Below are 114,908 nucleotides of genomic sequence, written 5' to 3'. Positions count from 1 at the left end.
AGATTCTGTGATGACGAACGGAACCGGCCACACCGGCACCATTCGGCGGACTGTCAGCACCCTGGTTGGCGTCATCGCCGCGACCACTCTGCTGGCCGGCTGCGGCCCGGACGGGTCCGGACCCGCCGCTGGCGGCAGCCCGAGCCCCACCCCCACGCCGAAGGAGGCTCTGCTCGCCGCGGTGCCGGACGGTACTGAGGGAGCATTCCGATTCACCGGGAAAGACTCCAGCTCGGACATCTCGGGTGTGGTGGACCCGGCCGCGAAGGGCATGGACCTCACTGCCGCGTACAAGGACCCGGAGCACGGCTTCACCACCCGGATGTCGTTCCTCCTGGTGAAGGAGCAGCTCTGGCTGAAGGTCAAGTTCACCGGCACCGAGGGGCTGACCGGGCTGCCGAAGCTGCCGAACCGCTGGATGGAACTGGACCGCGCCAAGCTGACCGACGGGGAGACCGCGCCGACGTACGACGGTGCTGACGTCGGCAACGCCGGCCCGATCATCGAGGCCGCCACCTCGGTCGAGGCGAAGGACGGCCAGACGTACACCGGGGTCGTCGACCTGACCAAGGGTCAGGCCGGCAGGGCCGTCGGCGAGGAGGAGGTGGCGGCCCTAGGTGCGGCGGCCGGGCAGGTCCCGTTCACGGCCGTCGTCGGCCCCGATGGCAACCTCGCCTCGCTGACCCTGGCCGTCCCCGCCGCCGGCAAGGCGAAGGCCTGGACGTACCTGGTGAAGTACGCCGACTACGGCTCGGCGCCAAAGCTCGCCGCGCCGACCGGAAACACGGCACAGGAGGCGCCAAAGGCGGCCTACGACATGCTCAACAGCTGACCACCAGAGGGTCGCGGCCACACGGGGGGCCGCGCCCCTCCCCTCCACCCCTCAGCCCGTCGATCATGAAGTTGTCGCCGACCGGCACCCGGCGTGTCGTGGCAACAACTTCATGATCAACAGGGTGAGGGTGTGGGGTCGACGGGGTGAGAGCGTGGGATCGACGGGGTCAACGGCGGGGGCGGAGGGCGCGGGTCAGGTGGGTTAGGCGGGGGGCCAGGCTGGTCAGGCCGCCGGGGAAGAAGTAGACGGCCAGGATGAAGACCGTGCCCAGGACGAACAGCGGCTGGCTCAGCGGACGGCTCAGGACCGCCGGCAGGTTGTCGACCGCGTCACTCGTGCCGAACGCGGTCAGCCGATGGTCCAGGTACATGTAGAGGACGCCACCGAGAACCGGCCCCCACCGGGTGCCCGGCCCGCCGAGCACCACCATGACCAGCAGCGACAGGGTCAGCTCGGAGGACGTGATGTGCGGTGAGGCGCCGCCGACGATCAGGACGTAGACCACCCCGCCCGCCGACGCCAGCCCGCCGGCCAGCGTGAACGCCACCAGCTTGTAGCGGTACGGGTCCAACCCGAGCACGCCGATCCGCCGCTCGTCGTCGCGTAGCCCGGCGAGCACCCGGCCGGTCGGCGAACCGCTCACCCGGTGCACCACGAAGACCACAATCGTCAGGTACGCGAGCGCCAGCCAGTACAGGTTGACCGTGTTGGTCACCCCCACCAGGCCGGCGGGCAGCCCGGACACGTCCAGCGGCAGGCCCTCCTCGCCACCGGTGAGCCCGCCGAAGTCCCGCGCCACCAGGATCGCCCCGACCTGCGCGAAGGCCAGCGTGACCATGGCGAACGCGATGCCCACGGTCCGCAACGCCACCGCACCGAGCAGCGCGGCGAGGATCGTGCCGCCGGTGATCGTCAGCAACGCCGCCTGCCACAGCGGCAGCCCGGCCCGGGTGATGAGGATGTCGGTGCCGTAGACGCCGGCGGCGAAGTACAGCGCGTGCCCGAAGGAGAGCATGCCGGTCCGACCGAAGAGCAGGTCGTACCCGGCGGCCAGCCCGCCGAAGATCAGGCAGATGGCGAGCAGTTGCAGGGTGCCGGGCGAGTTGACCGGCCCCTCGAAGATCCCCGGCAGGGAGATCGTCGAGTACGGCAGGATCGCCAGCACGACCACCGCGACCAGTGGCAGGAACGGGCGCACCCGGTGCCACCGGCCTGGTCGCGACGCGGTGGGTGCCGGTGCCGGGGTTACGTCGAGGAGCGTCATGCCGTTGCCACCTTTCCAGCGATGCCCTGCGGGCGCAGCAGCAGCACCACGGCCAGCAGCCCGACCACGCAGATGTCGCCCAGCCCGGACGTGCCGTAGTAGTTGACGAACTGCTGCACCAGCCCGACGACGACCGCCGCGTACGCGGAGCCGACCACCGAGCCCATCCCACCGATCACCACCACGATGAACGCGAAGATCAGCAGCGAGCTGCCCTGGCCGGGCGAGACGGTGCCGAAGTAGACCCCGCCGAGCGCACCGGCGAGCGCGGCAGCCGCCCCACCGATGGCGAAGACCAGCGTGAACGCCTTGCGCACGTCGATGCCGAGCGCGGTCACCATCTCCCGGTTCTCCACCCCGGCCCGGATCACCAGGCCGTACCGGGTCCAGCGCAGGAACGCCAGGATCGCGCCGAGCACCAGCACCGCCGCGATGATCAGCAGCAGACCCCCGTTGGGCACCTGCGCGCCCAGGATCCCGGTCACCTGCCGGGTCCAGTCCGGACGCGGGAACGGCCGAGCGTCCGCGCCCCAGGTGGCCTGCAACAACGCCACCCCGGCCAGGGACAGTCCGACGGTGACAAGCACCTGCTCGATGGTGCGGGAGTAGAGCGGACGGATCAGCACCAGCTCGACCAGGATCGCCACCAGCGTGCCGGCGGCCACCCCGAAGGCGACAGCGAGCACGAAGCCGAACCCGTCGGAACCCGCGCCCGGCAGGTTGCCCGCCGCCCACCAGGTGCCGTACGCGCCGACGCCGAGAAACAGCCCGTGCGCGAAGTTGAGCACGTCGGCCAGGCCGAAGACCAGGGACAGGCCGGACGCGACAAGGAAGTACAGCGCCGCCAGGCCGAGCCCGGTCAACGTCAACAGGATCACGGTGCCCATCAGTGCTTCACCTCCGCCGAGCCGACACCCAGCAACGACTTGGTCAGCGCCGTCTCCAGCAGCAGCTCGTGGGCGTCGCCGGTCCAGGCCACCTTGCCGGCGGCCAACACCACCGCAGCGCGGGCCAGCCGGCGTACCACTGCCAGGTTCTGCTCGACGAGCAGCACCGGCACCGACTCCGCGACCCGTTCCAGCACCTCGGCCACCTCGGTCACCACCTTCGGCGCCAACCCCTTGGTCGGCTCGTCGATCAGCAGCAGCCGGTTGTCGTTGAGCAGCACCCGGCCGATCGCGAGCATCTGCTGCTGCCCGCCGGAGAGCGAGCCGGCCCGTTGCCGTCCGCGCCGGTCCAGCTCCGGGAAGAGCGCGAAAACCTTGTCGTACGCCGGGCTGGTGCCGCGCCGTTCGGCGAGCCGCAGGTTCTCGGCGACGGTGAGGCCGGCGAAGACGCAGCGGTCCTCGGGCACGTAGCCGAGCCCACCGCGGACCAGCCGGTGGGTGGGCCGGGCCAACAGGCTCTGCGCGCCCATCCGGATGCTGCCGCGGACCTCTCCGGCGAGCGGGGTGAGGCCGACGATCGCGCGCAGCGTGGTGGTCTTGCCGACGCCGTTGCGGCCGAGCAGGACTGTCACGCCGGTCGGGGCGACAGTGAAGGACACCCCCTGGAGGATGTGCAGCCCGGAGATCCGGACCGACAACTCCTCCACACTGAGGATCGGTTCCATCAGAGCGACTCCCCCAGGTAGGCCTCTTGCACTGTGGGATTGGCCATCACCGTCTCCGGGGTGTCGCAGGCCAGCAGCGCGCCGTGGTGCATGACGGCGATCCGGTCGGCCAGTTCCAGGATGACGTCCATGTGGTGCTCGACCATCAGTACCGCCCGGCCGCTGTCGCCGGTCAACGACTTGATGACGGCCACCAACTCGGGTACGTCTTCGGCGCTGACCCCGGCCATCGGCTCGTCCAGCAGCATCACCCGCGGTTCACCGGCGAGCAGCAGAGCGATCTCCAACTTGCGCTTCTCGCCGTGGGCCAGGGTGCCGGCGAGTGCCGTACCCCGGTGGGCGAGGCCGACCCGGTCGAGCGCCGCGTCGGCGGCGGCGGCGACCTCCCGGTCGGCCGCCGCCCGCCGCCACAGTGCCATCGAGCCCCCGCGGTGCGCCTGCACGGCGAGCCGGACGTTCTCCCGCACGCTGAGCGAGCCGAAGACCGAGGACGCCTGGAAGGTACGGCCCAACCCGAGGCGGGCCCGCCGGTGCGGCGGAAGCGCCCCGATGTCCTGCCCGTCCAGGGTGATCCGGCCCTCCGTGGCCCGGCGCAGGCCGGTGATCAGGTTGAACAGTGAGGTCTTGCCGGCGCCGTTCGGCCCGATCACGCCCAGGAACTCCCCGGGCGCGAGGTCGAGGTAGACGCTGTCGACGATGGCGACCTCACCGATCCGCCAGGTCAGACCGCGGGTGGCGAGCATGGCTCAGCCCTTCATGGCCACGGCCGGCGGCGCGGCCTCGTCACCGGTGAGGCTCTTCTGCGCGGTGGCCGTGAACGCGGTGCCGCTGCCGGTCAGCTTGGCCTGGAACATCGGCTGGAGCAGCGCGTGGTCGGCGGCCCGGATTGTCATCTTGCCCTTGACCCCGTCGAAGCTCCAGCCCTCCAGTGCGGTGACCATCTTGTCGACGTCGTCCCCACCCTCCTGCACCGCGCGGACCACCATCTGGGCGGCGGCGAAGCCGTCCGGGTGGAACAGGTCGGTGGTGCTGACCTTGGCCTTCAGCGCCTTGCTGGCCTCGGTGTCGCTGGCACCGTCGAAGTAGTGCGACAGGAAGGAGATCTTCGTGCCGGCCGCGCCGAACGTGGGCCAGGACGAGCGGATGTCCAGGCCGGTGACGACGGTGGTGGACGAGAGCACGCCCTGCTGGTCGAGGCTCTGCCACATGGCCGGGGCGGTGGTGCCGGCCCAGGCCACGAAGAGCAGGTCGGGCTTGGCCGCCTTGATCTGGCTGGCGAACGGGGTGAACTCGGTGGCGCTGGCCGGGGCCCGGACGCTGCTCACGCTGGCGCCCGCCGTACCGATGACGGCCTTGACGGCCCCCTCGTTGGCGTCGCCGAACGCACCGTCCTGGGCGAAGACCACTACCTTCTTGCCGGCCGGGTCGCCGATGAACGACCTGGCGGTCACCACGTCCTGGTAGGACTGCCGGCCGGAGCGGAACGTGTACTTGTTCGCGCCGGTCACCGCGTCGGTGGCCGCCGGCCCGGAGATGAACAGGACCTTGTTCTGCGCCGCGATCGGAGCGACCTGAAGTGCCACCCCGGAGGCGGTGGAACCGGCAATGATCTTCGTGCCCTTGCCGATCAGGTCCTTCGCGGCGGAGACCGCCTTGGCCGGGTCACCCGCGTCGTCGACCTCGGTCAGCTCGATCTTCCGGTCACCGACCTTGCCGGTGCCCTGGGTGGCGAAGTCCAACCCCGCCTTGAACCCCTCGATGTACTGCTTTCCGTAGCTGGCCAGGGCTCCCGACTGGGAGTACACCAGGCCGACCTTGACCGGCGCGGCGTTGTCGCCGCCGCCGGTGGCGGTGTCCTGCGGGCTGCCACAGGCCGTGGCGGCCAGTGCCGCAGCCATCATCGTGGCGGCGGAGAGGAACGCCCGCCGCGTGTGCCGGACCGTCATCGCGACTCCAGGGTGAGGACAGGATGCTGTGTTGTCGGCTCACGCTAGAAGTGACGTCACCCACGAGCTATGTGGCGGAAACACACAAGTCACGCCCGAGGGGTAGCCGCCGTAACGATCACCGACGGGTCAGCTCGGGGCTGGAGGGCGACCGGTACCCATGACCGCCACCAGACGAGGCGGGCGATGTGTCGTCCGGGGACACGGCGCGCTCGGTCGGCCGACCCCGAAGGAAGGCCGGCTCAGCCGCTCCCTCTACGAAATGGACTGTACCTGTAAAACCCTGTTCATCCGCCCGCGTAGCTCCCTCGGAATTACGGCAGCCCAATCGCCGTGACAAGACGAACGGGCTCGTTTCACGCCCCCACGAGAAGCGGGATTTGGTCATAAGCTAAGGCTCAACCAGATGCGGAACGGTTCGAACGCAGGACTCGTGATTTCGGGGGAACACAGCGTGTCACATGTGGCCACTTTCAGTCGATTCGTTCTCCTACTGGTATTCGTCGTTGCCGCAGTGAGTAAAGTTCGGGACCGCCGACGATTTCGAGAGTTCGCATCTTCGGTGGCCGCGCTACGTGTCGTGCCGGATCGCTTGGTCGGCACTGTGGCGATGATGGTGGCCGGGACGGAGCTCGTGGCGTCCGGGTTGCTCCTGATGCTCCCATCGCCGGCACTGACCGCAGCCGGGTTGGGCTTGGCCACGGCTCTGGTAACCAGCTTTGCCGTGGCCATCACCGTGGTCCTGAGGCGAGGGTTGACAGCCTCCTGCCGCTGCTTCGGCGGCAGCGGGTCCGTCCCGTTCGGCTGGCACCACGTGGCCCGCAACGCCGTGCTCGGGCTGATTGGCCTGGCAGGCGTCTATGCCGTCATGCGCGCGCCCACCCCGGACGTGGGCACGCTCGCCCTCACGGCCCCGTTCGCGTTGCTCGTGGCGCTGCTGACGATCCGCCTGGACGACGTAGTCGAGCTGTTCACGCCCATGTCCATCACTGACCGATAGCCGCCGGCCCGCCGCCGCTGTTCCGGTGGGCTCCGGTGGTGTCCGAGGCGTTCGCCGGGGCCTCGACTGGAGCACCGCCGACCTTGCGGATCACCACGCCGAGTATCCCCGCGGCGGGCACCGCCCCGAAGTGCCGCGAGTCACGGCTCAGGTCCGGATTGTCACCCAGCACGACCAACGTGGCCGGCTCGACGACGCCAGAACCCCTCGACCAGCTCGGTAACACAGCGGGCATCGGCTCACCCGGAGTTGCGGCGACCCGCTTGACCAACCAGGGCGTGGTCCGTTCCTCACTGCGGTCACCGGGCCGGCACGGGCCTGCAACGCGGAGGACGATGACATCGCCCCGCCGAATCCGCGCGGCCGGCACTCGCCGGACCACGACCCGGTCACCGGGAAGAAGCGTGGGTGACATGCTCAGCCCGGTCACCGCCACGACGGTCATCCGCGCCCGCAGCGCCACCAGGCCCGCGGCCAGCAGCAGCAGACCCCCGCCGAGCAACAGCGCCGTCATGACAGGACCTCCGTCGTCGAGGCGCGGTAGCCGGCCGCCTGCAACTCGAACAGGGCGGCGTAGGCGCCACCCTCCGCGATCAGTTCGTCATGGCTGCCACGCTCACTGATCACACCGTCGGCCAACACCACGATGGAATCGGCCTCCCGAACCACACCCAGTCGGTGGGAGATCAGCACGCCTGTCCGGCCGCGTCGGGCCGCCCGCAGTCTGGTGTGGACGTCGTGCTCCGCCTCGGCGTCCAGCGCCGAGCTGGGTTCGTCGAGGATGAGCAGATCCGACGCACCGAGAATGAGGCCACGCGCGAGAGCCAGGCGCTGCTGCTGACCTCCGGAGAGCACCATGCCGGTCTCGGGATCGCCCTGATCGGACTCGGCAAAGAAGATCCGGGTCAGCAGAGTCTCGTATCCGCGCGGCAGCTTGTTCAAGACGTCGTGCACGCCGGCAGTGCGTGCCGCCGCCTCGATCCGGGCCTGGTCGGTCAAGGCCGTGAGGTCACCCATGGCGATGTTCTCACGCGCGGTCAGCTCGTAGGCCAGCGCATCCTGGAACACGGTGCGAACTCGTCCGCGCAGCTGCGCGGGATCGAATTCCCGCACATCAACGCCGTCCCACAGGACGGCGCCACGGGTGGGATCGTAGAGTCGGCACAGCAGCTTGACCAGGGTCGACTTTCCCGCGCCGTTGAGGCCCACCACGGCAGTGGTCAGCCCGGCCGGGATCAACAGGTTCACTCCGCGAAGAACCCACGGCTGACCGTCGGCGTAGCGGAACCAGACATCACGCAGCTCGATCCCATGGCGCAGCGCAGGCACCGGCCGGGGGCACGGAGAGAGAGGGAGATCTGGTCCGGCATCGACCACGATCAGGTAGTGCCGGAACAAGAGCAGCGCCTGATACGACGAGACGGTGTCCGTGACCAGTCCGGCCAGGGCGGTCTGGACGCTGGCAACCGCTGCCACCACCAGCACGACATCACCCACCGAGAGCTCGCCGCGTACCGCAGAACGCACCGCGAACAGCAGCAGTCCTCCGGTCACCGCTGCGCTCAGCAACGCCAGTGCCGCCTGCACCGCCAGTTCGCGTCGATCGACCCGGCGGTGCTCCCGGTTGATGGTCTCGATCTCCGTGGTCATGCGCCGCCACAGGTAACGCCCCACCCCGAACAGCCGGACCTCCTTTGCCGCATCGGGGTTGGTGAGCAGGCTGGAGAAGAAGAGTTCGCGTCGTTGCGCCGGCCCTATCCGGCCCACCATGGCGGCCCGGCGGCGACTCACCGCTACCTCGGCCATCATGGCCGGAACGGCGCTGGAGAGCACCACCACCGCCACCCACGGGCCGAGCAGGAGCAGCGTGCCCGCAAAGCCGAGGACGGTGATCAACGATCGCAGTATCCCGAGCCCGCTGTCGACCACCTCGCCCGGACCGTTGATCCCGGCCGACTGCGCGGTCTGCAGGTGGTCAAGGAAGGCGGGATCCTCGAATCTGCCCAGGCCGACGAACCGGTCAACGGCCGCGTACAACCGGCCCTTGCAGTCGAGGCGTACCCGGCGTTCGAGCTCCAAGCGCAGGTAGCGGAGGGCGTGTGGAGCGAGCGCCGCCACGATACCGACCACGGCGAGTGTCGCGGCGAGTCCCGCGATATCCGCCCAACTGACCGTGTCGACGGAGAGGCGGTCGACGACCGCCTTGGTCAACCAGGCCACGGCGAGTGGGGTCAGTCCACCGACGACCGAGGCGGCCAGGTAGCCGGCGAGTTGGGCGGGTGCAGCGCGACGGGCTATTGCCAGTGCGCGGCCGGCGGCGCGAACGATCATTCGAGGCCGGTTCAGGTAGCTGCCGGCAGGGCTGCGCTGTCGGCGTGGATGATCGAGGCCAGGTCGAAGTTCGACACCTGCACCCGGTCACCGGCGACCAGCACGAACGCGGGGAAGCCGTCCACCGCGAAGGCCTGTTGCACCGGGCCCCGATCGGATTCCACCACGACGGTGGCCACCGGCTGCAATTGATCGACCAGGTCGGCGGCCTCTTCTGGGCTACCGGCGACCACGGCCAGGATGCTGTCCCGACCGCCCGGCCTGGAGGCAGCGTGTGCGAGGAAGCCGGGAAGCCGCTCCTTGCACGGGGTGCAGGAGGGCGAGAAGAAGCCGACCAGCGGCTGACTGCCCAGCAGGTCGAGTGCGACAGGGCGTCCGTCGACACTTTCGGCCGTGAAGTCCCCGATGCGGGAGCCCGCTGGCAACGCCACGTTGCTGTCGTCGCGGGCTCCTCCGCTGCGGATCTTGGCCAGCTCGGCGGTGTGCTCCCGCAGTCGGGAGATGACACCAAAGGTGAACAGCAGATTGACGGCCGCCAGCACCCCTACAAGGGTGGTGGCGATAGCTGAGTAGTCCATCGGTCTCCTCGTCGACAGGGCGGACGCGGGTGCGGGGTGGGTGCCCGTCGGAGCCGGGGGGGGTCGCCCGGCTCCGACGGACCGGTGCGGTCTCTCAGCAGCCGGAGCCGACAAACCGACACGGCTTGCAGCCGAAGACCGGGCAGCAGTACTGGGTGTACAGCGAGAGACCGCGGCAGTAGCAGAACTTCTCGTAGCACGTGTCATCCGCGCGGGCCTCCACCCGGGGCACCACCATGCCGACGATCCGATCGGCGAGCGTCGTCACCATCCGAGTCACCGGAACCTCCTCAGTCAAGGGTCGCCAGGTGCAACCGATGCCCTCATCCAAGTCGCCGGACCGTCATCGCACCACGACGTTCCACCGGACGCTCTGACGGACATCGGGTGCGCTGTCGTGCCGCGACCAAGCCTTCGCGCGCGCGGTGGGGAATAGCGTCGTCGACGGCGTGGGCCGCGAGAACGGCAGCGTGGCTGCGATGCCGTGAGTATCGGCAGGAGCACCATCGAGGCGCTTACCGCCGAGTCACTTCCGTAAGGCTCATCCATCGCCCCGGGCGTTACTACCACCCCGCCATCGACGATGGTCTGAAGTATTGTCGTTCGCGTATACGTCCACGGGGGAGTTAATATGTCGGACACATTCGCCGCCCTGCTGCGGCGGCATCGTCTACGGCGTCGGTTGACGCAGGAGGCGCTTGCCGAGCGGGCCGGCATTAGCGCACGTTCAGCCGGAGCAATCGAACGCGGTCCCGGGCGGGCGCCTCGGCCGCAGACAGTGGAACAGCTCGCCACCGCACTCGGGCTGAGCGGCGACGAGCGGGCGGACTTCATCAGCGCCGGGCAGGCGCTGTTCTGGGCGAGCCGCCTGACCGGGACACCCTCGGCCAACACCCCGTTGGAGGCGCCGCCGCCGTCGACGTCCCTGGCGGACTACGTACCGCGGCCGCAACAGCTACCGGTGGATCTGCCCGATTTCGTCGGGCGGACCGACGAACTGGCAGCCCTGTGCGCCGCGCTCAGCTGCGCCACGGCCGGAGCCGTCCGACTGGCGTCGATCTCGGGTCCGTCTGGCATCGGCAAGACGGCGCTGGCGATCCACGCGGGGCACCGACTGGCCGAGCATTTTCCGGACGGGCAGCTGTACGCGTCGCTGCGCGACACCACCGACGACCCGGTCGAGGTCCTCGGTCACCTGCTGCACGCCCTGGGTGTCGGCGGCTCCAGCCTGCCCGGAGGGCTGGACGCACGCGCGGCGCTCTTCCGAGCCAGACTCGCCGGTCGGCGGGTGCTGCTGGTCCTCGATGACGCCGCAGGACACCGGCAGATTGAACCACTGACTCCGCCGGACGGGAGCGCGGTGCTCGTGACGAGCCGACTGCCGCTGACCGGAGTCCCCGGGATCACGACGATCGACCTCAGTCCCCTGGATACGCCGACGGCGATCGAGCTGTTGTCCCGGGTGGTCGGTGCCCCGCAGATCCACGCGTACCCGCTGGCCGCCGCCCAGCTCGTCACCATCTGCGGCGGTCTGCCACTCGCGGTGCGGATCGCCGCCGCCCGGCTGGCGGCCCGCCCGTGCTGGACGGTGAAGACCTTCGCCGATCGCCTCGCGGACAGGGGACGGCGGCTGGACGAGCTGCGCCACGGCGATCTGGCGCTGCGGCCCGGCCTCGAACGGACGTACGAGGCGCTCAGCCCGACGGCGCAGCGAGCCTTCGCACTCCTCGGTGAGCTGGACGTGCCCTCGTTTCCGGAGTGGTGCCTGGCAACGCTCCTGGGCACCACTCCGGCCGCAGGATCGGCAGCCCTCGACGAGTTGGTCGACGCCCGCCTGGTGGATCAACTCGGTCCCGACCGGGCCGGCCAGCCGCGGTTCGGCCTGCACGCCATCACTCGGCTGTTTGCCCGGGAGCGCCGCGATGCCGAGATCGAGCAGAGCGCGTGGGTCGGGGCGCTGAGCCGCCTTGGCCTGGGTTTTCTCGCCCTGGCCCGGCTGGCGCTCGGCCGGGCGGCGGGCGAACTGCTCGAGGTGAACGATCCGGCCCGCAGCGCTCTCCACCCCGATCACCCGGCGGCCACCACGGTCACCGCGCAGCCGGTCGACTGGTACGAGGCCGAGCGTGCGACGGTGGCGGCGTTGGCGCGGATGTGTCGCGCTGGCGGGCTTGCCGTGATCGCCCGCGACCTCGCCGGTTGTGACGCGGAGTTCGACGAGTTGCACGTTTAGCGTCGGCTGGACAGGTCCATGCCGGGCAAGCCCGACGACCGGCGGGATGTTGGCCTGCCACCCCGGATGCGGGTGGCAGGCCACCATCCGCGGAACCGGCGGTCAGCGGCCGGCGAGGGCGGCGACCGCGGTGTCCGGGTGGTCGCTGAAGACGCCGTCCAGGCCCAGGCCGAGGAAGAGTTCGTACTCGGCGGTGATGTCACCGCGCGCGTTGGGGTCGGTGCCGATCCGGAAGTCGACAGGGAGGAACTGGTTCTCCGCGCGGAACGTCCAGGAGTGCACGAGCAGCCTCTCCCGGTGCGCGTCGCGTACCACGTTGGTGGGGGCGAGCAGGGCACCGGCCGCGTTCCGGGGCACGAGCAGGTTCTTGTTCACGCCGATGCCGTCGGCGTACCCGGCGATCCACTTCAACCCGGCCGGCGTGACGAGGTCCTGGTAGCTGCGGGTGTCACCGGCGACGGTGAAGTCGTACGGGCGGCCGGTGGCGTCGAGCAGTTGGACCAGCTTGACCTCGGTCAGCTTGCTCAGCCGGCGCAGGTTGGCCGTCTCGAACGACTGGATGAAGACCGGCGAGTTCTTCCGGTCCAGCTTGTTCTGCCGCAACACCCGCAGCAGCGGCTCCTCCAACGGCTTGCCGATCGACGCGAAGTAACTCGGGTGCTTGGTCTCCGGGTAGATGCCGATGGCGCGGCCCCGTGCCCGCCCTTCGGCTCGGGCCAGGTCGATGACCTCCTGGAGGGTGGGCACCTCGAAGCGGCCGTCGAAGGCGGTGTTCGCCACCCGGACCTGCGGCAGTCGCTCCTTGGCCCGCAGCGTCTTCAGCTCGGCGAGGGTGAAGTCCTCGGTGAACCAGCCGGTCACGGCGACGCCGTCGATGGTCTTCGTCGCCTTGCGGGCCGCGAACTCCGGGCGCGTCGACACGTCGGTGGTGCCGGAGATCTCGTTCTCGTGGCGGGCGACCAGGACGCCGTCGGAGGTGGACACCAGGTCCGGCTCGATGTAGTCGGCACCCATCCGGATCGCCAGCCGGTACGCCTCCAGGGTGTGCTCCGGCCGGTAGCCGCTGGCGCCCCGGTGACCGATCACAATCGGCCGGTCGGTCGCCCGGGAGCGGTCCGCGTCCGTCGCGGGGCCGGCTTCGGCCATGGTTGGCACGGCCACGGCGGCGGCGAGCAGTACGCCGGCCAGGCCGAGGGTCGGAAGGGTGCGTCGCATCGCCGTCTCCTGTCGTCGGGAAAGCCGCTTCAGCAGATCGCCCCGGGTTGACAGGCAGTTGGTCGATGGTTGGCCGGGAGGTGAATCTCCGGAATGCGCGTTCCCCCTCCGGGGGCCGGGCGGAAAAGGAAGATTGTCTGGTGCGCCAGTTCTTCCGCAACCCCGTGCGGCTGGTGCCGTTGGCATTCCTGGTGCCGATCCTGCTGGGTACCGGGCTGCTGATGACCCGCTGGTCAACCGTCGAGTATCAGCGTCCACCCCTGGTCACGGCGCTCTTCACCGCCACCTCGGCAGTCTCGGTCACGGGTATGGCGATCACCGACACCCCCAACTACTGGTCCGGCTGGGGACTGCTGGTGATCACCCTGCTCACCCAGCTCGGCGGTCTCGGCATCCTCACCGCCGCGGCCCTGGTCATCCTGGTGGTCTCGCGCCAGCTCGGCCTGCGCAACCGGCTGCTGGTGCAGGCCGAGACGGCGGAGTTCGGCATCGGCGACGTGGGCCGGCTGCTGCGCCGGATCGCGATCACCGTCTTCGCCTGCGAGGCCGTGATGACCGCGCTGGTCGCCGGCCGGCTCTGGGGGGCGTACGACTACCCGCCCGGACGAGCCCTCTGGTCGGGCGTGTTCCACGCCGTCCAGGCGTTCAACAACGGCGGCTTCGCGCTCTACACCGACGGCCTGTTGGCCTTCGACCGCGATCCGTGGGTGTCGCTGCCGCTGGCGTTCGGGGCGATCGTCGGCGGGCTGGGGTTCCCCGCGCTGTTCGAGGCCGTCCGGGAATGGCGCAAGCCGGCGGGGTGGACGGTGGCCACCAAGCTGACCATCTGGGGCAGCATCGCCCTGCTGCTGCTCGGCTTCGTCGGCCTGCTCGCCGCCGAGTGGACAAACGCCAGCACCATCGGCTCGTACGACGCCGGAGGCAAGGTGCTCGCGTCGTTCAGCCAGATCGCGTTGAGCCGCACCGGCGGTTTCAACGTGCTAAACATCGCCGACCTGCAGGAGGAGAGCTACCCGCTGCTGATCGTGCTGATGTTCATCGGCGGCGGCAGCGCCAGCACGGCCGGGGGCATCAAGGTGTCCACGTTCTTCCTGCTCGCGTTCACCATCCGGGCGGAGTTGCGCGGCGAGCCCGACGTGACGGTCGGGCACCGCCGGGTGGCCACCGCGAGCCAGCGGCAGGCGGTGACAGTGGCCCTGCTCAGCGTCGCGCTGGTCACGGCCGGCACCATGCTCCTGCTGCTGATCACCGAGGGCGTGCGGTTCGTCGCGGCCCTGTTCGAGGTCACCTCCGCGTTCAGCACCACCGGGCTGACCGTCGGGCTCGCAAGCGAACTGCCGGCCAGCGGTCAACTGGTGCTGACCGTGCTGATGTTCATCGGCCGGGTCGGGCCGCTCACCCTCGGGTCGGCGATCGCCCTGAACACCCGACGCCGGCTCTACCGCTATCCCCAGGAACAACCCATTGTCGGCTAGGAGCGAGGAGGGTCGAGGTGTCGGCGAGACGATCGGACGGCGGCGGCATCGTGGTGATCGGGTTGGGTCGGTTCGGCTGCCATCTGGCCGCGTCGCTCACCCGGATGGACCGCGAGGTGCTGGCCGTCGACCGCAACCCGGATCAGGTGCAGCGCTTCTCGGCCCAGCTCGACCGGGTGGTCCAGGCCGACGCGACCGAGGAGGGGGCGCTGCGGCAGCTCGGCGTCACCGGCTTCGGGCGGGCGGTGGTGGCCATCGGAGCGTCGGTGGAGGCGAGCGTCCTCACCGTGCTCGCGTTGGTCGAGCTGGGTGTGCCGCAGATCTGGGCACGCGCCACCTCGCAGAAACACGCCAAGATCCTGTCCTCGGTGGGGGCGCACCACGTGATCTTCCCGGAGGCGGAGACCGGCGACCGGGTGGCGCACCTGATCGTCAGCCGGCTGCTCGACTTCATCGAGTTCGACGACGACTTCGCGATCGCGACCGTCCGGGTGCCGGAGTCGCTCGTCGGCCGCACCCTGCTCGACCTGCGCCCGGACGAGCGCGAAGGGGTCCGGGTGATCGGCGCGAAGGTGCCCGGTGAGCGTTTCCGGTACGCCTCGGACGACACCGCGCTGACCCACGGTGGGCTGCTGGTGGTGGAGGGGGGCATCGACCAGGTGCAACGGTTCGCGGGACGACGCTGACCGTCACCTTTTGGGCCCACCGTGGCGCCCCGGCGGGGCTTTCACCCTTTTCCCGGACCACCCGGCCCCTTGGCCTCGCCGGGCTTCCCGGGACCCTTCGGCTGCTTCGGGGGCTTGGCCTTCGGCGCGTCACCGCCGGAGCCGCCGGGTGCCGTCGCCTTCTTCGGCGGGGCCTTCGGCGTGGTGGCCGCCTTGCTCGGCGGGGCCGTGGACGGCGCGATGGAGGGCGCGGTGCCGGCGACCCCGGAGACGCGTACCCCGCAGGCCACCTCGCCGAGCCGGAACTCGACAGGCAGCGGGTTCGCCCCGCTGTACGTGCCGGTGAGGGTGAGCTTCTCGGCGGCGCCGGGTGCCAGTGTGTTGCGCTGCTCCGCCGGCCGGATCACCACAGTGCTCCCCTGCTGGTACACCGGCGCGGATTCCGCCTTCGTCACCGTCTGCTGACCGGGAAAGCTGAAGCTCATGGCCCAGTCCCGCAGCTCCTGGTCACCGGTGTTGGTAAGCGTCAGATCCGCGGCGAAGTCGGTGCCGGAGTCCGTGCGCAGCGCGTACGCCACCTCGCACGGCACCTTCGGCGGCAGACCCATCCGGGCCTCGGTCGTCGGCCGGCCCTCGCCGCTGGCCGGGCTGCGTGAGGTGAACCCCCACATCGCTCCGGTGACAGCGATCAGCCCGACGGCGGCCACCCCGGCCTCCACCCGCCGACGACGGGTCACCCGCTGGCGCGTCCTCTGGTCCCGTTGGCGGGTACGGGACATCGGCAACGCGTCGGTCTCCGCCGACCAGGGCAGGATCGTGGTGCCCGCGCTGGCGAGCGCGGCCGGGTCCAGCGGCCCTCCGGTCGGGGAGACGGGCACCGCCGCGAGCATGCCGGCCGCGTCGGCGAGGACCCGGGTCAGCTCGGCGGTGGCCGGTCGGTCGGCGGGCCGCTTCGCCAGGCAGCGCCCCACCAGGTCGATCACCTCGTCGGGCAGCCCGGCTACGGCGGGCATCGGCTCCGGTTCGGTGTACATGTGCGCGCGCAACATCTGGGTGGTCGTGGTGGCGCGCCACGGCAGCCGGCCGGTGAGCATCCGGTAGAGCAGCAGCCCGACGGCGTACACGTCGGTGGCCGGCGACACCTGGCCGTTGTCGAGCCGTTCCGGGGCGAGGTACGCGGGAGTGCCCAACAGCGTGCCGTCCGGCCCCTTCTCGCTCTCCCCCACCAGCGCGGAGATGCCGAAGTCGACCACCTTGACCCCGGTCGACGTGAGCATGACGTTGCCCGGGGTGACGTCGCGGTGCACCACACCCCGAGCGTGCGCGATGGTCAGCGCCGAGCTGACCTCCGCGCCGATCGTGACCGCCTCCCGCCAGGGTAGTTGGCTCTCCCGGCCCAGTCGACTGGCCAGCGAGGTGCCGTCGACCAACTCCATCACCACGTACGGCACGGTCAGTCCGACCTGCTCGGATTCGCCGTAGTCGTACACATTGGTGATATTCGGGTGGCAGAGGCGCGCGGCGGCCTGCGCCTCGATCCGGATCCGGTGGCGGAACGCCCGGTCGCTGGCCAGCCTGGAGGCCAGCACCTTCACCGCAACCTGACGGCCGAGCACCTCGTCGTAGCCGCGCCACACCACCGACATGCCGCCCGCGCCGAGCTGCTCGATCAGTCGGTACCGCTCATCGAGGAGCTGCGCGCCGTTTCGGTCCCCACCACCCATGGTGACCGTTGTTGCCCAGGATCAACGGGCCTACACCTGAAGTATCGGAATCGGTCAGGGTTGTCACTCGTTCAGGCGGTGGCCAGCAGTTGGTCCACCGGGGCGTAGTCGTCGGTCAACACCAGGGCCGCGCCGACGAAGTCCGTCAGCGCCGCGTCGGACAGCAGGCTGACCTTGGGATCCACCTCGCTCAGCCGGGTCCGGACGGCGTCCAGTGGCAGCGGCGCGTCGGAGCCGACGATGAGGAAGTTGGAGCCCCGCTCCTCGGCGAGCGCCTCGGGCGGCGCGATCAACGCGACGTGCCGGAACTCGGCGGCCACGGTGGCCAGCTCGGCGCGGATGAACCGCAGCGGCGGGTAGTCGATGACGTTCTGCACGTAGACGCCGCCGGGGCGGGTGACCCGCCGGACCTCGGCCGCCATCTCCCTGGTGGCCAGGTGCCAGGGCACCACCAGGTGACCGAACGCGTCACCGACCACCAGGTCACGGCTGTCCGTCGGCTCACCGCCGACCAGCATCCGGGCGTCGCCCACCACCGCCCGCAGCTCCGGCCCGGTCCGTACGCCCAACTCCTGCTCGCCCAGCTCGACCAGCCCGCCGTCGATCTCGAACACCACGTTCTCGGTGCCCGGCCGGGTGGCGGTCAGGTAGCGCGGCACTGTGAATCCGCCGCCGCCGAGGTGCAGCGCGTCCAGCCGTTGACCGGCCGGCGCGGCGACGTCGGCGACCGCACCGATCCACTTCGTGTACGCGTACTCCAGGTGTTTCGGGTCGGCGAGGTCCACGTACGAGTGCTGGGCCGAGTTGAGCAGCAGCGTCCGCCCGGTGGATCGGGCCGGGTCGGTGGTGACCCGGGCGCAGTGGTACGCCGTCTCGATGTCGCACGGGTTCGGTGCCACGGTGCTGAGGCCCGCCCCGACCAGGCCGAGCACGGCCAGCGCGGCCCGGGTCCGGGCCGGACCGGGCAGCTCGGTGGGCTCCTGCCGGCGCAGATACCAGCCGAGGCCGATGCCGACCAGCCCGAGCGCCACCGCCAGGGTCAGCAGGATGACAGTGCTGCGCAGGGCGGCGACCAGCACGAAGCCGGTGAGCAGGGTCGCCGTGATGCCGCCCAGGGTGCCGATCCCGGAGAGTCGACCGACCACCTGGCCGGTGCGACGCAGGTCGGCCAACTGGAGCTTCACGACCAACGGGGTGACCGCCGCCAACAGCGCGGCCGGCACGAACACGGCAAGGGCCACCAACAGCAGGATCGCGCTGGCCGCGCCACCGCGCAGCACCTCACCGGCGTACCGGACGACGGGCAGGGTGATGGCGGTGGCGATGCCGGCCAGCACCAACGCCGGTGCCAGCAAACCACGTGGGTTACGCCGGTCGGCCAGCCAGCCGCCGGTCCACGCCCCGTAGGCGATCGCGGCCAGCGCGACGCCGATCACCGAGCTGGTCACCTGGAGGGTCACCCCGACGTACGGGCCGACCAGACGCAGCGCGACGGTCTCCAGCACCAGCACGGCGCCGCTGGAGAAGAAGACCAGGAAGGCGGCCAGCCCGTTGGGCAGCGCCCGGCCGGTGACCGGCACGGGTGGGGCCGGGGAGGCCGGCGGGGCAGCTACGTCGGACGGTGGGGAACTCATCGTCGCGATGGTACGCAGCGAAGCTGGTGCTTCGGGTCAGTACAGCGAAAGATGAACATGGTTCGTGTGGGACGCCGCCGGACTGCCGCTGCCGCTGTACGAACGCCACCCGGTGCCGGGATGCCAGATCTGCCGGTACCAGATCACGTAGAGCACGCCCAGTCGATCGGCGTTGCGCACGTGCCAGGCGGCCAGGCTGTCGCCATACGCCTTGTCGCCGCCGGTCGCGTTGCGATCCTCGAAGCCGTTGGTGGCCGCGGCGAAGTCGCAGGCCCGCCCCTTCGGGTGCTCGCCGCCGCCACCTTCGCGCTTACAGGAGACGTGCCGCTTGTAGCCGGCCGCCTGGGTCTGCTTCAGCGCGTTGAGGGTGCGCGGGGTGATGCAGCCGGAGGTGGTCGGGTCCTTCACGGAGCAGGACTCCGACGGCCAGGACCCGTCGGAGTTACGCGGGGCGGGCTTCGCCGAGGCGGAACCGCCCCCGCTGAAACCGTTGCTGCTGCCCGAGCTGACCTCCGCGAGCGCCGCCTCGGCCTCCTTCTTCTTCTTCGCCATCACGGCGAGCTGCTTCTGCTGCTCGCGGACCTCGGCGTCGATGGCGATCTTGGCCTGTTGCGCCTGCTGCCGGGCTCCGACGAGATCACGCAGCCGCTTGCTGTCCCGCTGGGCCATCAGGTCGAGGTCGCTGGCACGTTCCAGGAACGCCTGCGGGGTGGCGGTGTTGAGCAGCATCGACGCCGGGCCGAGCCGGCCGATTCGGTAGGACTGTGCGGCGACCTCGCCAACCTGGGCCGTCAACCCACCCATGCGACCCTCGATCGCCGTCAACTCGCCGGTCAACGCCGTCTGGCGGCGCTTGGAGTTGTCGAGCTTGGCCTTGGCCTCGATGTGCCCCTTGGCGGTCAACTCCAACGCGTCCTGCAGCTTCTTGCTGCCACCCTCACCGGGCTCGGCGTACGCGGGCGCGGCGGCACCGCCGAGCACCAGGGCGACGGCGGCGAGCAGAGTGAGCAGGGTGCGGCGACCGAGCCGCGGGTCGAGCCTGGTCCTGGGCACGAAAGCGTCCTTCCGTCAACCGCCGGCCCCCGGTGAACAACTGCGCGGCGGCGTCCCCGCCGGCGCCGGTCGGCGGCCTGCTGGCGGAGACCGCCGGTCACGATACCGGACTGTGGGCCGGTGACCAGCCCCCTGACGCCCGGGACGCCCCGATGTCGACGGAGCGTTCCGACACCGTCGCGCAGCGCCCGGATCAGGAAAGAAGAAGGGCGTCGCGCAGCGCCCGGATCAGGGGGCGAGAAGGGCGTCGCGCACCTCGGTCCAAACCTGCTCGTTCGCCGCGACGAGCAGACCGCGGCCGTCGTCGGCGGGGTGGTAGTCGACGCCGTCGAACCGGCGGGCGACGCCACCGGCCGCCCGGACCAGCACGGTGCCCGGGGCATGATCCCAGGGCAGGGTGCGCCAGAAGAGGATGAACTGCTGCTCACCGGTGAGGATGTCCAGATATTCCCGGCCGGCGCAGTGCTGACCGGGCAGCAGCTCACCGAGCCGCCGACCGCCGGCGCGGACCCGGTCGCGGGTCTCCGATGGCAGGAACCGGGTCATCGCCGCGCCGCGGAGTTCGCCGCGCGGCGGCACCGAGATGGTGCCGTCCACCGGCCGGCCGTTGAGCAGGGTGCCGTCCTCCGCCCAACCCGCGGCGAGGGTGTCGGCGAGCGGGTCGAGGATCCAGCCGGCGACCGGTTGCCCGTCGGTCAGCAACGACACCATCAGGGCGAACGGCCGGCGACCGGCAGCGAAGTTGGCAGTGCCGTCGATCGGGTCGACCAGCCAGACGTCACCGGCGTCGCGCAGGTGCCGCAGCAACGCCGGGTCGTCGGCGACACCCTCCTCACCGACCACCTTCGAGTCGGGCCGCAGCCGGCGCAACCCCACGGAGAGCAACTCCTCGGCCCGGCGGTCGGCGACGGTGACCACCTCACCGGGCGCCTTCTCCGACACGTCGGCGTCGTCGAGCTTGCGGAACAACGGGAGCACGACCTGGCCGGCGGCCTCCCGCAGCAGGTCGCCAACGTCGTCGAGCAGGGTGTCAGCCACGCGGCGGCAGCTTGACCACGCTGACGAAGAACTCGTCGATCTGGCGGACCACCGAGATGAAACGCTCGAAGTCCACCGGCTTGGTCACGTAGGCGTTGGCGTGCAGCTGGTAGCTGCGCAGGATGTCCTCCTCGGCCTGCGAGGTGGTGAGCACCACCACCGGAATCCGACGCAGTTCCTGGTCGTTCTTGATCTCTTCGAGCACCTCCCGGCCGTCGCGCCGGGGCAGGTTGAGGTCGAGCAGGATCAGGTCGGGCGCCACCGCGTCCGCGTACTGGCCCTCCCGGCGCAGGTAGGCGAGCGCCTCGGCGCCGTCGGAGACGACGGTCAGCCGGTTCCGCAGCTTGTGCTCCTCGAACGCCTCCTGGGTCATCAGCACATCACCCGGATCGTCCTCGACCAGCAGGACCTCGATCGGGCTCCTGCCATCTGCCGGCGCGGTCATCCCACCGTCTCCCTCATGTCACCCGTTCTACCGCTTTCCGGCGACTCGTCGGCCCGGTCCGGCCGGTCCGACCCGCCGGACTGCTCGGCCGGCGCTGCCGGAGTCTCGTTCGAGGGCGTGGCGTCGCCGTCCGGCAGGGCCTGCGGCTGCTCCGACGAGTCGCCGGCGGCAGCCGCCTCCAGGTCCGCCGGAAGCGCCGGCAGGGTGAACCGGATCGCCGTGCCCTCCGGCACGTCGGTGTCCACCCAGACCCGACCCCCGTGATATTCGACGATCTTCTTGACGATGGCCAACCCGATGCCGGTGCCCGGGTACGCGTCCTTCGAGTGCAGCCGCTGGAAGATCACGAAGATCTTGTCGGCGAACTCCGGCTCGATCCCGATGCCGTTGTCCTGGCAGGTGATCTCCCACTCGGCGTCCACCAACCGGGCCGAGACGTGCACCTTGGGCGGCACATCCGCCCGGCGGAACTTGATCGAGTTGCTGACCAGGTTGGCCAGGAGGTTGGTGAGCAGCGGTTCCTCACCGGAGATCACCGGCAGATCGGTCCAGGTCAGCTCCGCGTCGGCGTACTGCCGGGCGGCCTCGGTCTGGCCGGCCACCTCGCCCATCACCTTGTTGAGGTCGACCTCGACGAAGCCGGTGGTGAGCCGGCCGATCCGGGAGAACGCGAGCAGGTCGTTGATCAGACGCTGCATCCGCTGCGCGCCGTCCACAGCGAAGGCGATGTACTGGTCGGCCCGCTCGTCGAGCTGCCCGGCGTAGCGACGCTGGAGCAACTGGCAGAAACTGGCCACCTTGCGCAGCGGCTCCTGCAGGTCGTGCGAGGCCACGTACGCGAACTGCTCCAGGTCGCGGTTGGACCGGGTCAACTCCTCGGCCTGCTTCTGCAGCTGGCTGTTTACCCACTCGATCCGCTCGCGGGCGGCCCGCACCTCGGCCAGGTCGGCGGCGATCTTCTGGCGCATCGCGTCCACGTCGTCGCCGAGCTGGATGAACTCCGGCGGGCCGGTGGTGGCGATGCGGTGCTGGTAGTCGCCCTCGGCGACCTCGCGGACCTGGGTGGCCAGGCCGGTCAGTGGCCGGATCACCATCCGGTCCAGCGAGAGCAGCAGCACCGCGCCGGCCACGACCACCACCAGGGCGGCGACGATCAGCAGCACGACCAGCACGTTGCTGCTGGTGCGCACGTTGTCGGCGGTCTGCTCCCGGGCGACCAGGACCTCCTGCTGGAGGTCGTTCACCGCCGTGCGCACCTCGTCGAACTGCTGCCGGGCCTGCTCGGTGACCAGTGCCTGGCCCGCGCTGGTGCCGTTCTGCTCGGTGGTGGTGATCACCGGCTCGGCCACCGACTGCCGCCACTGCGTGATGCGCTCCTCGACGGTCCGCAGTTCCTGGCTGATCTGTGGATAGTCGCCGAGCAGCGCCCGCATCGAGACGGTGACGCTCTCCTCCTGGGCGAGCCCCTCCCGATAGGGGTTCAGGTCGTCCGGGTCACCGCTGACCGCGTACCCACGGATCGCCGTCTCCTGGTCGAGTAGCGCGTTGAGCAGCTCCTGGGACTGCACCCGCAGGGGGCCGGTCTCGTTCAGGACGGCGTCGATCTGGGTGCGGTTGCGGGCGGCCATCGCCGCCTCCGCGCCGGCCAGGGCGAGCAGCAGCACCCCCACGACGGTGAGCAGCGTGATGACCCGGCGGCGCAGACTCCAGCCGCCGACCACCGGCTTCACCGGCCACCACCCCGGCTCACCAGCAGCATGGCCACGTCGTCGGCGAGCGGACCACCGTTGAGTCGTTCCGCCCGGCCGACCAGCCAGGCCGGCAGCTCGGGCAGCGACACCGAACGGTTGGCCGGCTCGTCGAGCAGCCCGCTCAACCCCGGCACGTCGAGGCGGTCGTTGCCCGCTCCCACCCGCCCCTCGATGAGGCCGTCGGTGTACATCAGCAGGGACCAGTCATCGGTGTCGAACTCCAGGTCGTAGGCGATCGGCCGGCGGGGTCGTACGCCCAGCAGTCGGCCTCCGGGCGCGGGCACCGGGGCGACCCGGCCGCGAGCGAGCAGCAGCGGCGGCGGGTGCCCGGCGAGTCGGACGGTGGCGCGGTTGGCGTCCAGGTCCAGCCTGGTGGTGGCCACCGTCGCGAAAATCTCCTGAAGGCGGCGCTCACTCATCAGCACCTGCTCCAGCGCGGGCAGCACCTCGTCGTCCGGCACTCCGGCGAGCACCAGCGCCCGCCAGGCCACCCGCAGCTCGACGCCGAGCGCGGCCTCGTCCACCCCGTGCCCGCAGACGTCTCCGACGATCAGGTCGAGACGGTCCGGACGGGTCTGCACCACGTCGAAGAAGTCCCCGCCGATCAGCGCGGCGTGCCGGCCGGGCCGGTAGAAGGTGTGCACCGCCACCTGGTCGGTCGTCATCAGCGGCTGGGGCAGCAGACCGCGTTCGAGGCGGGCCGACTCGGCCTGCCGCAGCTCGACCTCCCGCAGCCGGCGGGCGTTCTCGTCGGCGCGCTTGCGCTCCACTGCGTACCGCAGCGCCCGGGTCAGCAGCACCCCGTCGACCTGACCCTTGACCAGGTAGTCCTGTGCGCCCTCGGCGACCGCCACGACGCCCAGGTGCTCGTCCGAGCGGCCGGTCAGCACGCAGACCGCGGCGCCGCTGGACATCTCCAGCACCTGACGCAGCCCGTCCAGCCCCTGCGCGTCGGGCAGGCCCAGGTCGAGCAGGACGCAGTCGACGTCGTTGATCCGCTGCCGCGCCTCTCGCAGGCTGGCGGCCACCAGCAGGTCGATCATCGAGTTGGTCTCGGCGAGCAGCTCACCGACCAGGAAGGCGTCGCCCTCGTCGTCCTCCACCAGCAGCACCCGCAACCGTTCGCCCGGCGGCAGGTTGGCGTGCCGCGCCAGGCCACCGTGCGGGTACGGCACAACTGGGGACCCGGCCGAGCCGGACCCCCGGTGCGGCCGGGTCACCGCCGCGAGGCGCGGGAGTTCGCTGGTGATGTCGGGCTCCTTCCGAGTGCCCTGCTGATCCTGTATTAGACAACGGTCGCACACAACACGATGCCCACGGCACGGGCGGGGATGGGCCGCATCACTGCCCGCCGAGGGACAAACCACGCGGGTGATCAATGCGGGGCCGTACCGGCCATGCCCTCCGGGACGGCCGCGGGGCAGGATGGTGCCACCCCAGGCCCCACCACCCCCCGAGGAGTTCCCGTGGGCGCACCCCCCACCCCGGCCACGACGGGCACACCGGCCCGTCCGACTCCGGGCGTACCCCCTGCGGATCGTGCGCTGACCCGGCCGCACCGGCGGCTCGTGGCCGCCGCGGCGGCGCTGGTGGCGCTGGCCGCCGTCGGCGCCGGCAGCCTGCTCGACCTGCGCACGCCGACGCCGAAGCCGGCGGGCGCGCCGGTGGGCGAGTTCAGCGCCGGCCGGGCGTACGAGGACGTCCAGGTGATCGCCGCCCGGTCGCACGTCGCCGGCAGCGCGGCCAACGACCAGGTCCGCGCGCACCTTGAGCAGCAGTTGCGCGGGTTGGGCCTGGAGACCGAGGTGCAGGACACCGTGGCCCCGGAGGCCGGGCAGCTCAGCGGCGCGGCGGGCGGGACGACAGTGGCCCGCGTCCGCAACGTGGTGGCCCGGCTGCCCGGCACCGACTCGACCGGCCGGGTCTTCCTGGTCGCCCACTACGACTCGGTGCAGACCGGGCCGGGCGGCAACGACGACGCGGCCGGCACCTCGACCATCCTGGAGGTGGCCCGCGCGCTGACCACCGGCCCGCGGCCCCGCAACGACATCGTCTTCGTGCTCACCGACGCCGAGGAGGCGTGCCTCTGCGGCGCGTCCGCGTTCGCCGCCAGCCACCCGCTGGCCGCCGACGGCGGGGTGGTGCTCAACCTGGAGGCGCGGGGTTCCACCGGCCCGGTGATCATGTTTGAGACGTCCCGGAACAACGCGAAACTGGTGGACGTCTTCGGCCGGGCCGCTCCGCACCCGGTCGGTACCTCGTTCGCTGTGGAGATCTACCGGGCGCTGCCCAACGACACCGACTTCACAGCGTTCCTGAACCAGAAGTTCGTCGGGTTGAACTCGGCGTACATCGACGGCGGCGCGATCTACCACACGCCGCTGGACACGCCGGCGGCCATGGACCGGGGCAGCCTCCAGCAGCACGGGGACAACGCGCTGGGCCTGGCTCGGGAGTTCGGCCGCACCGACCTGACCGACCTGCGCTCCGGGCACGACGCGACCTACTTCCCGGTCCCCGGCGGCCTGGTCCGCTACCCGGGCACGCTCACCCTGCCGCTGGCCCTGCTCGCGGTGGCGGCGGTGGCCGCGCTGGGCTGGCTGATCCGTCGGCGGGGCCGGGCCAGCACCGGCCGGCTGGCCGCCGGCTTCGGGCTGGCCCTGGTGCCGATCGTGGTCGCGCCGGTCGCCGCGCAACTGCTCTGGCTGGCGATCACCACGATCCGACCGGGGTACGCGGAACTACTCGACCCGTACCGGCCGGTCTGGTACCGGTTGGCCGTCGTGGCGCTCGCCGTCGCCACCGTGTTCACCTGGTACGCGCTGCTGCGCCGCCGGATCGGCCCGGCCGCCCTGGCCGTGGGCGGGCTGGCCTGGCTGGCCCTGCTCGGGGTGCTGCTCGCTGTGGCGGTGCCGGGCGGGGCGTACCTCACCACAGTGCCGGCGCTGGCCGGCGCCCTCGGCGGGCTGGTCGCGCTGCGGACCCGGCAGACCGGGCCGTGGCCGGTGGTGGCGGTGACCGCCGCCGCGGCGGTCGGCGTGGTCATCCTCCTGCCCACTGTGGTGCTGCTCTTCCCCGCGCTGGGGATGGGCATGGGCGGGGTGGCCGCGCTGGTCGTGGTGCTGCTCGGTCTGACCGCCCTGCCGGTGGTCGACCTGCTGCACCCGCAGGCCGGCGGCCAGCGCGGCCTGCGGGCGTTGCGGGCCCGCCGGCTCGGCGTGCTGCCGGCGGCAGCCGCCGCCGTGGCGACGGTGGTGCTCGCCGGGGTCGGGCTGGGCGTCGACCGGTTCGACGCCGCCCACCCCGCGCCCACCCATCTCATGTACGCCCTGGACGCCGACACGGGCGACGCGCAGTGGGTCACCCACGAGGAGGAACTGCAACCGTGGACGGCCCAGCACATCAGCCCGGTCGAGCGGGCGTCGCTACGCGAGTGGTTCCCCGCCCTGGGCCACGAGTCACTGCGGGTCGGTACGGCTCCGAACGCCAACCTGCCGGCGCCGACAGTGCAGCTGCTGTCGGACAGCACCGCCGGTGGTGAGCGCACACTGCGGGTCAGGGTCGTGCCGCAGCGGACCGTACGCCTCGTCTCGCTGCACGTGGACGCGAAGACCGCCGAGGTGAAGCGGGCGGAGGTCGCCGGTCGGGCCGTTCCGGTGGAGCGGCAACCGACGGTCGAGGAGGCGGGGCTGGACCGGTGGGGGTTCGGGGTGGTCTTCCACGCCCCGCCACCCGAGGGGATCGAGGTGACGCTGACAGTGGTGCCGCGGGCTCCGCAGGTGTCGCTACGGGCGATGGACGCCAGTGACGGGCTGGACGGGTTGCCCGGTTTCCGCCCCCGGCCGCCGGGCGTCGGCATCGTCGGGTCGCACAGCTCCGAGATGCTGGCGGTCGCCCGCACGTATCCCTTCTGACGGGCGAGTAGGTGGTCCGGTGGTGCGATTCCTCCACCGGACCACCACCTATTCGAAGCGACCAAATATGTCACCTGACGGTGTGCGTGCGCCCGGTGCCGAATCGGGTCAGCCCGCCGGTTCGGGTTGACCGGCGCCGATGCGCCGCCAACGATTACCGTCATGGTCGGTAAAGGTCAACTCCATCAGAACGGTGTCGGCCGACCGTAACCGGTGCTCCGCCGTGACGGTGACGAAGAGATCCTGCGCGTCCCGACCGGGAATCCGGCGGACCTGTTTGGCCGCCGCCAGCGGGACCGGTTCGTCGTCCGGATCGTCCGGTGGGACGAGCCGAGCCAGCACCGCCACGTCCAACACCGGGGAGTCGCTCTCGTTGGCCACGGTGACCCGCAGCACGGAGGTGCCCCGAATCTCGGCCACCGCCGAGACCAGGCGGGCCTGGGTGGCCCGGACCCGCAGGTCGTCGGTGCGACGGGCGCGGATCTCGCGGCGCAGTCCGAGATAGACGAAGAGCAGGCTGGCGATGGAGCCGACCGCGCCGAACCAGTCCGGTACGGAACCCCAGTCGATCACGTCCTGGATTGACGACCAGTTCATGGGTCCATCGTGGAGCAAGCTGTCGAACGCCGAGCACGACGGATCGGCCGGAATCGACGCCGAATTGGAAAAGCGGACGCCGATTCCGGTCGGCCGGGCGGCCTGAACGGAGAGTGTGCAACCCAGCACGGGGATGGATATCCTTGCGGTTGACGTGGTGCGGGCGACAATCCCTCCGACTGTCCACAAGGTGACAGAGATCCTCCGCCGGCCACTGCAATTTCGCCACCGAAGGGGGACCGCATTGACTGCGGACGTTCCACCCGAGGATGCCGGCGTGCCCCGGCCCGCGTACGACCGGCCGAGTCGCGTCTCCGTCGACCCACCGCTCGGACGACTCGACAGCCCACTGCACGGGCGCGACGACCTGCTCCACGAGATCGTGCAGCCAGTCGAACCCGCAGCGGATCGGCCCCCGGTGCACATCCTGTGCGGCATGGGCGGCTCGGGCAAGAGTCACGTCGCCCTGGAGATCGCCCGCCAGGCGCGGGCCGACGGCCGGACGGTCTGGTGGGTGCAGGCGGGCCGGCTCAACTCCGGAATGCGGGAGGTGGTCAGCCAACTCGGCGCCTCGGAGACCCAGGTCGACCAGGCCTGGGCCGGGATGATCAGCGCGACCGATCTGGTGTGGCGCTACCTGAACCAGGCCGCGCAACCCTGGTTGCTGATCTTCGACAGTGCGGACGAGCCGGCCACGCTGGGCCCCACCGACGGAGTGCTCGCCGACGGCACCGGCTGGCTGCGCCGCCCGGAGGCCGACGACGGCATGGTCATCGTCACCACCCGGGACGGCAACCGGGCCACCTGGGGCACCTGGTCGACGTTGCACCAGGTGCGCCCGCTCGACGCCGAGGCCGGCGCGCAGGTGTTGACCGACCGGGCCGGCGCGCAGGCCGGTGACCTGGCCGACGCCCGGGAGTTGGCGCGGGAGCTGGGTGGACTGCCACTGGCGTTGCGCGCCGCCGGCAACTACCTGCGGTCGGTAAACGCCAGCCCGGTCTGGCGCGGCTCGTCCACCATCACCACCTTCGCCGACTACCGGGTCGCCGTGCAGCGGCGGTTCCGCTCACCACGCGACGCCACCGACGTCGACCTCGACGAGTCGCTCGGCCTGGAGATCGTCCGCGAGGTCGACGACCTCTCACTGGACCTGCTGGCCCGCCGCCAGCTCCAACAGAGCCGGCCGTTGCTCAACGTGCTGGCCTGTCTGAGCGTCTCCCCGGTGCCCTACGAGGTGGTGCTCAAGCCGGCCATCCTGGCCGGGTCGCCGCTGTTCAAGGGGCTCACCGGCCGCCAGCGGGTCAAGGTGCTGGAGGGCATCGGCGACCTCGCCCTTGTCGACTTCGACGTCCAGGAGGACGGCACCGACCCGGCCTTCGCGCACGTGCTGTCGCTGCACCCCCTGGTGCACGCGATGTTCCGCGACCGCGACGAGGTCCGCGAACAGATCGCCGAATACCACGGCCTGGTCATGAAGCTGCTGCTCGCCGCCACCGAGGGGCAGAGCCCGGACGACTCGGCGGTCTGGGCCAACTGGGACGTACTGGTGCCGCACCTGGTCGAGGCCGTGCGGGAATACCTGGTGCCACAGCAACACAAACACGACCCCGAGACGGTACGCCGCGCACTGGAACTGGCCCGACTCACCGCCCGCTACCTCATCGCGATCGGCCTACCCGGCTCCGCCTTCGACATCCTGGACCCGATCGTGCGCGGCAGCGCCGCGTACGACCATGACCTGGACCGGCCGCAGGTGCTGGCGCTGCGCCACGAGTTGGGCCGTACCTGGCTGGAACGCAACCAGCCGGAGATGGCCGACCGGGTGCTCCGCGAGGTGATCGCGGACCGCACGCGGGTGCTGGGCAGCGACGACGCCGACACCCTCGCCAGCCGACACAAACTCACCAAGGCGATCATGGCGCAGCGCCAGTGGCCGGAGGCCGAGGTGGAGTTGCGGCAGATCGTCGCCGCCGAGGACCAGGTCCGTGGCCCGGAGCACTGGGACACCATGATCGTGCGACACAGCCTGGCGCTGGCGGTACTCGCCCAACAACGGGCCCCCGAGGCCGAGGAGATGCTGCACGCCATCCTGGAGGTCCGCTACCGGACCTGGCCGCTCAACCAACCGGAAACCTGGCAGGCCCGGCACACGCTGGCCCGCTGCATGCAGGCGCAGGGCCGGCTCGCCGAGGCGGAAGCGGAACTGCGGGCCACCCTGGCCACCGTCGAACCCCGGCACGCCGACCGCGGCGAGGTGCTCGCCATCCGGGCCACCCTGGCCGCGGTGCTCCTGCTCGACGGGCGGCTCGACCCGGCGATCGAGGCGTACGAGCGGCTGCTGGCCGACCGACGACGACTACTCGGGGACACCCACCTGGACACCCTCCAGATCGAACACGCGCTGCGCCGCCTGCGCAACGGCGGCTGACGGGTCAGTGCGGGGCGGCCGGACCCAGGTCACTCGGGTCGGTGTTGCCACCGCAGATGATCACTGCCACCCGCTCCCCCGACTGCGGCACGTACGCGCCGCCGACCAGCGCGGCCAACGCGGCAGCGCCGCCCAACTCGGCGGCGACCCGCAGCTCCGACCAGAGCAGCCGGCGCGCCCGTACCAGGTCCTCGTCGCGGACCAGTACGGAGACCACGCCGGTCCGGCGGGCGGTGTCGAAGGCGATCTCGCCGATCCGCCGGGCACCCAGCGAGTCCGTGGCGATGCCGCCCACCTCGATGTCGACTGGCCGACCCGCCTTCAAGGCCGAGTGCAGGGTGGGGATCTGCTCGGGTTCGACGGCGACGACGCGTACCGACCCGCCGAACCAACTGGCGATGCCGGACACCAGACCGCCGCCGCCGACCGCCACCAGCACGGTGTCGATCCCGTCCACCTGCCGCTCCAGCTCCCGGCCGACGGTGCCCTGACCGGCCACCACCTCCGGCTGGTCGTACGCGTGCACTACCAACGCGCCGGTCTCCCCGGCCCGCTTGGTGCTCGCGGCCAACGCCTCGGCGTAGTGCTGACCGACCTGACGCACCTGTGCGCCCAGCCCGGCCAACCGCTGCACCTTCACCGGCGAGGCGGTGACCGGCACGAAGACCTCCGCCGGAACGCCCAGCGACCGGGCCGCGTAGGCAACGGCGAGGCCGTGGTTGCCGCCCGAGGCGGCGATCACCCCGGCCGACGGCAACGAGCCCTGGAGCATCCGGTTGAACGCGCCGCGCGGCTTGAACGAGCCGGTGTGCTGGTGCAACTCCAGCTTGAGGCTGAGCTGGCCGGGCACCCCCAGGTCGGCACCATCGACGGCGATGACCGGGGTTTCCCGGACCCGCCCCTCGACGAGTGCCGCGGCCGCCTCGACGTCGCTTCTGTCCACCATGGGGAAACGCCCCTTCACTACGACCAGAGGGCCAGTCGACCATCGTCGGTGAGCCCGACGAAACATCCTATGGAGATCCGTCGGCCATTCGTCGCGGGACGCACCGTGTGATAGTGCCGCGGGTCGAACAGAAAGCCCTCCCCGAGCGTGGGCCGCAGGGTCAACGACTGCGCGTCGGCGGTCACCGACTCGTGGAAGCCGTACCCGCCGGGAATCCGCAGGTTCTCGTCGTTCGGCTGCCAGCGCCGCCGCCACAGCACGGTCTCCCCACCGGCGGGGGGCACCCGCACGTAGATGTTGAACGCCAACTGCGCCACCACGTCACCGTCGAGCAGCCGCCCCGCGTACTCCCGGACCGCGTCGTCGAAGTGCACCTGGAGGCCGGCGTTGATCTCGCGGACGATGCCGACGTGCATCTCCCGACGCTGCCGCCGCCCGGGCGCGACGTCCGGCCACGCGCTCTGGAACGCGGCCAGGCACAGCTCCCGTGGCGCATCCGGCAGGCCCAGCGTGGACCAGCTCTTCTCGGCCGCGCGGGCCGCGTCCCAGTAGTCCTCGCGAAGCTCACCGGCAGCCCGGTGGTCGTTGATCGCCGGGCCGAACTTGGCGACGACGGGAAAGACCCGGCTCTCGTCGTACCGGTCCATGGGCGCGTTGGCGAGCGCGGCCGTGATCGCGTGGCAGCGGGCCGCGGACAGCAACCCCGGCACCCGGACGGCGGCCAGCCGCCCCGCGATGAGCCCTGCGACATCCGCACGGGTGATCGAGTCGGATTTGACGGCGACGAACAACGGATCTGTTCTGTTCGAGTGCTGCACGGCGGTCCTCCCGTAGCGAAGATCCCTCACCGGACATGTCACGCCCCCCGACCCACGCACCGTGCAATGTACAAACCTCCAGCAACACGCAGACATTGATCGCGACGCGTGCCAGTGACCGGTTCCCGCAGGTCCGGGCCGGGTGGCGCGAGTGCCGCTACCATCGGCGCAACCGGGTTACGCGACTCTGAGCCGTACGGCGGGCGCCTTCCACCGATCGGGGAATGGTGACGGTTCCTGACGTGCCGCATAATGCGATTAGCTCGAACGCTGACGAGGAGTTCGATATGGCTGGCGCCGGCCCGACCGATCTTGACATGCATGTCGATCGCCTGGAGATGGCGCGTCGAATAGCCCGGGAAATGATCGAGTCGGACCATCAGGCACTGGAGCTGGCCGTCCGGCAGCGCCCGCAGTGCTGGTCCCGGCACCCCGCCAGCCACAGCACCCGCGCCGACGCAACGACTCACTGACCAGCCTTCACGCGGTCACGAGGACTCAAGTTCCACGCGCCGTCCCTGGCCAATCGCGTCCGCCTCGTCGTCGGTGATGACAGCGAACGCGGCTCGTGGCACTCGGTCCGTTGCCAGCAGCGGGACGTGAATCTCGACGACAATCTCGGCCACCGCCAGATGACACACCTCCCGTACGGCGAAAGTCCAGCAGGCCGGCCCGCGCTGAGTACCGGGACGGATGCGCGAAGACGGGATCGACGATGTTCTAGCAGCATGTCGCGACACATCATCGACAGTCGACGGGCGCTCGACTCAGCTTGCTGGGGGCGGACAGGCGCCGGCGCACTGCTGGCCTGCCTCGTCGTTGTGCTGCCTTCCGCTGGATGCGCCCCCTCGGGCCACGACAGGGCTCGGGACTCGGTCTTGGAGAGGGCCGAACAGGTCGCCCACGAAACCGAGCCATGGGCGACCGACTCACACAGTCTGAAGGGCTGGAAAAGTAACCAGTCCGTACTCGACCGGCTCGTCGCCGAGACCGGAGGCGAGTTGCTCACCGCCTCAGTCCACGTTCCGGACGAGCGTGGGGTGGGCCTGCTGGGCACGGTCGAGGTCATGATGGTGGGCCACGCATCCGACGGCTGGCTGGCCGACGACGAGGTTTCTTACCAGGTCTGCGTACGCTTCGATGTTCGCCGGGAGACCAGTGGCCCCCGCGAGATCACTCCCGCGCCCATCGACTGCCCGCCTGGGGTTCCGGCCACTCGGGCACCGCAGTGACGTCGCGGCGACCGGTGCCGTTCGCTGTGGACAGCATCAGACCGACCACGCCCGGACGATGTCGTCAGGTCCCCAGATGAGATCCACGGCCCCAGCCGGAAGGTTGGCGCCAGAGCGGCTGACGACGACCAGGCCGCTGGTTCCTGCCGCAAAACCCGGAATCAGCGGGGCGTCGCGCCGCAGTTCGTCGAGGTGATGCCGGTCGAACGGGCCGTCCTGCCACTTGACGGAACCGGCGAATGCGATGTGGGAGGCGATCGGGGCGCGGTCAGCTCCGACAAGATCGATCTCCGGGTTGGACTGCCGGTTCCACCAGCCGCCGACCTCCCACGTGTCGGTCCAGGGCAAGCCTCCGGCACCGGCGGCGATGGCGAGTGCATCGCGGATGATCGGCTCGACGGCGTTGCCCCGCCAGGTGGGCCACCGACGATCAAGAATGGCGCGGGCGGCCGCTGTCCGGTCGCGTAGAACCAGTTGATGCACATCGCGAAGAATGGCCAGGTACAGACGCAGGTTGCTGTCGGCGATCCGGTACTGGGCCAGTTTGCTGGGCCTGGTGGACAGCGGCTTGTCGACAGCGAGGATCTGTTTCTCCTCGACGAGCCGGTGAAGCAGCGGGGACAGGGTGCCGGAGCTGACCGGGCCACCGCGGTCACCGGCGGCAGCGGCGATGTTGGTGAACCTGCGACTGCCTGCCCCGCCGACCGCCTCCAGGATGCGCCGGGCAGTGTCCGGGGCGGGAAAATCCGACGCCAGCGACTGTTCGGGGACGGTGAACAACGCTGAGGTCTTGTTGGAGATCTCCTGGCTCAGGAAATCGACGGCGGGCGTTCCCGGTGACCACTCCCGGGCGACACCGGGCAACCCGCCGGTGATCAGGTGCGCATCGATCGCGTCCGCGCCACTCAGCCCGGTCACGGCGGCGGTTTCGGCAAGATTGAACGGCCCGAGCACCATGTTCGTGGCCCTGCCGTAGAACGGCCGGTCGTACTCGGTGAACCGCTGCATCATGTGCAGATCGCTGCCGAGCAGCAGTAGTAGCATTGGTTTGCTGGAGATGAGCCGGTCCCAGGCGACCTGGAGATGCCCGTCGAACGTCGCGTCCTGCTCGGAGATCCAGGGCAGTTCGTCGAGGACGACCACACTCGGCGTGTCGGGCAGGACACCCGCCAGAACCCGCAGCATGTCTCCCCAGCCGCCGGCCGGCGGCTGGGACGGCAGAAGGTCGCGACCGCCAGAGGTGAGCAGCGACGAGTCGCGCAGGGCGCCGAGAAAGTAGCCGACCGCTTCGACGCTCGACGCGCCCTTGACCGCGGTGTAGAAGCAGTACGGCAGATCGACACGGTCGCACAACTCCTGCACCAGCCGCGACTTACCCACCTGCCGCCGACCGCGGATAGCGACAGAACGGCCCTCGCCGGTGCGCTTCACATGATCAAGCTGTTTGGAGAGCAGGTCGAGTTCCGTGCGCCGACCGACGAACATCGACCCCTCCGAAGCTAGATCGCATCTTACTTCGGAGCAGTCTACCTAAACGGGAGATCGTCACGGATGTGTCGTCTACTTCCAGCGGTAATGATCTAGGCCGGGGCGTAGACAGCCAAACTGGGCGACTCAGGCTCTGACCTGCTACCACACCTGGCGTAGGTGGTCCGTGATGGTCGCCATTGGTTCGCGTCAGACGGCCCAGACATGCATGATCTTGGCCGTTGCAGCCTCGCGAACCGAGTCCTGCACTCGCAGGAACGTCCATGCCGTCCCGCCGGACTTCAACGCACTAATCCCTCCCAGGGTATGAGGATCATCTGCATCCGGGGCGGATCGCCGTCCCAGCCTGGGAGAACTCTGCCGTTGCCTGACAGTGCTTGACAGCCCTTGCCGGCCTCAGTTGTGCCGGGTGTGTGCCCGATGATCTTCACTCTCCCTCTCCTGAGCCGCGCTGACGAACGGACCCTCGGAGCTCCGGACTGGGGTGGCGTCCCACCCTCAGCGAGAGGGAGGGCTTTGCGTCAGTACCGACCAAGGCTGGGCATGATCGGCAAAGCGTGACTAGCCGGATCCGGTCGGAGCTACGCCCTCTAATCAACCGCAACTCATCGTCTGTACTCTCTTTACCGTCACCGCAGGAGGGGCAACGTGAAGATTTTTATCTCTTGGAGCGGCGAACCAAGCCGCCAGATCGCCCGCGCTCTGCGCGAGTGGCTTAGCGTAGTTGTTCAACACGTCGAGCCTTGGATGTCCGACGAAGAGATCCAAAGCGGCACAAGATGGAACGAATCAATTGCTCACTCACTCGACGCAACGAATTTCGGAATCGTGTGTGTGACGCGAAGCACCCAAGCTGCTCCATGGCTACTGTTCGAATCAGGCGCGCTTGCTAAAGGCCTGGAACAAGCACGCGTTGTTCCCCTTTGCATAGATTTGGAACCATCGGACATCACTTCACCGTTGCACTCATTTCAGGCTCGAAGGCTCGACAGAGAGGGCATGCGGCGCCTCGTATACGAACTCAGCGAGCTGGCGGAAAACCCGAAGCCGCGTGAGTCCATCGACACGCTGTTCGGGGCAATGTGGCCCCAGCTAGAGACCGCAGTAACAGATGCACGTTCCGCGTCAGCACCGCCCACCGAACCGCGCAGAACGCCTGATGACATGCTTGCCGAGTTGGTGACGAGGGTGCGCAATATAGAGCGCGACATGGAGCAGAAGGAGTCAGATTCTCGCCTAGAAACGCATTATCTAACTGACAAGCTGAACCAGACTCAACGCGCCCTGGAGCTATCAGAGCGGGCAGCGCAGCATGCGGCAGCGAACTTCGAGCAAATGCAAGTCGTCTACAAAGTTACCGCAGCCAAGGCGGCGCAATTAGAACAGCAACTAGATGAGGTCAAGGCCATATCTGAAACAATGCGACAGAGGGTTGCGGAATACGATCGACTCCGGCGAGAGACGCCGAAGATCAAAGAACGCGCTTCCACCAGAAACGGAACCTAGCAGGAGGGGCGTTAGATCCGATACACCAGCCCCAGTGGCCGCGTCCCCTGCTCAGACATCCCAGAGCGCCCGAGCGCCCCGCCGGAGGCATGCCCGAGAAGGAGGCACCTGGCCCTGTCCCACGAAAACTAGGCCTGCCGGCGAGGCGGTCACTGATGGCTGCGCCGCAGCAACCTATATTAGGAGCCATGGATATAGCCGCCCCCGCTGGTGCTGACGTGCCCTTTTGGATCCAAGTGACAGCTATAGCGCTCGCACCGATTCTGGGATTCGCGGGCGTCGCTATTGGCGCTATCCTAAAAGACCGTTCCGACGCCTTGAACGCCCTGCGGGATAGGCGCCACAAGGCCTATACCGCATACTTGAAGCACGTATCGGATGCCAGCAGCGCGTTTGCAACAGAATCGGCGACAAAGTTGCGGTCCGGGGACGCGGCAAAGATCCGAGAGGTATTTGTTGACTTACAAAAGGCTACCAACGCACTACCAGCATTGTATGCAGAGATAGACCTGTTAGGTTCATACCAGACGCAGGCGGCCGTTGCGGACGGCTTCAGGCTGGTAGAAATGCAGACAGACGTTGTGATTCAAGCCCTCTCGGGGGAGGTAGACGCTACCGTCATTTCGAAGGTGCATGAGGCGGGCATACGAGCACTTATGAACTTCCGAAACGCCGCAGCAAAAGACTTGGGCGTCAGCCGCAAGGACCGGAAACGATACCGACCACTCCTAAGTGTGGACGGAGGGGCCGAACCGCAGCAACGGAAGGCTATGTTCGGTCGACAGCGAACGAAAGCTAAGGTGCCGTGAGCGCGCTTTCCGCTCCTGCCTGCGGCCTAGACAATCTGGAGCCCGCCCGACCCTGCCGGCCCTACGCGCCACTTCTGCCACCGACCAACGGCAATGACTGCTTGGATGCAGACCAAGATCTGAGGACCCTATGCCCACCTGGCCGCTTCTAGCAGCACGGAGTCCTTTGCTGTCTACGTCCGCGCCGCCAGCGGGGCTAGAACCGCCGGGGTGCCGCCGGCGCTTGCACCTGGGCGGCGGGGTCCCTGAGCGGCGACCCTCTGGGTCGGCCCCCTAATCGGCGGCGCGAGCGGCCTGCGAAGCGGGCCGCCTTGATCTCGTACAGAAAGTTCTCACAGAGGTACTACTCGCCTCATGCAAGGGCGGCAGCCCTCGGCAACCAGCGCCAGGCAACCAGGTCGTCCGGCGGCCCTGGCCGATATCGCGGAGTTCGCCGATCCGATTTATTCTGCTGCGCCTCCATCCGGCCTTTGCGCGCGTATCTCGGTCCGTTCCTGCTGGCACGAGTTGCACAACCACCGGGTTCAGACGAGACGCTGGATGCGTACTTTCGGCTTCTCGTTTCTGAGGTGGGCTTGCTTGTGCTGGCGAACCTGTTCGTCCCAGACCGCTTGGTCGTAGTCCGAGTCCGGGGGGATCCACTTGTGGGAGCCATCGCTGTAGTGGAACTTTTCATCGCTCCGCCGGAGGCGGCTCATCGAGTCCAACCGAGAAAGCGAAGGTGCAGGACCCCCGCCGGCACCCAGGTCAGGTCCCGCGAGGCGCAGACCAGTTGAGCACCCATGTAGAGCGCCAGGGAGACGGATGCGCCCTCGTACTCAGCCCGTAATTCCTGCTGTCTGGTCCGGCAGGGCCAGGGTGCGTTGCAGCCTTCGCAGGTCCAGATCGGCATCATCGGGCCGTGGGTGGTCACCGTGAGTCGCCGATAAGGCGTACGAAGTGCGCCCGTCTCTGGAGCCACCGCAGTCGCTCTGGGCAGGGATGGGGCCGACCACACCGGCACAGGTTGAGTCCGACCTCGTCGTGGCGGGTCAGGAGTACGTCGGCGGCGTCGACTTGAGCCTGGGCGTGGTCGATGAGGGCCTGCAGGCCGTAAATCGCAGTCATCCTCACCCCGTCATGCCTGCGCAGCGACGGTGCCAGCGCGCCTCCGCCATGACGGCGGCGAGGTTGATGTCGCCCGTGGCGATACGGCTCCGGGCAACATCGAGCCACAGCGGTGACGCGACGGCCTGCTCGCCGTTAGCGGTTCGCAGGCCCTCTACGGCGAGGCGTGCCAGGCGGCACGACACGAGTTGGTCGTCGTGCCCGCAGCCGACGATGAGGTAATGGCTGGCACGGTCGGGGCGGTGCTCTTCCCACAGTGCTCGGCACAGACGCCACAGCAGCCGGTGGCGACAGCCGTCAGGCGGCTCGACCGGCGGGTTCTCGACATCGAACAACATGCCCAAGACGGTCCCGCCGGCTGCGCTCTCGCGACCATGTCCGCTAGCCATGTCACGGTGACATGAGCGTGCTCGACCTGCATGGGAACCGGACTTAAGCTCCATGTTGAGCACGATGCGTAGTCACTTGATGACGGTGGGGGGCGGCCGTGCTACCCGACCATCTTCGGATTCCCGACGGCTTCTGGTCTCGGGAGGACATCAAAACCGCAGTGGGTGCCCGCGACATCGGCACTCTGTTCCGGCTGCTTGCCCGGCACGCGGGGGCGAGTCAAACGCGCATCGGGGCCGTGGTCGGCCTGGAACAGGGCTACGTCAGCCGGGTGATCGCCGGCCGGAAGGTGACCTCCATCGACGTGCTGGAACGGATCGCCGACGGCTGCGGCATGCCCGATGAGACCCGGATGTCGCTCGGCCTTGCACCGCGCCACCAACCACCTCGCCCCACCCCCGGCAGCCCGCGGGGTGATGTGCCAAACGACCGATCCTGGCGCGAGGACGTCCGCGCCGCCACGCAGCTGTGGGAAGGCGACGTGAACCGCCGAGACATGCTCCGTCAGACAGTGTTCAGCTCCGCTGGCTACACCCTGCCCGCGCTGCGCTGGTTCACCGCCCCCACCACTCAACCCGTCACACAGAAAGGACACCGATCAGTCGGTCAACCCGACATCGACACCATCCGCGAGATGACCTCCACCTACCGTCGACTCGACAACCAGCACGGCGGCGGCCACGCACGCGAAGCCCTCGCCCGCTACCTCAACCACGAGGTCACGCCCCTGCTGGCCGAGGGCCACTACGATCCTGCGACCGGGCGCAAGCTACTCGCCGCCGTCGCCGAGCTGACTCAGCTCGCCGGCTGGCAGGCGTACGACATGGCCGAACACGGCCTCGCCCAGCGCTACCTCACCCACGCCCTCGACCTCGCACGAGCTGCCGACGATGCTGGGCTCGGTGCCGAAATCCTCGCCGCGATGAGCCACCAAGCTACCTATCTCGGTCACAACGCCACCGGCGTCGATCTGGCCCGCGCCGCCCGGCAGACGGCACAACGCGCCGGCCTCGCGGTGCTGACCGCCGAGGCGCTGGTCATGGAAGCTCATGCTCACGCCGCCGCGCGCGACGAACGTGCCTGCACCACCGCACTGCACCAGGCAGAACAGACCCTCGACCGGGCCGACCGCAGCAGCGACCCGCAATGGCTCGGCTACTTCGACGAGGCATACCTGTCAGCCAAGTTCGGCCACTGCTTCCACGCCCTCGGCCACCACCAGCAGGCCGAACGCTTCACCGTCCGCTCACTGCGGATGGACGAACGCTACGTACGCGGCAAGGCCTTCAATCTCACTCTCCTCGCCTCCATCCACGCCCACCACGGCGAGCCCGATCGTGCCAGCGCCATCGGGGCCAAAGCGCTCACGCTGACCTCTCAACTACGGTCAGCCCGAGCCATCCGCTACCTACGCGACCTGCAAACCGAACTCACAGTGCACCGCCGCCGGCCAGCCGTCCGACACTTCATCAACCGCGTCGACGTAGCCCTCGGTCAACGCCGCTGACTACAGCTCACCCCGGGCTTTGCGCGCGACCAGCTCCAACACCGCGATCACCGTGCCAGATCCCACGATCTCACCCTGGGACACGAGGTCTCGCGCTTCCGCCAACGGCATCCAGGCCACTCGCTCGGCCTCGTTGACGTCCACTGCCGAACCAATATGTATCGCCTCGCGGGCAAGGAACAACAGATTCTCCGCGTCCGCGGTCGCCACCCACGGCTGGAACGACAGCATCGGTTCCACCGCACCCGGTCGCCATCCGGTCTCCTCCTCGACCTCCCGGATCGCGCAGCTCGCCGGCTGCTCACCGTCGTCGACGTAACCCCCGGGCAGTTCCCACACCCACCGGTCGAACACGAACCGGTGCCGCCGCATCAGCAGCAGGCGCTCCTGGTCGTCAAGCACCGCAACCATGGCTGACCGGGGTGCCCGGATCACGTACTGCTCGAAACGGGCACCATCCGGCAGTTCCACGTCAGCAATGCTCAGCCGCGCCCGCCGGCTGCCGTCCACCACCCGCTCACCGTGAATCGTCCAGCGCGTCGGCTCGGTAGCCTGCTCCTCCGTCACCCGCCCAGTATCCGACCGCTGGCGAGAACGGCTCCTTTGGACCTCACCGCTGTTACGGCTCAAGAGCCCTTCAGCGTCTTGTGGTCGTCAGGACCATGCCTCTCCAGGGGTCCCACAGGCTGCACTGCCGGTCCCCACCCATGCCCCATCAGCCATCTCCACACTCGAACCAGCGGTGGTACCTCTTCGAAGAGTTGAACGTAGGCCCCGCCGTTTGGTGCCAGGACGTCTTGAGTCGGTTGTGGCCGCTGCAGCACCTCCCTAAGTAGTGGCTGCGAGCTGCTGACCACGTGAGGGATGGCGTCGGGGTATATGACAGCGATCTCCACGCGCGCGCCGACGATTTGATCGCCCCACGGCTGGATGGCGTTGGTGAGCAGCCCGGTAAACCGCAGTGACGAATAGCTCTCGCTGGCCCACGTGTCGCGGACGCGGTAGAAGTCCTCCTCTGAAACGGCGACCCATACTCCGAAGGTGGCGGTGCGGCCGTCGTCTATGCGAATCGGCAAGATCACCCGCAGGTAGCTCCCGTGCCCCCGAACGGTGAGTACCACGTACGTATGGGTGTCAACCAAACGCTGAAACTCGTCGTCATCGATCCCGGCGATCTCGTCGGGCAACTCGAAGTTGACCGCCGCGTGTTCCGGATCGAGTGGCGTGCCGCAGCAGGAACACGTCACACACGGCTCAGACATGTGACGATCTTCAAGCACCATGGCCGGGGGTTCAAGTGAGTTCACCGACGCGGGGCCATGACCATCGTTGCGGGGACTCCGACCAGCGCCGCAAGTCGTGGCCGTTCAGCACGACGACGGCTCAATGCTGCCGTCTCATCACTCTCACCCACATGGCACAGCGGAGTGTCACACAGGTCCTGATACCGATGTGTCACGCAGGTCCCGTGACCGGACAGCACCACTTGGACCAGACCACACCTAGCCACCGGCTACCCCGGCGCGCCAATCCGTAATGGAATACGGGTGGTACGGGCTACGCTGATCCCGTCGAACACGGGCAATCGCTCAAGGTGAGCGAGCCCCAGCCTCGGCCCTTCGTTAAGGCTGCGCGGCGGCGGTCGCGGGGACGCGAAAGTGCCTTCTGATCTGGAACGATGTGACTTGTCTAGGGTCTCATTCATCCATCACGGAAGGCACTTTCAAGGTGCAGCGTACCGGCATGCGTCCCAAGCTTGCGGTCTCTGGTGGCGGTCGGGGCGTGGTCGGTCACGCACCCACCTGCTGCCGGCCAGCGAGGATCGCACCCGCCGGGCCATCGACAAGGCACTCGGGGAGACCAGCCCGGCAAAGACGTTCCGCAAGTCCTTGACGGCCTGGACACGACATGATCATGACCGAAAGGTCCTGGAAGCGGCCGAAGCCGCAGTTCAAAGGCCGTGAAGCTTCTACTTCCAGCGGAAGTGGACGAAGAGGCGGCCGAAGTTTTTGGAGTCCTTCTCCACGCGGTGGTAGAGCTGCTTGACGTCCTTCTGGTCGAGGAACCGCAGCACGCGCTTCTTGAGCTGACCGGACCCCTTACCAGGGATGATCTCGACGAGGGTGGCCTTCTTCGCCACCGCCTCGTCCATGATCCCGCGCAACGCGCGGTCGATGTCCTGCCCCTTGTTGAAGATCTCGTGCAGGTCCAGCTTGAGCTTCATGCCGCGGCCCCCGCCCGGTCAGGTCCCATGTCCGCCATCCTAGGCACGCCCGGCGGCCCGCCCGGACGATGATGAAGGGGCGGCCCCGGAGGACCGCCCCTGCCACGTCACCGGTCCACGCTCAGCGCGTGCCACCCACGCGGGTTTCCACCCGCTCCAGCGCGATCCGGTAGTCGTCGTTCGTCGCGTACATGGCTGCGGCGATCCGCAGGTGCCGCAGCGCGTCGGTGTGCCGGTTCAGCCGCTCCAGCGTCCGACCGAGCACGTGGTGCGCGTAGTGGTCGCTCGGGTCCCGTTCGACCAGCTCGCGCAGGTGCTCCTCGGCCCGGTTGAGCTGGGCCGACTGGAAGTACGCCCGAGCCAGCAACTGCCGGACCGCCGCGTTGCCGGGTTCGGCGTTGACGATCGGCTCCAACAGTCGGGCCGCCCCGCTCGGGTCACCGGTTTCGAAGAACATGGTCGCCCGCCGGTAGTCCGCCAGAAGATCCATCTGCCCACCTCCTCGGGTCGCACCGTCACCTGTCCCGACGCTGGCACAACGCCACGCGTTTGGCGACTGTTCCCGCTGTCGAAACAGGGTCAGGTTCGCGCGTCGCGGCGGCTGGCGGCCAACTCCCAGGCGCGGACGCCACCGACGATCCCCGCCGTGTTCGGCACCACCACCACGTCGTCGCCCATCCGGGCGAGCTGCTCGGGCCGGATCAGTCGGGAGTTGCCCCCACCCAGGTAGAGCCGGTCCCAGCGGAACACCGGGCGGAGCCCGTCGACCACCTGCCGGATCCGCCGGGACCAGAAGGCGTCGCCGAGCCGCCGCCGTTCCGGCTCACCCACGTACGTGTCGTAGGTGGTGCCCCAGCGCACCGGCGCGTGCGACAGCTCCAGGTGTGGTGCGAGCACCCCGCCGTCGAAGAGCGCGCTGCCCAGCCCCGTCCCCAGGGTCAGCACCAGCTCGCAGCCGGTGCCGGCGACCACCCCGGCGCCGTGCACCTCGGCGTCGTTGAGCACCAGCGCCGGCACCCCGAACGCGTCGGCCAGCGCGCCTCGCGCGTCCCAGCCGGACCACTCGGCGAGCAGCTCCGGATCGACCCGGCTGCGCGGGCCGCTGCGGGTCACGTAGTGCGGTGTGGTCACCACCACCCCGTGCCGGATCATCCCGGGTACGCCGACCGTCACCCGGTCCGCCGCCGGCAGGCGCCCGCCCAGATCCAGCAGGGTCCGAACGAAGAGCGCAGGCGGCAACGGGTACGGGGTCGGCACCCGCAACGGCCGGGCCCGCATCGTCCCCGCCTCGTCGAGCACGGACGCCTTGATGCCCCCGCCGCCACAGTCGATCGCCAGTGTGGTCACCACGCCGTTGAGTCTGCCCGCTCCCGTCGGATCGTATGCCGGCAGCCGGATAGGCTCCCGTTCTGATGAGCGCCACAATGATCGTGAAGGACCTGGCCGCCGGACACGGCGACCGCCCACTCTTCGCCGGGCTGGACCTAGTGGTGGCCCCCGGTGACGTGGTCGGCCTGGTCGGGCCGAACGGGGCTGGCAAGTCGACGCTGCTGCGTACCCTCGCCGGGTTGTTGCCGGTCGAGGCCGGCAGCGTGCGACTCAGCCCGCCCACGGCGAGCGTCGGGCACCTGCCGCAGGAGCCGGAACGGCGGCCGGGCGAGACCGTGCGGGACTTCCTGGCCCGGCGGACCGGGGTGACCGCCGCGCAGGCGGCGTTGGACGCGGCGACCGAGGCGCTGACCGCCGGGGCGGCGGGCGCCGACGACGCGTACGCCGACGCGCTGGAGCGCTGGCTCGCCCTCGGCGGCGCGGACCTGGACGAACGCGCCGAGCAGGTGAGCGCGGACCTGGGGCTCGCGGTCGACCTGGACCACCCGACGACCGGGTTGTCCGGCGGCCAGGCGGCCCGCGCCGGGCTGGCCTCGTTGCTGCTCAGCCGGTACGACGTGTTCCTGCTCGACGAGCCGACAAACGACCTGGACCTGGCCGGTCTGGAGCGGCTGGAGGAGTTCGTCACCGGGCTGCGGGCCGGCACGGTGCTGGTCAGCCACGACCGGGAGTTCCTCCTCCGGACTGTGACCCGGGTGGTGGAGTTGGACCTGCCGCAGCAGCAGGTGCACCACTACGGCGGCGGCTACGCGGCCTACCTGGAGGAGCGCGAGGTCGCCCGCCGGCACGCCCGCGCCGACTTCGAGGAGTACGCCGACACCAAGGCCGGGCTGGAGGCTCGGGCCCGCACCCAGCGCGGGTGGATGGAGAAGGGCGTGAAGAACGCCCGGCGCAAGGCCACCGACAACGACAAGATCGGCCGCAAGTTCCGCAGCGAGTCGAGCGAGAAGCAGGCCGCCAAGGCCAAGCAGACCGAACGGCTGATCGAACGGCTCGACGTGGTCGAGGAGCCCCGCAAGGAGTGGGAGCTGCGGATGGAGATCGCCGCCGCACCCCGCGCCGGCGCCGTCGTGGCCACGCTGCGAGGTGCGGTGGTACGCCGGGGCGGGTTCACCCTCGGCCCGATCGACCTCCAGATCGACTGGGCGGACCGGGTGGCGGTGACCGGGGCGAACGGCTCGGGCAAGTCCACCCTGCTGGCCGCGCTGCTCGGGCGGCTGCCGTTGGACGCCGGCACCGCCTCGCTCGGACCCGGGGTGGTGGTGGGCGAGGTCGACCAGGCACGAGGGCTGTTCCTCGGCGACGCGCCGTTGATCGACGCGTTCCACGCAGCCGTACCGCACATGTCGCCGGCGGACGCGCGAACCCTGCTTGCCAAGTTCGGGCTTCGGTCGGCGCACGTGCCGCGACCGGCGGCCACCCTGTCCCCCGGTGAGCGGACCCGGGCGGCGCTGGCGCTGCTCCAGGGCCGCGGGGTCAACCTGCTGGTGCTCGACGAACCCACCAACCACCTCGACCTGCCCGCCATCGAGCAGCTTGAGTCGGCGCTGGCCACCTACCCCGGAACGTTGCTGCTCGTCACGCACGACCGACGGATGTTGGCCGCCATCGAGACGAACCGTCGGCTCCGGGTCGACGGCGGGCGGATCGCCGAGGATTGATCCGCGCCAGCGGAGCAGCGCGGGGTGAGAATGACGCCATGCTCAAGTGGGAGTACGCCCTGCTGGTCCGCCGCCGCCAGGCGGCGACAAACGACCTCGGCTGGGAGGTCGTCTTCGTCTGGTACGGCCCGGACGGCTCGATGGTCGACGTGACGCCGTACGGCGACACCGCGCTGGCCCACCTCAACCGGGCTGGTGACCAGGGCTGGGAGTTGGTCGCGATGAGCGAGGACCCGTCCCTGCCCGGCCACCACGAGTTGCACCGCTATCACCTGAAGCGGCCGAAGCCCGCCGCCCCGCAACCCCGCCAGCGGATACGCGGCAGCCGCCGTACCCTCTCGGGCTGACCGGGGCGCTCGGGCCGAGCCTGGGTCCGATGCCCCGTTGAGCGTTATACCTGTGAGTCATATTTATGACTCAGAGGTATAACGCTCAACGCGATCCTGTCCGGCAGGCTGCGACACGCCCACCCCACGGCTGCGCCTGGCCGGGCCAACAGGGTGGACGAGTGGGGCATAACGGGCGCGGTTGCGGGTAACGCGCGGCGGGAGGTGGCCCGAATGGTCGCTTTGGCACAGACTCCACCCTCGGCCGACCGGCTGCGGGCGATCGACGATTCCCTCGCCCAGGCATGGGCGGACCAGGCGAGGCACGACGACCGGCTGCGGGGCCTGGCGGTCGAGGTGCGGTTCGACCGGGGGGTGGCCCATCTCAGCGGGGACGTCGCCGAGCCCGCCGAGCTGCGGCTGGTACGGGACCTGGTGGGACGGCTGGCCGGCGTCTACGGCGTCTGGTGCCGGGTCGGCGTCGGCGGGAGGGCACCGGTGGTGGTGGACCTCGGTTGTGGTCCGACCAAGCAGTGGTCGAGCAACCTGGGGCTGGACATCTACCCGGCGCCGGGAGTGAACGCGGTCGCGGATCTGTCCGGCTCGCTACCGCTCGCCGACGATTCGGTGGACGTCCTCTTCGCGGTGCACATCCTGGAGCACCTGATCGACTTTCTGCCGCTGGTGGACGAGTGCCACCGGGTACTCCGTCCGGGTGGCGTGCTGCACGTGATGAGCCCCTGGTGGGGGCACGTGAACGCGGTGGCCGACCCGACTCACGTCCGGCTGATGGACGTACAGACGTTCAAGGGGATCTGCCAGGGTCGGCCGCCGGGCGCCCCACGGTGGTACCCGCTGCACGCGGGCTGCGACGGCGCCTCGATCTTCGCCGACCTGACCCCCCTCCCCCCAGAAGCCGACCCAGCACCCCAGTCCCACCTGGCCCGCTTCTTCGACTGACCCACCCGATCCGGGGGTTACCGGGCCTGGGTGGATTCGCGGAGTTCTAGGCGGTAGGGGGCGGAGAGTTCTTTTGCCGGGGCGGCGCGGTCGCCGTCCAGGCGATTGGCCAGGAGTTCGACGGCCAGTTGGGCGATCCGCTCCTTGTCCGGGGCGACAGTGCTGAGCGTGGGGATGGAGAACCTGCCGTCCTCGATGTCGTCGAAGCCGACCACCGCCACGTCCTCGGGCACGCGCAGGCCGGCCTCGTGCAGGGCGCGCAGGGCACCCAGCGCGAGCGTGTCGTTGAAGCAGAAGACGGCGTCGGGGCGTACGCCGGAGGTGAGCAGGCCCCGCATGGCGGCCGCGCCGTCCGCGCGATGCCAGGCCGACGCGGGCGCCACCAGGGTTTCGTCGTAGTCGAGCCCGGCGGCGCGCAGCGCGTCGGTGTAGCCGGCCAGGCGTAGCCGGGCGCTGGCACCCTCGTCGGTGCGCTGCGAGCCGATGGCCGCGATCCGGCGGTGGCCGAGTTCAAGCAGGTGCTCGGTGATCTCCCGGGCGGCGGCCACGTTGTCGATCACCACGCGATCCGCGGGGCCGTGCTCGACCCGCTCACCGAGCAGCACCATGGGGGTGCCGTCCAGCCCGGCCAGGTCCTCGGCGGTGAGCGCCAACGGGCTGAAGATGAGCCCGTCGATCAGGTGGTCGGTGATGCCGGAGGCGACCACCCGTTCCTGTTCGCGTCGACCGCCGGTCTGGTCGATGAGCACCGTCCAGCCGTAGGCGGCGGCGGCGGTGACCACATAGCGGGCCAACTCGGCGAAGTACGGGATGTCCAGTTCCGGAACGGCCAGCGCGATCACGCCGGTGCGGCCTTTGCGCAGGTGGCGGGCCGAGAGGTTGGGCCGGTAGTTGAGTTCGGCGATCGCCTCCTCGACGCGGGCACGGGTGTCCGGCCGAACGTGTACGTAGCCGTTGACGACGTTGGAGACGGTCTTCACCGACACGCCGGCCCGTTCGGCCACGTCCTTGAGCCTGTGTCGCACTCCGCAAACCTCCCCGAGGTAACCCAGCGCACCTTACCTTGTCGGCGCCCCTTTACAACGTTGCCTACAACGTTGTAGAAACGGTGGACACCGGGTGAACAGTGACTGCGCTCACCCGGGCATCGGCACAAGGAAAGGTGGCACCCCCTTGCGGACCGCGCAGCTGACGGTCGACCCGGCCTTCTCCATCGGCCCGGCCGACCGACGCCTCTTCGGCTCCTTCGTCGAGCACATGGGGCGGTGCGTCTACGGCGGCATCTACGAGCCCGGTCACCCCAGTGCCGACTCCCGTGGCCTGCGCCGCGACGTGCTGGACCTGACCCGCGAGCTGGGCGTCTCGGTGGTCCGCTACCCGGGCGGCAACTTCGTCTCCGGCTACCGCTGGGAGGACGGGGTCGGCCCGGTCGGCAACCGGCCGCGCCGGCTCGACCTGGCCTGGAAGACGATCGAGACCAACGCGTTCGGGTTGGACGAGTTCATGACCTGGACCGCCGAGGCCGGCGTCGAGCCGATGATGGCGGTCAACCTCGGCACCCGCGGGGTCCAGGAGGCCCTGGACCTGCTGGAGTACGCCAACCACCCGGGTGGCACGGACCTCTCCGACCTGCGGCGCAAGCACGGCGCCGAGGATCCGTACGGGGTGCGACTGTGGTGCCTCGGCAACGAGATGGACGGTCCGTGGCAGGTCGGCCACAAGACCGCCGACGAGTACGGCCGCGTCGCCGCCGAAGCCGCCCGCGCGATGAAGATGATCGACCCGTCGATCAGCCTGATCGCCTGCGGCAGCTCCAACCGGCGGATGCCCACCTTCGCCTCGTGGGAGGCGACGGTGCTGGAGCACACCTACGAACACGTCGACTACATCTCGGCGCACACCTACTACGACCCGTCCGACGGCGACCAGGCCAGCATCCTGGCCTCCGCCGTCGACATGGACAACTTCATCACCGAGGTCGTCGCGACCGCCGACCACGTGGCGGCCAAACAGCGGCACAAGCGCAAGCTGAAGATCTCCTTCGACGAGTGGAACGTCTGGTACGAGTCCCGCCTCCGGGCCGACCTGGACCGGCGTGGCTGGGTCGAGGCCCCGGCGCTGATCGAGGACGACTTCACCGCGGTCGACGCGGTGGTCGTCGGTGACCTGCTGATCACGCTGCTCCGGCACGCCGACCGGGTCGGGGTGGCCGCGCAGGCCCAGCTGGCGAATGTGATCGCGCCGATCCGCACCCGCAAAGGCGGTCCGGCCTGGCGGCAGAGCATCTTCCACCCGTTCGCGCTGACCGCCCGGTACGCGCGGGGCACCGTGCTGCGCACCGAGCCGGTGTCGCCGCGCTACGACACGAAGAAGTACGGGGACGTGCCGGTGCTCGACACCGTCGCCGTGCACGACGAGGAGACCGGCGAGCTGACCGTCTTCGCGGTCAACCGGGACTCCACCGATCTCCCGCTGGAGATCGACCTGCGCGGCATGCCGGGTATGTCCGGTCTGTCGTTCGAGTGCATCGCTGCCGGCTCTGACCCGTCGGCGACGAACACCGAGGCCGAGCCCGACCGGGTGACGCCTCGGGACCTACCGATCCCCACCCCCGACGGCGGCCGGTGCAGCGTGCTCCTGCCCGCCGTGTCCTGGAGCGTGCTCCGCTTCGGCCCGGTCAGCGCCTAGCGGTCGCACCAGGCTGGGCAGGCACAATTCATACCGTCCCCCTCAAGGAGAGATAAAGCATGATCCAGAACGATATGAGCCGGCGACGCCTGCTCGGCCTCGGTCTCGGACTCGGCGCCGTGGCCTCGCTGACCCTCGCGGGTTGCGGCGGCGGCGATGACAACGCCGCCGGGCCGGCCGCCGGAAACGGCGGCAAGGAGTACACCGGCCCCAAGGTGGACCTGAAACTGTGGAACGGCTTCACCGGTGGCGACGGGGACATCTTCAAGGCGCTGGTCAACCAGTTCAACACCGAGCACCCGAACATCGCCGTGTCGGTGGCCACGTACCAGTGGGAGGACTACTACAACAAGCTCCCCGGCGCGGCCTCCAGCGGCAACGGCCCGGACATCGCGGTCATGCACATGGACCAGCTCGCCACCTTCGCCGCCCGCGGCGTGATCAGCGAGCTGGACGACGTGGCCAAGAACCTGGAGCTTTCCGAGGCGGACTTCGCGCCCACCGTGTGGCAGGGCGGGCTCTACAACAACAAGCGGTACGGCATCCCGCTGGACATGCACCCGCTGGGCTTCTACTACAACAAGGCCGTCATGCAGAAGGCCGGCCTGGACCCGAACAAACCGCCGACCACCACTGACGACTTCACTGCCGCGCTCGCCGAGTTCAAGAAGTCGGGCGTGCAGGGCTTCTGGATCAGCCCGTTCCAGTTCACCGGCGGCATGACGTTCTACTCCCTGCTCAACCAGTGGGGTGGCAGCCTCTTCGACGCCGAGGTGGCCAAGGCCACGTTCAACTCCGACCCGGCGGTCGAGGCGTGCACCTGGCTGGTCGACATGATCAAGCAGGGCCACTCGCCGGCCAACGTCGGTCAGGACGCCGAGTACCTGGCGTTCAAGAGCGGTAAGAACGCCTTCACCTTCAACGGCATCTGGCAGATCAACGATCTGAAGAAGAGCCCAGAGGTGCAGTGGGGTGTCGCCCCGCTCCCCCAGCTCGGCAGCAAGCCTGCGGCCTGGGCCAACTCGCACAACTTCACAATCGTGAAGCAGCGGGCCACCAACGCCAACAAGGTCTCCGGCGCGAAGGTCTTCATCAACTGGCTGAGCCAGCACTCGCTGGACTGGGCCAAGGGCGGCCAGATCCCGGCCCGTAAGGACGTCCGGGAGAGCGCCGAGTTCAAGGCGCTGCCGGAGATCTCGGCGCTCGCCCCCGAGCTGGAGTACGCGGCGTTCCCGCCGGCGACTCCGGGCCTCGGCGAGGTCATCAAGACCTTCTACGACTCGTTCAACGTGGCCGCGCTGGGCAAGAAGACGCCCAAGCAGGCGCTCGACGAGGGCGTGACCAAGGCCAACAAGCAGCTCGAGGACAACCGCAAGAAGTACGGGAGCTGATAACCAGTGGCGGACGTGATCGAGGTCGGGGCGGCGCGCGGTGACGCGCCGCCCCCGGCGGCCAACGCAGCCCGCCGGGCCGCCTCGGCGGGTCGGACCAGACGGGCGACGCCATACCTGTTCCTCGCCCCCTACCTGGTCCTGTTCGGGGTCTTCGGCCTGCTGCCGATCATCCTCGGCCTCTGGCTGAGCGTGCACCAGTGGGACTTCCAGCTGCCCAACCGGCCGTTCGTCGGGTTGGACAACTACAAGCAGCTCTTCTCCAGCGACTCCGCCGTGTACGGCGACTGGTGGCAGAGCATCCGGGCCACCGCGATCTTCACGGTGCTGTCGGTGCCGCTGCTGGTGGTCGTACCGCTGGGGTTGGCCCTGCTGCTCAACCGCTCCTTCCCGGGCCGGACGTTCTTCCGGGCGGTCTACTTCGCGCCGTACGTGCTGGGTGTCGCGGTGATCGGCCTGCTCTGGCGGTTCCTGCTCGACGCCAACCTGGGTCTGGTCAACCGGATCCTCGGCGTGGTCGGGTTGCCGTCGGACACGCCCTGGGTGACAAACATGCCGTGGGCGTGGATCTCGCTGGTCGGGGTGACAGTGTGGTGGACCTCCGGCTTCAACGCGGTGATCTACCTGGCCGGGCTACAGGACATCTCGCCGGAGTTGTACGAGGCGGCCCGGATGGACGGGGCCAGCGCGTGGCAGCGGTTCCGCAACGTCACACTGCCCGGGTTGCGTCCGGTGCTGCTCTTCGTGATCACGACGACCGTGCTCGCCTCGGCGAACATGTTCGGCCAGTCGTTCCTGATCACCCAGGGGACGCCCGGCACCGAGACCCGCACTGTGGTGTGGTTCATCGTCGAGGAGGGCCTGCGGAACAACAACGCCGGTCGCGCCGCCGCGATGAGCATCGTGTTCGCCCTGCTGCTGGCGGTCGTGAGCATCGCCAACTTCCGCCTCTTCCGCTACAGGGAAGACTGAGGGGATCGCCATGACGACGCCCACGCCGACCACCAACGGCTCCGGATCGGGACTGCGCCGGGTCGGGCTCTACGCCATCCTGGTCGCGCTGACCCTGGTCTTCCTGGTTCCGCTGGTGTGGATGGTCATCACCTCGTTGAAGACCTACACGGCCGCTCAGGAGATCCCGCCGAGTTGGCTGCCGAACCCCCTCGCGGGTTACGGCTACGAGCAGATCCTCAACAACTCGGCGAACCCGGTGCTGCGCTGGTTCCTCAACAGCATGCTGGCCGCCACGCTGCACTCGGCGCTGGTGCTGGTGACCGCCTCGATGGCCGCGTACTCCCTGGCCCGGCTGAAGTTCCGGGGGCGTGGGGTGACCTTCGCCCTGATCGTCGGGACGCTGTTCATCCCGCCGACCTCGCTGATCATTCCGAACTTCCTGATCGTCGACCAGCTCAACTGGATCGACACCCTCGCTGTGGTGATCGTGCCCGGCGCGGCCAGCGCGTTCGGGGTCTTCTTCCTGCGGCAGTTCTTCCTCTCCCTGCCGAACGAGCTGGAGGAGGCCGCCACGCTGGACGGCGCCAACCAGTGGCAGATCTTCTACAAGGTGGTGTTGCCGCTGTCCAAGCCGGCGCTGGCCACCCTGGCCGTGCTGTCGTTCCTCACCAACTGGAACGACTTCCTCTGGCCGATCTTCGTGCTGTTCAGCCCGGAGAAGCTCACCCTGCCGCCGGGCCTGGGCCTGCTCCAGGGCTCGTACGTCACCGACTACCCGGTGATCATGGCGGGTGCGGTGCTGGCCAGCCTGCCGGTGCTGATCCTCTTCGTGCTGGCCCAGCGGCACATCATCCAGGGCGTCTCCCGTAGCGGTCTGAAGGGATGACGCGCACGACCGCCCGGCGACGTGGCGCGGCGGCGATCGTCTTCGCCGCCGCGCTGCTCGTTGCGGGCTGCGCGGACGACACCGAACCCACCCCCACCACGAGCAGCGGGAGCGACACCAGCATGTTCACCAACCCGGTCGTGAGGACCGACGCCCCGGATCCGCAGACGATCCAGGTGGGCGACACCTGGTACCTGTTCCACACCAACTCCGGTGGCCGCAACGTCCCGGTGCTCACCTCGCCGGACCTGGTCGAGTGGACCGAGGCCGGGGACGCCCTGCCGACGCTCCCCGACTGGGCCGACGCCGGCAAGACCTGGGCCCCGGAGGTCATCCAGTTGGCGCCGGACCGGTTCGCGCTCTACTACACGGTCGCCGGCCGGGAGTCGGGCCGGCAGTGTGTCGGGCGGGCGGTGGCCAGCGCCCCGCAGGGGCCGTACCGGGACGACGCGGCCGGCCCGCTGATCTGCCAGGCCGACCTGGGCGGGGCGATCGACGCCAGCCCGTTCCGGGACACCGACGGTAGCCTCTGGCTGCTGTGGAAGAACGACGGCAACGCCATCGGGGTGGACACCTGGCTCTGGTCGCAGCGCCTCGCCGACGACGGCCTGACCCTGGTCGGTGAGCCGACGAAGCTGCTCAAGCAGACCGAGCCGTGGGAGGGCACCCTGATCGAGGGGCCGTTCTTCCACCGTCAGGACGGTCGGCTGCTGCTCTTCTTCGCGGCCAACGCCTACGACAGGGCGGAGTACGCCGAGGGCTACGCGTTCTGCGAGAGCCCGACCGGCCCGTGTGTGAAGGCCGCCGAGAACCCGATCCTGAAGAGCACCGAGGCCGCCTCGGGCCCCGGTCACGCCTCGATGGTCGTCAAGGACGGCCGGACGTGGCTGCTGTACCACGCCTGGCCGCCCGGCCAGGAGGGCAGCACCGACCCGGGCCGGCAGGTCTGGCTCGACGAGGTGACCTGGGTCGACGGCAAGCCCGTGGTCAAGGGCCCGACCGCCACGGCGCAGCCCCGCCCCTGAACTGATCGTGCGGAGGGGCGCTCGGCCCCTCCGCAGCTCGGTCAGGCGGTCGGTTCGCGGGGGGTCGGGGCGACCGCCGGTTCGTGCTGGGCCAGCCGGTTGCGGCGGTAGCCGTAGCCGAAGTAGATGATCCCGCCGAGCAGCATCCAGGCCAGGAACCGCAGCCAGGTCTCCACCGACAGGTTGAGCATCAGGTAGAAGCAGGCCAGCGCCGAGACGATCGGCAGCACCGGGGAGAACGGCACCCGGAACGGCCGTTCCAGGTCCGGGCGCTTGCGACGCAGGATCGGCACCGCGATCGACACCAGCACGAACGCGCAGAGCGCGCCGATGCTGACCAGGTCGGCCAACGCGGACAGCGGCAGGAAGCCGGCCAGCAGCGCGACCGCCACGGTCATGATCGCCGAGATCCGGTACGGGGTGCCCCAGCGCGGATGCACCGCCGCGATCGACGGCGGGATCAGCCCGTCCCGGGCGATGGCGAAGCCGATCCGGCCCATCGCCACCAGGTCGACCAGGATGACGCTGGTCAGGCCGGCGACGGCGGCGATGGAGACCAGCACCGCCGCCCAGCCCGCGCCGACCGCCTCGAAGGCCGACGCGATCGGGGCACCCCGGTCGATCTCGGTGTACGGCACCATCCCGACCAGCACCAGCGAGACGCCGATGTAGAGCACTGTGGAGATCAGCAGCGTGCCGAGCAGACCCAGGGTCAGGTCCCGCTTGGGCTTCTTCGTCTCCTCGCCCAGGTTGGCGACGGCCTCGAAGCCGGTGTACGCGAAGAACACCACGGCGGCGGCGCTGAGCACCCCGACGAAGCCGAAGACGGACGGTTCGAGCCCGAAGAGCGCCTGCGTCACCGGTTGCTTGATGCCGTCGTCGCCGCCGCCCGCGGGCTCGGCCGGCGGGATGAACGGGCTGAGGTTGGTGGCCTTGACGAAGAACAGACCGGCCACCACCACGAACACGCAGATCGCCACCTTGACCAGCACCAGCAGGTTGGTGATCCGGGAGGATTCCCGGATGCCGACGATCGCCACGATGCCGAGGATCAGCACGACGGCGATGGCACCGAGGTTGACCGTGCTGCCCTCCTCGCCGAACCACCGGGTCGGCAGGTCGAGCAGCTCCGCGAGGTAGCCGGACCAGCCGCGGGCCACCACTGCAGCGCCGAGCGCGAACTCCAGCAGCAGGTCCCAGCCGATGATCCAGGCGACGATCTCGCCCATCGTGGCGTACGCGTAGGTGTAGGCGCTGCCGGCCGTCGGCACGCTGGAGGCCAGCTCGGCGTAGCAGAGCGCGGCGAGCAGGGCGACCACGCCGGCGATGGCGAAGGAGATCACCACGCCCGGTCCGGCGCTGTCCCGGGCTTCGATGCCGGTGAGCGTGAAGATGCCGGTGCCGATCACGATGCCGATGCCGAAGCCGGTGAGGTCGACCGCGCCGAGCCGTCTCTTCAGCCCGAGTCTGCCGTCGCTGCCGTCGGCGTCGCCCTGGGCTATGACGTCCTTGATTGGTTTGGTTCGCAGCACGGACATGCGCTCACCCCTCCCACCGCACGACCACCACCGTGACGGCCGGCGATCGGGGTTGCTACCCAGCGGAGGGAATGGTCAACCACGAACCCTTGCGGTAATGGCCCGAGTATGAAAATTTCCTTCCAGGGACAGATAGGCAGCGGCGAATCTTGCCGACCCTCCCCGCACACCGGGAGCCCCACCGAAGGGACACACCGCATGAAGGCCACACGACTCGGTGCCGCCGGGCTGGTCGCAGCCCTGCTCGGCACCCTCGTCACCACGACCCCCGCGAACGCCGCGCCCAGCGCGGCCGGCACCGCCACCACCACCGCCACCTGCACCACCGACCCGGCCACGCCGAAACGTCAGTTCCGGGCCATGTGGATCTCATCGGTCGTCAACATCGACTGGCCCAGCAAGGCGTCCCAGACCAGCCCGGACCGGGTCGCCACCCAGCAGGCCGAGTATCGGGAACTGCTCGACCTCGCCGAACGGCTGCACCACAACGCCGTCGTGGTGCAGGTCCGGCCCACCGCCGACGCGCTCTGGCCCTCGCCGTACGAGCCCTGGTCGGAGTACCTGACCGGCGTCCGAGGCCAGGACCCCGGCTGGGACCCGCTGGCCTTCCTCGTCGACGAGTCGCACAAGCGCAACCTGGAGTTCCACGCCTGGTTCAACCCGTACCGCGTCTCCATGCCGGCCCCCGGCGGCGCCGGCGCCGACCCGACCCAGCTGGCCCCCGACCACCCGGCCCGGCAACACCCGGACTGGACCTTCGCCTACCCGCCGGCCGGCGTGGCCGGCAGCCGGCTCTACTACAACCCCGGCATCCCGGAGGTCCGCGAGTTCGTGCAGACCGCGATGATGGACGCGGTCAAGCGGTACGACATCGACGGCGTGCACTTCGACGACTACTTCTACCCCTACCCCAGCGGCACCTGGCAGGTGCCCGACGATGCCACCTTCGCCGCGTACAACCGGGGCTTCACCGACCGGGCCGACTGGCGGCGGGACAACATCAACCTGCTGATCCAGGAGATGAACGGCAAGATCAAGGCGGCGAAGCCGTGGGTGAGGTTCGGCGTCAGCCCGTTCGGCATCTGGCGCAACAAGGCCGCCGACCCGCTCGGCTCGGACACCACCGGCAGCCAGTCGTACGACATCATCTCCGCCGACACCCGCAAGTGGATCAAGCAGGAGTGGATCGACTACGTGGTGCCGCAGCTCTACTGGTACATCGGCCAGTACCCGGCCGCGGACTACGCGCGACTCGTGCCGTGGTGGGCCGAGACGGTGCGCGGCACCCACGTGCAGCTCTACATCGGTCAGGCCGACTACAAGAGCGGCGATCCGGCGTACGGGCCGTACTGGCAGAACCCGCGTGAGCTGTCCGACCACCTGACGCTCAACCGGTCGTACCCGGAGGTGCAGGGCAACGTGCACTTCTCAGCCGTCCAGGTGCGGGCCAACCGGCTCGGCGCCACCGACAGCTACGCCGCCGAGCACTACTCCCGCCCGGCTCTCGTGCCGGCCATGCCGCACCTGCCGGCCAAGCCACTGCTCTTCCCGGTGGTCACCAGGGCGGCCCGGGAGGGCGACGGGGTTCGGCTCACCTGGCGTCAGCCGGCCGACGGCGTCGGGCCACTCGGCACCGCCACCTCGTACGCGATCTACCGGTTCGACGGCACCACGCTGCCCGGCCGGTGCGCTACGGCCGACGCCGCGCACCTGGTCGACACCGTCCGGGCGGTACCCGGCAGGTCGCAGTCCTGGCTGGACACCTCGGCCATACCCGGCCAGCGCTACACCTACCAGCTCACCGCCCTGGACCGATCCGCCAACGAGAGCCCCACCAGCCCGCCCGCCTTCGTCCTGCGCTGACCCGCTCCCACCCCCCACCCCCATCCCGCCCCACCCCCACCCCGCAAGATCCGCGCACCCCACCCCGCAAGATCCGCGCAACTTCAGAGATGCTGCTGCTTCGGTTCGCCGGCAGGCAGCAAGAACAGAGAAGTTGCGCGGATCTTGGCGGTGCGGCCTGCCCCTCGGGGTCAGGCGCGCTCGGTTCGGGTTGCCGGGTGGCGGTCGGGGTCGGCGGGGCGGCGGGGGGTGGGCTGGGACAGTCCGGTGCTGAAACGGGTCGAATCCGCGGCCAGGTCCGGATGCTCCACGTCCAGTGCCAGCGCCGCGGCCTCGTCCAACCCCAACTCGGCGCCCTCGCCGTACGCGTCGTCGAACGCCGCGTCGCCCAACTGCGCGCGCAGTTCGGCCTGCTGTTCGGCCCAGTAGCCGCCGTAGATGCCCGGGGTCGCGCGCATGCTCGCCCGGGTGGCCTGCGCCGCTCCGAACAGGCGAGCCGCGGTCAACCGGTCCCCGCCGATCGCGCAGCGCACCGCGACCGCGTTCAACGTGTCACACGCCCGACCGTGGTAGCCATGGCCCATCCGCGAACGCAGCGCCACCAGCAGGTGCTCATGAGCGGCGATCACGTCGCCCCGGGCCAGCGCGACCATCCCGAGCAGCATGTCCACCGACCGCCGGCCGCGCTCCACCGGACGGGCCGCCTCCACCGGACGGACCGCTCCCAGCAGGTCCGCTGCCTCCTCCAGGGCGCCTCGCCGCCAGAGCAGCTCAGCCAGGCTGAACACCGCCAGCAGCGCTTCGCCGACCACGTCCTGCCCGTGCGCCCAGTCGATGACCTCCCGGCACACCCGCTCGGCCTCGACGAACTGCCCCATGTCCACAAGCGGCGCGGCCCTCCCGGCGAGCACTCGGGCCAGCAGCCCGGCATCACCGGCCTGCCGGGCCGCGGCCTCCGCCCGCTGGGAGTAGCGCAGCTCCTCGGCGAACTCACCGTCCGCGCCGGCGTGCAGCGAATGCATGTGATAGACCGCCGCCAGCTCCGCCTCCGGGATCCGCTCACCCGTCTCGGCGATCCGCCCGTACAACCGAAACAGCCACAGCCGCCCCTCCCGGGCCAGGCCCCGCTCAAGCCACCACTGGTCCAGGCCGCCAGCGAGACCGAGACCGGCACGGGCGCTGCCGCCGGTGGCGCACCACCGCAACGCGGCGCGTACCTCCCCGGCCAACGGGTCGAGGGCATACAGCGACAGCGTCACCGGACGGCCGTCCTGACCCAGGTGTGCCCGGTCCACCGCATGCGCCGACCAGGCCACATGCCGGTTTCGGGCGGTCTGCTCCTCACCCGCCTCGGCCAGCCGCCGTGCCGCGTACGCCCGGATCGGGTCGAGCATCCGGTAGGTGCTGCCGCTGGCTCGCGGCTCGGCCAACACCATCGATTTGTCCACAAGTACCGAGAGTGGATCCAGCGGGTCGTCACCCAGCAGCCACTCCACCGTCTCCAGATCCACCGGCCCGGCGAAGACCGACAGCCAGCGCAGCAGGCGGGCAGCCCGAGGCCCCAACGTCCGGTACGACCAGGTGACGGTGGCCTGCATCGTCAGGTGCCGTTCCGTGGCCGTCCGCTGTACCGCCCTGCTCGCCGCGGTGGGCGGCGACGCCCCGGACGCCGCGGCGACCAGGTCCACGGTGTCCTGCTGGTTGCCGGACCAACCGCGCTCCACCGGCGGCGGGTCCGGGTCCTCCCGACCGGCGTCCAAGGTGCCGAGCACATCGTCCAGGCGCTCCGCGAGCTGGCCCACGGAGAGCACCCGCAGCCGGGCGGCGGCCAGCTCGATGGCGAGCGGCAACCCGTCCAGCCGCTGCACCACCCTGCGGAGATCGGCCGACTCGGCCTGGTCCGGCCGCCGGCCGCCACGCGCCGCCGCCGTACGGTCCAGCAGGAGCGCCACCGCGTCGCTCTCCGCACCGTCCGCCAGCGGGTCGACCGAGAGCGGCGGGATCCGCCACACCACCTCACCCGGCAGGCTGAACGACTCACGGCTGGTCGCCAGCACCCGCACGCCACCCCCGCCGGACAACAACCGCGCGATCACCTCCGCACAGGCGGCCGGCTGGGTGTCACAGGTGTCCAGGACGACAAGCATGCGACGGCCGGCGGCGTACTCGACCAGGGTGTCCAGCATCGGCCGGCCCGGCTCGGGTCGCAGGCCGAGCACCGCGGCGATCGCGAACGCCACCAACCCCGGGTCGGTCACCGCGGCGATGTCGACGAACCACACCCCGTCCGGGTACGCCTCGACCATCCCGCTGGCCAACTCCACAGCGAGCCGGGTCTTGCCCGCCCCGCCCGCGCCCAGCACCGTGATCAGGCGGTGCTGCTTCACCAGCAGGCCCAACTCGACGCGCTCGGCCTGCCGGCCGACGAACGACGTCACCTGGGTCGGCAGATTGTGCGCCACCGCGTCGGCGGTGCGGGGGCGCGGGAACTGCCGCTCCAGGCCCGGGGCGACCAGTTGGAAGAGTCGTTCCCGGTCGTCGAAGCCGCGCAGCCGATGCAGGCCAAGGTCGAGCAGGGTCGCACCGGGTGGCAACGGCTCGGCCCGACGGGCGGTGGACGCCGAACAGAGCACCTGCCCGCCGTGCGCCGCGGCGGCCACCCGGGCGGCCCGGTGCACCTCGGGGCTGGCGTAGTCGCCGTCGCGCGGCTCGGCGTAGCCGGTGTGCAGGCCCATCCGCACCCGGGGTGCGGCTTCGGCAGTCGGCCAGTCGTGGTTGGACAGCGCCCGCTGGGCGGTCAGGCAGGCGGTCAGCGCCGCCGCCGCGTCCTCGAAGGCCAGGAAGAACGAGTCGCCCTCGGTCAGCAGCTCCGCGCCACCCGTGCTGGCCAACGTCCGACGCAGCAGCCGCCGGTGCTCGGCGAGCACCGGGCGGTAGTCCGGGCCGAGCAGCTGGGCCAGCCGGGTCGAGCCCTCGATATCGGTGAACACGAAGGTCACCCAACCGCTCGGGAGCTGGATCCGTGGCGACATGCGTGGAACCTCCGCCCGTGACGTCGGGTTCATGCTGCCTGAGTCCGAGCGGTAACGCATCGTGAGAACGGTCGGGCAGATGCCGCCTCAAAGTGCCACTCGGACCCGTTCACGGCAAGGCCAGCCCACCAGGTGGCGGTGAATTGGTCCGATCAGCAGCCGCAGGCGCCTCCGCAGCACCCACCACCGGCGGACGCCGGGGCGCCACCGACGGCCCCACCCCGGCCGGTGACCGCGACCGCGGAGAGCAGCTTGACAGTGTCGGCGTGTCCCTGTGGGCAGGCGGCCGGGTCGGCGGCCGCCGCCATCGGACGGTTGACCTCGAAAGTGTCGCCGCAGGCGCGGCAGCGGAACTCGTACCGGGGCATGCGCCCAGGGTACGTGGATCTGACGTCCGGCGGAGGATGGGTGATACTCGACGGGTGGTGGACGGCGAGGACGACACGCGTGTGCAACCGTTACGACCGGCCGCGCCGCTGGACGGGCCACTTGAAGGCTCGGGGGCCGCGCCCGACCCGGTACGCGCGGTGCCCCGCCCCCGCCGGCCCTGGCTGAGCGGCCGGACCAGGAGTGCGCCGGCCACACCTGCCGCCGCCTCCAGCCCGAGCGACCCCACCACATCCAGCCCGGCCGACGCCGCCAAATCTGGCCCGGCCGACGTTGCCGGGTCCGGCCCGGCCGGCGCCGCCAAATCCGGCCCGGCCGACGTTGCCGGGTCCGGCCCGGCCGACGCCGGCAGGTCCGGACCGGACGCGGGCGCGACCGGTGCTGGCACGAAGGACCCGGCCAAGCCCGATCCGGTCGCCGACGACAGCTCCGGCACGCAGGTAGAGCCCCCCAAAACCGACGGCCCGAAGGCCGAAGACCCGAAATTCGGAGGCTCGGAGACCGGAGACCCGGAGACCGGAGGCGCGAAGGCGACCGGCAGCGCCACTGATCCGGACGCGCCGAAGGCTGCCACCGGGCCGAACGCCGACGCGCCGAACGCCGACGCGAAGAGCGGCGTGCCCGCCGAGGACGCGAAGACCGTCACCGTGGTCGCCGCGGATCCGGCGAAGACCAGTGTGGACGAATTGTCCGTCGTGCCGGCGTCCGGCCCCGCCCGGCGACGGCGGGTGCCGTTCGCGCACGCGGTACGGATGCCACCGCGCCAGGCAGCAGCCTCGGCCGCCCGTGCGACCCGAGCCTGGGCTCGCCGACCGAGTGGTCGGCTCACCCTGCCCGGCCTCTTCCTGCTGGCGCTGGTGGCCGTGACCGCAGCGGCGGGCGCCCTGCTCGTGCCGGCCACGATCCGCGCACCCCGCCCGGTCGCGGCCGACGCCTCCGGCACGCCCACCGTGCCGCCAGGAGCGCCACCCCGCCTGCCCACCGGCCCACTGCCCACCGGGCTGGTCCCCACCGGCCCGCTGCCCAGCGGCGGACTGCCGGGCGGTGGACTGCCGAGCGGCGGACTGCCCAGCGGCGGACTGCCCAGCGGCGGCCTGCCCAGCGGCCCCGGCATCGGTCCGGGGGTCGGAGGGCGACCGTCGGACGCCCTGGCTGGCTGGGCCCAGCAGGTCGGCGCCAAGGTTAATGTTCCGGCCGTCGCCATGCAGGCGTACGGCTATGCCGAGCTGATGCTCGCCCAGACCAACCGCAGCTGCGCGCTGAGCTGGACCACGCTGGCAGCGATCGGGCAGGTCGAATCGGGGCACGGCTCGGCCAACGGCGCGCGGTTGGGGCAGGACGGCAAGGCGCTACCGAAGATCATCGGGTTGCCGTTGGACGGCAACGGCGGCCGGATGCGGATCATCGACACCGACCGTGGGGTTCTCGACGGGGATATGACCCTCGACCGGGCGATCGGGCCGATGCAGTTCATCCCGACCACCTGGCAGGAGATCGGCGCGGACGCCGACAATGACGGGCTGAAGGACCCGCACGACCTGGACGACGCCGCCCTGGCAGCGGGAAATTACCTCTGCAAGGGTGGTCGCAACCTGAGCATCCCGGGCGACTGGTGGAACGCGATCCTGTCCTACAACGATGTACGGCGGTACGCCCAGGGCGTCTACGACACCGCCGACCGGTACGGACGGGCCAGTCGCCCGTGAAGTGATCGTCTCGATACGTTGGAGGTCTGGACACTTCCCCCGAGCCTCTGTTAGCGGCAAGCTAGACGGGTGATGGTGCGCGAGTGGGACCCGAGGACTGCGTCGTCCGCCGAGATCGCGTCGCTGCTGGTCACGCTGAACGCGGTGCTGGCGGCCGATCTGCCGCAGGATCCGCCGTGGCGGGAGACCTCACTGCGCGAATACCTCGCCGAGGTGATGCCCGGCGAACGGCGGATCTCCTGGATCGCCCAGGCTGAGCCGGCCGGGCCCGGTGATCCGGGCGCGGTGCTCGGCCAGGTTCACGTGCTGCTCCTCGGTGACATCGGCGTACTTGAGGTGCTGGTGCACCCGTCCGTGCGGCGCGGCGGCCTCGGTCGTGATCTGGTCCTGCGTGCCGCCCGCCGGGTCTACCAGGAGGGCTTCCGTTCGATCGGGGTCGAGGTCGTCGGCGACACGCCCTCGGTCGGGTTCTACGAGTCGCTCGGCTTCACCCGGGAGTACGTGGAGACGCGCAGCGTGCTCGACCTGACCTCGGTCGACTGGGCCGAGCTGACGCAGATGGCCACCGGCATCGCGGCGGGCTACCACCTGGAGTTCTACCCCGGCGGGCCACCCGACGACCTGATCGAGGCGTACGCGCGGGCGAAGGCCGAGGTGCGCGACGTCGACGACGGTGAGCTACGCCCCAGCTCCTACGAGCCGGAGCGGCTGCGCGACAGCCTCGACACCCTGCACCGGCGGGGCATGAAACCGTACATCGTGCTCGCCCGGCACGAGCAGAGCGGCGAGGTGGCCGGCCTGACCGAGGTGGTGGTGCCCGCGCAGCACCCGACCCGCGCCGACCAGTACGACACGATCGTCGCGCAGGACCACCGGGGCTACGGCATCGACCGGGCCATCAAGGCCCGGATGCTGCTGGAGCTGCGCTCCGCCGAGCCGGAGCTGATCGAGGTGCAGACCTGGAACGCGCAGGCCAACGAGGCGATGCTGAAGGTCAACGCGGAGCTGGGCTACCGGCCCGACCGCGACTGGTGCGAATACAGCGTCGACGTCGCTGAGCTGGTGCACCGACTCGATCCGCCACGCTGAGGGAATTCACGTAACTGTCCACTAGGGGATGGACGGTGGACCATCGCGCACCTTAACGTGCGTTGACCCCATCCACCCATCGTGGAGGCCCTATGCGCCCGCGCCGCTCAATCGCCGCGCTCGCGACCGCCACCGTCGCCGTGACCATCACGGCGCTCGGCGTCGCACCCACCGCGGCCAGCGCCGCGCCCACCGACCTGTTCATCTCCGAGTACGTCGAAGGTTCGTCGAACAACAAGGCGATCGAGCTGTTCAACGGCACCGACGCCCCTGTCGACCTCGCCGCCGGCGGCTACCGGCTCCAGCTCTACTTCAACGGCTCGACCACGGCCACCACGATCGCGTTGACCGGGAGCGTGTCCGCCGGTGACGTGTTCGTGTTCGCCAGCGCCTCGGCCGGGTCCGCCATCCTCGCCCAGGCAGACCAGACCACCGGGGCCAGCCTGTTCAACGGTGACGACGCGGTCGTGCTGCTCCGGGGCACCACCGTGCTCGACTCGATCGGGCAGGTGGGCGTCGACCCGGGCACCGAGTGGGGTGCGGGCGTCACCAGCACCGCGGACAACACCCTGCGCCGGCTGTCGACAGTGACCAGCGGCGACACCGACCCGACGGACGCGTTCGAGCCCGCGGCCCAGTGGGCCGGCTTCCCGGTGGACACCTTCGACGGCCTCGGCACGCACACCGTGGACGGCGGCGGCCCGGTCGACGTACCGGCCACGCTGACCTGCGGCGGCCCGCTGGTCACCAGCGCGGGCACGGCGGCGAGCCGGGAGGTCACCGCCACCGACCCCGATGACACGATCGTCGACCTGGCGGTGACCTCGGTCAGCCCGACCCCGTCCACCGGCTCGATCACCCGCACCGCGTTCACTCCCGCCGAGGGCACCGGCGGCACCGCCCGTGCCACGATCGGCGCGAGCGCCGACCTCGCCGCCGGGGCGTACACCGTCACCCTCACCGCGACCGACGCGGACGCCGGCACGGCCACCTGCGCGCTGGCCGTGCAGGTGACCCGGGAGCTGACCGTCGGCGAGGTGCAGGGCCCGACCACCGACACCGAGTCCGGCCCCGCCGACCGGTCGCCGCTCGCACCGGCGAGCGGCAACGGCACCAGCAGCACCCTGTACGACGTGCGCGGCGTCATCACCCAGTTGACCCTGGCCCGCACGTCGGCCGGCGCGGAGCAGCACGGCTTCTTCCTGCAGAGCCGTACCGGCGACACCGACGGCGACCCGACCAGTTCCGACGGCGTCTTCGTGTTCATGGGCGCGTTCACCTCGCTGGTCGGCGGCTACGTCCCGACGGTCGGCGACGAGGTCGTGCTCCGCGCCCGGGTGTCGGAGTACTACACCTTCACCCAGCTCTCCGGCGCGTCGCTGGTCCGCCGGATCGCCACCGGCCTGAACGTGGACACGACGGTCGCGGTGACCGACGCGGTGCCGCCGGTCGAGCTGACCGCCGCGCTGCGCTTCTGGGAGCGGCACGAGGGCGCCCGGATGCGGGTACGCGCGGGCAGCGGCGCGGTGAGCGGACGGGACGTCTTCTCCTCCACCGCCGACGCCGAGCTGTGGGTGGTCGACCGGGACGACCCGCTGCTGGACCGCGCCGACCCGTACGCCCGGCGGGTCTTCCGGGACTCGCACCCACTGGACAACGACCCGACCCGCCGCTTCGACGACGGCAACGGTCAGCGGACGCTGCTCGGCAGCATGGGCGTGAAGGCCACCGCCGGGGACAGCGCCGCGCTGCTCCCGCCGGCGCACACCTTCGACACGCTGGGCGCGGACGCGGTGGGCGGGGTCTACTACTCGTTCGAGAAGTACGGCGTCCAGGTCGAGCAGGCGGAGTTCGCTGCCGGGGCCGACCCGTCGAAGAACAACCCGCCGAAGCCGGCCGACCGGTCGCAGGAGGTGGCCGTCGCCACCTACAACGTGGAGAACCTGTACGACTACCGCGACGACCCGTTCGACGGCTGTGACTTCACCGGTAACGCCGGTTGCCCGGGTGTCGACCCGCCGTTCGACTACGTGCCGAGCAGCGAGGCGGACTACCAGCAGCAGTTGGGCGCACTCGCCGACCAGATCGTCAAGGATCTGCACGCACCGGACCTGATCCTGGTGCAGGAAGCCGAGGACCAGGACATCTGCACGGTCTCCGGTGCTGCGCTGAGCTGCGGCGACACCAACAACGCGGACGGCGCTCCGGACAGCATCCAGGAGTTGGCGCTCAGGGTGGCCGCGGCCGGTGGGCCGGCGTACACCGCTGCCTATGACCGGACCGGCGCGGACGCCCGCGGGATCACCGCCGCCTTCCTGTTCCGCACCGACCGGTTGTCGCTGACGGCCGCGACGGCCGACGACCCGCTGCTGGGCTCGACACCGTCGGTCCAGTACCGTGCTGCCGGCCTGCCGACGAACGCGGACGTGCAGAACCCGAAGGCCCTCAACGCGGTGCTGCCTCCCGATGTGGACACCTCGACCGGTCGGGACGGGACCAACGTCTTCACCCGCGCTCCCCAACTGGGCAGGTTCAGCGTGGCCGCGTCGCCCGGTTCGACCGAGCGGTTCACCCTGTACGCGCTCAGCAACCACTACTCCTCCGGTCCCGACAGTCGGGTCGGGCAGCGGCGGGAGCAGGCACGCTACGGCGCGGCGATCGTCACCGCGATCGAGGCGGCCGACCAGAGCGCCCGGGTGGTCTACGGCGGGGACCTGAACGTCTTCCCCCGCCCGGACGATCCCATCGCCACCGGCGAGCAGCCCACGCCATCGGACCAGCTCGCGCCGCTGTACGAGGCGGGCCTGCACAACCTGTGGGACAACCTGGTCGCGGAGGTGCCGGCGTCGGCGTACTCGTACAGCTTCGAGGGGCAGGCGCAGACACTCGACCACCTGTTCGTCAACGACGCGCTCTACGGCGATCTGGTGCAGGTGCGGGCGGCGCACATCAACGCCGACTGGCCGGCGGAGTTCACCGGCGACGGGTCGCGGGGTTCCAGCGACCACGACCCGCAGGTGGCCCGGTTCCGGTCCCGTGCGTCGCTGACCGTTGCCGACACGGCGGTGGCCGAGGGCAACCAGGGCACCCGGCAGCTCACCTTCACCGCGACCGTGTCCCGGCCGCTGTCCCAGCCGGTGCTGCTCTGCGCCACCACCGTCGGCCTCACGGCGCAGGCTGGCTCGGACTTCGACCCGTACGCCGGTTGCAAGGTGTTGGCCGCCGGGCAGACGTCGGTGGCGTTCCCGGTGAAGGTACGCGGTGACCGTAGGCGGGAAGCGGACGAGAAGCTGACGCTGCTGGTGGCCGGCGTGCCCAACCTGCGGCTGGCTGACCCGCTCGCGATCGGCACGATCACCAACGACGACTGACGTCGCGTGTTCCGGCGAGGCCCGTCGATCCGTACCGGATCGGCGGGCCTCGTTCGTGCCGAGCTCAAACCAGCCCGCGCGGGGGCCAGGGCGGTCGGGGCAGGTGCCGGTGTTGGGCCACCCGCACCTCCCACTGGCTGCGACGGCGCATCGCGTCTCGAACTGACCTGTCGCGATGGAACGTCTCGGGCGGGCGGGCCAGCCCGTAGATGTCGCCCCACCACTCGCCCAGCTCGGGGTCGAGAATGGTGTCCAGGTGCGACGGGTAGCGGCGCTCCGCGCCGTTAAGAGTGTCCTGCCAGTCGCGCATCGGTTTCAGCACCCGGCCGAACTCGTCCACCACGGCCAGCCGGCAGCCCACCACCGCGATGATGCGCCGGAGCAGGACGATGCTCGGCACCATGCGACCGGCCTCGATCCTGCCGATGGTGGCATGGTGCACGCCCGCCCACCGCGCCAGCTCACGCTGGCTCAGGTCAGCACGGCGCCGGACCGCACGGACGATACCGGCGGCCGGCCAGGGCGTGTCGAAGGGTTCGGTGACCAGGACCGGCTCGGCTGAGGAATCGCTCATGCCGTCACGGTCCCGTCCGGTGAAGCTGGCCGCAATCCCGAACGCCGCACCTGTGGATAACGAGCTGAGCTGTGGACAACCCCCACTGCGACCGGTCACTGTCCGTGCTTTCACCGCCGAGGCACCCGCCACTACGCGGCGTCACGGGTCTCACGCTGCCGCGTCGAGCCGGCAACATCAGCCCAAGCCCGGCACCGGCCCAACCAGGGGAACTCCGAACCCGACCGGCAGACAGCCCACCCCCGGCCCGCCACTTTGCTTTGCAGTTCGATATGCGCCAGTAGCGGAGGGTAGGCGTCGCCGTCGTGGGTGCAGAGCAAAGGGCGAGAGGGGAGGTGGTTGCCGGTCAGCGGATGGTCACGCTACGCAATCCGGCCTGGCCGACGGTTCGCTGGCCGGTCCGCCGGCAGGTTGGCGCTCGGCCGACGCACGGCCGACGCACGGCCGACGCTTCCGGTGAGACCTAGCGCCCCGTCGGCGAGTCAGGGCATCGACGCGGGCAGGACGTGCACGAGCTGGCGCAGTCGCGCACGCTGGGGAGACGACGGGTGAGGGCTGAGAGTCAGTAGCGCTCGCGCAGCAGCCCGGCGGCCTCGACGGCCCAGTAGGTGAGGATGATCTGCGCGCCGGCCCGCTTGATCGAGGTGATCGTCTCCATCATCACCCGCTCCCGGTCGATCCAGCCGTTCGCGGCGGCGGCCTCGACCATCGCGTACTCGCCGGAGACCTGGTAGGCGGCGACCGGGACGTTCACCGCGGCCCGCACCGCCGACACCACGTCGAGGTACGGCAGCGCCGGCTTGACCATCACCAGGTCGGCGCCCTCGGCGACGTCGAGCGCCACCTCGCGCAGCGACTCGCGCAGGTTGGCCGGGTCCTGCTGGTAGGCGCGTCGGTCGCCCTCCAGCGCCGACTCCACCGCCTCGCGGAACGGGCCGAAGAAGGCGGAGGCGTACTTCACGGCGTATGCCAGCACGGCCACGTCCTGGTAACCGGCGGCGTCGAGAGCCTTACGTACCACGCCGACCTGGCCGTCCATCATCCCGGACGGCCCGACCATGCCGACCCCGGCGGCGGCCTGGGCCACCGCCATCTCGGCGTACGCGGCCAGGGTGGCGTCGTTGTCGACCTCACCGTCGGGGGTGAGCAGCCCGCAGTGCCCGTGCGAGGTGAACTCGTCCAGGCACAGGTCGCTCATCACCACCGTGGCGTCGCCCACCTCGGCCACCACGTCGCGGATGGCGACGTTCAGGATGCCGTTCGGGTCGATGCCGCCGGAGCCGGTCGGGTCCCGCCGTTGCGGCACGCCGAAGAGCATGATCCCGCCGACGCCGGCCTGGACCGCCTCGGCCGCCGCCTTGCGCAGCGAGTCCCGGGAGTGCTGGAGCACCCCCGGGAGCGACCCGATGGCGCGGGGCTCGGTCAGCCCCTCCTTGACGAACATCGGCACGACCAGCTCGGCCGGGTCGACCCGGGTCTCGGACACCAGCCGGCGGATCGCCGGGGTGCGGCGCAGCCGGCGGGGCCGGATCTCGGGGTACGACATGGCAGGCCCTCCTCGAACGACTACCGGAAGCGCAGGGCGGTGGGGCCCTGCACCTTCGAGCCACGGCGCTGCTTGGCCGGCATGGCGGCCAGCTTCTCGCGCAACTCGACGGCGTAGGCGGCGAGCGCCTCCACCAGATCGGGCACCGAGGCGTGCGGCGGCTGGACGTCGACCCGCAGGCCGAACTCCGTCGCGGTCTCCGCCGTCTTGGGCCCGATGACGGCAACAACGGTACGCGCGTGCGGCTTTCCGGCGATGCCGACCAGGTTCCGTACGGTGGAGGACGAGGTGAAGAGCACCGCGTCGAACCCGCCCGACTTGATCGCGTCCCGGATCTCGGCGGGCGGCGGCGCGGCCCGCACCGTCCGGTACGCGGTCACGTCGTCGACCTCCCAGCCGCGCTCGGTGAGCCCGGCGGCGAGCGTCTCGGTGGCGATGTCGGCGCGCGGCAGCAGCACCCGGCCCACCGGGTCGAGGATCTCATCGTGCGGGGAGAACTCGGCCAGCAGACCTTCGGAGGACTGCTCCCCGGCGGGGATCAGCTCCGGCTGGATGCCGAACGCGCGCACGGCGTCCGCCGTCGCCTCACCGATGCAGGCGATCTTGACGCCGCCGAAGTGCCGGGCGTCCAGGCCGTGCTCGGCGAACTTCTCCCACACCGCGCGGACCGCGTTCACCGACGTGAAGATCACCCAGGCGTACCGGCCGTCGACCAGGCCCTTGACCGCCCGCTCCATCTGCGCAGGAGTACGCGGCGGCTCGACGGCGATGGTCGGCACCTCGCACGGGATCGCCCCGTACGCGCGCAGCCGCGCGCTCATCGCGCCGGCCTGCTCCTTCGTCCGGGGTACGAGCACCTTCCAGCCGTACAGCGGGCGGTTCTCCCACCAACTCAGCTTGTCGCGCTGACCCACTCCGACACCGACGGTGAGCACCACCCGACCGGTGAAGCCGAGCGCGGCAGCGACGAAGCTGTCCACCGTCGACGTGGTCGTGTACTGGGTCTCGCCGGTGCCGTCGCCGGTCACCCCGACGCCGGTGGTGCCGTCGACCCCGGCGGAGAGCAGCCCGTCCCGGACGGCGGCCAGGTCACCGGCGTCCACGGCCAGCGCGAGTGAACCCCGCCCGACGGCTGCGGCCAGCGCCTCGAAGTCCAGTGCGGTGACGTCCTCGACGTCGGCGGCGGTACGCACGCCCGGCAGCGGAACACCCGCGTAGGTGGCCACACCCTCGGCCTGGCCGACACCGGGCACGACCTCGAAGTGGGCGGCGGTGCGGGCCACCGCCTGCACCTCCTTCACCACCGAGTCGTGGCCGAACGGGTCGCCGGCGACCAGGTGCACCGCGTTCAGCCCGGATCGGGCCGCGGAGATCAGCACCTTCGCCACGTCCCCCGGCGCGCCTTCGGCGGGGGTGAACTCGGCATCGTCCCTGGCATCGGCGCGAACGACGGCGAGCAACGACTCCGGGACTCCCCGGTCGTAGATCACCTGGTCGGCGTCGACCAGGGCGTCGTGGGCCCGACGGGTCAGCAGCCCTGGGTCACCGGGGCCAGCCCCGACGAACGCGATACGGCCGACGGGCTTACGGGTGCGGGTCATTCTGTGCTCCCAAATTGCTGGGTCCCCGGGCCGGTGTGTCCTTCGTGGCCGAGGATCGAGTCGGCGCCGAGGTCGAGGAGTTCGGCGGCGAGTGCCTTACCAATCTCCGCCGCGTCGGCGGGCGTTCCGGTGCGGGACAGCCGGAGGTCACGAGTGCCGTCCGGGCTGATCACCGCCCCGCGCAGGTAGATCTCATCGCCGGTATCGCCCTCGGCGAGTTCCGCATAGGCGGCGACGGGTGCGCTGCACCCGGCCTCCAGGGTTGCCAGAAACGCGCGTTCCGCGGTGACCGCGGCACGCGACGGTGCGTGGTCGAGCACCGCGAGCAGCTCGACCAGGTCCTGGTCGTCGACCCGGCACTCCACGGCCAGCGCGCCCTGGGCGGGCGCGGGCAGCATCAGCATCGGATCCAGCGTCTCGGTGATGACGTCGGCCCGACCGAGCCGGGCCAGCCCGGCCCGAGCCACGACGACGGCGTCGAGGTCGGCCTCGGGGCCGAGCACCCGGGCCAGGCGGGTGTCCACGTTTCCGCGGATCGGGGTGACCTCCAGTTGCAGGCCGAGCGCGTGCAACTGGGCGATCCGGCGCAGCGCGCCGGTGCCCACGGTCGCCCCGGGCGGCAGCTCGGCGAGCGTCCGGCCGCCCTGGGCGACAAGCGCGTCGCGCGGGTCCTGTCGGGCCGGCACCGCCGCGATGTGCAGCCCGCCGGCGGCAGCCGTGGGCAGATCCTTGTAGGAGTGCACAGCGAAGTCGATCGTCCTGGCGGTCAGCGCGTCGCGCAGCGCGGAGACGAACACCCCGACGCCGAGCCGGTGCACCGGCGCGTTGGAGCGGTCGCCGGCGGTGACCACCTCGACCAGCTCGACCGGGCGGCCGGTGGCGGCGGTCAGCGCCTCGGCGATCTGGCTGGACTGGGCCATCGCCAGGGCGCTGCCCCGGGTGCCGAGGCGCAGGGGGGCGGTCATCGCGCACCTCCGGAGGGTGGGGTGGGCTCGGCGGCGTTGGCTCCGGGCACCGGGTCGATGCCGGGCAGTGCCATGCCGAGGTCGGGGATCAGCACGTCCGGGACGGTGTCCACCGGAGAGGTCTGCGGCACCTCGAGGTCGAACAGCTCGCGCAGCAGGGCCGCGTACTGGTCGCCGCCCGGCTCCGCGGCCAACTGGCGGACCTTGACGGTGGGCTGGTGCAGCAGCCGCTGCACGACCCGGTGCACGGTGCGGGCCACCTCGGCGCGCAGGTCGTCGCCGAGGTCGGGGCGACGCTGGGCGAGCCGGCGCAGCTCGGCGGTGACCACGTCGTCGGCCCGGCCGCGCAGCGCGGCCACGGTGGGCGCCACGTCGGCGCCGCGCAGCCAGGTGAGGAAGCTCTCCACCTCGCCCAGCACGATCCGTTCGACGGCGGCGGCGTCCGCGGCGGCCGGACCGTCGGCGAGCAACGCCGCCATCCGGTCGATGTCGATCACCTCGACGCCGCTCAGTTCGGCGACACCATCCTCGACGTCGCGCGGGACGGCCAGGTCGAGCAGGACCAGCGGGCCCCGGACCGGGTCCCGTTCGGCCAGCGCCGCGCCGACCACCGTCCGGGTGAGGACCGGTTCGGTGGACGCGGTGGCGGCCACTACGATGTCCACTGTGGAGAGGGTGTCGGCCAGCCCGGCCATCGGCGCGGCACTCGCCCCGTACGACTCGGCGAGCCGGACGGCCCGGTCGGCGCCCCGGTTGCTGACGGTGAGCGGACCGGCGCCCAGCCGGGACAGCGTGGCCACCCCGAGTGAGCCCATCGCGCCGGCGCCGACCACCAGGGCCGGGTGGCCGGCGAGGTCACCGTCGAGGTGCCCGGCGGCCAGCTCCAGCGCGGCGGTGACGACGCTCTGTCCGGCGCGGTCGATGCCGGTCTCGGCGTGGGCCCGCTTGCCGACCCGCAGTGCCTGCTGCATCAGCTCGTGCAGCAGGCGGCCGGCCGAGTCGGCGCCGGTGGCCCAGTGGTACGCGTCACGCAGCTGGCCGAGGATCTGCGCCTCGCCGACCACCATCGAGTCCAGACCGGTGGCCACCCGGAACACGTGGTCCACGGCAGCGGTGTCGTAGTGCACGTACAGGTGGCTGGCGAGCGCCGCCGGCGAGCTGCCGGCCTGCTCGGCCAGGACGGCGCACACGTCACCGAGCCCGCCGTGGAAACCGGACACGGCGGCGTAGACCTCCACCCGGTTGCAGGTGGAGACGATCACCGCCTCGGCCACGTAGGGCTGGGCGACCAGGCGGTCCAGGGTGCGGGTGAGGTCGGCGGGAGGCACGGCCAGTTGTTCCAGCGTGGCGACCGGGGCGGTCCGATAGGACGCGCCGACGACGAGCAGTTTCACGTGCCTATCGCCTCCTGGGTGTCGGTGGCCGCGAACCCGCCCGGCAGGGCCGTGAGAGCGGACCCGCCGGTGGCGGGCAGCGCGGTCAGCGACGCCTTGCGGTGCTCGTGGAAGGACAGAATCTGCAGCTCGATGGCGAGATCGACCTTGCGCACGTCGACCCCCTCCGGCACCGAGAGTACGCACGGCGCGAAGTTGAGGATGCTCGTCACGCCGACGGCGACCAGCTGGTCGGCGACCTGCTGGGCGGCGGCGGCCGGGGTGGCGATCACGCCGATCGCGAGGGATTCCTCCACGGCGACCGTCGCCAGCTCGTCGATATGCCGGACTACCAGGCCGTTGATCTCTTCGCCGACCCGGGAGGGATCGGCGTCGAGCAGTGCGGCGATCCGGAAGCCCCGGCCGGCGAAGCCGTCGTAGCCGGCCAGAGCGTGACCGAGATTACCCACGCCGACCAGGGCGACCGCCCGGCGTTGGGTGAGCCCGAGCACATTCTCGATCTGCTCGATCAGCAGCGCGACGTCGTAGCCGACTCCCCGGGTGCCGTACGAGCCGAGGTGGGAGAGGTCCTTGCGAAGCTTGGCGGAGTTGACGCCAGCGGCGGCCGAGAGCTCCTCGCTGGAGACCGTCTCGTGCCCGGTGTCGGCGAGGTTGTGCAGCGCGCGCAGGTATTCCGGAAGCCGAGCGACTGTGGCCTCGGGCAGATCCGGGAGCGCTGGTACGGCACCGGCGCGGCCGGGCGCGCCTGGGTGACGGTGCTGACTCATGAGACTCCGTGCGGTGCGATCCTCGGCCAACTCCGCTGGTCGGCCGCTTATGGACTCCCGCTGGCGACCGAGGTTGCCGGCTGTGCTAGCAGGGCGCGTCGGAGTCACAGAGTAGGCGCTTGTGAAGACGTGCACAAATCGCGATCTTGTCGCTGCGCGCCGCGACTCCACAAGCACCTCCATTCCGCAAGATCGATTTAGCGACTTTCGCCCGCGCCGCCCGGCCGATTATTGCGCAATCCCGACTTCTCTGACCAATCCCGCGCCGAGCCTCACAGGGGCCGTCCCGCAGGTGGTAGGGGCAGCACTACGGGGGAGAGGCAGGGCTTCGGGATGGGGACCGGAAGCCGGAATGCCTAGCCTTTTCCCATGACCGCCGTTGCCGCCACCAGCGACCAACCGACGCTGGCACCGAGCATTCCCCGCCAACTCTTCGTCGACTCCGGCTACGTGCTGCTCGGTCTGCCCCTGGCGGTGGCCAGTTTCGTCGTCCTCATCGTCGGCACCGCGGTCGGCATCGGCCTGGTGGTGACGGTGATCGGCCTGCCGATCCTCAGCGGCACCCTGTACGCCGCCCGGGGGCTGGCCGACATCGAACGGCTGCGGCTGCCCGCGGTGCTCCGGCAGCCCCGGATCCGGCCGCACTACCGGCTGCCCGAGGCGGGCGCGAACGCGTGGCGGCGGATCTTCGTGCCGATGCGGGACGCCCAGTCCTGGCTCGACCTGGCGCACGGCATTCTGCGGCTGATCGCGGCGGCCGGCACCTTCGTGGTCGCCGTGGTCTGGTGGGCCGGGGCGATCGCCGGGTCGCTGTACTGGGCCTACGACTGGGCCCTGCCCCGAGCCGACGGCGAGGGTGACAAGGACCTGGCTGAACTGCTCGGCCTGGGCGACTCGACCACCGCCCGAATCGGCCTGAACACCGCGATCGGGGTGTTCTTCCTGATCACCCTGCCGATCGTGGTCCGGGGGTGCGCGCTGCTGCAGGCCAGCTTCGCCAAGGCCATGCTGACCGGGGTGGCCGAGATGCGCGACCGGATCACCGTGCTGGAGGAGCAGAAACGGGCCGCCGTGTCCGCCGAGGCGTCCGCGCTGCGCCGGCTGGAACGCGACATCCACGACGGCCCCCAGCAGCGCCTGGTCCGCCTGGCCATGGACCTCAGCCGGGCCCGGATGCAGCTCGCCTCCGACCCGGAGGCCGCGGGCCGGACCATCGACGAGGCGGTCACCCAGACCCGGGACACGCTGGCCGAGCTGCGGGCGCTGTCCCGGGGCATCGCCCCGCCGATCCTTGTCGACCGGGGCCTGCCCAGCGCCCTGGCCGCGATCGCCGGGCGCGGGCTGATCCCGATCGAGCTTCAGGTGGATCCGCAGCTCGGCACCCCCGGCGGGCGGCTCGACCCGGCGGTGGAGAACACCGCGTACTTCGTGGTGTCCGAGGCGTTGACAAACGTCGCCAAGCACGCCCGGGCCACCGAGGCCGTGGTGGCCGTCGCCCGGCAGGGCACCCACCTGCAGGTACGGGTGGGCGACGACGGGCAGGGTGGCGCGCACCTGGCCAAGGGGCACGGGCTGGCCGGTATCGCCGACCGGGTCCGGGCCGCCGGCGGTGAACTGGTGGTGGTCAGCCCGATCGGCGGCCCCACCGAGATCCGCGCTGAGCTTCCGCTGTGATCAGTCCCGCGTCACACCCGCACGACGGGCCGGACGTGGTAGACAACACAGCCATGCGCATCGTGATCGCCGACGACGCCGTCCTGCTCCGGGAGGGGCTGGTCCGGCTGCTGACCGAGAGTGGGCACCAGGTGGTGGCCGCCGTCGGGGACGGCGACGCGCTCGTCAAGGCGGTGGTGGAGCACCAGCCGGACGTGTCGATCGTCGACGTCCGGATGCCGCCGTCGCACACCGACGAGGGACTCCGGGCGGCGGTGGAGGCACGCCGGTTGGTGCCGCGTACCCCGATCCTGGTGCTCTCCCAGTACGTCGAGGTCTCGTACGCCGATGATCTGCTCGCCACCACCGGCGGTGCCGGCGGCGGCATCGGCTACCTGCTCAAGGACCGGGTCGCCGCGATCGACGAGTTCCTGGACGCGCTGCGCAGGGTGGCGGCCGGCGGCACGGTGCTCGACCCGGAGGTGGTCGGCCAGCTCTTCGCCCGACGCCGCCGGGACGACCCGCTGCGCGAGCTGACCCCCCGCGAGCGCGAGGTGCTCGCCCTGATGGCCGAGGGACGCTCGAACACCGCCATCGCCCGCGCCCTGGTGGTCAGCGACGGCGCTGTGGAGAAGCACGTGCGCAACATCTTCACCAAGCTCACCCTGCCGCCGGACACCGAGCAGCACCGGCGGGTGCTGGCTGTCCTCACCTACCTGCGGAACTGACCTCCCGCGCCAGGCTGACCGCGTCGATGAGGGTGTCGGCCACCGGGTGACCGGAGGCGCGCAGCCGGACCGGGTCGGTGAACCCGCCGGTGTAGAGCACCGCACGACCGCCCACCGCGAGCGCGGCGTCCGCGTCGTCGAGGGAGTCCCCGATCAGCACCACCGAGGTGCCGTCCACGCCCAGCTCGGCCAGGTGCAGTTTGAGCGACTCGGCCTTGCGGTCGCCGCCGACAGTGGCCCGCAGCCCGTCGACCCGGGTGAAGTGGCCGGTCAACCCGTACGTGCGCACGGTCGGCACCAGCTCCTCGTGGAACCACATGGAGAGCAGGCTCTGGCTGCCCGGCCAGGCGGCCATCGCGGTGCGCGCGTCGGCGGCCAGCTCGCAGGTGGTCAGGCCGGTGCGGTACGCCTCGTGGAAGATCCGGTCCAGCCGGCCGAACTCGTCGTCGTCGACGGCCTGCCCGAGCACCTCGGCGTAGTACTCGGCGATCGGCCGACGGAACCGCACCCGGTGCTCGTCCAGGGTGACCGTCGGGCCGCCAAGGCTCGTGAACACGACGTTGGTGGCGGACACCACCAGACTGAGGTCGTTGAGCAGGGTGCCGTTCCAGTCCCAGACGAGGTGGGGGTGTGCAGGGGTCATCGGTGCACCATAGGCACCGCTCAGAGCTGTGGTGTGGTCAGGTCCCGCAGCAGCCGGTCCTCCTCGACCCGCCAGTAGCCGTGCTCCTTGCCGTCGAGCAGCACCACCGGCAGCCGGTCTCCGTACTCCCGCTCCAGCCCCTCGTCGTCGGTGACGTCCCACTCGACCCACTTGTCGCCGGTGACCGCCACCACCCGGTCGAGTGCCACCTTGGCGTCGTCGCACAGGTGGCAGCCGGGTCGGGTGATCAGGGCGAGCCGGGCGTCACTGGACATCGGTTACCTCCGTAGGGGTTTCGGCGCTCGCCGGCAGGTCGATCGGCGTCGTCACCGGTCGCGCCGGCGCCGCCACCACGTACGCCGCACAGTCTCGCCGGTTCGCGGGCGCGGCACACCCGGTACCGCCGACTCGGCCTGCGCGGTGATCAAGTCTGGCACGGCGGCCCGCGACCGGCCACGACCGACGGTACGAACCCCGGCTCGGGCGGCGGGGCCGGGCAGTCCCGCCGACGGGACTGTCCGGTGTGCCATGGGCGATCCGATCAAGTCCCGCCCATGGGATGGGTGGCACCGTCCGCAGACGTTTCGGCCACGCCGGCACGGCCACCCGAGGCGAAGGCGTCAACCGAACGGGCGACCTGCCCCGACCAGGGCATCCACCGAAGAACACCGGGTCGACGGAAAGTCAATCGCACACGACGGACAACCGGTCCGCCGCTGGTGCGACGGAGCGGGAAATACTTCCGCCTTGTGTAACGGACTTGCCACGCGCGGGTGACGTTGGCCCTATCATCACTCGGGTCGGCTCACCCCATTTGCCGTGAGTCGACACCCCTCAGCCCGAGGAGGCCCCCGTGCCTGTTAGCGCATTGGACCAGCACCTCCAGGGGATTTGCCGCCCATCGGCAACCCCCGCGACCGTCCTGCCCGGTCGGTCCGCCCCGACGACGCACAGACCGGCCCGTCCGGCAACCGACGGGACGGGGGCAACCCGGTGACCACCTTCGGTTACGCGGAACGCCCGGTCGGCCTGACCGGCCAGCCGGCACGCTCGCACGTCAACGAGAGACCGACGGCCCGTGCCCCGCTGGACGAACCGCACGGCGTGCGGGGCGACGGCGCGGCCCAACGCACCCGCAGCCGGCCACACCACAACGAGCCGCCCCCGCGACCCGTGGTGCCCGGCGGGAACGCGCGGCCCACCGGCGGCCGGGTCGCCGTTCCGGCCCGACCGACCATGCCAGCGCAGGGTCGACGGGTCAGCGACACACCGACTGTGACAGCCGATCCGGCGGCGGGTGAGACGGCGGTGATCCCGGCGGTGCCGGCCACCACCGCCACGACCCCGACCGGCTTCCCGAGCCGCCCGGACCCGTCCGACCCGGCCACCGAGGTCTGGACGCTGATCGAGCGCGCCCAGGCCGGCGAGTCCGAGGCGTTCGGTCTGATCTACGACCGGTATGTGGACACCGTGTTCCGGTTCATCTACTTCCGGGTCGGCAACCGCCAACTCGCCGAGGATCTCACCTCGGACACCTTCCTGCGCGCGCTCAAGCGGATCGGCAGCTTCACCTGGCAGGGCCGCGACCTCGGCGCCTGGCTGGTGACGATCGCCCGCAACCTGGTCGCGGACCACTTCAAGTCCGGCCGGTACCGGCTGGAGGTCACCACCGGTGACGTGCTCGACGCCGACCGGGAGGACCGGGGCCCGGAGGGCAGCCCGGAGGCGGCGGTGGTCGAACACATCACCAACGTCGCGCTGCTCACCGCCGTGAAGCAGCTCAACCCGGAGCAGCAGGAGTGCATAGTGCTCCGTTTCCTCCAGGGCTTCTCGGTGGCTGAGACGGCCCGTGCGATGGGCAAGAACGAGGGTGCCATCAAAGCCCTCCAGTACCGGGCCGTTCGTGCCCTGGCCCGACTGCTCCCGGACGGCTTCCAGCCGTAGTTTGTGACGGCGGGACCGATAGGCGTCGATCGACGTCCGTGCAGCTCAGGGTCGGTCCCGCCCGGTGACGACGATCACTTTCTGTAATTTCCGCCCCGCCAGGCCCGTAACCCGTGCCCGGTCCGCCGCGTTTCTCCGGGTGCGACCGGTGGTTGTCCCGGCAGGCCGGGTCACCGAGGTCCGACCGGCATGCCGGCGGCGCCTCACCTCCGTGGTGTCACACTGCCGCCCGGTCCCCGGCAACGACGGCGGCCGACCGGCCGTGACCAGCGAGAGGAGGTGCCTGCGGTGGACGACATCCTCTTCTCCCGCCGGCGCGCCGAGCGCTTCGCGCAGCTTCTCGACGAGGCCAACGGCGCTCGGCGACACCACGTACGAGCCCGGGTGGACGGTCAACTCGCACCCCTCGTCGCGGTGGGCCAACGGATCAGCACCGATCCCCCGGCTGTCAAGGTGGACCAGGACTTCCGTACCGGCCTGCGGGCGATGCTGCTCGCCACCGCCGAACGGGAAGGGCTGGGCACCACACCGGCGGCCAGCGAACCGGCCGCCACGCGTCCGGCCACGACCGCCCGAGGGCGGCTCCTGCCGGCGGTCACCGCCCGGCGGGCCCGAGCCCGGGGCGCGATCCTGATCGGCATCGCTGCCGGCGCCATCGCCGTCTCCGGCATCTCCGCGGCCAGCGAGAACGCGGTGCCCGGAGACGCGCTCTACGGGATGAAGCGCTCGACCGAACGGGCTCAACTCGCCCTGGCCAGCTCCGACATCAGCCGCGGTCAACTCTTCCTGGACTTCGCCCGGACCAGACTCGGCGAGGCCGCCGAGCTGCGCGGCGACCGGATCGGCTACAGCGCCGTCCTCGACGACATGGACGCCGACACCCGGCAGGGTGTTCGCCTGCTGACCACCGCCGCGGCGCAGCGGGCAGAGCCGGGCAGCCTGGACACGCTCAACACGTTCGTCACCGGTCAACGCCGGGCGGTGAGCGGTCTGCTCGACGGGAGCACCCGCGTCGACCGGGAACGGACCCAGCGGTCATTGCGCCTACTGGACAGCATCCGGGAGCGCTCGGACACGTTGCGGGCGGCGATTGCCTGCGGCCTGCCGGCCCCGACCGCCAGCGACACCCTCGGCCCGCACCCGAGCACCTGCCCCGGGGCTCGCTGACGTCCCGCCCCCTATACCGCACGTCCGACCGGCCGCGCCGCAGTTCGTTCTGTGCCCGGCCGGTCGACCGCGCGCGGCGGCTACCCTCGCTGGAGGCATCCGTCGTACCGGTGAGGGAGGGAGTCTCGTGGCGCGCAGCCGTAAGGTGACGGTCAGCACCGACGCCGAGGGGCACACCGCGGGCTGGGCCGAGACCGACCTGACAGCGGTCGTCGCCCCCGCACCGGACCCGACCGCTGCGGCCTTCTTCGACGTGGACAACACGATGATGCAGGGCGCGTCGATCTACTGGTTCGCCCGTGGGCTCGCCTCCCGCAACTACTTCACGACTGCCGACCTGGCCCGCTTCGCCTGGCAGCAGCTCCGCTTCCGGCTGTTGGCGCGGGAGCACGCCGGTGACATGTCCCTGGCCAAGGAGGCCGCGCTGGCCTTCGTCGAGGGCTGGCGGGTCGATGACGTGGAGCACCTCGCCGAGGAGATCTTCGACGAGATGATGGCTCCCCGGATCTGGGCCGGCACCCACCAACTCGCGCAACGGCACCTGGCGGCCGGCCAGCGGGTGTGGCTGGTCAGCGCCGCCCCGGTGGAGATCGGCCGGGTGATCGCCGCCCGGCTCGGCCTGACCGGTGCCATCGGCACGGTGGCCGAGGTGGTGGACGGGGCGTACACCGGGCGGTTGGTGGGTGACCTGATGCACGGGCCGGCGAAGGCCGAGGCAGTCATCCAGCTCGCCGCGGTGGAGGGGCTCGACCTCGTCCGCTGCGCGGCGTACAGCGACTCGACAAACGATCTGCCGCTGCTCTCCGCTGTGGGCCGGGCGGTGGCGGTCAACCCGGACGGCGCCCTGCTGCGGCAGGCCCGCCAGCACGGGTGGGAGGTGCGGGACTTTCGCACCGGTCGGCGGGCGGTCAAGATCGCCGTGCCGTCCACCGCGGCAGCCGGGCTGGTCGTCGGCGCGGTCACCGCCGGGCTGGCGTTGCAGCGCCGCCGCCGCGCCGGCTGAGACGCGTCAGGGGCCGAACGGGTCGGGCCGCCGCTCCAGCAGTGTGTGCAGGGTCTGCTGGATGGTCTCCCGCACCTGGTCGGCGAGGTTGAAGACGACCAGCGGGTCGTCCGCCGAGTCGGTCAGGTGCGCGGTGGGGATCGGCGGGCAGAACTCGATCAGCCACTTGCTGGGCAGCGGCACCATGCCCAACGGCCCGAGCCACGGGAAGGTCGGCGTGACCGGGAAGTAGGGCAGCTTGAGCAGCCGCGCCAGGGGCTTGATGTCGGCGAGCATCGGGTAGATCTCCTCGCCGCCGACGATGGCGACCGGCACGATCGGGGTGCCGGTGCGCAGCGCCGCTGAGACGAAACCGCCCCGCCCGAACCGTTGCAGCTTGTACCGGTCGGCGTAGAGCTTGCCGATGCCCTTGAAACCCTCGGGGAACACCCCGACCAGGTCGCCGCCGCCGAGCAACCGCTCGGCGTCCGGGTTGCAGGCCACCGTGCCACCGGTCTTGCGGGCGAGCTCGGAGACCACCGGCATCCGGAAGACCAGGTCGGCGCCGAGCAGCCGAAGGTAGCGGTGGGCGGGATGCTTGTCGTGCAGCGCCGCCGAGAGGATCAACGCGTCCAGCGCCACCGTCCCCGAGTGGTTGCCGACCACCAGGGCGGGTCCGTCGACGGGCACGTGCTCGATGCCGCTGACCTCGGTGCGGAACCAGTCCCGGTAGAGCAGCCGCAGCAGGGGGTGGAAGACCGCGTCGGTCAACTCCGAGTCGAAGCCGAACTCGTCGACCTCGTAGTCGCCGGAGAGACGCCGGCGCAGGAAGGCCAGGCCGTTCGCGACCTTGCGGTCCCAGTGGTCCCCCGGCCGGTCCGGCACCGCCGGCCCGGTGCCACCCGACGCCGGAGCGTCGACCAGGTCGCCCGCGGGCTCGTCGGTGGCCGCGGTGTCGACCTCGTCGGTCGGCGTCGGGGTCGACGCGACCTGAGCGGCCGGTCGATGCCCGTTCCGCCGCGCCGGCTCCACGTCCGCCGCGGGCGGCGGCGGTACGTCGAAACGCCCGACCCCCTGCGGGTCGCGCCCCTCCCCCGGCCCGGTCACGACTTCACCTCGGTTCGCGACTGCGGGGCTCGCAGGACCGGCTCACTCCTCGCGCTCACGACGACCGCTCCCGAACCGCGGAGCGGACCTGCCGGATGCCCTCCAGGACGAGTTGCTCGGCGGCGGCCAACTGCCCCCGCGTGACCACCACCCCGCCGTGGTGGGCGCGAATGAAGTCCTCGAACGCCTCGGCGGTGGAGCGGGGGGTGAAGTCGTACTCCTGCTCGAGTCGGGTGGTGTCGACCACCCGGCCGTGCACGAAGAGGTCGACCTGGTCCAGGCCGTATTGGCCGAAGCCCATGCTGCGGGCCAGCGCGGCGGCACCGGAGAGACCCGGCTCCAGCACCGGTACGGCGACCCGACCGGCCCGCCGGATCGCCTGCGACAGCGACAGCACCCCCGGACCGGCGACGTTGTAGGTGCCGGGATGGTCCTCCACGATCGACCGGTGCAGCACCTCCAACGCGTCGTCGAAGTGCAGGAACTGCAGCCGGGGGTCACGGCCGAAGACGGTCGGCACGAACGGCTGCGCGAAGTAGCGGGTCAGCGTGGTGTCGGCGGTCGAGCCGATGAACGGGGCGAAGCGCAGCACCGTCGCGGTGACGTCGGACCGGCGACGCCGGAAGCCACGGACGTACCCCTCAAGGTCGAGGATGTCGCGGCCGAAACCGCCGCGCGGCACCTCGCGGGGCTCGGTCTCCTCGGTGAAGACCGCCGGGTCCCGGAACGACACCCCGTACGCGGCGGTCGACGAGCGGACCACGAGCTTGCGCAGCCGGGGTGCCCGTTGGCAGGCGGCGAGCAGCTGCATGGTGCCGATGACGTTCTGGTCCTTCATCGCGGACCGGCCACCGTGCTGCGGGTCGGGGGAGCTGACCAGGGCGAGGTGCACGACGGCGTCGACGTCCAGGTCGGCGAGGAGGCCACCGAGCGAGCTCGGGTCGATGCGGATCCGTTCGACCCGGTCCAGCAGGTCGGTGAACTCGGTGCCGGAGTCCGGTGCGTCGACGCCGATGACCCGCTCGATTAGCGGGTCGGCGGCCAGTCGGGCCGCCACGTGGGCGCCCAGGTAGCGGCCGACCCCGGTGACGAGGACGACCCCCGGGGCACCTGAGGTGCCTCCGGGGGTCATCTGACGCACCTACCCCGGCAGGAAGGACCGAGCCGGGACGACCACGGCCTGATCACCTGAGCCTCCGGGGGTCGACAGTTTGGCAAGTGACGCCGAACGCCGGGCCGTCGGATGGGCCGGGGACGCTCCGGCGCAGCATGCGCCGCCGGCCTGTCCGCCGAGCCCGGCGGCGATCACTTGCCGAGACGGCGACGCTGGACGCGGGTCTTACGCAGCAGCTTGCGGTGCTTCTTCTTAGCCATGCGCTTACGGCGCTTCTTGACCACCGAGCCCATACGACAGCCTTTCGATACAACGTGCGGGGCGGACCGGATGACACCGAGCAGGTGGCGACGGCGACCGCTTGCGGACAACGGACCGGACCAGTCTGGGCGGCGGGGCGCACCGGTGGGGTCTCGGTCGGGCTCCAGGGTAGCCGGAGGGCCTCGGCCGGACCAACGCGCCCCCGTCGATGCCGGTATGGGCGGCACCCGGAGGGCGGAGCGGTGGCTCAGGCGGTCTCTTGGAAAGCGCCCCGGAGATATTCGTGCACCGCATGCTCCGGCACCCGGAATGACCTGCCGACCCGGACGGCGGTGAGTTCACCGCTGTGCACCAGGCGATAGACCGTCATCTTCGAGACCCGCATGACCGTCGCCACCTCCGCGACGGTCAGGAACCTGACCTCCGACAGCCGCCCGTCGGACTGTGACCCGGCCATGGCTCACCAACCCATCCCATGCCCGGCGCGTGCCGACCCGACGGATGCTCCGGGCCGGGCGGCGACGCGCGTGTTACCAGTACGGTAGCGGGGCGGCTGTGACCGGCGCGATCCCTTCGTACAACTGATCATGTTTCTTCTCACCGTTCACCCGATCCACACTCCCGGAATCTCCCCGCCCGCGCCCGGCGTCCCGGTTGCTCCGACGCTGCTCACTCGGCGCGCAGCGCGACCACCGGGTCGAGCCGGCCGGCGCGTTGCGCGGGGACGACCCCGAAGACGATGCCCACCACCGCTGACACACCGAAGGCGAGCGCCAACGACCACCAGGTGATCGCGGCCGGGATCGGCGACAGCCCGTCGACGAGCAGGGCGGTGCCCACGCCCAGCGCCATCCCGGTCAGCCCACCGATCGTGGTGAGCAGCACCGCCTCCAGCAGGAACTGCACACCGATGTCGCGCGGGCGTGCCCCGACGGCTTTGCGCAGCCCGATCTCCCGGGTCCTCTCCCGAACGCTGACCAGCATGATGTTGGAGACTCCGACACCGCCGACGAGCAGGGAGATGCCGGCGATGGCCGCCAGTACGCCGGTGAGAACGCCGAGGATGTCGCCGAGCACACCGAGGATCTGCTGCTGGGTGACAGCGCTGAACTCGGTGTCCGGGTGCCGGCGGTTCAGCTCGGCGACGATCCGTTCGCCCAGCTCGTCGATCCGTTCCCGGTCCGGGGCCTTCACGGCGATGCCGTCCACCCGCTGGGTGCCCCAGAGCCGCTGGGCGGCGGTCACCGGCACGTGCACCTCGTCGTCCCGGTCGACACCGAGACTCTGCCCGAGGGGTGCGAAGACGCCGATCACCCGGAACCGCACCCCGGCCAGCGTCACCTGCTGGCCGAGCGGGTCCCGGTCGGGGAAGAGCGTGCGGGCCACCGAGTCGCCGAGCACCGCCACCCGCCGGCTGGTGTCCACGTCGGTGCCGGTGAGATAGCGGCCCCGGGCCAGCGACCGGGTGAACACCGTCGGGGTGGTTTCCAGCACCCCCTGGACTGTGGTGAAGTCGGAACGGGCACCGGCCCGCGCGGTCGCCCCGGAGGCGATGGTGACCGCCACCCGATCGGGGTCGCCGACCACCCGGGTGACGGCGTCGACGTCCTTGAGGGTCAGCGGCGAGACCACCGGCGCGTTGCCCACCTCGATCCGGCCGGGGACAACAAGCAGCAGGTTGGAGCCGAGGCCCTCGACCTGCTGTTCGACCTTCTGTTTGGTGCCGGTGCCGATGGCCACCAGCAGGACCACCGAGGCGACCCCGATGATCACCCCGAGCATGGTCAGCGCGCTGCGCAGCCGGTTGGCCCGCAGGGCGTCCAGCGCCACCCGCCACGCCTCGGCGACCCTCACGCCGCGCCCTCCGGCCGCTCGACCCCGGGCCGGCCCGGGTTCACCTCGAGCGGAAGGCGCCCGGTGGCTCCGGCGGCGCCACCGGAGCCACCGGACGGGTGCCCCGGGCCGCTTCCGGACGCGGACCGGGGCTCCGCGCTGGGAGCGGGGACCAGTGTCGCAGGTCGACCGGGATCAACGGACGGCGGTCGATCATGAGTGGTGTCGCTGTCCGCCACGACCACCCCGTCGCGCATCGTGATCCGGCGCTGGGCTCGGGCCGCCACCTCCTGGTCGTGGGTGACAATCACCAGCGCAACCCCGGACTCCACGTTCAACTGTTCCAACAGCTCCAGCACCGCCGCGCCGGTGACGCTGTCCAGGTTGCCGGTTGGTTCGTCGGCCAGCAGCACCGTCGGCTCGGTGACCAGCGCGCGGGCGATCGCCACCCGTTGCTGCTCCCCGCCGGACATCTGGTTGGGCCGGTGGTCCAGGCGGTGCCCCAGGCCGACCCGGCCGAGCATCGCCGCCGCCCGCGCCCGACGCTGCCGCGCCGGCACGCCCCGGTAGACCAGCGGCAGGGCCACGTTCTCCACCGCCGAGGTACGCGGCAGCAGGTGGAACGCCTGGAAGACGAAACCGATCGTCTCGTTGCGCAGGGCCGCCATCTCCGCCGGCGCGAGGGCGTTGACGTCCCGACCGCCGATCACCAACCGGCCACCGGTCGGCCGGTCCAGCCCACCGAGGAGGTGCATGAGGGTGGACTTGCCCGAGCCGGACGGACCGACCAGGGCCACGTAGTCACCCGGTTGCACGACGAGCGACACCCCGCGCAACGCCTCGACGGACACCCCGTCCAGCTGGTACGTCCGGGACACCTCCACCGCCTCGATGGCCGGCGGGGTGCCGGTCACCGCACCTCCTGGCCGTCGCGCACCTGGTCGGTGCCGCGCACCACGATCCGGTCGCCGGGCTGCACGCCGTTGAGGATCTGCACCAGATCCGACCCCTGGACGCCCACGGTGACCGGCGCCCGGCCAGCCTTGCCGTCGCGGACCACCCAGACCGCATCCCGGCCGTCGGCGGAGAACACGGCAGAGGCGGGTACGGTCACCGCGTCGGCGGCCTCGCGTACCCGCAGGCGCACTATCGCGTTCATGCCCGGGCGGGGGCTGGGGGCCGGCTCGTCCTCGGCCATCTTCCCGGCGCCCAGGGCGAGGCGTACCCGGTAGGTCACCCCGCCCTGGGCGGAGTTGGTGGGCAGCACGTCCACCGAGCGGACCGTGGCGTCGTAGCTGGCACCGCTGACGGCGTCGAACTCGACGGTGGCGGTCACGCCGGCCTTGACCAGCAGCACGTCGGTCTCGTCCACCTCGGCGAGCAGGCCCAACTGCCCGGTGTCCACCACGGTCAGCACCGGTGTGCCGGCGGTGACCTGGCCGCCGACCGCTACCGCGTCGTCCACCCCGGCGGGCGGCCCACCCTGGCCGGACGTCAGCGCGGACGGGTCGAGGCCGGCCGCCTGGGCGCCACCGGTCTGCTCCAACAGCCCCGCGAGGCCACCGGTCGAACCACCGCCGGCCCGGGTGCCGCCCGGCTGGACGATGCCGGCGATCGGGGCGCGCAGGGTCAGCGCGTCGACAGTCGCCTTCGCCAGGTCGTACGCCTGCTGGGCCTGCAGCCGTTGCGCCGCGGAGAGCGCGCCGACGGCCGAACTCAGCCCGTTGATCCCCCGCTGCACCGCACTGACGGCCTGGTCGGCGCTGCGCGCGGCGGCGGCGTACTGCCGCTGCGCGGACGTCACCTGGGTCAGCAGGGCGTCCCGCAACTGCGGGTCGGCGATCTTCTCGGCGGCCTTGCGGGCGGCGTCGAACGCCTCGTCGGCCGCCTTGTCGGTGCCACGTCGACTGCTTGTCAGATTGCCCGTGGAGACACCCCGACCGGCGCGCTTCGCCGCGTCCAACGCCTCCTTCGCCTGACGCAACCGCTGCCGGGCCGAGGGCGAGTCGACAACGGCGAGGACCTGACCAGCCCTGACCCGCTGTCCGGGCTGGACACGCAGGCTCGCCAGGGTGCCGTCGGCGGGAGCGGTGAGGGTCGCGGCGGCGCGGGCGGTGACGGTCGCCGGGGCGTCGATCAGCTCGCTGACGGGGTTGCGGGCCGCCGACGCCAGCGCGAGGTCGGGGCCGTCGTCGCCGCACGAGGCGGCGGTGGTGGCGGTGAGGACGGCGACGGCGGTCAGGGCGACGAGCAGGCGCGGCCGGACGGTGCTGCCCGGCCGAGGTGACTGAGGGCGGTGCACCCATCGATGGTACGGCGCACCGTTCCGCCGCCCGCGAGCACGTCAGGCGGTGGCGGCTCGGACGTACGCGACGCACTCGTCGTGCAGCGTCGACCACTGCTCGCCGAACGCCTCCTCGGCGGCCACCTCAAGGGTTTTGCGCTCGTGCACCACTGCCTTGAAGAAGGTGAGCAGCCGCTGTGGCCCGTACCGGTCGACGAGGTGCCGGACGGCCAGGTAGCCGACGCCGTAACTGCCGGCGACCTGCTCGGCGGAGGCGTCGTCGGCCGGGTTGACGCCCGACAACTTGCCATCCCACCTGGCCCGGACCAGTTTGCGCACCTCGGCGAGCCCTTCGTACCGGTCGACCGCCTGGCCGCCGGTGCCGGCGAACTCGGCCAGCCCCTCCACCAGCCACCAGGTGGTCTTGCCCGGGTAGCCGCGTTCCGGCAGTGAGGCGGCGTGGGTCAACTCGTGCCGGAGCAGATCGTCGGTGCCACTGCTGGAGAGCCCGTCGGCGTTGAGCACCACCTCGTGGTGGCCGCCGCCCACTGTCACCGCGTAACCGCCGGTCCACTCTGGCCGGTCACCGCCGTACCAGCGCTTCCACTCGGCGCGGCCGGCGTAGAAGATCCGGTAGCGGTCCGGCGGCGAGCCGGCGACCACGTACCCGTCGGCGACCTTGGCCGCCGCCTCGGCCTGGGCGAGCAGACCGGGCAGCTTGCCACGCAGCGCCGGGGTGGTGGCGACGATGGTCCGCGCGCCGATCGCCACGGCCAGGTCGCTGATCTCCCACGGTCGGGTGCCGGTCTCCACCGACTTGGATTCCTCCATGGCCACCAACCGGGGCTGGTCGCCGTTCTCCCGCCAGCGGGTGCCGATCAGCACCGGGCTGGGCCGGCAGTTCGGTGCGACGAAGCAGTACTGGAAGCGCACCAGCAGCCGCCACTCCCCCGGCTTGCCGATGATCGGCGCGGGCAGCCCGCTCGGTTCGGCCCGCCAGACGGTCACCTTCAGCTCGCGTAGTGCGGCGAAGCGTCGGCGCAGTTCGGTGTGCACGGCGGGTTCGGCGATCGCGAGGAAACCGGCGCGGTCGCCGCCGAGCAGCGCCGTGGACTGCCGGTCGAGCTGGGCGGTCATCCGGTCGGTCAGCTCTCGGGCCGCCGCGGTGGCGGGGTCGTCGGCCGTCGAGGCACCGGCCCGGCTGATCGTGGACCGGGCGCCACTCTCCCGGATCACTCCGACCACGAGCAACGCCGGCAGGCCGCAGCCCAGCAGCAGGACGACCACCACGAGCACCGTCCACAGCGGCCAGAGCCGCCGTGGTGCGGGCTGCTGCACCCCGTCAGTCACCCGCCGAAGGGTACGACCATTCGCTGGCTGGGGCGAAGCCGCCCCGGGCCGATCGGTCCGACCTGCCGGCTCACGTCGCGGCGACCGGCCAGGAGCGGAACGAGCGGTCCAGGCCGGCGACCATCTGGTGATACGAGCGGTCCACCTCGCGGGGCAGGCCGAAGCCGCCCGCGGCCTCCAGGGTGACGAACCCGTGCAGGGCACTGCGCAGCGCGCGGGTCGCGTCCACCGCGTCGTCACCGGTGAGCCCGTAGCCGCGCAGCACCGCGAAGATCGCGCCGACCGCGCGTTCACCCGCCTCGACGTGCTGCGGGTCGGCCGGGTCGGGCACCCGCTGCGTCGCCGGGTAGCGGCCGGGGTGGCGGTGGGCGTAGTCGCGGTAGGCGCCGGCCATCGCCCGGAGCGCGTCGCCATCGGAGCGGCCGACGGCGGCGGTGGTCAGCTCGGTGGCCAGCTCGGCGGTGGCCAGGGCGGAGAGCTTCTGGGCCAGTGCGTCCGCCCCCCGCACGTGCTTGTAGAGGCTGGGCAACGCGACGCCCAGCCGGCTGGCGAGCGCGGCGAGGGTGAGCTGCTGGTAGCCGACCTCGTCGACCAGCCGGGCCGCCTCCCGTACGACGGTCTGCTGGTTGAGGCCGACCCTAGGCACCGGCGCACACCGCCAGGAAGCCGCGCAGCTCCTCGGCGGTGCGCTGCGGCTGGTCGGCGTGCGGGTAGTGGCCGGACTCCTCGATCATCCGAGCCTCGGCGGTGCGGAAGAGCCGGCGGGCGGCCCGCGCCTCGGCTCCCGGGTCGGGGAAGTCCGGGTCCCTGGAACCCATCAGCACCAGCACGGGTTGCCGCACCTGGGGGGCGCGGGCGGTCCAGTGCGGTTCGACCGGTGCGATCACCCCGCGCATCGCGGCCATCCGCCCGGGCTCGCGCAGGTTGGCCACCATCGAGCGGCGGTACGCGACGTCGTCGGCGGGCCGGTGCACCGGGAACAGTGTGTTGTGGAACATCCCGAACAGTCGGGGGCTGCGCAGCACAGACCACATCGCCAACCGCAACAGCGGGTTGAGCTTGGGCTGACCGACGAAGGCGCCGATCTGCACGATGCCGGTGACCAGCTCGGGGGCGTCGGTGGCGGCGAAGACCACCGCCGCGGCGGCGGACGAACTGCCGACCAGCACGGCCGGCCCGGCGTCGAGGTCGCGGACCACGGCCAGCAGGTCGGCGCCGACCTCCGCCGGGGCGTACGTGGGCCAGCCGGCGCTGGACTCGCCGTGCCCTCGGACGTCCACCGAGGCGACCCGGTGACCGGCGGCCACCAGCAGGGGCACGAGGTGCCGGTAGCTCGCCCGGTTCTCGCCCATGCCGTGCGCGAGGACGACCAACGGCCCCTCGCCGTGCACCTCGTACGCGATGTGTCCGCCGTCCCGCCGCACCTGGCTAGTTGTCATAGCTTTAAAGCTAAGGCACTTAGCCGACGATGGCAAGCCAGATATGCGAAGACGGGCCGACAGTGACCCGAGAGGTCACCGCCGGCCCGTCGGCCGAACCGGAGGAGCTACTTCTTGGAGATCAGGGCGCGGCCGAAGAAGACCAGGTTGGCGGGGCGCTCGGCGAGCCGGCGCATCAGGTAGCCGTACCACTCGTCGCCGTACGGGACGTAGGTACGCACTGTGTAGCCCTCGCCGGCCAGCCGGGCCTGCTCCTCCGGGCGGATGCCGTAGAGCATCTGGAACTCGAAGCGCTCCGGCCCCCTGTCGAACCAGCGGGCCCGGTCCTCGCCGATAGCGATCATCCGAGGGTCGTGGGTGGCCAGCATCGGGTAGCCGTCGCCGGACATCAGGATGTTCAGGCAGCGAACGTAGGACTTGTCGACCTCACGGGCCGACTGGTACGCCACCGACTCCGGCTCCTTGTACGCGCCCTTGCACAACCGCACCCGGGAGCCGGCCGAGGACAACTCCCGGCAGTCCGACTCGGTCCGGCGCAGGTACGCCTGGAGCACGGCACCGGTCGACGGGAAGTCCTTGCGCAGCCGGCTCAGCACCTCCAACGTCGAGTCGGTGGTGGTGTGGTCCTCCATGTCCAGGGTGACAGTCGTGCCCGCCGCGTCCGCCGCCGCGCAGATCGCCCGCGCGTTGTCGTACGCCAACTGCTCGTCGAACATCTGGCCGAGGGCGGAGAGCTTCACGCTCACCTCGGCGGCCGGGGTGAGCCCGGCACCGCCGAGCATCTTCAGCAACTTCAGGTATTCGTCGCGGGTGGCGATGGCCTGCTCGGGGGTGACGGTGTCCTCACCGAGGTGGTCGAGGGTGACCGCGAGACCGTCGTCGACGAGCCCGCGGGTCGCGCGCAACGCGTCGTCGGTGGTGGCGCCGGCGACGAACCGGCGAACGACGTCCCGGGTGTACGGGGCGGTCGCGACGAGCCGCTCGACCTGGGATGACCGGGAGGCGGCGAGGATGACGGAACGGAGCATGAACCGAGCGTATCGCCCCTGCCAGGACCCCCGCCGAGGGGCGGGGACGGCCGCTCGGCACTTATCGCACCACATCGACGCGCCGCGCGACGCATCAGTCGTCTACCGTTGAGGGCGTGAACTTCGACGCGTACGCCCGGACCGGCGTTGACCTGGTCAACGCCCGCCTGGACGACCTCGACGACCTGCGGGCCCTCTTCGCCGACGACCACGCCTGGATGAGCGACGAGGTCGCGGACCGGGACGTCGCGATCTTCCGCCGGGCCCAGAAGCGGTTGCGCGACGTCTTCGAGTACGGCACCTCGGGGCGGGACGCCCAGGCGGTCACCGAGCTGAACGGGCTGCTTGAGGCGTTCCCTGTGCAGCCGCGCATCTCCGGGCACGACTCCAGCGACTGGCACATGCACGTGACCAGCCGGGGCGCTTCGGTCAGTGCCGAATACCTGGCCGGCGCGGTCTGGGGGCTGTCGGTCTGGCTCTGCGAGTACGGCAGTGCCCGGTTCGGGGTGTGTGCCGACGAGCGGTGCGGCAACGTCTACCTGGACACGTCGTCCAACTGCTGCCGGCGGTTCTGCTCCGAGCGCTGCGCCACCCGCTCGCACGTGGCGGCCCACCGGGCCCGCAAGCGGGCGGCGGTCGGCGAGCAGGTGACGGTCGCCGCGCAGCCGACGAGCGCCGTGGACTCGCTCTCACCGGTCAGCTGACACCGCCGCCGCCCGGCGCGGGCGGACGTGGTCAGGCGTCGACCGGGGACGACGCGGTCAGGTGCTGACGGGCGAACTCCAGCGCGGCACGCAGGTCCGCCTCCCGTACCGCGCGGCTCTTCGCGCCCCGGGTGGCGACCTCCACCGCCACCGACCCGGTGAAGCCACGCCCGGCCAGCGAGGAGAGCAGCTCACCGCAGGGCTGGGTGCCGCGCCCGGGCACCAGGTGCTCGTCGCGACCCTCGCCGGTGCCGTCACCCAGGTGCACGTGCGCCAGCCCGGCGCCCATCCGGTCGGCCATCTCCAGCGGGTCGCTGTGCGAGGCCGCGCAGTGCGACAGATCGAGGGTGTACGACGGGTAGCCGGTGTCGGTGGGATCCCACCCCGGCACGTACGGGACGAACTGCCGACCCGCCATCCGCACCGGGTACATGTTCTCCACAGCGAACCGCAGCCCGCTGAACCGCTCCGCGACAGTGGCCAACCCCTCGGTGAAGTTGCGCGCGTAGTCACGTTGCCAGGTGAACGGCGGGTGCACCACGACGGTCGGCGCCTCCAGCGTCTCGGCCAGCTCAGCGGCCCTGCGCAGCCGCTCCCACGGGTCCGGGCTCCACACCCGCTGGGTGACCAACAGGCAGGGCGCGTGCACCGAGAGCACCGGCATGCCGTAGTGCGTGGAGAGGCCACGCAGCGCGCCCGCGTCCTGGCTGACCACGTCGGTCCAGACCATCACCTCGACCCCGTCGTAGCCGAGTGCCGCGGCCAGTTGGAAGGCCGCCGCGGTCGGCTCGGGGAAGACCGACGAGCTGGACAGGAGCACGGGAACGCGGGAAGTCACATCAGCCAGCGTAGCCCGCCAGCGCTGTCGTCATTGCGACGAGCGCCGGCAAACCAGCCGAAACCGGCCACCGGATCAGATCGGTTCGAGTTGATCGAGTCGACGGAGAATGACGCCCTCGCGCAGCGCCCACGGGCAGATGTCCAGCGAGTCCAGATCCAGGCGACGCATCACCGCCTCGGCGACCACGGCACCCGCCAGCAACTGGTGCGCCCGACCCGCGCTGACCCCCTCCAGCTCCATCAACTGGGCCGGCGGGATGTGCCGGATGAACCCGATGACCTGTTGCAGGCCCGCCCGGGTCAGGCTGCGCCGCACCCAGAGCCCGGCACCGGAGGGTGCGGCCCCGGCCAGTCGGGCCAGGGTGCGGAACGTCTTCGAGGTGGCGACCGCCCGGTCCCAGCCCACCTCGGTCATCTGATCGACGACCTTGTCCAGCCGCCCGTCCACGTACTCCCGGAGCTTCTCGACGGTCTCCGCCGACGGCGGGGCCGCGCTGGCCGGATCGACCCGCAGCCGTTCCCGGGTCAGCCGGCCGGCCCCGAGCGGCAGCGAGACCGCGACGTCCGGGTCCTCGTCGATGCCGGCGGCGATCTCCAGGGAGCCACCGCCGATGTCCAGCACCAGCAGCCGCCCCGCCGACCAGCCGAACCAACGCCGCACGGCCAGGAACGTCGACCGCGCCTCGTCCGCCCCGGAGAGCACCGCCAGCCGTACGCCGGTCTCGTCGCGGACCCGGGCCAGCACCTCGGCCGCGTTTGTGGCGTCGCGCACCGCGGACGTGGCGAAGGCGATCAGGTCGTCGGCCGCCAGACCGGCGGACGCCGCCTTGGCCATGCCCACGGCCTTGACCAGGCCGTCGGCACCCGCCTCGGTCAGCGCGCCGTCGGGGCCGATCTGCTCGGCCAGCCGGAGCACCACCTTCTCGGAGTGCGCCGGCCACGGGTGCGCGCCGTGGTGCGCGTCCACCACAAGGAGGTGCACCGTGTTGGATCCGACGTCGAGGACACCCAGTCGCATGGTGAAGACCCTAGGTGCAACACGTTTGCGCGGCTCGCCGGCCCGGGCACGTCACCGCGCGTACGCTGGGCCGGGTGACGATGGAGCTCCGTGTGCTGGTGGACGACCCCGGCGACCCGCGCAGCCGCGAGGTGCCACTGGACTTCCCGCGGGAGTGGATCGAGTTCACCGACCCGGCTGACGAGACGCACCTGATCCGCGCCGACCTGACCTGGCTGCTCTCGCGCTGGACCTGCATCTTCGGCAAGGGCTGCCACGGCATCATCGCCGGCCGGGCGGCCGACGGCTGCTGCTCGCACGGCGCGTTCTTCACCGACTCGGACGACGAGAAGCGGGTCCGCAACGCCGTCAAGCGGCTCACCCCGGCGACCTGGCAGCACTTCCAGCGTGGGTTCAAGAACTGGACCGACGAGGACACCATCGACGGCAAGAACCCGGCTCGCCGCACCGCCACCCAGGGCGCCGACGGCCCGTGCGTCTTCCTCAACGACGCCGACTTCGCCGGCGGGGGTGGCTGCGCCCTGCACGGCCAGGCGTTGCGCGACGGGGTCCACCCGCTGGAATACAAGCCGGATGTCTGCTGGCAGCTACCGATCCGCCGGGACCAGGACTGGGTCAAGCGTCCGGACAACTCCAAGGTGCTGGTCTCCACCCTCTCCGAGTTCGATCGGCGCGGCTGGGGCGCCGGTGGGCACGACCTGGACTGGTGGTGCACCTCCTCGACGGACGCGCACGTCGGCGCCGAGCCGATGTACCTGTCGTACGCCCCGGAGCTGACAGCGCTGATCGGCGCCGCGGCCTACGAGCGGCTGGCCGAGCTGTGCGCGGCCCGGACCCGGCAGGGCATGGTCGCCCCGCACCCCGCCGACGAGTCCTGACGCAAGCTGTTCCGAGCCGCGTCGGCGATCAGCGGGGCGCGTGGCTCGTCGGGCCACGGCCACCGACCCACCTTGGTCAGCCCCTGTAGACCTGCCCCGGATATGGGGCGGACCTCCGGACGAAGTGAGGCGCACGTCCGGGTAGGAGGAATGCCTCCGAGTAGACAACCCGCACCCCCGCAGCAGGCGGCACGGGGCACCAGCCCCTTCCGACGGCCGCGCCGGCTGGGTCGCCCCATATCTGGGGCAGCTCTACAGTCGCGGAAGGACCCCATCCCACCCGCCAGCCGAGCGCCCCAGCAGGTGAGATGGGCGCACTGGCTGACTCGACACCGCCATTTTCAACACCAAGCGAACAGCCCGAAGGGGCCTGCGCCGAGCGCAGACCCCCTTCGGGTACGCCGATCACGGCTCGAACTTGTAGCCCAGGCCCCGGACGGTGACGATGAAACGCGGCGCGGACGGCTCCGGCTCGATCTTGGAACGCAGCCGCTTCACGTGCACGTCCAACGTCTTGGTGTCACCGACGTAGTCGGCGCCCCAGACCCGGTCGATGAGCTGGCCGCGGGTGAGCACCCGGCCCGCGTTACGCAGCAGCAGTTCCAGCAACTCGAATTCCTTCAGCGGCAGCTGCACGGCCCCGCCCTCGACGGTCACCACGTGCCGTTCGATGTCCATCCGCACCGGGCCGGCGGCCAGCGTCGGCACCCCCGCCTCGGCCACCTCCGGGCTCTGCCGGCGCAGCACCGCCCGGATCCGGGCAACCAGCTCCCGCGGCGAGTACGGCTTGGTGACGTAGTCGTCGGCGCCGATCTCCAGCCCCACCACCTTGTCGATCTCGCTGTCCCGAGCGGTGACCATGATGATCGGCACGGCCGACCGCTGCCGCAGTTGTCGGCAGACCTCGGTCCCCGACATCTCGGGCAACATCAGGTCGAGCAGCACGATGTCGGCGCCGGTCCGGTCGAACTCGGTGAGGGCATCGGTGCCGGTCGCAGCGACCGAAACCTCGAAGCCCTCCTTACGGAGCATGTACGACAAGGCGTCGGAGAACGACTCCTCGTCCTCGACCACCAGAACGCGGCTCAACGGGAATTTCCTTTCATTGCTGTCAGACCTGCCGTAGCCCAGCCGGACCGGACTCGATCCCAACCGGCGGCAGTGTCGCCAGCAGGTCGTCCGGTGGGCTGGCGGGCAGCCGGAGGGTGAACGTCGATCCACCACCAAGAGTGCTCGACACCTCGACCCGTCCGCCATGGTTGCTCGCTATATGTTTCACGATTGCCAGGCCGAGCCCGGTGCCGCCGGTGGCACGCGAACGGGCCTGGTCGGCCCGGTAGAACCGCTCGAAGATCCGGTCCACGTCGGTGGGGGCTATCCCGATGCCCTGGTCGGTGACCGCGACCTCGACGTGCTCGTCGTCGCCGCGGAGGGTGACCCGCACCGCGGTGTCCTCACCCGAGTAGTTGATGGCGTTCTCCACCAGATTTGCCACCGCCGTGGCGAGTTGGGAGTCGCTGCCGTACGCGGTGAGGCCACGCTGACCGTCAACTGTCACCTCGACACCCCGGGCCGAAGCCGTGGTGCGGGTCCGGTCGACCACCTCGGCGATCACCCAGTCCAGCGCGACCGGCTCGGGTGGCGGTTGCGGTTCGGCGCCCTGCAACCGGGTCAACTCCAGCAACTCCTGCACCAGCCGACCCAGCCGGGTCGACTCGTGCTGGATCCGCTCGGCGAACCGGCGCGCGGCCACCAGGTCCTCGGAGAGGTCGGGCACCGCCGCGTCGGCCGGTTCGGTGGCGTCGAGCAACGCCTCGGCGAGCAGTTGAAGCGCCCCGATCGGGGTCTTCAACTCGTGGCTCACATTGGCCACGAAGTCGCGTCGTACGCGGGTCAGCCGGTGCGACTCGGTCACGTCGACCGCCTCCACAGCGATGAAGCCGTTACCGAGCCCCATCGCTCGCAGGTGCACGCCGAGCGGGTTCTCCCCCGCGCTGTCGCGACCTCGGGGCAGGTCCAGCTCGATCTCGCGCCGCACCCCGGTGCGTCGCACCTGGCCCGCGAGGGTACGGATCAGCGGGTGCGCGGCGATCGAGCCGGGGGTGCTGCCGGTACGCAGCAACCCCATCGCGCGGGCGGCCGGGTTGATCAACACAGGGACGTCGTCGTTGTCCAGTACCACGACACCAGCCCGGAGCGAGTCGATCGTCCGGCGGCCTAGTCCGGCCTGCTGCTCGTCGACTATCGCGGGCCTCCCCCTGCTCCAGCGGGAGCGGTCGCTCCCCGTCGACGTGGAGCGACCGTCCCGCGCGGGCAGGAACCGGGGCAGCAGAAGACCGGCGGCCAACCCGGCCACCAACGCCACGGCCACCACGACCGCCACCGTCCACTCCACCCGGCGATCGTAGGGTCATTGTTAACCTGGCTACCACACAGAACGGGACGAACCACCCGCACTTCCAGAATTGTTCACCCCCGCGTCTGGCGTCGTTCACCGTGGTTCATCCGAGGTCCGCCCGCGCCCCATACCGTTGGCGTCGCACCTGCTCAAACCCCCTGCGCCGGCACCCGTCGGCGGCGACCGACCACAGGACGTGATGATGCGCGACGAGTTTCGGGCCGACCTCCAGATCGTCAGCCAACTGCTGGTGGACATGGCGGAGGGCGTCCGCGCCGCCATGCGCCAGGCCACCCGGGCCCTGCTCACCGCCGACCGGCAGGCCGCCGAGACGGTCATCGAGCGGGACGCCGAGATCGACGACCTCTACCGACACGTCGAGGAGCGGGTCTGTGACCTGCTCGCCCGACAGGCGCCGGTCGCCTCCGACCTCCGGGCGATGATCACCGCGCTGCACGTGGCCGCTGATCTCGAACGGATGGGCGACCTCGCCGAGCATGTGGCGAAGACCGCCCTGCGCCGGCACCCCTCTCCCGCAGTCCCGGCCGAGCTGCGGACGGTTTTCACTGAGATGTCCGAGATCGCCGACCGGATGGCCGTGAAGATCGGCTCGGTGCTGGCGAAGCCCGACGCCGACCTGGCCGGCGAACTGGACGGCGACGACGACGCCATGGACGAGCTGCACAAGAACCTGTTCGCGATGCTGCTCGGCGACGACTGGCCGTACGGGGTGGAGACCGCTATCGACGCCACCCTGCTGGGTCGCTTCTACGAGCGCTTCGCCGACCACGCGGTCAACGCCGGCGAGCACGTGATCTACCTGATCACCGGGCAGAACACGCCCTCCGCGAGCTGAACCAGACACAACGAAGGCCCCCGGGAATCCCGGGGGCCTTCGTCGTCGACTCAGCGGCCCTGGTTGGCGACCGCGGCGGCGGCTTCCTTCGCTGCCGTCGGGTCGAGGTAGGTGCCGCCCAGGGTGACTGGGCGCAGGTGCGGGTCGAGGTCGTAGCGCAGCGGGATGCCGGTCGGGATGTTCAGCTTGGCGATCGCCTCGTCGGAGATCTGGTCGAGGTGCTTGACCAGGGCGCGCAGCGAGTTGCCGTGCGCGGCCACCAGCACCGTCCGGCCGGCCAGGATGTCCGGCACGATCGAGTCGTACCAGTAGGGCAGCATCCGGTCGACGACGTCCTTGAGGCATTCGGTACGCGGCATCAGCTCGGTCGGCAGCAGCGCGTATCGGGGGTCGCCGACCTGCGACCACTCGTCGTTGTCGTCGATCGGCGGCGGCGGCGTGTCGTACGACCGGCGCCAGAGCATGAACTGCTCCTCGCCGTACTCATCGAGGGTCTGCTTCTTGTTCTTGCCCTGCAGGGCGCCGTAGTGGCGCTCGTTGAGCCGCCACGACCGGCGCACCGCGATCCAGTGCCGGTCGGCGGCGTTGAGCGCCAGCTCGGCGGTGCGGATCGCACGGCGCAGCACGCTGGTGTGCACGACGTCCGGCAGCAGGCCGTGCTCGCGCATCAGCTCGCCGCCGCGCCGCGCCTCGCCCTCGCCCTTCTCGGTCAGGTCGACGTCCACCCAGCCGGTGAAGAGGTTCTTGGCATTCCAGTCGCTCTCACCGTGTCGCAGCAGGACCAGCGTCCCGACGGTGGGCCCTTCGCTCGCAGTCATGCGGATCATCCTGCCTCAACCGCCGAGGGGACACGCGGGCAGCCGTCGTGACGACCACCACGTGAAAATGCGGATGACCAGCGGCTGCGTCCGCCACTAGGGTTGTAAGGCACAGCAGTCACATCGGTCATTACTTGCAAGCGGGGCGCCAGATGCGGACGATGCGGAGTTGGTTCCGGGACACCACCGGCGGCCTGCCCACCACCTTCTGGTACCTGTGGTCGGGCACCCTGATCAACCGGCTCGGCTCGTTCGTCCTCGTCTTCCTCGCCATCTACCTCACCCAGGAACGCGGCTTCTCGGCCTCCCAGGCCGGGCTGGTGATCGGCCTGTGGGGCGTCGGCGGCGCGTTCGGCACCACCGCCGGCGGCACCCTCGCCGACCGGTGGGGTCGCCGGCCGACGCTGCTCACCGCGCACGTGGGCGCGGCCGCCATGATGCTCGCGCTCGGGCTGGCCCGGGACCTCTGGGCGGTGGCGCTGGGCGCCCTGCTGCTCGGCATGTTCGCCGAGGCGGCCCGGCCCGCGTTCGGGGCGATGATGATCGACGTGGTGCCGGCGAAGGACCGGCTGCGCGCCTTCTCGCTCAACTACTGGGCGATCAACCTGGGCTTCGCCTGCGCCGCCGTCCTCGCCGGCCTCGCCGCTCAGGCGGACTACCTGCTGCTCTTCGTGGTCGACGCCGGCACCATGCTGGTCACCGCGCTGATCATCTTCACCCGGGTGCCGGAGACACGGCAGTCCGGCAGTGCCACCACCGCCGCGGCCAGCGCCCCGCGCGGCGCCCTGCGCACGATCCTCACCGACCGCGTCTACCTCGGCTTCGTGGCTCTCAACCTGTTCGCCGCGCTGGTCTTCCTCCAGCACATCTCGATGCTGCCGATCGCCATGGGCGACGACGGCCTGAGCCCGGCCACCTACGGCTCGGTGATCGCGCTCAACGGAGTCCTCATCGTGGTCGGCCAACTGTTCGTACCCCGTCTGATCCGGGGTCGGAGCCGCTCACACGTGCTCGCGCTGGCGTCCGTGGTGATGGGCCTCGGGTTCGGGCTTACCGCGTTCGCCGGCACCGCCTGGTTCTACGGGCTGACAGTGCTGATCTGGACGGTGGGCGAGATGCTCAACTCGCCGTCCAACTCCACCCTGATCGCGGAACTCTCCCCGGCCGAGCTGCGCGGTCGCTACCAGGGCGTCTTCTCCCTGTCCTGGCAGATCGCCGGGGCCAGCGCGCCGATCCTCGGCGGCCTGGTGCGCGAGCACATCGGCAACGACACGCTCTGGTACGGCTGCGCCGCGCTCGGCGTACTGACCGCCGTGGCCCACCTGGTGTCGGGGCCGGCCCGGGAGCGGCGGGCCGACGCGCTGCGCCGCTCCGGTGCGGCACTGGCGCCGGTCACCGCAACGCCGCAGCCCGCCGAGGCGTAATGAGTGGCGCGGCGGTGCCGGAGTCCCTACTGTGCGCTGGAAACAGTTAACAATCCGAACTGTCGGGAGGTCGGGTGCACGCCCTGCGGCGCTGGTGGCACGACGCCGCAGGCGGACTTCCCGCCACCTTCTGGTATCTCTGGTTCGGCCTGCTGATCAACCGGGCCGGCGCGTTCGCCATGCTGTTCCTCTCGCTCTACCTCACCGACGTACGCGGAGCAAGCATCGGGCTGGCCGGCACGGTGGTCGGCGCGTACGGGGCCGGCGGCGCGGCCGGCGTGCTGCTCGGTGGTGTCCTCGCCGACCGGTGGGGCCGCCGGGCGACCCTGCTCGCCGCACACCTGAGCACGGCCGTCCTGATGGTGGCGCTCGCCTTCAGCCAGCCCCTGCTCCTGATCGCGGCGCTCTCCGCGCTTGTCGGCGTGGTCCACTCGATGCCCGGTCCGGCGTTCGTCGCGGCGATCGTCGACGTGGTGCCCGCCGAGCGCCGCTCACGCGCGTTCAACCTTCAGTTCTGGGCGTTCAACCTGGGCATGGCGGTCGCCTCACTGCTCGCCGGGGTGCTGGCCGAGGCGAGCTTCACCGCACTGTTCCTTGTCGACGCCGGTGCCACGCTGACGGCGGCCGCCGTGATCGGCTGGAAGGTGCCGGAGACCCTCCGGCTGGCCGCCCCACCTGCCGACCCTCCGCCGGCCACCCGCGCGTCGGCCCGGCCTCGTCGACCGGGACTGCACACCGCCCTCACCGACCGCACCTTCCTGGCCTTCGTCGGGCTCACCTTCGTGCTGGCCGTCCTCACCATGCAGACGTCGACGATCATGCCGCTGGCCATGCGCGCGGACGGTCTGGGCCCATCGGCGTACGGGCTGGTGGTGGCGCTCGGTGGCGCGCTGATCGTGATCGGGCAACTGTTCGTGCCCCGGCTGATCGACCGGCACCGCAAGGACGTCGTCCTGGCCGCCTCCACCGCGCTGCTCGCGCTCGGCTTCGGAGTGCTCGCCGTCGCCGACGAACTAACCGTCTACCTGGGTGCCGCGGTGGTCTGGACGGTCGGCTCGATGCTCGCCGCCCCGCCCAACGCGCAGATCAACGCCGACCTGGCACCGCCGCAGCTACGCGCCCGGTATCAGGCGGTCTTCTACCTGACGTTCCCGGCCGCGGCGTTCGTCGCTCCCACCCTCGGCGGGGTGAGCCTGCAACACCTCGGAGACCGGCACTGGCTGCTGGTGGGTGGGCTGGGCGTGGCGGCGGCGGTCGGGCATCTGGTCGCCGGACCGCCCCGGGAGCGGCACGTCGCCACACTGCTCCGGAAGCAGACACCATCCGCTGACCGGGTGCCAACCGCTTGACTCTCGACACGGCAAAGCGCCCACCACGGCCCTGAGGTCGTAGTGGGCGCCCGCCGGTGGGGCCGGCGGCGGCGGGCAAACACTCACCCCCGTAAGCGTCGCCCGCTCAGCCGCCGGTCCAAACAGGTGGGCACCGTCCCCCAACGGTAAATCCACCCGTCCCCTCGCGTCTCGCCTGGTGCGCGGATCTGATCGATCCGCCGCTCCCCCGAACGTTTCCAAGCGTGACGCGGTGCAATAAAGCTAGTTCGCCCAGATTCTGGATTCAACCCAGAACGGCTGTCTCGCCGGTCACAACTGACGAGTATCCGCTGCTCGGGCCTCGATCTCTGGCAACAGCCGGGTACCCGTCAACCATTCCCGCAAACACCTCAACCGTCCTCCCGATCGGGCGACTCGGTCCGGAAAAAGCTGCTCTGCCGGCCGTTGCGCAACTGTTCCTGATAAATCAGGTTCAGCCGGCGTAGGTCAAAGGTATAGAACCACTCATCCCAGGTGATCTCGCGAATTCGGCTACTTTCCCGGTAACCGGGGATGTTGAAGGTCAGAACGCCCGCCCGACCGTCCCGTTCGGTGCCCGCGATGGTTGCCGGCTTGGCTCCACGCTCCCGAGCCCAACGTTGGATCACCTCGTGGTTCGCGGTGATCAGACTCCGCCCCGGCCGCTCCGGCCGGTCCGCGACCGACGAGATCACCTGCGAGCTGCGGACCGACCGTCCGGTGCCCCGTCCGGTCCGGATCCCACCGGCCGACGTGCCGCTGCTGACCGACCGGGACACCGTGCGCTTGGCGGGCGCCGCCCGCTTCGCGGCGGTGGACGCCGCCCGCTTCGCCGCCGGCCGTGCCGGGGCCTTCTTCGCCGGCGCCTTACGCGCGGGTGCGGTACGGGCCGTCGAACGCGCGGTCGTCGACCTGCTCGCCGCCGACGTCCTGCGCGCGGCGGTCGACGTGGCCGCCGCTGTGGTCTTCTTCGCGGGAGCCGCCTTACGCGCCCCCGTTGACTTCCGCGCGGCGGTCGTCTTCTTCGCGGCGGTCGTCTTCTTCGCGGCAGTCGCCTTCTTCGCGGCGGCCCGCTTCGCGGGTGCGCTCTTGTTCGCCGGTGCGGCCTTCGCACGACTCGGTGCCGCCCTCGACGCCGACTTCTTCGTGGCGGCGGCCCGACCGGCCGATGCCCTGGTGCCGGTGGCCCGGCCCGTCGGGCCGGTGCTGCTCCGACCCGCGCCGGCCCGCATCGAGCGCACCAGCTGTTTCACCAGGTCGGGCTTACGCAGCGCGGAGATCCCGGAGACCCCGCGTTTGCGTAGTTGCCCGCGGATGTCGTCCACCCGCATCCGGGAGATCTCCGACTCGGAGACTCCCGGGGTACCCGGCGTCTGGTTGCCGGCCTGTCGCTTCGTCCTGGTCGCAGTCGCGCCGCGACCTGAGCTGTTCCGCTGAGCCATGGGACGCTCCGCTCCTTGACACTCCGTCCTCGGCGCGCGGGGGTCCCTCGCCGCACCGCGCGGAGCGGCATACCCGTCAGGAGCAGTCCGAACCACAGTCAGCTCGCCGTGATCGTGCTCGATCCAGGACCGGGTGGCATCGGTCAGGACTGGTCGGGGCCGGAGCCGGAGGGCTCGAAGAGATGGGCGAACGCGGCCAGGTTGGCTGTCGACTCGCCACGCTTGACCCGCCACTCGTACTCGCGGCGGATCGAACTGCCGAAGCCGATCTCCAGCATCGTATCGAACGACTCGTCGGCGTAGGTGAGCACTGAGCCGAGCAGCCGGTCCAACTCGTCGGCGTCCACGCCGGCCGGGTTGACCCGCCCGGTCAGGTACACGTCGCCGACGGCGTCGGTGGAGAACGAGACGCCGTACATCCGGGCGTTGCGCTGCAACAGCCAGGCCCACAACTCCTCGCGGCGCTCGTCCGGTTGGCGCATCACGAACGCCTCGACCCGCAGCGCGTGCTCGCCGATGATCAGGTTGCAGACCGTCTTGAGTTTGTGCGTGCCCGGCAGGGTCACGGCGTACGAGTCGGGGCCGGTCGACTCCCAGGCCAGCTCCCGTTCCGCGCAGACCGACTCGATCAGGGTCGCAAGATCGCTCTTCGGGCTCACCGGACCCACTCTACGACCGACCCGCCCGGCGCACCTGTCGACGGCGACGCCCCTCGGTCACCAGGAGCAGGAGAGCGCCGGGTTGGCCGCCAGGTCAGCCGCGAGCCGGGCGCGGTGTGCGGCGATCGCCTCGCCGTAGACGCCAAGCAGACCGGCGACCGTACGGTCCCAGGAGAAGTGCCGGGCATGCTGCTCGGCTCCCCGGCCGAGCGCCGCCCGGAGGGCTCGGTCCGGCAGCAGACGGCCCAGCGCCCTGGCCCAGTCGACCGGGTCGTGACCGTCGATCAGTACGCCACTGACCTGATCACGCACGGCGGTGACCAGCCCTCCGACGGCGGCGGCCAGCACCGGCGTACCGCAGGCCTGCGCCTCCAGGGCGACCAGCCCGAACGATTCGTTGTGGGACGGCACCGCGACCAGATCGGCCGCCCGGTACAGGGCCGGCAGGTCGTCCCCGGTGAGCGGTGGCAGGAACCGCACCCCGTCGGTGACACCGAGCGTGGCGGCCAGCTCGATCAGCGCGGTCGGCCGGTCCAACCCGCTGCCGCTGGGTCCGCCACAGATCACCACTGTCACCTGGTCGGCCAGCGCCGGGTCGCGTTCGCGCAGCGCGGCGATCGCGCGGATCAGCACGTCGGGGGCCTTGAGCGGCTGGATCCGACCGACGAAGGCGACGACGTACCCGTCGGCCGGCAGCCCCAGCCGGCGGCGAGCCTCGCGGGTCGCCGCGGACCGGTTGCCCGGCGCGGGCCGGAAGCGACCCAGGTCGACACCCGGCTGCACCACGGAGACCCGGCCCGGGTCGGCGTCGTAGCGATCGAGGAGGTCGCTGGCCTCGACCCGGGTGTTGGCGACCAGCCGGTCCGCCTCGGCGACCACCTGTTCCTCGCCGATCACCCGAGCCTTGGGCTCCGGCCGGTCGCCGGCCGCGAGCTGGGCGTTCTTGACCTTGGCCAGGGTGTGTGCGGTGTGTACCAGCGGCACCCCCCAACGGTCCTTGGCCAGCCAGCCGACCTGCCCGGAGAGCCAGTAGTGGGAGTGGATCAGGTCGTAGTGCCCGGGCGGGCGGGACGCCTCGGCCCGCAGCACCCCGGCGGTGAAGGCGCAGAGCTGGCCAGGCAACTCTTCCTTGGTGAGGCCCTCCAGGGGGCCGGAGGTGATGTGCCGGACCTGCACGCCGGGTGCCATCTCGACGACCGGGGGCAGGTCGCCGGACGTGGCCCGGGTGAAGATCTCCACCTCGACGTTGGCTTCGGCGAGACGCCGGGCGACTTCGAGGATGTAGACGTTCATTCCGCCGGCGTCGCCCGTGCCGGGCTGGTGCAGGGGGGAGGTGTGCACCGACAGGGTGGCGATGCGGCGCGGCCGGGGCCACGGTCGGGCACCTCGCTGACGCCCGACACCGGCGTGCATTTCCGCCACATCCGCTCCTTCGTCACGGTAGATGCCGTCTCGCACGACCGGCGCTTCTCGGTCAACCTGTACGCCGAGTGTCATCTTCCCCATCGGGCATCGGAAATTCCCCGGCGCGGCCCCCGGGGGTGACGGACCTCATCACCGCATCCCCGTCGATGGCCGCCCACGCCCGGTCGGAACGGGTCCCACGGTCGGGGGGAGAATGTCGCAATGACCCCTGTCGCCATCGTCACCGGAGCGTCCAGCGGGATCGGCGCGGCCACCGCCCGCCGACTCGCCGCCGAGGGCTTCCACGTGCTCGCCGCCGCCCGCCGTGCCGAGCGGCTCACCGACCTGGTCGCCGAGATCACCGCCGCTGGCGGGCAGGCCACCGCGGTGACCTGCGACATCACGTCGGACGAGTCGGTGGCCGGGCTGGCCGAGACCGCGGCCCAGGCACCCGGGCCGGTCACCCTGCTTGTCAACAACGCCGGCGGAGCGCGTGGGCTGGACCCGGTGGAGTCCGGCTCGGTCGCCGACTGGCAGTGGATGTACGACGTGAACGTGCTCGGCACCCTGCGGGTCACCCAGGCGCTGCTGCCCGCGCTGGAGGCGTCCGGCTCCGGCACGATCGTGGTGGTCTCCTCCACCGCCGGCCTGACCGTCTACGAGGGCGGGGGCGGCTACACCGCCGCGAAGCACGCGCAGACCGCCATCGCCGGCACGCTCCGCCTGGAGCTGTGCGGCCGACCGCTGCGGGTGATCGAGATCGACCCGGGCATGGTGAAGACCGACGAGTTCGGGCTGGTCCGGTTCGAGGGTGACGCGGAACGGGCGGCTGCCGTCTACGCCGGGGTGCCGGGGCCGCTGGTCGCCGAGGACGTCGCCGACTGCATCGCCTGGTGTGCCACCCGCCCGGAGCACGTCAACATCGACCGGCTGGTGGTCCGGCCACGGGCACAGGCCGCCCAGCACAAGGTGCACCGAGTCTCCTGAGGTCGACATGAGCCCTGCGGCGCGACGGCGGCCATTCGGCGTGGTCACGCGCGGCACGACGAACCCGAACCGGCTCCGTCGGGTGGACAACTGGATCGTCGCCACGTGCGCCGACCGGCTGTTGGCGGCGGACGACCCCCTGGTGGTCGACCTCGGCTACGGCGCCACCCCGGTGACCGCTGTGGAGTTGCGCGCTCGACTGGCGGCCGGGGTACGTCCGGACGTACGGCTGGTCGGGTTGGAGATCGACCCCGACCGGGTGGCCACCGCGGCGCCGGCCGCCGACCCACCCGGGCTGACGTTCGCCCGGGGTGGGTTCGAGTTGGCCGGGCTCCGGCCGGTGCTGGTCCGCGCGTTCAACGTGCTGCGACAGTACGACGAGAGCGAGGTCGCCGAGGCCTGGCAGACGGTGACCGCCGCGCTCGCCCCCGGTGGGGCGCTCGTCGAGGGCACGTGTGACGAGTTGGGGCGGCTCGCCAGTTGGCTGCTGATCGACGCCGAGGGCCCCCGGACGCTGACCCTGGCCGCGAAGCTCACCACGCTGGGCAGCCCCGCCGAGCTGGCCGAGCGGCTACCCAAGGCGCTGATCCACCGCAACGTTCCCGGTGAGCCGGTGCACGCTCTGATCCGCGCACTGGACGACGCCTGGCAGGCCGCCGCCCCGTACGCCACCTTCGGCCCCCGCCAACGCTGGCTGCGCGCGGTGACCCGCCTCCGCGAGACGGGCTGGCCCATCCTCGACAACTCCACCCGCTGGCGCCAGGGCGAACTGACCCTCCCCTGGCCCCTCCCCTAACCCAACCCCACCCTCCCACGCCGATCTTGCACTTGGGGTTGGCGATTCGCCCTTTTGCATCCTTTATGTCCCCACCGAAACTGCAAGATCGCGGGGCGCAGGCGGGAGCGTGGGGTGGGGTGGGGTGGGTTGGGTTGGGTTGGGTTAGAGGGTGCAGCTGATGAGGACTGGTTCGGGGTGCAGGGTTACGCCGAAGCGGGCGTGGACCTGGTCGCGGATGGTGCGGGCCAGGGTGAGCAGGTCGGCGGTGTGGGCGGTGCCGCTGCGGTTGGTCAGCGCCAGGGTGTGCTTGCTGGAGATGGCCACCCCACCCTCGCCGGGGTGCCCCTTGGCGAAGCCGGACTTGTCGATCAGCCAGGCGGCGCTCACCTTGACCAGGCCGTCCGCCCCGGGCCAGGCGGGCGGGTCGCCCAGCTCGGCGGAGCGTTCCAGGAGCTGTTCGTACGTCGCCCGGTCGAGCACCGGGTTGGTGAAGAAGGAGCCGACCGAACGAGTGTCCGGGTCGTTGGCGTCGAGCACCATCCCCTTGCCCGCACGCAGCCGCAGCACCACCGCTCGGGCGTCTGCCAGCGGCACCTGGTCGCCCACCTCGACACCGAGGGCCCTGGCCAGCTCCGCGTAGCGCACCGGCCCGGAGAGCGGAGACCGGGTGAGCCGGAAGTCGACCGAGAGCACCACCCAGCGGTCCACGTACTTGAAGATGCTGCCGCGGTAGGCGAAGCCGCAGTCGGCGGCCGGGATGACCTGGCGGGTGCCCTCGACCCGGTCGTACACCTCGACGCCGGTGATGGTCTCGGCGACCTCCTGGCCGTACGCGCCGACGTTCTGGATCGGGGTGGCACCGGTCGAGCCGGGGATGCCGGACAGGCACTCCAGCCCGGCCCAGCCGTTGGCGACGGTGGCCGCGACCAGGTCGTCCCACGGCTCGCCGGCGTCGACCCGTACGGTGACCGAGGCGGCGTCCTCGGTGATGACCCGCACGCCACGGGAGCGCACCAGGACGACGGTGCCGGGGAAGCCGGCGTCGCCGATCACCACGTTGCTGCCCCCGGCCAGGATCAGGACCGGCTCTGTCGCGGTCCGCACCGCGTGGACGAGTTCGTCGGCATTGCCGGTGGCCACGATCTGCTCGGCCGGCCCACCGGTTCGGAGGGTGGTGTAGCCGGCCAGTGGACCGGGGATGGCACGATCGGCGTCGGTTGTCGGCTGGGCGGAGGCGTCTGGCACGCCCTTCACCTTAGGCTGACAAGTAGCCGTGGCACCCACTGGTCGCCCGGCACCCCCGGGAGGATGGCGATGAGCAGACTGCAGGGCAGCAAGGATTTCTGGATCGGGGCGCTCCGGACGGAGGGTCCGGCTTTCGCGGCAGCGGTGGCCGAGGCGCCGCCGGAGACACCGGTGCTGTCCTGTCCGGGCTGGACGGTCAACGACCTCACACTGCACATGGCCGGCATCTACCACTGGGTGTCGTCGTTCGCCGGTTCCGGCCAGACCAGTCAACCGCCTCGCCGGGAGAAGATTGAGGCCGACCCGGGTGTGAGCGCGCTCCAGCTGTGGCAGCAGGGTTACGACCGGGTGATGACCCTCTTCGACGGGCTCGACCCGGAGGCACCGGCGTGGAACTGGGCCCCACAGCCGAAGAAGGCTGGTTTCTGGCCGCGTCGGATGGCGCACGAGACGGCTGTGCACCGTTGGGACGCCCAACTCGCGATCGCGGCTGGTGACCCGGTGGAGGCGAAGCTCGCGGCCGACGGGGTGAGTGAGGTGCTGGACACCTGGCTGCCCGCGGGTCGGCGGCAGGCGCCGGGTGACTGGCACGGGGTGGTGCAGCTCTGTTCGACCGATGCGGCCCAGGATTGGTATCTGCGGTTGCGCGGCGAGGGGGTGGCGCTGCTCGACACCGCGACCATCTTCGACCACGACGATCACCACGCCCGCGCCCAGGTCAGTGGCACCGCGAGCGATCTGCTGCTGGCGCTCTGGGGGCGGGTGAGCTTCGAGACGCTGGACGTCGTCGGCGACCGCGCCCTGTTGGACGGTCTGCGCACCGGCTGACCGACCCACCACGAGCGAGGGCGTCACCCCATCCGGGGGTGGCGCCCTCGTCGTTGTCGGGGGATCGCCTGCTTACCGGGCGGCGCACGTGGACGACCGTCCACCAGCGGGCCGCAAGACTGAGAGAGCGCTCTCTTGACAGCGGGTTGGCTACCCACCACCCTGTCGTGAGAGCGCTCTCTTACCCCATTGCCATCACCCGCCCGCCTTGAGAGAGGTCGATACCCATGGCTGTCTTCCCGCGCCGCCGCCTCGCTGCGGTGGCCCTCGCCGCCGCCACCGCCCTGCTCGTCACCGCTGGCTGCGGCGGTGGCGACGAGCCGGGCGACGGACCAATCACGCTGACCGTCGACGTCTTCGGCCAGTTCGGCTACGAGCAGCTCTACCAGGAGTACATGGCCGCGCACCCCGACGTGAAGATCGTCGAGCGCGGCACCGGCACCAACCTCGACGAGTACTCGCCGAAGCTGACCCAGTGGCTCGCCGCCGGCCGAGGCGCCGGCGACGTGGTGGCCATCGAGGAGGGCCTGCTGGTCGAGTACAAGGCCAACCCCGGCAACTTCGTCAACCTGCTGGACCACGGCGCCGCCGACCTCAAGGGCAACTTCCTGGAGTGGAAGTGGAACGCCGGTCTGACCCCCGACGGCAAACAGCTCATCGGCCTCGGCACCGACGTCGGCGGCATCGCCATCTGCTACCGCAAGGACCTCTTCGAGAAGGCCGGCCTGCCCACCGAGCGGGACGCGGTCTCCAAGCTCTGGCCCACCTGGCCGGACTACATCGCCACCGGCGAGCGGTTCACCTCGGCGAAGACCGGCGCGTCCTTCCTCGACGGGGCGACCAACACCTTCAACACCATCCTGCTGCAGACCGCCGGCAACACGACCGGCTACAGCTACTACGACACCAGCGGCAACCTGGTCGTCGACAGCAACCCGTCGGTACGGCAGGCGTGGGACACCACCATGGACATCATCGACTCGGGCCTCTCCGGAAAGTACGGCTCCTGGTCGGAGGAGTGGGTCTCCGCCTTCAAGCAGTCGAAGTTCGCGACCATCGCCTGCCCCGCGTGGATGACCGGAGTCATCGAGGCCAACGCCGGCGCGGACGCCCAGGGCAAGTGGGACATCGCCCGGGTGCCCGGCAACGGCGGCAACTGGGGTGGCTCACACCTCGCCGTGCCCAAGCAGAGCAAGCACCAGGCCGAGGCGATCGAGTTGGCCAAGTTCCTGACCAGCGCCAAGGGACAGATCGGGGCGTTCAAGGCCAAGGGTCCGCTGCCCTCGTCGCCGCAGGCGCTCGACGACCCGGCGATCACCGGCGCCACCAACGCGTACTTCTCGGGGGCACCGGTCGGGGCCATCTTCGGCATCGGCGCGAAGAGCCTGAAGCCGGTCTACATGGGCCCGAAGAACCAGGCAGTACGGACCGAGGTGGAGAACGCCGTACGGACCGTGGAGCTGGGTCAGCGCAGCCCCTCGCAGGGCTGGACCGACGCGGTGACCAACGCGAAGAAGGCCGCCGCCAAGTAGTCCGAGCGAGCGTGCGGGCGGGCTCCGACCACCGGAGTCCCGCCCGCGCGACGGAAAGGAGTTCTCGGGCATGACCGTCCAGCTCGACGCCCGCCCGCCGGTCGTACCGGCACCCCAGCGCTCGTCAGGTCGGCTCAGCCGGCTCGACACCCGGCTCTCGCCGTACCTCTACATCGCCCCGTTCTTCCTGATCTTCGGCATCTTCGGGGCGTACCCACTGGCGTACACCTTTTGGGTGTCGCTGCACGACTGGGACCTGCTCGGCACCGACCACCCGTTCGTCGGCGCGGAGAACTACACCCGGCTGCTCGCCGACGTCGACTTCTGGCACGCGTTGGTCAACACGCTGGGCATCTTCGTGATCTCCACGGTGCCGCAACTGCTCGCCGCGCTCTGGCTGGCCAACCTCCTGAACCGAGGGCTGCGGGCCCGCACCGGATGGCGGATGGCGGTGCTCGTCCCGAACGTCACCTCCACGGCCGCCGTGGCGATCGTCTTCGGGGTGCTCTTCGGTCGCGAGTTCGGCATGATCAACTGGCTGCTCGACCTGGTCGGGATGGACGCGATCGAGTGGAAGTCCAACCGGCTGGCCTCCTGGGTGGCCATCTCCGCCATGGTCGACTGGCGGTGGACCGGCTACAACGCGCTGATCCTGCTGGCCGCGATGCAGGCCATCCCCCGCGACCTGTACGAGGCGGCGGCGATCGACGGCGCCAACCGCGCCCGACAGTTCTGGTCGGTCACCGTGCCGCTGCTCAAACCGACGATCATCTTCTGCGCCATCATCGCCACCATCGGCGGCCTGCAACTCTTCACCGAGCCCCGGATGTTCCACTCCGGCACCAACCCGATCCGCGGCGGACCGCTGCGCGAGTCGCAGACCCTGACCATGTACATGTTCGAGAACGCCTTCGCCCCGCACTACAACTTCGGGTACGGCTCGGCCGTGGCCTGGCTGCTCTTCGCGCTCATCGCGATCGTCGCGGCGGTCAACGTGCTGATCCTGCGCCGACTCGGCGGCGGGGACCGCCCGCGGAAGGGAACCACCCGATGAGCCGGCTCTGGCGGGCCAGCCCGCTCACCTACCTTGCCCTCGTCGTCGCCGCCGGCCTGTCGGTCTTCCCGATCTGGTGGATGTTCGTCGTCGCCAGCCGCAGCAACGACGCGATGGGCCAGCTGCCACCCCCGGTCACCCCCGGCGGCAACCTGGGCGCGAACATCGCCCGCCTGTTCGACAACACCGACGCGTACTTCCTGACCGGCCTGATCAACTCGGCGGTCGTCGCGACCACGGTGACCGTCTCCGTGGTGTTCTTCTCCAGCCTGGCCGGGTTCGCCTTCGCCAAGCTCAGGTTCCGTGGCCGTAACGCCCTGCTGCTGGTGATCATCGCGACCATGATGGTGCCGACGCAGCTCGGCGTGATCCCGCTCTACCTGCTCATGACCAAGCTGCACTGGAACGACCGGCTGCCCGCGGTGATCGTCCCGGTGCTGGTCACCGGGTTCGGGGTGTTCATGATGCGGCAGTACGCCGGCCAGGCCATCAGCGACGAACTGATCGAGGCCGCCCGGATGGACGGCTGTGGCACCGCCCGGATCTGGTGGCACGTCGTGCTGCCCGCCCTGCGTCCCGCCGCCGCCGTCCTCGGTCTGCTCACGTTCATGACCACCTGGAACGACTTCCTCTGGCCGTACGCTGTTTTGAACGATCCGGCGAATCCGACAGTGCAGCTGTCCCTACGAGCGCTGTCGGACGGGTATTACCAGGACATGTCGCAGGTGTTCACCGGGACGGCCATCGCGACGCTGCCCCTGCTACTGGTCTTCGTGTTGTTCGGCCGGCAGATCATCGGCGGAATCATGGAAGGTGCGGTCAAGGCGTGAACGAGCGGAGCGAGCAAACCAACAGGCACGGCAACGCACTCCGGTTTCCCGAGCACTTCCTCTGGGGGACGGCCACCGCCGCGTACCAGATCGAGGGTGCGGCCCGCGACGACGGTCGCGGTCCGTCCATCTGGGACACCTTCAGCCGTACGCCGGGCAATGTGTACCAGGGCCACACCGGCGACGTCGCCTGCGACCACTACCACCGGTACGCCGACGACGTGGCGCTGATGGCCGAGCTGGGTCTGCGGGCGTACCGGTTCTCGGTCGCCTGGCCGCGGATCCAGCCCGACGGCACCGGCCCCGCCAACCCGCTTGGGCTGGACTTCTACGACCGGCTCACGGACACGTTGCTCGACCGGGGCATCGACCCGATCGTCACCCTCTACCACTGGGACCTGCCGCAGGCCCTCGGTGACCGGGGCGGCTGGACCAACCGGGACACCGCCGAGCACTTCGCCACCTACGCCACGGCGGTGTACGCCCGCCTCGGCGACCGGATCGACGTGTGGACCACGCTCAACGAGCCGTGGTGCTCGGCCTACCTCGGTTACGCGAACGGCCTGCACGCGCCGGGTGAGCAGGATCCGGCGGCGGCCTTCACCGCCGTACACCATCTGCTGTTGGGGCACGGCCTGGCGGCGCGGGCGCTGCGCGCGGCCGGCGCGGGCAGCGTGGGTGTCACCGTCAACCCGGCCGATGTACGCCCGGCCGACCCGGAGAGCGCGGCGGACGCCGCCGCGGTCCGCCTGGTCGACGGCCTGCACAACCGGATCTTCCTCGACCCGCTGCTGGCCGGCGGCTACCCGGACGACGTCCGCGAGCACGTGGCCCGGATCGTCGAGCCGACGTTCATCCGCGACGGTGACGAGAAGCTGATCGCCGCCCCGATCGACCTGCTCGGCATCAACTACTACGCGCCGAGTTACGTGGCCGGTCGTCCCGACGGCGCCGGCAACAGCGCGTATCCGGGCACCGAGGGCGCGGTGCACTTCCTGCCACCGGCCGGGCCGCTCACCGACATGGGTTGGATGATCGAACCGGCCGGGCTCACCCGGTTGCTGGAGCGGATCGCCGCCGACTACCCCGGGGTGCCGGTGCTGATCACCGAAAACGGTGCGGCGTTCCCCGACAAGCCCGGCGCCGACTCGCCCGACGGTCCGGCGCAGGTGATCGACGCCGATCGCATCGCCTACCTCGACGGGCACCTCCGTGCGGCGCACGAGGCGATCTCCCGGGGCGTGGACCTGCGCGGTTATCTCGTATGGTCATTCCTGGACAACTTCGAGTGGGCGGAGGGTTACCGCAAGCGGTTCGGGATCGTGCACGTCGACTACCTGACCCAGCGGCGCACACCGAAGGCCAGCGCCCGGTGGTACCAGGAGGTGATCTCCCGGAACGGGCTGTGACGAGCGGGGGGAAAGGCGCGATGACGACGGTGCAGCGGCCGACGCTTGAAGCGGTGGCAGCGCGGGCCGGGGTGTCCCGCGCCACCGTGTCCCGGGTGGTCAACGGCTCCACCACCGTCGCCGAACCGATCCGCGAGGCGGTCACCCGGGCGGTCGCCGAGTTGGGGTACGTCCCCAACCTGGCCGCCCGCAGCCTGGTCACCCAGCGCACCGACTCGATCGCCCTGGTCATGCCGGAGGCGGCCACCCGGGTCTTCTCCGACGACCAGGTCTTCCCCGGCATCATCCGGGGCGTCAGCCAGGAGCTGGAGGCGGCCGACAAGCAACTGGTGCTGATGCTCGCCGGCTCGCCGGCCGGGCACCATCGGGTCGAGCGGTACACCACCGGTCGGCACGTCGACGGCGTGCTCTTCGCGTCGCTGCACGGTGCCGACCCGCTGCCCGGCACGCTGGCCCGGCTCGGCATCCCGGTGGTGGTCAGCGGCCGGCCGCTCGGCGACGTGCCCGTCCCGTACGTCGACGTCGATCACGTGGCCGGGGTGACCGCGGCCGTCCGGCACATGATCGACAGCGGTCGTCGACGGATCGCGACCATCGCCGGGCCCCAGGACATGGTCGCCGGGATCGAACGGCTCAGCGGCTACCGCAGCACGGTCGCCGACGCGGGGCTGCCCGAGCTGATCGCCATCGGTGACTTCACCCGGGAATCCGGGTCGGCGGCGATGCGCCGCCTGCTCACCGAGCATCCCGACCTCGACGGCGTCTTCGCCGCCTCCGACCTGATGGCGCACGCCGCCCTGCGGACGCTGCGGGAGGCTGGTCGGCGCGTGCCGGAGGACGTCGCTGTCATCGGCTTCGACGACATCGAAACCGCTGCGTACACCGAGCCACCGCTGACCACCGTCCGGCAGCCGATCGTGGAACTCGGCCGGCGGATGACCCGCCAACTGCTCCGGCTGGCCGCCGGGGAGACCATCGAGCAGGCGATCATGCTCCCCACCGAGCTGATCCGCCGCGCCTCCGCCTGACCGGCCCCGCCGCACCCGCCGCACCCGCGCACCCGCCGCACCCGTGCACCCGTGCACCCGTGCACCCGTGCACCCGCAAGATCCGCACAACTTCAGGGTTGTTGGGGCCTCATGACGCCCGCAGGCCCCAACAACCCTGAAGTTGCTGCCTCCTCGCCGTGCGGGCGCGGGTTAATTCCTCGCTGGGGCGGACGATCTTGGTTAGCCTCACCGGCATGCCGGATCATGTCGCGTTGCTGCACGTCCCCGCACTCTCCGACGTCGCCGAATACGCCTACGCGGCCATCGTCGAGCCGCCCGCTCGGCTGGTTTTCACCGCTGGGGCATGCCCGCTGGACGCCGAGGGTCGCACCGTCGCGCCGGGCAATCACGCCGCGCAGGCCCGGCAGGTCATGGCGAACCTCAAGACCGCCCTCGCGGCGGCCGGCGCCACCCCCACCGACGTGGTCAAGACCACCGTGTACGTGGCGTCGTCGCAGCAGAAGGACCTGGTGACCGCCTGGGAGGTGGTGCGCGACTTCTTCGGCGACCACGACCCACCCAGCACCCTGCTCGGCGTCACAGTGCTCGGATACCCCGACCAGCTCGTCGAGGTCGAGGCCGTCGCCGCCGTACGGATGGGGGCCTGACATGCGAATTCGTGAGGCACAACCAAACGACGCCCCGGCCGTGGTGGCCCTGCGGGCGCTGGTCTTCCCGTACGTGGTGCGCGGGGTCGAGTCGACCCGGAAGATGATCGCCGAACCGCCGCCCGAGGAGGCGTGGACCGCCTTCGTGGCCGAGGTCGACGCCCGGGTGGTCGGCTGGGTGTCCGCCGAACGGATCGGGACGACATCAATTGCGAACTTCGGTGGCATCAACCTGCTGCACGTGCACCCGGAACACCGCCGGCGCGGCGTTGGCACGGCACTGCTGGCCGCCGCGACCGACTACCTCCGTCCGTTGGGAATCCGCCGGGTGCGTGCCGTGGCACTGCCGGACGCGCTGCCGTTCGCGCGCCGACACGGTTACGAGCCCAGTCGGGAGGTGCGCTACTCAGC

General features: G+C 70.8%; 104 protein-coding genes (1 of these 104 running past the window's edge). 44 read left to right on the top strand and 60 right to left on the bottom strand.

Annotation, left to right across the window (positions count from 1 at the left end):
• Positions 1-10: 10 nt before the first annotated feature.
• Complete coding sequence (locus tag ABZU25_RS03435; protein ID WP_355027712.1) at positions 11-832, top strand: hypothetical protein; 822 nt, start codon at positions 11-13, stop codon at positions 830-832.
• 169 nt (positions 833-1,001) lie between these two features.
• Here the strand turns inward: ABZU25_RS03435 and ABZU25_RS03430 are convergent, their stop codons facing one another.
• From ABZU25_RS03430 to ABZU25_RS03410, 5 genes are read right to left on the bottom strand one after another with little or no spacing between them, the layout of a single operon-like run.
• Positions 1,002-2,099 carry a branched-chain amino acid ABC transporter permease gene (locus ABZU25_RS03430; RefSeq protein ID WP_355027711.1) on the bottom strand — a complete coding sequence of 366 codons (1,098 nt, stop codon included), beginning with the start codon at positions 2,097-2,099 and terminating at the stop codon, positions 1,002-1,004.
• Positions 2,096-2,986: a branched-chain amino acid ABC transporter permease gene (locus ABZU25_RS03425; protein WP_355027710.1), complete on the bottom strand. Its 891-nt coding sequence runs from the start codon at positions 2,984-2,986 to the stop codon at positions 2,096-2,098. Before ABZU25_RS03425 ends, ABZU25_RS03430 begins: the two co-directional genes overlap by 4 nt.
• Positions 2,986-3,711, bottom strand: coding sequence for an ATP-binding cassette domain-containing protein (locus ABZU25_RS03420; RefSeq protein WP_355027709.1), 726 nt, complete (start codon positions 3,709-3,711; stop codon positions 2,986-2,988). Before ABZU25_RS03420 ends, ABZU25_RS03425 begins: the two co-directional genes overlap by 1 nt.
• Positions 3,711-4,454, bottom strand: a complete 744-nt coding sequence (locus ABZU25_RS03415) for an ABC transporter ATP-binding protein (RefSeq protein ID WP_355027708.1) — start codon at positions 4,452-4,454, stop codon at positions 3,711-3,713. Before ABZU25_RS03415 ends, ABZU25_RS03420 begins: the two co-directional genes overlap by 1 nt.
• A gap of 3 nt (positions 4,455-4,457) precedes the next feature.
• A complete protein-coding gene (locus ABZU25_RS03410; RefSeq protein WP_355027707.1) occupies positions 4,458-5,657 on the bottom strand; it encodes a substrate-binding domain-containing protein in 1,200 nt (399 codons plus the stop codon).
• Between the two features lie 406 nt (positions 5,658-6,063).
• Between ABZU25_RS03410 and ABZU25_RS03405 the strand changes: the two genes are divergently transcribed.
• Complete coding sequence (locus tag ABZU25_RS03405) at positions 6,064-6,657, top strand: MauE/DoxX family redox-associated membrane protein (protein ID WP_355027706.1); 594 nt, start codon at positions 6,064-6,066, stop codon at positions 6,655-6,657.
• Here ABZU25_RS03405 and ABZU25_RS03400 read toward each other — a convergent pair.
• The 4 genes from ABZU25_RS03400 to ABZU25_RS03385 form a co-directional block, all read right to left on the bottom strand.
• Positions 6,644-7,171: a S26 family signal peptidase gene (locus ABZU25_RS03400; RefSeq protein WP_355027705.1), complete on the bottom strand. Its 528-nt coding sequence runs from the start codon at positions 7,169-7,171 to the stop codon at positions 6,644-6,646. The genes ABZU25_RS03405 and ABZU25_RS03400 overlap by 14 nt on opposite strands.
• Complete coding sequence (locus ABZU25_RS03395; RefSeq protein ID WP_355027704.1) at positions 7,168-8,553, bottom strand: ATP-binding cassette domain-containing protein; 1,386 nt, start codon at positions 8,551-8,553, stop codon at positions 7,168-7,170. The genes ABZU25_RS03400 and ABZU25_RS03395 overlap by 4 nt, the downstream gene beginning before the upstream one ends.
• 446 nt (positions 8,554-8,999) lie before the next feature.
• Positions 9,000-9,566, bottom strand: a complete 567-nt coding sequence (locus ABZU25_RS03390) for a hypothetical protein (RefSeq protein ID WP_355027703.1) — start codon at positions 9,564-9,566, stop codon at positions 9,000-9,002.
• Between the two features lie 94 nt (positions 9,567-9,660).
• Complete coding sequence (locus ABZU25_RS03385; protein ID WP_355027702.1) at positions 9,661-9,846, bottom strand: hypothetical protein; 186 nt, start codon at positions 9,844-9,846, stop codon at positions 9,661-9,663.
• Positions 9,847-10,197: 351 nt separating this feature from the next.
• Here ABZU25_RS03385 and ABZU25_RS03380 point away from each other — a divergent pair, with 351 nt between their 5' ends.
• Entirely contained in the window at positions 10,198-11,796 is a 1,599-nt protein-coding gene (locus ABZU25_RS03380; protein ID WP_355027701.1) for a helix-turn-helix domain-containing protein, read from the top strand.
• A 102-nt stretch (positions 11,797-11,898) separates the two neighbouring features.
• Here the strand turns inward: ABZU25_RS03380 and ABZU25_RS03375 are convergent, their stop codons facing one another.
• Complete coding sequence (locus ABZU25_RS03375; protein WP_355027700.1) at positions 11,899-13,011, bottom strand: glycerophosphodiester phosphodiesterase; 1,113 nt, start codon at positions 13,009-13,011, stop codon at positions 11,899-11,901.
• A 140-nt stretch (positions 13,012-13,151) separates the two neighbouring features.
• Between ABZU25_RS03375 and ABZU25_RS03370 the strand changes: the two genes are divergently transcribed.
• Together ABZU25_RS03370 and ABZU25_RS03365 are read left to right on the top strand one after the other, a co-directional pair.
• Positions 13,152-14,486 carry a potassium transporter TrkG gene (locus ABZU25_RS03370; RefSeq protein ID WP_355027699.1) on the top strand — a complete coding sequence of 445 codons (1,335 nt, stop codon included), beginning with the start codon at positions 13,152-13,154 and terminating at the stop codon, positions 14,484-14,486.
• A gap of 17 nt (positions 14,487-14,503) precedes the next feature.
• Positions 14,504-15,172, top strand: a complete 669-nt coding sequence (locus tag ABZU25_RS03365; RefSeq protein ID WP_355027698.1) for a TrkA family potassium uptake protein — start codon at positions 14,504-14,506, stop codon at positions 15,170-15,172.
• Between the two features lie 41 nt (positions 15,173-15,213).
• On the opposite strand, the gene ABZU25_RS03360 is transcribed toward ABZU25_RS03365, so the two are convergent.
• The 7 genes from ABZU25_RS03360 to ABZU25_RS03330 form a co-directional block, all read right to left on the bottom strand.
• Positions 15,214-16,875: a serine/threonine-protein kinase gene (locus ABZU25_RS03360; RefSeq protein WP_355027697.1), complete on the bottom strand. Its 1,662-nt coding sequence runs from the start codon at positions 16,873-16,875 to the stop codon at positions 15,214-15,216.
• Between the two features lie 71 nt (positions 16,876-16,946).
• Entirely contained in the window at positions 16,947-18,509 is a 1,563-nt protein-coding gene (locus tag ABZU25_RS03355) for a fused MFS/spermidine synthase (protein ID WP_355027696.1), read from the bottom strand.
• A 36-nt stretch (positions 18,510-18,545) separates the two neighbouring features.
• Complete coding sequence (locus tag ABZU25_RS03350; RefSeq protein ID WP_355027695.1) at positions 18,546-19,562, bottom strand: hypothetical protein; 1,017 nt, start codon at positions 19,560-19,562, stop codon at positions 18,546-18,548.
• Between the two features lie 228 nt (positions 19,563-19,790).
• Positions 19,791-20,600, bottom strand: coding sequence for an inositol monophosphatase (locus tag ABZU25_RS03345; protein WP_355027694.1), 810 nt, complete (start codon positions 20,598-20,600; stop codon positions 19,791-19,793).
• Positions 20,593-21,045, bottom strand: coding sequence for a response regulator (locus ABZU25_RS03340; RefSeq protein WP_355027693.1), 453 nt, complete (start codon positions 21,043-21,045; stop codon positions 20,593-20,595). The genes ABZU25_RS03345 and ABZU25_RS03340 overlap by 8 nt, the downstream gene beginning before the upstream one ends.
• Positions 21,042-22,775: an ATP-binding protein gene (locus tag ABZU25_RS03335; protein WP_355027692.1), complete on the bottom strand. Its 1,734-nt coding sequence runs from the start codon at positions 22,773-22,775 to the stop codon at positions 21,042-21,044. Before ABZU25_RS03335 ends, ABZU25_RS03340 begins: the two co-directional genes overlap by 4 nt.
• Positions 22,772-23,971 carry a fused response regulator/phosphatase gene (locus tag ABZU25_RS03330; RefSeq protein WP_355027691.1) on the bottom strand — a complete coding sequence of 400 codons (1,200 nt, stop codon included), beginning with the start codon at positions 23,969-23,971 and terminating at the stop codon, positions 22,772-22,774. Before ABZU25_RS03330 ends, ABZU25_RS03335 begins: the two co-directional genes overlap by 4 nt.
• A 393-nt stretch (positions 23,972-24,364) precedes the next feature.
• Here ABZU25_RS03330 and ABZU25_RS03325 point away from each other — a divergent pair, with 393 nt between their 5' ends.
• Entirely contained in the window at positions 24,365-26,710 is a 2,346-nt protein-coding gene (locus ABZU25_RS03325) for a M28 family peptidase (protein WP_355027750.1), read from the top strand.
• Between the two features lie 108 nt (positions 26,711-26,818).
• Here ABZU25_RS03325 and ABZU25_RS03320 read toward each other — a convergent pair whose 3' ends face one another.
• Entirely contained in the window at positions 26,819-27,307 is a 489-nt protein-coding gene (locus ABZU25_RS03320; RefSeq protein ID WP_355027690.1) for a hypothetical protein, read from the bottom strand.
• Between the two features lie 277 nt (positions 27,308-27,584).
• On the opposite strand from ABZU25_RS03320, the gene ABZU25_RS03315 reads away from it, so the two are divergent.
• Positions 27,585-29,735 (top strand): tetratricopeptide repeat protein, encoded by a 2,151-nt coding sequence (locus ABZU25_RS03315; protein WP_355027689.1) that lies wholly within the window; start codon positions 27,585-27,587, stop codon positions 29,733-29,735.
• A 4-nt stretch (positions 29,736-29,739) separates the two neighbouring features.
• Here the strand turns inward: ABZU25_RS03315 and ABZU25_RS03310 are convergent, their stop codons facing one another.
• Together ABZU25_RS03310 and ABZU25_RS03305 are read right to left on the bottom strand one after the other, a co-directional pair.
• Positions 29,740-30,681, bottom strand: a complete 942-nt coding sequence (locus tag ABZU25_RS03310) for a threonine/serine dehydratase (RefSeq protein WP_355027688.1) — start codon at positions 30,679-30,681, stop codon at positions 29,740-29,742.
• A 17-nt stretch (positions 30,682-30,698) separates the two neighbouring features.
• A complete protein-coding gene (locus ABZU25_RS03305) occupies positions 30,699-31,499 on the bottom strand; it encodes a proline hydroxylase (protein ID WP_355027687.1) in 801 nt (266 codons plus the stop codon).
• Positions 31,500-31,723: 224 nt separating this feature from the next.
• Here ABZU25_RS03305 and ABZU25_RS03300 point away from each other — a divergent pair, with 224 nt between their 5' ends.
• Positions 31,724-31,972 (top strand): hypothetical protein, encoded by a 249-nt coding sequence (locus ABZU25_RS03300; protein WP_355027686.1) that lies wholly within the window; start codon positions 31,724-31,726, stop codon positions 31,970-31,972.
• A 15-nt stretch (positions 31,973-31,987) separates the two neighbouring features.
• Here the strand turns inward: ABZU25_RS03300 and ABZU25_RS03295 are convergent, their stop codons facing one another.
• On the bottom strand, positions 31,988-32,125 hold the full coding sequence (locus ABZU25_RS03295; protein WP_355027685.1) for a hypothetical protein: 138 nt from the start codon (positions 32,123-32,125) through the stop codon (positions 31,988-31,990).
• 252 nt (positions 32,126-32,377) lie between these two features.
• Here ABZU25_RS03295 and ABZU25_RS03290 point away from each other — a divergent pair, with 252 nt between their 5' ends.
• Complete coding sequence (locus ABZU25_RS03290; protein ID WP_355027684.1) at positions 32,378-32,731, top strand: hypothetical protein; 354 nt, start codon at positions 32,378-32,380, stop codon at positions 32,729-32,731.
• A 36-nt stretch (positions 32,732-32,767) separates the two neighbouring features.
• Here the strand turns inward: ABZU25_RS03290 and ABZU25_RS03285 are convergent, their stop codons facing one another.
• Complete coding sequence (locus tag ABZU25_RS03285) at positions 32,768-34,216, bottom strand: ATP-binding protein (protein WP_355027683.1); 1,449 nt, start codon at positions 34,214-34,216, stop codon at positions 32,768-32,770.
• 651 nt (positions 34,217-34,867) lie between these two features.
• Here ABZU25_RS03285 and ABZU25_RS03280 point away from each other — a divergent pair.
• The gene (locus ABZU25_RS03280) at positions 34,868-35,725 is read left to right on the top strand and encodes a TIR domain-containing protein (RefSeq protein ID WP_355027682.1); all 858 of its coding nucleotides are present in this window, start codon (positions 34,868-34,870) and stop codon (positions 35,723-35,725) included.
• A gap of 188 nt (positions 35,726-35,913) precedes the next feature.
• Positions 35,914-36,534, top strand: a complete 621-nt coding sequence (locus tag ABZU25_RS03275) for a hypothetical protein (protein ID WP_355027681.1) — start codon at positions 35,914-35,916, stop codon at positions 36,532-36,534.
• 1,109 nt (positions 36,535-37,643) lie between these two features.
• On the opposite strand, the gene ABZU25_RS03270 is transcribed toward ABZU25_RS03275, so the two are convergent.
• Complete coding sequence (locus ABZU25_RS03270; RefSeq protein WP_355027680.1) at positions 37,644-37,979, bottom strand: hypothetical protein; 336 nt, start codon at positions 37,977-37,979, stop codon at positions 37,644-37,646.
• 149 nt (positions 37,980-38,128) lie between these two features.
• On the opposite strand from ABZU25_RS03270, the gene ABZU25_RS03265 reads away from it, so the two are divergent.
• Complete coding sequence (locus ABZU25_RS03265) at positions 38,129-39,538, top strand: helix-turn-helix transcriptional regulator (protein ID WP_355027679.1); 1,410 nt, start codon at positions 38,129-38,131, stop codon at positions 39,536-39,538.
• Here the strand turns inward: ABZU25_RS03265 and ABZU25_RS03260 are convergent, their stop codons facing one another.
• The 5 genes from ABZU25_RS03260 to ABZU25_RS03240 all read right to left on the bottom strand — a co-directional run bounded on the left by ABZU25_RS03260 (position 39,539) and on the right by ABZU25_RS03240 (position 43,112).
• Complete coding sequence (locus ABZU25_RS03260) at positions 39,539-40,105, bottom strand: NUDIX hydrolase (protein ID WP_355027678.1); 567 nt, start codon at positions 40,103-40,105, stop codon at positions 39,539-39,541.
• 59 nt (positions 40,106-40,164) lie between these two features.
• Entirely contained in the window at positions 40,165-40,800 is a 636-nt protein-coding gene (locus ABZU25_RS03255; protein WP_355027677.1) for a DUF2199 domain-containing protein, read from the bottom strand.
• A 707-nt stretch (positions 40,801-41,507) separates the two neighbouring features.
• Positions 41,508-41,762, bottom strand: a complete 255-nt coding sequence (locus ABZU25_RS03250; protein ID WP_007465523.1) for a Smr/MutS family protein — start codon at positions 41,760-41,762, stop codon at positions 41,508-41,510.
• A gap of 121 nt (positions 41,763-41,883) precedes the next feature.
• Positions 41,884-42,252 (bottom strand): tetratricopeptide repeat protein, encoded by a 369-nt coding sequence (locus ABZU25_RS03245; protein WP_355027676.1) that lies wholly within the window; start codon positions 42,250-42,252, stop codon positions 41,884-41,886.
• 89 nt (positions 42,253-42,341) lie between these two features.
• Positions 42,342-43,112 (bottom strand): ROK family protein, encoded by a 771-nt coding sequence (locus ABZU25_RS03240; protein WP_355027675.1) that lies wholly within the window; start codon positions 43,110-43,112, stop codon positions 42,342-42,344.
• 62 nt (positions 43,113-43,174) lie between these two features.
• Here ABZU25_RS03240 and ABZU25_RS03235 point away from each other — a divergent pair, with 62 nt between their 5' ends.
• The 3 genes from ABZU25_RS03235 to ABZU25_RS03225 all read left to right on the top strand — a co-directional run bounded on the left by ABZU25_RS03235 (position 43,175) and on the right by ABZU25_RS03225 (position 46,098).
• Entirely contained in the window at positions 43,175-44,812 is a 1,638-nt protein-coding gene (locus tag ABZU25_RS03235) for an ABC-F family ATP-binding cassette domain-containing protein (RefSeq protein WP_355027674.1), read from the top strand.
• A 38-nt stretch (positions 44,813-44,850) separates the two neighbouring features.
• Positions 44,851-45,159, top strand: a complete 309-nt coding sequence (locus ABZU25_RS03230; RefSeq protein WP_355027673.1) for a hypothetical protein — start codon at positions 44,851-44,853, stop codon at positions 45,157-45,159.
• A 213-nt stretch (positions 45,160-45,372) separates the two neighbouring features.
• Positions 45,373-46,098: a methyltransferase domain-containing protein gene (locus tag ABZU25_RS03225; protein WP_355027672.1), complete on the top strand. Its 726-nt coding sequence runs from the start codon at positions 45,373-45,375 to the stop codon at positions 46,096-46,098.
• Between the two features lie 17 nt (positions 46,099-46,115).
• Here ABZU25_RS03225 and ABZU25_RS03220 read toward each other — a convergent pair whose 3' ends face one another.
• Positions 46,116-47,123: a LacI family DNA-binding transcriptional regulator gene (locus tag ABZU25_RS03220; RefSeq protein ID WP_355027671.1), complete on the bottom strand. Its 1,008-nt coding sequence runs from the start codon at positions 47,121-47,123 to the stop codon at positions 46,116-46,118.
• A 148-nt stretch (positions 47,124-47,271) separates the two neighbouring features.
• On the opposite strand from ABZU25_RS03220, the gene ABZU25_RS03215 reads away from it, so the two are divergent.
• The 5 genes from ABZU25_RS03215 to ABZU25_RS03195 are packed head-to-tail and all read left to right on the top strand — an operon-like array spanning position 47,272 to position 53,042.
• Positions 47,272-48,786, top strand: a complete 1,515-nt coding sequence (locus ABZU25_RS03215; protein WP_355027670.1) for an alpha-N-arabinofuranosidase — start codon at positions 47,272-47,274, stop codon at positions 48,784-48,786.
• A 59-nt stretch (positions 48,787-48,845) separates the two neighbouring features.
• Positions 48,846-50,177: an ABC transporter substrate-binding protein gene (locus tag ABZU25_RS03210; protein WP_355027669.1), complete on the top strand. Its 1,332-nt coding sequence runs from the start codon at positions 48,846-48,848 to the stop codon at positions 50,175-50,177.
• Positions 50,178-50,183: 6 nt separating this feature from the next.
• Positions 50,184-51,149, top strand: a complete 966-nt coding sequence (locus ABZU25_RS03205; RefSeq protein WP_355027668.1) for a sugar ABC transporter permease — start codon at positions 50,184-50,186, stop codon at positions 51,147-51,149.
• 10 nt (positions 51,150-51,159) lie between these two features.
• The gene (locus ABZU25_RS03200; protein WP_355027667.1) at positions 51,160-52,017 is read left to right on the top strand and encodes a carbohydrate ABC transporter permease; all 858 of its coding nucleotides are present in this window, start codon (positions 51,160-51,162) and stop codon (positions 52,015-52,017) included.
• Positions 52,014-53,042, top strand: a complete 1,029-nt coding sequence (locus tag ABZU25_RS03195) for a glycoside hydrolase family 43 protein (protein ID WP_355027666.1) — start codon at positions 52,014-52,016, stop codon at positions 53,040-53,042. Before ABZU25_RS03200 ends, ABZU25_RS03195 begins: the two co-directional genes overlap by 4 nt.
• A 41-nt stretch (positions 53,043-53,083) precedes the next feature.
• Here the strand turns inward: ABZU25_RS03195 and ABZU25_RS03190 are convergent, their stop codons facing one another.
• On the bottom strand, positions 53,084-54,580 hold the full coding sequence (locus ABZU25_RS03190; RefSeq protein WP_355027665.1) for an amino acid permease: 1,497 nt from the start codon (positions 54,578-54,580) through the stop codon (positions 53,084-53,086).
• A gap of 198 nt (positions 54,581-54,778) precedes the next feature.
• Here ABZU25_RS03190 and ABZU25_RS03185 point away from each other — a divergent pair, with 198 nt between their 5' ends.
• The gene (locus ABZU25_RS03185) at positions 54,779-56,443 is read left to right on the top strand and encodes a family 10 glycosylhydrolase (RefSeq protein WP_355027664.1); all 1,665 of its coding nucleotides are present in this window, start codon (positions 54,779-54,781) and stop codon (positions 56,441-56,443) included.
• A gap of 170 nt (positions 56,444-56,613) precedes the next feature.
• On the opposite strand, the gene ABZU25_RS03180 is transcribed toward ABZU25_RS03185, so the two are convergent.
• Positions 56,614-59,454 carry an adenylate/guanylate cyclase domain-containing protein gene (locus tag ABZU25_RS03180; RefSeq protein ID WP_355027663.1) on the bottom strand — a complete coding sequence of 947 codons (2,841 nt, stop codon included), beginning with the start codon at positions 59,452-59,454 and terminating at the stop codon, positions 56,614-56,616.
• Positions 59,455-59,606: 152 nt separating this feature from the next.
• Positions 59,607-59,822, bottom strand: coding sequence for a zinc ribbon domain-containing protein (locus ABZU25_RS03175; RefSeq protein WP_355027662.1), 216 nt, complete (start codon positions 59,820-59,822; stop codon positions 59,607-59,609).
• A 54-nt stretch (positions 59,823-59,876) separates the two neighbouring features.
• Here ABZU25_RS03175 and ABZU25_RS03170 point away from each other — a divergent pair, with 54 nt between their 5' ends.
• The 3 genes from ABZU25_RS03170 to ABZU25_RS03160 all read left to right on the top strand — a co-directional run bounded on the left by ABZU25_RS03170 (position 59,877) and on the right by ABZU25_RS03160 (position 66,007).
• Complete coding sequence (locus ABZU25_RS03170) at positions 59,877-61,547, top strand: lytic murein transglycosylase (protein WP_355027661.1); 1,671 nt, start codon at positions 59,877-59,879, stop codon at positions 61,545-61,547.
• Positions 61,548-61,619: 72 nt separating this feature from the next.
• The gene (locus ABZU25_RS03165; protein ID WP_355027749.1) at positions 61,620-62,636 is read left to right on the top strand and encodes a GNAT family N-acetyltransferase; all 1,017 of its coding nucleotides are present in this window, start codon (positions 61,620-61,622) and stop codon (positions 62,634-62,636) included.
• A gap of 92 nt (positions 62,637-62,728) precedes the next feature.
• On the top strand, positions 62,729-66,007 hold the full coding sequence (locus ABZU25_RS03160; RefSeq protein WP_355027660.1) for a lamin tail domain-containing protein: 3,279 nt from the start codon (positions 62,729-62,731) through the stop codon (positions 66,005-66,007).
• 64 nt (positions 66,008-66,071) lie between these two features.
• On the opposite strand, the gene ABZU25_RS03155 is transcribed toward ABZU25_RS03160, so the two are convergent.
• From ABZU25_RS03155 to ABZU25_RS03130, 6 genes are all read right to left on the bottom strand, one after another.
• Positions 66,072-66,581, bottom strand: coding sequence for a helix-turn-helix transcriptional regulator (locus ABZU25_RS03155; RefSeq protein ID WP_355027659.1), 510 nt, complete (start codon positions 66,579-66,581; stop codon positions 66,072-66,074).
• A gap of 562 nt (positions 66,582-67,143) precedes the next feature.
• Positions 67,144-68,127, bottom strand: coding sequence for a porphobilinogen synthase (gene hemB, locus ABZU25_RS03150; RefSeq protein ID WP_355027658.1), 984 nt, complete (start codon positions 68,125-68,127; stop codon positions 67,144-67,146).
• Between the two features lie 20 nt (positions 68,128-68,147).
• Complete coding sequence (locus ABZU25_RS03145) at positions 68,148-69,728, bottom strand: uroporphyrinogen-III synthase (RefSeq protein ID WP_355027657.1); 1,581 nt, start codon at positions 69,726-69,728, stop codon at positions 68,148-68,150.
• The gene (gene hemC, locus ABZU25_RS03140; protein ID WP_355027656.1) at positions 69,725-70,693 is read right to left on the bottom strand and encodes a hydroxymethylbilane synthase; all 969 of its coding nucleotides are present in this window, start codon (positions 70,691-70,693) and stop codon (positions 69,725-69,727) included. Before hemC ends, ABZU25_RS03145 begins: the two co-directional genes overlap by 4 nt.
• Positions 70,690-72,087 carry a glutamyl-tRNA reductase gene (locus ABZU25_RS03135; RefSeq protein WP_355027655.1) on the bottom strand — a complete coding sequence of 466 codons (1,398 nt, stop codon included), beginning with the start codon at positions 72,085-72,087 and terminating at the stop codon, positions 70,690-70,692. Before ABZU25_RS03135 ends, hemC begins: the two co-directional genes overlap by 4 nt.
• Positions 72,084-72,854 carry a redox-sensing transcriptional repressor Rex gene (locus tag ABZU25_RS03130; RefSeq protein WP_355027654.1) on the bottom strand — a complete coding sequence of 257 codons (771 nt, stop codon included), beginning with the start codon at positions 72,852-72,854 and terminating at the stop codon, positions 72,084-72,086. The genes ABZU25_RS03135 and ABZU25_RS03130 overlap by 4 nt, the downstream gene beginning before the upstream one ends.
• 369 nt (positions 72,855-73,223) lie before the next feature.
• Here ABZU25_RS03130 and ABZU25_RS03125 point away from each other — a divergent pair, with 369 nt between their 5' ends.
• Both ABZU25_RS03125 and ABZU25_RS03120 read left to right on the top strand, forming a co-directional pair.
• The gene (locus ABZU25_RS03125; protein ID WP_355027653.1) at positions 73,224-74,528 is read left to right on the top strand and encodes a sensor histidine kinase; all 1,305 of its coding nucleotides are present in this window, start codon (positions 73,224-73,226) and stop codon (positions 74,526-74,528) included.
• A gap of 53 nt (positions 74,529-74,581) precedes the next feature.
• Entirely contained in the window at positions 74,582-75,235 is a 654-nt protein-coding gene (locus tag ABZU25_RS03120) for a response regulator transcription factor (protein WP_355027652.1), read from the top strand.
• Here ABZU25_RS03120 and ABZU25_RS03115 read toward each other — a convergent pair.
• Complete coding sequence (locus tag ABZU25_RS03115; RefSeq protein ID WP_355027651.1) at positions 75,216-75,878, bottom strand: HAD hydrolase-like protein; 663 nt, start codon at positions 75,876-75,878, stop codon at positions 75,216-75,218. The genes ABZU25_RS03120 and ABZU25_RS03115 overlap by 20 nt on opposite strands.
• A 20-nt stretch (positions 75,879-75,898) precedes the next feature.
• A complete protein-coding gene (locus ABZU25_RS03110; RefSeq protein WP_355027650.1) occupies positions 75,899-76,153 on the bottom strand; it encodes a glutaredoxin family protein in 255 nt (84 codons plus the stop codon).
• A 718-nt stretch (positions 76,154-76,871) separates the two neighbouring features.
• Here ABZU25_RS03110 and ABZU25_RS03105 point away from each other — a divergent pair.
• From ABZU25_RS03105 to ABZU25_RS03095, 3 genes are all read left to right on the top strand, one after another.
• Positions 76,872-77,822, top strand: coding sequence for an ECF subfamily RNA polymerase sigma factor, BldN family (locus ABZU25_RS03105; protein ID WP_355027649.1), 951 nt, complete (start codon positions 76,872-76,874; stop codon positions 77,820-77,822).
• Between the two features lie 279 nt (positions 77,823-78,101).
• Complete coding sequence (locus ABZU25_RS03100) at positions 78,102-78,989, top strand: DUF5667 domain-containing protein (protein WP_355027648.1); 888 nt, start codon at positions 78,102-78,104, stop codon at positions 78,987-78,989.
• A 127-nt stretch (positions 78,990-79,116) separates the two neighbouring features.
• Complete coding sequence (locus ABZU25_RS03095) at positions 79,117-79,992, top strand: HAD-IB family hydrolase (protein WP_355027647.1); 876 nt, start codon at positions 79,117-79,119, stop codon at positions 79,990-79,992.
• Between the two features lie 6 nt (positions 79,993-79,998).
• On the opposite strand, the gene ABZU25_RS03090 is transcribed toward ABZU25_RS03095, so the two are convergent.
• The 11 genes from ABZU25_RS03090 to ABZU25_RS03040 form a co-directional block, all read right to left on the bottom strand.
• On the bottom strand, positions 79,999-80,856 hold the full coding sequence (locus tag ABZU25_RS03090) for a lysophospholipid acyltransferase family protein (protein WP_355027748.1): 858 nt from the start codon (positions 80,854-80,856) through the stop codon (positions 79,999-80,001).
• A 277-nt stretch (positions 80,857-81,133) separates the two neighbouring features.
• The gene (locus ABZU25_RS03085; RefSeq protein ID WP_355027646.1) at positions 81,134-82,210 is read right to left on the bottom strand and encodes an NAD-dependent epimerase/dehydratase family protein; all 1,077 of its coding nucleotides are present in this window, start codon (positions 82,208-82,210) and stop codon (positions 81,134-81,136) included.
• A gap of 173 nt (positions 82,211-82,383) precedes the next feature.
• Entirely contained in the window at positions 82,384-82,485 is a 102-nt protein-coding gene (locus tag ABZU25_RS03080) for an AURKAIP1/COX24 domain-containing protein (RefSeq protein WP_007465623.1), read from the bottom strand.
• Between the two features lie 215 nt (positions 82,486-82,700).
• On the bottom strand, positions 82,701-82,910 hold the full coding sequence (locus ABZU25_RS03075; RefSeq protein ID WP_110563213.1) for a helix-turn-helix domain-containing protein: 210 nt from the start codon (positions 82,908-82,910) through the stop codon (positions 82,701-82,703).
• A gap of 212 nt (positions 82,911-83,122) precedes the next feature.
• Entirely contained in the window at positions 83,123-84,307 is a 1,185-nt protein-coding gene (locus ABZU25_RS03070; protein ID WP_355027645.1) for an ABC transporter permease, read from the bottom strand.
• The gene (locus tag ABZU25_RS03065) at positions 84,304-85,200 is read right to left on the bottom strand and encodes an ABC transporter ATP-binding protein (protein ID WP_355027644.1); all 897 of its coding nucleotides are present in this window, start codon (positions 85,198-85,200) and stop codon (positions 84,304-84,306) included. Before ABZU25_RS03065 ends, ABZU25_RS03070 begins: the two co-directional genes overlap by 4 nt.
• Entirely contained in the window at positions 85,197-86,588 is a 1,392-nt protein-coding gene (locus tag ABZU25_RS03060; protein ID WP_355027643.1) for an efflux RND transporter periplasmic adaptor subunit, read from the bottom strand. The genes ABZU25_RS03065 and ABZU25_RS03060 overlap by 4 nt, the downstream gene beginning before the upstream one ends.
• Positions 86,589-86,630: 42 nt before the next feature.
• Positions 86,631-87,920: a hypothetical protein gene (locus tag ABZU25_RS03055; protein WP_355027642.1), complete on the bottom strand. Its 1,290-nt coding sequence runs from the start codon at positions 87,918-87,920 to the stop codon at positions 86,631-86,633.
• A gap of 70 nt (positions 87,921-87,990) precedes the next feature.
• Positions 87,991-88,566 carry a WHG domain-containing protein gene (locus ABZU25_RS03050; RefSeq protein ID WP_355027641.1) on the bottom strand — a complete coding sequence of 192 codons (576 nt, stop codon included), beginning with the start codon at positions 88,564-88,566 and terminating at the stop codon, positions 87,991-87,993.
• The gene (locus ABZU25_RS03045) at positions 88,559-89,359 is read right to left on the bottom strand and encodes an alpha/beta hydrolase (protein ID WP_355027640.1); all 801 of its coding nucleotides are present in this window, start codon (positions 89,357-89,359) and stop codon (positions 88,559-88,561) included. Before ABZU25_RS03045 ends, ABZU25_RS03050 begins: the two co-directional genes overlap by 8 nt.
• A 107-nt stretch (positions 89,360-89,466) precedes the next feature.
• The gene (locus ABZU25_RS03040) at positions 89,467-90,387 is read right to left on the bottom strand and encodes a proline dehydrogenase family protein (RefSeq protein ID WP_355027639.1); all 921 of its coding nucleotides are present in this window, start codon (positions 90,385-90,387) and stop codon (positions 89,467-89,469) included.
• Positions 90,388-90,503: 116 nt separating this feature from the next.
• Between ABZU25_RS03040 and ABZU25_RS03035 the strand changes: the two genes are divergently transcribed.
• A complete protein-coding gene (locus ABZU25_RS03035; protein ID WP_355027638.1) occupies positions 90,504-91,091 on the top strand; it encodes a CGNR zinc finger domain-containing protein in 588 nt (195 codons plus the stop codon).
• A 31-nt stretch (positions 91,092-91,122) separates the two neighbouring features.
• Here ABZU25_RS03035 and ABZU25_RS03030 read toward each other — a convergent pair whose 3' ends face one another.
• Together ABZU25_RS03030 and ABZU25_RS03025 are read right to left on the bottom strand one after the other, a co-directional pair.
• Positions 91,123-91,929, bottom strand: a complete 807-nt coding sequence (locus ABZU25_RS03030) for a sugar phosphate isomerase/epimerase (RefSeq protein WP_355027637.1) — start codon at positions 91,927-91,929, stop codon at positions 91,123-91,125.
• A gap of 75 nt (positions 91,930-92,004) precedes the next feature.
• Positions 92,005-92,949, bottom strand: a complete 945-nt coding sequence (locus ABZU25_RS03025) for a Ppx/GppA phosphatase family protein (protein WP_355027636.1) — start codon at positions 92,947-92,949, stop codon at positions 92,005-92,007.
• 80 nt (positions 92,950-93,029) lie between these two features.
• Here ABZU25_RS03025 and ABZU25_RS03020 point away from each other — a divergent pair, with 80 nt between their 5' ends.
• Positions 93,030-93,827, top strand: coding sequence for a hypothetical protein (locus tag ABZU25_RS03020; protein WP_355027747.1), 798 nt, complete (start codon positions 93,030-93,032; stop codon positions 93,825-93,827).
• A 405-nt stretch (positions 93,828-94,232) separates the two neighbouring features.
• Here ABZU25_RS03020 and ABZU25_RS03015 read toward each other — a convergent pair whose 3' ends face one another.
• Together ABZU25_RS03015 and ABZU25_RS03010 are read right to left on the bottom strand one after the other, a co-directional pair.
• Positions 94,233-94,916 carry a response regulator transcription factor gene (locus tag ABZU25_RS03015; protein ID WP_355027635.1) on the bottom strand — a complete coding sequence of 228 codons (684 nt, stop codon included), beginning with the start codon at positions 94,914-94,916 and terminating at the stop codon, positions 94,233-94,235.
• Between the two features lie 22 nt (positions 94,917-94,938).
• Positions 94,939-96,222: an ATP-binding protein gene (locus ABZU25_RS03010; RefSeq protein WP_355027634.1), complete on the bottom strand. Its 1,284-nt coding sequence runs from the start codon at positions 96,220-96,222 to the stop codon at positions 94,939-94,941.
• 205 nt (positions 96,223-96,427) lie between these two features.
• On the opposite strand from ABZU25_RS03010, the gene phoU reads away from it, so the two are divergent.
• Positions 96,428-97,081 (top strand): phosphate signaling complex protein PhoU, encoded by a 654-nt coding sequence (gene phoU, locus ABZU25_RS03005; RefSeq protein WP_355027633.1) that lies wholly within the window; start codon positions 96,428-96,430, stop codon positions 97,079-97,081.
• A 50-nt stretch (positions 97,082-97,131) separates the two neighbouring features.
• On the opposite strand, the gene ABZU25_RS03000 is transcribed toward phoU, so the two are convergent.
• A complete protein-coding gene (locus ABZU25_RS03000; protein WP_355027632.1) occupies positions 97,132-97,899 on the bottom strand; it encodes a phosphoglyceromutase in 768 nt (255 codons plus the stop codon).
• 152 nt (positions 97,900-98,051) lie between these two features.
• On the opposite strand from ABZU25_RS03000, the gene ABZU25_RS02995 reads away from it, so the two are divergent.
• Positions 98,052-99,323 (top strand): MFS transporter, encoded by a 1,272-nt coding sequence (locus ABZU25_RS02995; RefSeq protein WP_355027631.1) that lies wholly within the window; start codon positions 98,052-98,054, stop codon positions 99,321-99,323.
• A 74-nt stretch (positions 99,324-99,397) separates the two neighbouring features.
• Positions 99,398-100,672, top strand: a complete 1,275-nt coding sequence (locus ABZU25_RS02990) for an MFS transporter (protein WP_355027630.1) — start codon at positions 99,398-99,400, stop codon at positions 100,670-100,672.
• 371 nt (positions 100,673-101,043) lie between these two features.
• Here the strand turns inward: ABZU25_RS02990 and ABZU25_RS02985 are convergent, their stop codons facing one another.
• From ABZU25_RS02985 to mshA, 3 genes are all read right to left on the bottom strand, one after another.
• Positions 101,044-102,003, bottom strand: coding sequence for a hypothetical protein (locus ABZU25_RS02985; protein ID WP_355027746.1), 960 nt, complete (start codon positions 102,001-102,003; stop codon positions 101,044-101,046).
• A gap of 254 nt (positions 102,004-102,257) precedes the next feature.
• Positions 102,258-102,773, bottom strand: a complete 516-nt coding sequence (locus ABZU25_RS02980) for a YbjN domain-containing protein (protein ID WP_355027629.1) — start codon at positions 102,771-102,773, stop codon at positions 102,258-102,260.
• Positions 102,774-102,830: 57 nt separating this feature from the next.
• Positions 102,831-104,195, bottom strand: coding sequence for a D-inositol-3-phosphate glycosyltransferase (gene mshA / locus ABZU25_RS02975; RefSeq protein WP_355027628.1), 1,365 nt, complete (start codon positions 104,193-104,195; stop codon positions 102,831-102,833).
• A 204-nt stretch (positions 104,196-104,399) separates the two neighbouring features.
• On the opposite strand from mshA, the gene ABZU25_RS02970 reads away from it, so the two are divergent.
• Both ABZU25_RS02970 and ABZU25_RS02965 read left to right on the top strand, forming a co-directional pair.
• Positions 104,400-105,164 carry an SDR family oxidoreductase gene (locus ABZU25_RS02970; RefSeq protein WP_355027627.1) on the top strand — a complete coding sequence of 255 codons (765 nt, stop codon included), beginning with the start codon at positions 104,400-104,402 and terminating at the stop codon, positions 105,162-105,164.
• A 7-nt stretch (positions 105,165-105,171) separates the two neighbouring features.
• Positions 105,172-105,960, top strand: coding sequence for a class I SAM-dependent methyltransferase (locus ABZU25_RS02965; protein WP_355027626.1), 789 nt, complete (start codon positions 105,172-105,174; stop codon positions 105,958-105,960).
• Between the two features lie 144 nt (positions 105,961-106,104).
• Here the strand turns inward: ABZU25_RS02965 and ABZU25_RS02960 are convergent, their stop codons facing one another.
• On the bottom strand, positions 106,105-107,142 hold the full coding sequence (locus ABZU25_RS02960) for a UDP-N-acetylmuramate dehydrogenase (RefSeq protein ID WP_355027745.1): 1,038 nt from the start codon (positions 107,140-107,142) through the stop codon (positions 106,105-106,107).
• 114 nt (positions 107,143-107,256) lie between these two features.
• On the opposite strand from ABZU25_RS02960, the gene ABZU25_RS02955 reads away from it, so the two are divergent.
• The 8 genes from ABZU25_RS02955 to ABZU25_RS02920 form a co-directional block, all read left to right on the top strand.
• Complete coding sequence (locus ABZU25_RS02955; protein ID WP_355027625.1) at positions 107,257-108,015, top strand: maleylpyruvate isomerase family mycothiol-dependent enzyme; 759 nt, start codon at positions 107,257-107,259, stop codon at positions 108,013-108,015.
• Positions 108,016-108,242: 227 nt separating this feature from the next.
• Positions 108,243-109,547 carry an extracellular solute-binding protein gene (locus ABZU25_RS02950; protein ID WP_355027624.1) on the top strand — a complete coding sequence of 435 codons (1,305 nt, stop codon included), beginning with the start codon at positions 108,243-108,245 and terminating at the stop codon, positions 109,545-109,547.
• Positions 109,548-109,617: 70 nt separating this feature from the next.
• Positions 109,618-110,601 (top strand): sugar ABC transporter permease, encoded by a 984-nt coding sequence (locus ABZU25_RS02945; protein ID WP_355027623.1) that lies wholly within the window; start codon positions 109,618-109,620, stop codon positions 110,599-110,601.
• Positions 110,598-111,431 (top strand): carbohydrate ABC transporter permease, encoded by an 834-nt coding sequence (locus tag ABZU25_RS02940; RefSeq protein ID WP_210782488.1) that lies wholly within the window; start codon positions 110,598-110,600, stop codon positions 111,429-111,431. Before ABZU25_RS02945 ends, ABZU25_RS02940 begins: the two co-directional genes overlap by 4 nt.
• Positions 111,428-112,840: a GH1 family beta-glucosidase gene (locus tag ABZU25_RS02935; RefSeq protein ID WP_355027622.1), complete on the top strand. Its 1,413-nt coding sequence runs from the start codon at positions 111,428-111,430 to the stop codon at positions 112,838-112,840. Before ABZU25_RS02940 ends, ABZU25_RS02935 begins: the two co-directional genes overlap by 4 nt.
• Before the next feature lie 20 nt (positions 112,841-112,860).
• A complete protein-coding gene (locus ABZU25_RS02930; protein WP_355027621.1) occupies positions 112,861-113,868 on the top strand; it encodes a LacI family DNA-binding transcriptional regulator in 1,008 nt (335 codons plus the stop codon).
• A gap of 215 nt (positions 113,869-114,083) precedes the next feature.
• Positions 114,084-114,497, top strand: a complete 414-nt coding sequence (locus ABZU25_RS02925) for a RidA family protein (protein WP_355027620.1) — start codon at positions 114,084-114,086, stop codon at positions 114,495-114,497.
• A gap of 1 nt (position 114,498) precedes the next feature.
• Positions 114,499-114,908: the 5' portion of a GNAT family N-acetyltransferase gene (locus ABZU25_RS02920; protein ID WP_355027619.1), read on the top strand. It continues 487 nt past the right edge of the window; only the first 410 of its 897 coding nucleotides appear in the window; the start codon lies at positions 114,499-114,501; the stop codon falls past the right edge of the window.

The sequence above is a fragment of the Micromonospora sp. NPDC005215 genome (assembly GCF_040607915.1).
Taxonomy (GTDB): Bacteria; Actinomycetota; Actinomycetes; order Mycobacteriales; family Micromonosporaceae; genus Micromonospora.
Note: the sequence above shows the minus strand (reverse complement) of the source record. Positions and strands in the feature narration are given on the sequence as shown.

What these genes read in the sequence shown, in the direction of transcription:
- ABZU25_RS03435 (WP_355027712.1), top strand. Translation starts at nt 11, where the DNA reads ATGACGAACGGAACCGGCCACACCGGCACCATTCGGCGGACTGTCAGC.
- ABZU25_RS03430 (WP_355027711.1), bottom strand. Translation starts at nt 2,099, where the DNA reads ATGACGCTCCTCGACGTAACCCCGGCACCGGCACCCACCGCGTCGCGA.
- ABZU25_RS03425 (WP_355027710.1), bottom strand. Translation starts at nt 2,986, where the DNA reads ATGGGCACCGTGATCCTGTTGACGTTGACCGGGCTCGGCCTGGCGGCG.
- ABZU25_RS03420 (WP_355027709.1), bottom strand. Translation starts at nt 3,711, where the DNA reads ATGGAACCGATCCTCAGTGTGGAGGAGTTGTCGGTCCGGATCTCCGGG.
- ABZU25_RS03415 (WP_355027708.1), bottom strand. Translation starts at nt 4,454, where the DNA reads ATGCTCGCCACCCGCGGTCTGACCTGGCGGATCGGTGAGGTCGCCATC.
- ABZU25_RS03410 (WP_355027707.1), bottom strand. Translation starts at nt 5,657, where the DNA reads ATGACGGTCCGGCACACGCGGCGGGCGTTCCTCTCCGCCGCCACGATG.
- ABZU25_RS03405 (WP_355027706.1), top strand. Translation starts at nt 6,064, where the DNA reads ATGCGGAACGGTTCGAACGCAGGACTCGTGATTTCGGGGGAACACAGC.
- ABZU25_RS03400 (WP_355027705.1), bottom strand. Translation starts at nt 7,171, where the DNA reads ATGACGGCGCTGTTGCTCGGCGGGGGTCTGCTGCTGCTGGCCGCGGGC.
- ABZU25_RS03390 (WP_355027703.1), bottom strand. Translation starts at nt 9,566, where the DNA reads ATGGACTACTCAGCTATCGCCACCACCCTTGTAGGGGTGCTGGCGGCC.
- ABZU25_RS03380 (WP_355027701.1), top strand. Translation starts at nt 10,198, where the DNA reads ATGTCGGACACATTCGCCGCCCTGCTGCGGCGGCATCGTCTACGGCGT.
- ABZU25_RS03375 (WP_355027700.1), bottom strand. Translation starts at nt 13,011, where the DNA reads ATGCGACGCACCCTTCCGACCCTCGGCCTGGCCGGCGTACTGCTCGCC.
- ABZU25_RS03360 (WP_355027697.1), bottom strand. Translation starts at nt 16,875, where the DNA reads ATGGGTGGTGGGGACCGAAACGGCGCGCAGCTCCTCGATGAGCGGTAC.
- ABZU25_RS03355 (WP_355027696.1), bottom strand. Translation starts at nt 18,509, where the DNA reads ATGAGTTCCCCACCGTCCGACGTAGCTGCCCCGCCGGCCTCCCCGGCC.
- ABZU25_RS03340 (WP_355027693.1), bottom strand. Translation starts at nt 21,045, where the DNA reads ATGACCGCGCCGGCAGATGGCAGGAGCCCGATCGAGGTCCTGCTGGTC.
- ABZU25_RS03320 (WP_355027690.1), bottom strand. Translation starts at nt 27,307, where the DNA reads ATGAACTGGTCGTCAATCCAGGACGTGATCGACTGGGGTTCCGTACCG.
- ABZU25_RS03310 (WP_355027688.1), bottom strand. Translation starts at nt 30,681, where the DNA reads ATGGTGGACAGAAGCGACGTCGAGGCGGCCGCGGCACTCGTCGAGGGG.
- ABZU25_RS03300 (WP_355027686.1), top strand. Translation starts at nt 31,724, where the DNA reads ATGGTGACGGTTCCTGACGTGCCGCATAATGCGATTAGCTCGAACGCT.
- ABZU25_RS03285 (WP_355027683.1), bottom strand. Translation starts at nt 34,216, where the DNA reads ATGTTCGTCGGTCGGCGCACGGAACTCGACCTGCTCTCCAAACAGCTT.
- ABZU25_RS03275 (WP_355027681.1), top strand. Translation starts at nt 35,914, where the DNA reads ATGGATATAGCCGCCCCCGCTGGTGCTGACGTGCCCTTTTGGATCCAA.
- ABZU25_RS03270 (WP_355027680.1), bottom strand. Translation starts at nt 37,979, where the DNA reads ATGTTGTTCGATGTCGAGAACCCGCCGGTCGAGCCGCCTGACGGCTGT.
- ABZU25_RS03255 (WP_355027677.1), bottom strand. Translation starts at nt 40,800, where the DNA reads ATGTCTGAGCCGTGTGTGACGTGTTCCTGCTGCGGCACGCCACTCGAT.
- ABZU25_RS03250 (WP_007465523.1), bottom strand. Translation starts at nt 41,762, where the DNA reads ATGAAGCTCAAGCTGGACCTGCACGAGATCTTCAACAAGGGGCAGGAC.
- ABZU25_RS03245 (WP_355027676.1), bottom strand. Translation starts at nt 42,252, where the DNA reads ATGGATCTTCTGGCGGACTACCGGCGGGCGACCATGTTCTTCGAAACC.
- ABZU25_RS03235 (WP_355027674.1), top strand. Translation starts at nt 43,175, where the DNA reads ATGAGCGCCACAATGATCGTGAAGGACCTGGCCGCCGGACACGGCGAC.
- ABZU25_RS03230 (WP_355027673.1), top strand. Translation starts at nt 44,851, where the DNA reads ATGCTCAAGTGGGAGTACGCCCTGCTGGTCCGCCGCCGCCAGGCGGCG.
- ABZU25_RS03225 (WP_355027672.1), top strand. Translation starts at nt 45,373, where the DNA reads ATGGTCGCTTTGGCACAGACTCCACCCTCGGCCGACCGGCTGCGGGCG.
- ABZU25_RS03210 (WP_355027669.1), top strand. Translation starts at nt 48,846, where the DNA reads ATGATCCAGAACGATATGAGCCGGCGACGCCTGCTCGGCCTCGGTCTC.
- ABZU25_RS03200 (WP_355027667.1), top strand. Translation starts at nt 51,160, where the DNA reads ATGACGACGCCCACGCCGACCACCAACGGCTCCGGATCGGGACTGCGC.
- ABZU25_RS03195 (WP_355027666.1), top strand. Translation starts at nt 52,014, where the DNA reads ATGACGCGCACGACCGCCCGGCGACGTGGCGCGGCGGCGATCGTCTTC.
- ABZU25_RS03190 (WP_355027665.1), bottom strand. Translation starts at nt 54,580, where the DNA reads ATGTCCGTGCTGCGAACCAAACCAATCAAGGACGTCATAGCCCAGGGC.
- ABZU25_RS03185 (WP_355027664.1), top strand. Translation starts at nt 54,779, where the DNA reads ATGAAGGCCACACGACTCGGTGCCGCCGGGCTGGTCGCAGCCCTGCTC.
- ABZU25_RS03180 (WP_355027663.1), bottom strand. Translation starts at nt 59,454, where the DNA reads ATGTCGCCACGGATCCAGCTCCCGAGCGGTTGGGTGACCTTCGTGTTC.
- ABZU25_RS03175 (WP_355027662.1), bottom strand. Translation starts at nt 59,822, where the DNA reads ATGCCCCGGTACGAGTTCCGCTGCCGCGCCTGCGGCGACACTTTCGAG.
- ABZU25_RS03165 (WP_355027749.1), top strand. Translation starts at nt 61,620, where the DNA reads ATGGTGCGCGAGTGGGACCCGAGGACTGCGTCGTCCGCCGAGATCGCG.
- ABZU25_RS03160 (WP_355027660.1), top strand. Translation starts at nt 62,729, where the DNA reads ATGCGCCCGCGCCGCTCAATCGCCGCGCTCGCGACCGCCACCGTCGCC.
- ABZU25_RS03155 (WP_355027659.1), bottom strand. Translation starts at nt 66,581, where the DNA reads ATGAGCGATTCCTCAGCCGAGCCGGTCCTGGTCACCGAACCCTTCGAC.
- hemB (WP_355027658.1), bottom strand. Translation starts at nt 68,127, where the DNA reads ATGTCGTACCCCGAGATCCGGCCCCGCCGGCTGCGCCGCACCCCGGCG.
- ABZU25_RS03145 (WP_355027657.1), bottom strand. Translation starts at nt 69,728, where the DNA reads ATGACCCGCACCCGTAAGCCCGTCGGCCGTATCGCGTTCGTCGGGGCT.
- hemC (WP_355027656.1), bottom strand. Translation starts at nt 70,693, where the DNA reads ATGACCGCCCCCCTGCGCCTCGGCACCCGGGGCAGCGCCCTGGCGATG.
- ABZU25_RS03130 (WP_355027654.1), bottom strand. Translation starts at nt 72,854, where the DNA reads ATGAGTCAGCACCGTCACCCAGGCGCGCCCGGCCGCGCCGGTGCCGTA.
- ABZU25_RS03125 (WP_355027653.1), top strand. Translation starts at nt 73,224, where the DNA reads ATGACCGCCGTTGCCGCCACCAGCGACCAACCGACGCTGGCACCGAGC.
- ABZU25_RS03120 (WP_355027652.1), top strand. Translation starts at nt 74,582, where the DNA reads ATGCGCATCGTGATCGCCGACGACGCCGTCCTGCTCCGGGAGGGGCTG.
- ABZU25_RS03115 (WP_355027651.1), bottom strand. Translation starts at nt 75,878, where the DNA reads ATGACCCCTGCACACCCCCACCTCGTCTGGGACTGGAACGGCACCCTG.
- ABZU25_RS03110 (WP_355027650.1), bottom strand. Translation starts at nt 76,153, where the DNA reads ATGTCCAGTGACGCCCGGCTCGCCCTGATCACCCGACCCGGCTGCCAC.
- ABZU25_RS03085 (WP_355027646.1), bottom strand. Translation starts at nt 82,210, where the DNA reads ATGACCCCCGGAGGCACCTCAGGTGCCCCGGGGGTCGTCCTCGTCACC.
- ABZU25_RS03080 (WP_007465623.1), bottom strand. Translation starts at nt 82,485, where the DNA reads ATGGGCTCGGTGGTCAAGAAGCGCCGTAAGCGCATGGCTAAGAAGAAG.
- ABZU25_RS03075 (WP_110563213.1), bottom strand. Translation starts at nt 82,910, where the DNA reads ATGGCCGGGTCACAGTCCGACGGGCGGCTGTCGGAGGTCAGGTTCCTG.
- ABZU25_RS03045 (WP_355027640.1), bottom strand. Translation starts at nt 89,359, where the DNA reads ATGACAACTAGCCAGGTGCGGCGGGACGGCGGACACATCGCGTACGAG.
- ABZU25_RS03040 (WP_355027639.1), bottom strand. Translation starts at nt 90,387, where the DNA reads ATGCTCCGTTCCGTCATCCTCGCCGCCTCCCGGTCATCCCAGGTCGAG.
- ABZU25_RS03025 (WP_355027636.1), bottom strand. Translation starts at nt 92,949, where the DNA reads ATGCGACTGGGTGTCCTCGACGTCGGATCCAACACGGTGCACCTCCTT.
- ABZU25_RS03020 (WP_355027747.1), top strand. Translation starts at nt 93,030, where the DNA reads ATGGAGCTCCGTGTGCTGGTGGACGACCCCGGCGACCCGCGCAGCCGC.
- phoU (WP_355027633.1), top strand. Translation starts at nt 96,428, where the DNA reads ATGCGCGACGAGTTTCGGGCCGACCTCCAGATCGTCAGCCAACTGCTG.
- ABZU25_RS03000 (WP_355027632.1), bottom strand. Translation starts at nt 97,899, where the DNA reads ATGACTGCGAGCGAAGGGCCCACCGTCGGGACGCTGGTCCTGCTGCGA.
- ABZU25_RS02995 (WP_355027631.1), top strand. Translation starts at nt 98,052, where the DNA reads ATGCGGACGATGCGGAGTTGGTTCCGGGACACCACCGGCGGCCTGCCC.
- ABZU25_RS02985 (WP_355027746.1), bottom strand. Translation starts at nt 102,003, where the DNA reads ATGCGGGTGGACGACATCCGCGGGCAACTACGCAAACGCGGGGTCTCC.
- ABZU25_RS02970 (WP_355027627.1), top strand. Translation starts at nt 104,400, where the DNA reads ATGACCCCTGTCGCCATCGTCACCGGAGCGTCCAGCGGGATCGGCGCG.
- ABZU25_RS02965 (WP_355027626.1), top strand. Translation starts at nt 105,172, where the DNA reads ATGAGCCCTGCGGCGCGACGGCGGCCATTCGGCGTGGTCACGCGCGGC.
- ABZU25_RS02955 (WP_355027625.1), top strand. Translation starts at nt 107,257, where the DNA reads ATGAGCAGACTGCAGGGCAGCAAGGATTTCTGGATCGGGGCGCTCCGG.
- ABZU25_RS02950 (WP_355027624.1), top strand. Translation starts at nt 108,243, where the DNA reads ATGGCTGTCTTCCCGCGCCGCCGCCTCGCTGCGGTGGCCCTCGCCGCC.
- ABZU25_RS02945 (WP_355027623.1), top strand. Translation starts at nt 109,618, where the DNA reads ATGACCGTCCAGCTCGACGCCCGCCCGCCGGTCGTACCGGCACCCCAG.
- ABZU25_RS02940 (WP_210782488.1), top strand. Translation starts at nt 110,598, where the DNA reads ATGAGCCGGCTCTGGCGGGCCAGCCCGCTCACCTACCTTGCCCTCGTC.
- ABZU25_RS02930 (WP_355027621.1), top strand. Translation starts at nt 112,861, where the DNA reads ATGACGACGGTGCAGCGGCCGACGCTTGAAGCGGTGGCAGCGCGGGCC.
- ABZU25_RS02925 (WP_355027620.1), top strand. Translation starts at nt 114,084, where the DNA reads ATGCCGGATCATGTCGCGTTGCTGCACGTCCCCGCACTCTCCGACGTC.